The sequence below is a fragment of the Thalassospira sp. MBR-102 genome (assembly GCF_040549275.1).
GTDB classification, from domain to species: Bacteria; Pseudomonadota; Alphaproteobacteria; order Rhodospirillales; family Thalassospiraceae; genus Thalassospira; species Thalassospira xiamenensis.
Genome location: NZ_JBEPTC010000012.1, coordinates 1 through 115343 on the forward strand (window position 1 = coordinate 1; position 115343 = coordinate 115343).

Sequence of the window (115343 nt, forward strand, 5' to 3'; positions counted from 1 at the left end):
AGGCATAATCCCCTCGGCACACTCAAGCCAGCTTTCAAACACCTCTAAAAGAAAAACCCCGCCAAAATATGACGGGGTTTGTCAGCGGTCTGACGGGTCGTGCATTGCACGGCCCGTTTTTTTATCAATTTTGTTCAAAATTCCCCGTTTGGACGCGACTTTGCCGTCGCCGTGTCATTTTTTAGCGAGAATTTTGGTTTCAAACAGTTTTTGTCCTTGCCAAGCGAATGAAGAAAAACCATTTGAAAAGGCAGGTTTTTGAAGCTGTTAGTTCATACTGAATACCGGGGCACATTAAATGGCACTTGATGCCGATATCCTTCTTGATCGTCGACGTTTGAAAAAATCGATTTTCCGCTGGCGGGTCCTGGCGGTCGTTGCCGTCATCATTGCCATCGTGATCGCCTTTGCACGCAGCGGCGCAAGTGACGCCGTATGGGGCAATATTGGTCCGCGCATTGTCGAGGTGAACATCGAAGGGGTGATTACAGAAGATCCCTATCTTCTGGATGCGCTGGAGGAGATTGAAGAAGACAGCGATGTCGCAGGTGTAATTGTCCATATCAACAGCCCCGGTGGCACCATGGTCGGTGGCGAGGCGCTGTTTGAAAGCCTGCGCCGGATTGGTGAAACCCGACCGATCGTTGCTGAAATGGGAACCGTGGCCGCATCGGGTGGTTATATGGCCGCCATTGCCGCCGATCATATTGTCGCCCATCGCGGGACGGTGACGGGATCGATTGGTGTGATTTTCCAGTCGATGAATTTCAACGGCACGCTGGAAAAGCTTGGTGTCGAGCCGCTAACGGTTAAAAGCGGCCCCCTGAAAGCCGTGCCAAACCCGTTTGAACCGACGGACGATGCCGCGCGAACGGCTATGGAAAGCCTGATTTCAGACATGTTTGGCGTGTTTGTCGACATGGTCGCTGAACGACGCGGCATGGATACCGATACCGTACGGAAATTGGCCGATGGTCGGGTTTATACCGGTCAGCAGGCCGTTGCGAACGGTCTGATCGACGAAATTGGTGGTCGACGCGAAGCTTTGCGTTGGCTGCAGGATGAAAAGGGTGTTGCACCCGATGTGGCAGTTGTGCCGCTTGAAATCGATTATCCGGATGACTCCCTCATGACGGTGTTATTCGAGGGAAATATCGGAAAAATGCTGTCATCTGAGGGGCTTAAACTTGACGGGTTGCTGACTGTCTGGCAACCTGAGTGAAAGCGCCGACGTGACGTAATCTAACCTTTGGTTGATTGGATATCTGTCAGAACGAACAGGATGGGGCCTGAATATGACAAAATCAGAACTGATCGCCCGGCTGGCCGAGATGAACCCGCATCTGTATCAGCGCGATGTGGAACGGATCGTGGCGACGATCTTTGACGAAATTACCGAGGCTCTGGCACGCGGGGATCGGGTTGAGCTGCGCGGCTTCGGCGCATTTTCCGTGAAACAGCGTGATTCCCGGGTCGGACGCAATCCGCGTACCGGTGAGGCTGTGCCTGTGGGCGAGAAAAAGGTTCCTTATTTCAAAACCGGGAAGCAGCTGCGCGAGCGTCTTAACTGACAGTTTACCGTTTTGAGCGGCTTGCTGTTCGTATGCGAACTGCGTTAAACCAAGCCTGCCGGGTTTTCACGGTGGCTGTAAAGTCATTTGAAAATATTTCCGTTTGACCATATCGGGTCCATGCTTTGGCTTGTCTGATGTGTGGGCTATGACACCATGCCTTTTTGCCCGTCGGCACCAGGAGTTAAAATGCGCATTCTCTATTGGATCATTTCCATTCCGCTTGCGATCCTGATTGCGATTTTTGCCGTGTCGAACCGGGCGTTGGTGACATTGTCGTTGTGGCCGTTACCCTATGAAGTCGATATGCCGCTTTTCCTGCCGATCATGGTTGCACTGTTGATCGGGCTTGGTATCGGCTTGACATATGAATGGCTGGTGCATGGCAAGCATCGTCGTGCGGTCAAGCGCATGGATACAGAATTGCGTCGATTGCGCCCGGAAGAAACCGGCAACGACACGCCAAATGACAACAAGGTGATCAGCCAGCAGAAAGCGTCCTGACAGGAAAGACTGCGACGCGCGGGCCAATATTGTGCCTATTTCGGGTTGGTATTTCGGTTAAAATCGGCTAAGTCATGCCCGGTCCGCCGCAACTTCGTGGGCCAATCATGAAATTCCAGCCCGCCGGAGGACCCATGACCCAAGCTATAGCCCCCCAAGACCGTATTTTTTGCGCCATCGACACCACTGATCTTGCACATGCAGTTGATCTGGCTTCTCGTTTGTGCGGAGTGATTGGTGGGGCGAAGCTTGGCAAGGAATTCTTTGCGGCCCACGGCCCGCAGGGCGTGCGTGAAGTCGCAAAAGCCGGGCTGCCGATTTTTCTGGATGTCAAATATCACGACATTCCCAATACCGTTGCTGGTGCCGTGCGTGCGGTAACGCCGCTTGGCCTCAGGATCGTGAATGTTCATGCCACGGGCGGCCTTGAGATGATGAAACGTGCTGGTGAAGCCGCACGTGAAGCCGCCGACAAAGCAGGTGTTAACGCGCCGTGGGTTATCGCGGTAACGATCCTGACCAGTCTGGATCAGGCTGACCTCGATGATGTTGGTCTGAGGGGACCGATCAGTGATCGTGTTGTCAAACTTGCCGAATTGACCCAGAAGGCCGGTCTGGACGGGGTTGTTTGTTCCGCACAGGAAATTACAGCGGCACGTGCGGCATGTGGACCTGATTTCAAATTGATCACACCGGGCATTCGGCCAACCTGGGCAAGTACAGATGATCAGAAACGCATTGTCACGCCGCACGATGCCATGGCGATGGGAACGGATGTGATGGTGATTGGTAGACCGATTACCAAAGCTGATGACCCGGTTGTGGCCGCAAAACGCATTGTTGCAGAACTCTCCTGATCCGATTTATCCATTTTGTAATTCACGCAGGTCCGGTGTTCAACCGGGCCTGTTTCAGTTGTGACGTAACCGCATAGTTTTTATGCCAATTTCGCGATGGTGGAATTTGTGCGCTGCACGCAGAATTGAATCTTTTCAAGCTTTCGGCTGATTAAAGCGCTTCGCAAACACGTCCGAAACTTGTCGCCCGACATTATCCCGCATTGGTGCGATGCACCCCTGGACATCCTGATCATGATAACTGCTGCTGCCCGTAATGGTTTCTTTGGAAACCTTCCGATCCTTGCTCTTGCGCTCGCATCCTTCGGGATCGGCACGACCGAATTTGTTATCATGGGATTGTTGCCGGATGTGGCGACAGATCTTGGTGTAAGTATTCCCGATGCCGGGTTGCTGGTTACCGGTTATGCGTTGGGTGTTACGTTTGGCGCGCCGTTTCTGGCGATTGCGACGTCAAAAATGGATCGTCGTCATGCCTTGCTGATGCTGATGGCAATTTTCATTTTCGGCAATTTCCTGTGTGCGATGGCACCGGACTACTGGCTTTTGATGGCGGCCCGTGTTGTGACCGCATTCTGCCATGGGGCATTCTTTGGTCTGGGGGCTGTTGTTGCGGCAAATCTTGTTGCGCCACATAAACGGGTACAGGCCATTGCCTTGATGTTTTCCGGTCTGACATTGGCGAATGTTCTTGGTGTCCCGTTTGGCACGGCACTTGGTCAGGAACTTGGTTGGCGTTCGACTTTCTGGGCGGTTGTCGGGATCGGGGTTTTTGCGGCTGTGGCACTTTATTTCTGTTTGCCGCGTAAAATCGCCGCATCGGGCGGTAGCTTGATTGCCGAAGCCCGGGCTCTGGCGAAAACCCAGGTTATCTTTGCCATGGCGATCAGTGTTCTGGCTTCTGCCAGCATGTTCAGCGTGTTTACCTATATCACCCCGATGTTGCAGAACATCACCGGCATTTCGGCACGGCAGGTGACCTATGTTCTGTTGCTGTTCGGTGCCGGTTTGACGATAGGCAACTATATCGGTGGCCGTCTGGGGGATTGGCGCCTGATGCCCGCGATCATTGCGACGTTTGTTCTCCTGATTGCGATACTTGCCGTATTTGCTGAAACCATCACCAATGTGATCCCTGCTGTGGTAACGGTTTTTGTCTGGGGGGTGGTTTCCTTTGCACTGGTTTCGCCGCTTCAGATGCGGGTGGTTAACGAAGCCACGGAGGCACCCAATCTTGCATCGACCCTTAATCAGGGGGCCTTCAATCTTGGTAATGCTTCTGGTGCCTGGTTTGGCGGTATCGCGATTACACAGGGCGTTTCCTATCAGGATATCCCATGGCTTGGTGCCGGGATTGCGGTGATTGCCTTAGTGTTTGCAGTCTGGAGCCACCTGATTGATCGCCGGGACGAGGCCTTTATCGAAACCGCAGCCAGCGCCTGACGGATTTCGGAACCAAATACAAAGCCCGCCGGAAACCATTCGGCGGGCTTTGTCGTGTTGTAAATAAGCTATGTAGAACCTTATCCGGTCCAAACCTGCATCTGATCCCAATACTGGCTGATGGTGCTGCCGTACTGGTCGATGATCAGTTTGATCGAAATCGCGATAGAGGTGACAACCAGAAGCGGGCGTACGAGCCGTGCACCGACCTTCATCACCATATGCGATCCGATCTGGGCGCCGATCAAAGAGCCGACGGCCATAACCGCTCCGATGATCCAGACGACTTCGCCACCGGCAATGAACATGACCAGTGACGCAAAATTTGATGTGAAGTTCAGAACCTTGGTATGAGCAGTTGCCTTTGTCATGTTGAAGCCAAGCAAGGCGACAAAAGCGATGGAAAAGAATGACCCGGTACCCGGTCCGAAAAAGCCGTCGTAAAAGCCGATGCCAAATCCAGCCGTAAAGGCAAATACGGACTTGCTGATGATCTGATGGGCGTCAATGTCACCAACGCGCGGCGAGAAAAGGAAATAAAGCGCAATCAGGATCAACAGGGCCGGAAGGATTTTAAGCAGGATGCTGGCATCAAGCATCTGTACCAGCACGGTGCCAAGTGCTGATCCGGCAAATGTCAGGACAATCGCCAGTACCATATCGCGCGGATCAACATAACCCTTACGGATAAAGTTGATTGAAGATGTCAGGCTGCCAAAGCTGCCCTGCAGCTTGTTGGTTGCCAAAGCCTGTGCCGGGGTAATGCCCGCCCAGAGCAGGGCCGGGATGGTAATCAATCCGCCGCCGCCGGCTATTGAATCAACCATGCCGGCGAAGGCTGCGACAGCAAAAAGTATCAGTAAAAGATCAACGCCAAATTCCATTGACTGAAATCCTGTGGATGGCACGTAAGGTGGGGCAGACGGGCCGGGTGGCAATAAACGGCGCAATCATATGTACTTGGCGGTTATCGTCCATTGTTACTTTGTAATGGCGACAATGTTGTTTGGTGTGCTGGCTTGCCAATCACCGGGCCGGGTTCTAGATATGTTTGACCCATTCATTTTGCGAGTTTTCCAATGCCTGAATTGCCTGAAGTCGAAACGGTGACACGCGGTCTGACGCCGGTGATGGAAGGTTTCGTGGTTGATCACGTTGTGCAACGCCGTCCAAACCTGCGTTTTCCATTTCCGGAAAATTTTGTGGGGCGCATGGCGGGGCGCCGGATCAATCAGCTGACCCGTCGGGCAAAATATATCCTGGGCTATCTGGATGACGGGCAGGTTCTGTTGGTCCATCTTGGAATGTCGGGCCGGATGACGATTTTTGATGATCCCTTGGTGCGGGTTCCAGCCCCTGCAAAGCACGATCACGTCGATTTTGTCATGCAGAGTGGCGCGGTTGTCCGGTTTACCGATCCGCGGCGGTTCGGTGTCATCACCCTGATTGCTGCGGACGAGGTTAACACCCACAAGATGCTTGCCGATATTGGGCCGGAACCATTGGGCAACAGTTTCAATGCGACCGTTCTGGCGGCGGGAATAGCCAAACGCGCAAGTCCGATCAAAACGGTGCTGCTTGATCAGCGATTGGTTGCGGGACTTGGTAATATATATGTATGCGAAGCATTGTTCAGATCGGGCATCGCGCCGGACCGTTTGGCCAAGGATTTGAAACCGGACGAGATTGAACGTCTTTATCGGGAAATCCGGTTGGTTCTTGAGGACGCGATTGCCGCCGGAGGATCGAGCCTGAAAGATCATCGTCAGGCCAATGGCGAGCTTGGCTATTTTCAGCACAGCTTCCGCGTCTATGGCCGAGAGGGTGAGGGTTGCTTTGCCGATGGTTGCGGCAGCACCGTCGGGCGAATCGTACAGGCAGGGCGATCAACCTTCTTCTGCCCGACATGTCAGAAATAAATCCCTGACCCGCATATGAACCGGGAAACCGACCTGGTTATCATTTGATCCTGCCGGTTTGGTTGCGGCCAGTAAATAAAATCGGTAAAACAGTATCAAAATATGGTTTCGACCGAATCGGCCTGCTTTTGAATGTGGGCGCGATTCTCCGACAAAGGATTAGCAGAATGTCTTACGAGAACATCATTGCCGAGGTTAAGGGTAATGTCGGTCTGATTACCCTTAACCGCCCGCAGGCGCTGAACGCACTTTGTGCGGCATTGATTACCGATATCGGTGAAGCGTTTGATCAGTTCGAAAATGATGAAAACATTCGCGCCATCGTCATTACCGGATCGGAACGGGCCTTTGCCGCCGGGGCCGACATCAAGGAAATGGCCGATTACGATTACATGGATGTTTATAAGAACGACTTCATCACCAAGGGCTGGACGCGGGTGGCAAGCTGCCGCAAGCCGGTTATTGCCGCCGTAGCGGGCTTTGCGCTTGGCGGCGGTTGTGAGCTTGCGATGATGTGCGACATCATTCTTGCGGCTGACACCGCAAAGTTTGGCCAGCCCGAAATCACCATCGGAACCATCCCCGGTGCGGGCGGGACACAACGCCTTACTCGCGCCATTGGCAAATCCAAGGCAATGGAAATGTGTCTTACCGGTCGGATGATGGATGCAGAGGAAGCTGAACGTTCGGGACTCGTTGCGCGAGTCGTCCCGGCCGACTCGCTTTTGGAAGAAGCCATGAAACTGGCCGATAAAATCGCTTCTTTCTCTGGCCCTGTTTCGATGAAGGTCAAAGAAAGTGTCAGCAAGTCCTATGAAATGACCCTGACGGAAGGGCTGATGTTTGAACGTCGCGAATTCCATTCGACCTTTGCCCTTGATGACCGTGCAGAAGGCATGAAAGCCTTTTCTGAAAAGAGAAAACCGGACTTCAAGCATCGTTGAATCTGATGGCTTATTGCCCCGGTACCGGCGATGTATTGCTGCCCTGTAGCAGTCAAGAGTCGTAAACCGCGGAAATTCACCGGGATTGAAGGTATCGGGGGTTGACGAGGGTTTCCGACGGAGCTATAAGCCGCGCTCCGAATTACGTAACATTTGTTTTAAGAGACAGGTTCGCAATGGCTCACCATAAATCGGCCAAGAAGCGCATTCGCCGCAACGCCGCACGTGCAGAAGTTAATGGTGCACGCATCGGTCGCATTCGTACCTTCGTTAAGAAGGTCGAGGCTGCGCTGAACGTTGGCGACAAAGATGCTGCTCTGGCTGCGCTGAAAATTGCAGAGCCGGAAATGGCGCGTGGCGCGCAGCTCGGCGTTCTGCATAAGAACACCGTCGCTCGCAAGGTCTCGCGTCTGACCGCTCGCGTCAAAGCGCTCTAATTTATCCCTTACGGGATGGCGAGTCGAAGGCCGTGCTTGTAGCATGGCCTTTTCGCTGCCCGGATTTCGTCGAATCACCTTTTGTTCCTTGGTTGCGGCATCGCAAAAAACCGCACAAACAAAGGACTGTTTTGGTGCCGAAATCCTTTTAACGTTCTGTTAAAGATCGCCTTGCCTGATGTGGATCGCATCAGTACAGTGTTTTGACTTCGCTGGCCGCGCAACGCGGCGAAAGACGAAGAACCAAAAAACAAAAGGCGCGAGTACGCTTCCAAGACTTGGTGGAAGACAGGCGTGTTGATCATGATCGTGATCAACGCGGGCGAGTACTTTTTTGTCTTTCGCGTTTTGTTTGGTAGTGAAGATTGATTAAGCGGGGAAAGGTTCTAACAGTGCAGCACGCCGTTAGGGGAACGCAATCGGCACTCGGGGAGTCCAACGGGGGGATTCCGGGTGACCAGCAGGCGGCACTAGACGATCACGCGAAAGCGACATGGCAGGTTGTCCGCGAAAAGCTTCGTTCGGAGTTTGGCGCGACTGCTTATCGCTATTGGCTTGATCCCGTCGCATTGATCGCCGTCGAAGCGGGGGTCGCACGTCTTGGTGCGCCAACGCGTGCGATGCGTGACTGGGTAACCCAGCACTATCTGGATCGTATTCAGTCCTTCTGGCATTCCGAGGACGAGAATATCCATTTTGTCGAGATCGTTGTTGTCCAACCGGCAAATGGAAACGGCCAAAAAAACGCATCTTCTTCCGCAACTTCTAATTCAGCGGCCCAGTCTGCCAATAGCAGTGCACGCGGACGCATCTCTGACGATGTCGCGCGACTGGATAAGGCTGCGAACGAGGTGACTGGTGCCGAAGGTTCCGGCCTGTCCTATGCGGGCAATGCAAAAGGGCTGGTGTCGGGTGGTCGCAAGGCAATTGGCACCATGTCCGACGACGGCATATCGGCGGCTCTTGATCCCCGATATACTTTCGACAATTTCGTGATCGGAAAGCCGAACGAATTCGCCTATGCGGCAGCACGCCGTTTGGCAGAGGCCGAATCGGTGCCATTCAACCCGCTGTTCCTTTATGGCGGTGTCGGTCTTGGTAAAACCCACCTGATGCACGCGATTGCATGGCATATTCGCCGCACGCAGCCGCACCGCACGGTGATTTACCTGTCTGCTGAAAAATTCATGTACCGCTTCATCCGGGCCCTGCGTGACAAGAACACCGTCGATTTCAAGGATCAGTTCCGGTCCGTCGATGTTCTGATGGTTGATGACGTTCAGTTCATTTCGGGCAAGGACTCGACCCAGGAAGAATTCTTCCACACTTTCAATGCGCTGGTGGATCAGGGGCGTCAGATCATTGTGTCTGCTGACAAGTCGCCATCCGATCTGGAAGATATCGAAGAACGCCTGCGTTCGCGTCTTGGCTCGGGCCTTGTTGCCGATATTCATGCTACGACCTATGAACTGCGTCTGGGTATTCTCGAATCGAAGGCAGAGCGTCAGAACATAGAGCTGCCACAGCGTGTGATGGAGTTTCTGGCTCACAAGATCACCGCGAACGTGCGCGAGCTTGAAGGTGCGCTTAACCGCGTGATCGCCCATGCGCAGCTGGTCGGTCGTGAAATCAGTCTCGAGATGGTTCAGGACGTGCTGCACGATGTCCTGCGCGCATCCGAACGCCGGGTTTCGATTGAAGAAATTCAGAAAAAAGTTGCCGAGCATTTCAACATCAAGGTGTCGGACATGCATTCCGCCCGTCGCGCCCGGGCAGTTGCCCGTCCGCGTCAGGTTGCGATGTATCTGTCCAAACAATTGACGACGCATTCCCTACCGGAAATCGGTCGTAAATTTGGCGGTCGTGACCATACGACCGTCATGCATGCAGTTCGCAAGATCGAAGAGTTGCACGTGAGTGATCCGTCGCTGTCGGAAGACATCGACCTGTTGCGTCGTATGCTTGAAGGCTGATCGCAGTTTGAAAATACGCTACGGGTCACGGTCCAGGGACGGTGGCCCGTTCTGATTCCAGTCGGATATTTACGGTAATCGACGGGCTGAAAATCAGGCATCGCGCGGGGTTCCGCCTTTTGCGTGCATTGGGTGGAAAAATATACAACGACTCGTTTTGTTTGCTTGGGTTTAAGCCTTAAAAATCCTTCGATTTCCCAGCATGCATGTTATAATGCGTCTGCCTTGCCCGAAAGGGTGGAGCAAAAGCGACAAAACCGATTATAAATCAATTTGTTAAACCAATACTGACAGACGGATAGGACGGGCATGAAGCTGACCATTGAACGCGCGGCTCTGTTGAAATCTTTGACCCATGTTCAAAGTGTGGTCGAACGGCGCAATACCATTCCGATTCTGTCCAATATTTTGCTGCGGGCGGAGAATGACCAGCTTTCTCTGACGGCAACGGACATGGATCTTGAGGTGATTGAAACCACCACTGCAGAAGTCAGTGAAGCCGGTGCAACCACAACCCCCGCCCATACCCTTTACGAGATTGTCCGCAAGTTGCCGGAAGGCTCGCAGGTGCAAATCGCGCTTGAGCCAGGTGCAGGGCGTCTTACCCTGTCGGCGGGTCGTTCGAAATTCAATCTGGCGGTTCTTCCGGTTGATGACTTCCCGGTCATGTCTGGTGGCGAGCTTCCGGTCAGCTTCGGCCTTGCCGCGGCGGAACTTCGCGGTCTGATTGATCGTGCCGAATTTGCGATTTCGACCGAAGAAACCCGTTATTACCTGAACGGTATCTATTTTCATGCGACAGACGCCGAAGGAACCAAGATCCTGCGTGCGGTTGCAACCGATGGCCATCGTCTGGCGCGGGTCGAAGCACCGCTTCCCGATGGGGCGGAAAACATGCCGGGCGTCATTGTGCCGCGCAAAACCGTTGGCGAATTGCGCAAGCTGATCGAGGAAACCGGCGAAGCGGTCGATATCGCATTGTCCGATACCAAAATTCGCTTTGGTTTCGGAAAGGCGGTTCTGACCTCCAAACTGATCGATGGTACGTTCCCGGATTACGAGCGAGTCATTCCGTCTGGCAATGACAAGACCCTTGATATCGAATGCAAGGCATTTGCAGACGCTGTTGACCGCGTTTCCGCCATTTCGATCGAAAAATCGCGTGCGGTCAAAGTCGTCATGTCGGGTAATACCCTGACCCTTTCTGCGTCGAGCCCGGAACACGGAACCGCATCCGAGGAACTCGAAATCAATTATGATGCTGATGACATCGAAATCGGTTTCAACTCGCGTTATTTGCTCGATATCGCCAAGCAGGTGAAGGGTGACACCCTGAACCTTCTGATGTCGGACGGATCATCGCCGACCATTCTGCGCGATACCGATGATCTGTCGGCATTGTATGTTCTGATGCCGATGCGCGTCTGACGGTTAGCGCACTTTTGCTGTGGCTGTTCTTGCCCATAATCTTCCACACCAAGACGGTACGTCGATGACGAACCGTCTTGCAGTTTCCCGTATACAGCTTGGTGACTTTCGGTGTTACGAAAGTCTGCGCCTGTCGCTTGACGGGGCTCCGGTGGTTTTGACCGGTCCGAACGGGGCCGGGAAAACCAATCTGCTTGAAGCGTTATCGCTTCTTTCGCCGGGAAGCGGGTTAAGGCGAGCCAAGCTGGGCGAGATATCGCGCAGGGTGCCGGGCGAAGACGAGGGTAGCGTAAGGGCCTGGGCCGTTTCAGCGCACCTGACCACACCGGATGGTGAATATCAGGTTGGATCAGGCCTTGATCCTGCGGCTCTTGCGCAGGGGCGCGAAAAACGCGCCGTGCGTATTGATGGTGAAAGCCAGCGTGGGCAGGCATCACTGGGCCGGGTTTGTGCCGCGGTCTGGCTGACACCGCAAATGGATCGTCTGTTTCTGGACGGCCCATCGGCGCGTCGCCGTTTTCTGGATCGTCTGGTTTATGGCCTTGATCCCGAACATAGCAGCCGGGTCGCCGCGTATGAACATAGTTTGCGCAGTCGTGCCAAGCTTTTGAAAGAAGGCAAAGGTGACGACAGGTGGCTGGCCTCGATCGAGGATTCGATGGTGCGTCATGGTATTGCCGTTGCGGTTGCGCGCGCTGAATTGCTGGCAAAGCTTGGCCGGGCCGGGACTATGGTTGTTGGGCCTTTTCCGGCGGCAAGACTTGCACTTGCAGGGGATCTTGAAAACTGGCTGGAGCAGTTGCCAGCGATTGAGGTTGAAGACAGGATGCGGGCGGCATTGCGCGATGGACGGTCACGCGATGCTACCTATGGCGGGGCTTCCGTCGGACCACAACGCAGTGATTTGCTGGTGTGGCATGATGCCAAGAACCAGTCGGCAGATCAGTGTTCGACGGGCGAACAAAAGGCCCTACTGCTATCGATGATTATGGCCAATACCCGCTTGCAGAGCAAAGCACGCGGAGCTGGTCCGTTGCTGTTGCTTGACGAGGTTGTGGCGCATCTGGATGCAGAGCGTCGCCGCTACCTGTTTGATGAAATCGTGGCGCTTGGCGTCCAGGCCTGGATGACAGGCACGGACCGGGCGCTGTTTGAAGGTTTGGACGGACGTGCGCAATTCTTCCGCGTGGAAGATGCCACACTGACCGCTGAAACCACTCCGTGAATGCCGAGGTTGTGACGCTATGACCAACGAAACAGAAGCTCCGAAAACCGCCGAACAGCAGGCGCAGGATTACGGTGCAGAATCGATCAAGGTTCTTAAGGGCCTTGAAGCGGTGCGGAAACGCCCGGGCATGTATATCGGCGATACCGATGACGGCAGTGGCTTGCACCACATGATCTACGAAGTTGTCGATAACGCGATTGACGAGGCACTCGGCGGGTATTGCGATACTGTCTGGGTGCAGCTAAACGGTGATGGGTCGGCAACGATCCGCGATAACGGCCGTGGCATCCCGACCGATCTGCACAAGGAAGAAGGCGTTTCTGCAGCCGAGGTCATCATGACCCAGCTGCATGCCGGTGGTAAGTTTGACCAGAACTCCTATAAGGTTTCTGGCGGTCTGCATGGCGTGGGTGTGTCGGTTGTGAACGCCCTGTCGACTTTGCTGAAACTGCGCATCTGGCGTAATGGCAAGGAGCATTACATGGAATTCTCCGGTGGCGATGCGATCAAGCCGCTGGAAATTGTTGGTGATGCGCCGATGACGGCAGAGGGCAAGCCGCTGACCGGGACCGAAGTTACCTTCTATCCCGATGCCGAAATCTTCACGATGACCGAGTTCAACCTGCCGACGCTTGAACATCGTCTGCGCGAACTGGCTTTCCTGAACTCTGGCGTGATCCTGACGCTGCGTGATGAACGCCATGGCGAACCGGTTGAAACCAAGCTGCATTACGAAGGTGGCATTCGTGCTTTTGTCGAATATCTCGATCGTAACAAGGCACCGCAGATCGAGGAGCCAATCGCCATTGTGGGTGAAAAAGACGGTATTACCGTTGAAGTTTCCCTGCAGTGGAACGACAGCTATCACGAAACCACGCTGTGCTTTACCAACAACATTCCGCAGCGTGATGGCGGAACCCACATGGCCGGTTTCCGTGCGGCTCTGACCCGTCAGATCAACTCCTATGCACAGGAAAGCGGGATTGTGAAAAAGGAAAAGGTCAGTCTTTCGGGGGATGATGCCCGGGAAGGCCTGACCTGTGTGATTTCGGTCAAGGTACCGGATCCGAAATTCTCATCCCAGACCAAGGATAAGCTGGTTTCGTCCGAAGTTCGTCCGGTTGTCGAAAACATCGTGAACGACAGGCTTCAGCAGTGGCTGGAAGAACATCCGCAGGATGCACGCAAAATCGTCACCAAGGTGGTCGAGGCCGCGTCGGCCCGCGAAGCGGCGCGCAAGGCACGTGAACTGACCCGTCGTAAAGGTGCGCTTGATATCTCATCCCTGCCGGGCAAGCTTGCCGATTGTCAGGAACGCGATGCGTCCAAAGCCGAACTGTTCATCGTGGAGGGTGATTCCGCAGGTGGATCGGCCAAACAGGGCCGTGAACGTGGCTTCCAGGCAATCCTGCCATTGCGTGGTAAAATCCTGAACGTTGAGCGCGCGCGTTTCGATAAAATGCTTTCAAGTCAGGAAATCGGTACGCTGATTACCGCCCTTGGCACCGGGATTGGCCGCGATGATTTCAATATTGAAAAAACGCGCTACCACAAAATCATCATCATGACTGACGCCGACGTCGATGGTGCGCATATCCGAACCCTGCTTCTGACCTTCTTCTATCGTCAGATGCCTGAACTGGTTGAACGGGGATATCTCTATATCGCACAACCACCGCTTTATCGCGCCAAGCGAGGTAACTCGGTCCAGTACCTCAAAGATGACCGCGAGATGGAACAGTACCTGACCGCACAAGGGACCGAAGATGCGTTGCTGACGCTCAATGGCGGCGTGCAGGTTGCTGGTTCGGATCTGGTGCGGATTGTGGAACTGGCGCGCAAGGCCAAGGGACTGCTGGAGCCGCTTTCGCTGAAATTGCCGATTTCGATTCTCGAACAGGCCGTACTGGCGGGTGCCCTGAACCCGGCATTGCTTGACGATGATGCCAAACGTCAGGAAGCAGCGAATACGCTTGCTGGTCGTCTTGATCTTCTGTCCGAAGATTTTGATCGCGGATGGAAGGGCGAGGCATCCCAGGATGAAATCGTCATGTGGCGTATGCTGCGCGGTGTCGAAGAACGTCACGTCATTGATGGCAATATCCTGCGTTCAGCCGAAAGCCGTGCGATTGCCGGGTTGCTCGTTGAACTTCGCGAATTGTTCGAAAGTGGTGCTGAATTCGGTGCCAAGGACAAGATCTGGAAAATCAATGGTCCGGTCGATCTGGTCAACGCGGTAATGGAATATGGTCGTCGCGGAATTTCGATCCAGCGCTATAAAGGTCTGGGCGAAATGAACCCCGATCAGCTTTGGGAAACCACCCTTGATCCGAATGTCCGCTCGCTTCTTCAGGTCCGTGTTGATCATGCAGATGAGGCTGAGGAAGTCTTCTCGACCCTGATGGGTGACGTCGTTGAACCGCGTCGTGATTTCATCCAGTCGAACGCGCTGAAGGTTGCCAATCTCGACGTTTGATCGGTTCGGAAGTTGTGAATTGACTCATAAAACTGGAAACGCGACGCATAAATCTAGAATCTGTGACACATAAAATTAGAACGAGCAGAGCAAGTTCAAGTGAATGCTATGAATTCGCTCTGCTCGTATTTAACCGGTGAGATTTGTTGCATCTGGGCGCCTAGTTAAGTTAAAATCGTCCCAACAACACCCCCCCCCCACGCTTAGCCTGCAGTTCTTAGGAGCTCAGTGATGCGCCTCTTGGGGGGTTATTTTTTACCAAAATCGCGAGTTGTTGTAGGTTTTACCTCTTCCGTGAAATTTATTCACGTCATAATGTGAGCCGAATATGGTGATTAATCGGCTCACGAGGGGGTATTGTGATGGGCAAATGGAACTGGCAGCACAGTGACTGGCCCAACTTCACTTGGGATAGGCAGCAGACCCAAGTCTTCTTACCTTCTGTTTATCATAAACAGGGATACGTGGCCGGATTGGTCAACTCGCTGAACGGCAGACGAGCCTTAATCACCAAAGCACTTACTGAGAACATTGTTGCTTCTTTTGCAATTGAGGGCGAGTACCTAAACGCAACTGATGTATCCGATGAAATCGAGCGCGGGTTTGGCCAACCTTCCTCTTATGATAAGGCCAAGAGTGTCGGGCTACTGGAGGGAAATGCTGCTGCTTTGATATCAAACGTTTTTGACAAGCCGTCTGAAGGCCTTACTCAGCATCGATTAGGGGTGTGGCAGTTCTGTATGTTCGAGAGGACATACTCACCGGCTCAAATCGGGCAGCCTGCAAGATGGCGAACCGAAGATATCAAGGTGGTTTCCAGCGGAATCGGCGATCGGAAAATTCATTTCGAAGCCCCTGACGCATCACGCGTCGCAATCGAGATGGAAGCATTCCTTAATTGGTTTGCTTACAGTCGGGAAAACATAGAAATAGACCCGATCTCGCGAGCTGCTTTGGCGCACCTGTGGTTCGTGACCGTGCATCCGTTCGAAGATGGCAATGGCAGGAGTGCACGCGCGATTGCTGATTTTGCACTGTTTCAGTCAGACAAAAACGCTGTCTTGTACCCAATGGCGCCTTACATTTTAGCCGACCGTGAGAACTATTACCGAGTGTTGGAGCGAACTCAGTCTTCCGGTTTGGACATAACCGAATGGATGGTTTGGTTCTTCAAAACGCTGGAAAATGCACTCGACGGGGCGATAACGAGATTAAACTGGAGTGTTGAAGCGAATAGCCTCGCGACAATGCAGCCAGAAAATCGACTTTTGACACAACAAGTAAGAATTCTTGTGCTGCTGCATGATGATGCGGATCAAAATGTCATAAGCGCATCACAATATGCTGCGATTAATAGCGTTAGTAAGGCGACAGCGACGCGCCACCTTACTGACTTGGTCGACAAGGGCTATCTATGCGTTTGCGAAGGGCGCGGTCGTTCAACGAAATACCGTTTGTCAGGCAAATAATTGATCAGGCATTAGACCATGCCAAAATCTGGTATGCCCTGACGCATGATTTCGCGAAGGGTAAGAGAATAGCGAGAGGGTCGGGTGTCTCCTTTTGGGCGACGAACAATCTTCATTTCGCTGCCCGTTTCATCAAATTCGATTATCCCGACTTGATGAATGTCCAGAGCATCAATCGCAAAATTAATTTCTTCTGATGGCCAACGGAACGAGCTGTTTCTACAAAGCCATACGTGCCGGAAAAAGCTCGAGCGATAATCGATATCTGATAGCAGGTTCTGGAAAGCGAGTTTGTTGTTTCCTGGGGAGCCGGTCATGAACATGAAGCCGTCAACCAGCTGTAAGGCGCCATCCTCGCCACAGCGAATGCCAACAGCGTCAATGCTGACGAATTCGAAGTTGTATCTTTTAAAATAGATACTGACATCGTCACCTCCATAAAGAAGCGACTTGTGCTCATCGATCAGAGCAAGCGCGTCTTTTCTGTGAAGGGCGTCTTTGGGCATCAGGAACGTTGGAGCGGCTGATGAAGAGTATTTGCGGTTCGTTACTTCACTGAGGATTTCCTTGATGCGCACAACCGGGACCTTTTTGTCTCGCATCTCAGCCAAGAGATCGAGTGCAGCGTCTGGATCTGCGCTGTGAATACGTGCGAACAATTCTGCAGTGTGAAAGTGACCCAGTACGTCAAACAGGGCATTTGGTTCGAGTGCGCGCTGTCCGAGAATTTCTTGCAGTTTCATTTTTTCGCGATCTGCGATGGCATTTCCGCGGATGAGTGTTGAGCGCATGCGTTGCAATGCGTTGCGTGTGTATCGCGTTTTCTGAGCAAGCATTTCCCAGAAATGTTCTTTATTTGCAGAGTATTGTTTACCTGCTGGCGTTTTCTCGATCGCATTAATGAGCATTGCGATCTCTGTCCATGGAAGTCTGCGATCCCGGGCATTATCGAGTTTTGCAAGAAGTTCATCGAACGATTGTGTGCTCATTTTGATTCTTTTCCACGGTTTTGGAAGTTTCTTTCAATCATCAATAGCAGAAATTTTTGATTGTGCAAAGTTGATTTGATTCATAATATGCCACGAATCATAACGTGGATTGTGAATGATGTTTGACCCCCATGCACAAAGAAGCAGGAAGGTTGTCCGACGGACAACGCATCGTGTTGTTGGTCGTTTTCCAAGCTTGAAATCCAGTCGGGTTGTCCACTGGGAGTCCCAGCTCGAGCGCGACATGATACGTTTGTTGGAGTTTGATCCGGCCGTGTTGTCATATCGGGAGCAACCAGAACCTATTACGTATTTCGAGAGCGGAAAAAGGCGTAAATACACGCCCGATTTTATCGCGCAGATGACGAGTGGCGTAACTGTCTTTGAAGTGAAGCCTTACGAACAATCCATAACAAGTCCCTTGAAAGAGAGACTTGTGGCATTCCGGGAGCACTATGCCGCGCAAGGCATAGATTTCCTCGTAATGACTGAGCGCGAAATCCGAAAAGAACCGCGACTTTCAAACATCACCAAACTCTTGCGGTATCAGCGCGAAATCGTAAGTCTCGCCAGCAAGCAGGTTGTCATTGATCTCCTTGATAGCGGGGTTCAGACCCTTGAAGGGTTGTTCGAAAATCTGAAAGAGCATGGCGTTCCGTTCTCGCACGTCTACGCACTCATCTCTCAAGGCAGTCTTGGCGTCGATATTAATCACCCGATCGACAACGACGATACACCTGTTTATTTGCGGAGGGCTTCGTAATGGTTGCTGTCCGCATCGGTATGGGAACTGAGGTTTCTGTCGGCGAAACCATCTACGCTGTTCGTCGCTGCCTCGCAGGGGATATTCTGCAGCTTGAGTCGGAAGACGATGGCCAATTGGTGAAAATCCCAAGACCTGAGTTGGCGTTCTCCGTGGCCAACGGTGAAGCTTCTATCATCGTAGGTGATCGCAAGCGGCAGATACCTGAACGACAGGACCTCAGTGCCCTTCCTGAGAAAGATCGGGATGAACTTCGCCGCAGGCTTGTCTACGTAAAATTAGTTGAGAAGCCGAGGGTTACAGAGAGTGGCGCTGCCTTGATGAAAACCAGCATCGAAATTGGTGCAGCACAGCTTAACGACCTTAAACCGCCGTCAGTTGCAACTCTCTACAACTGGTGCAAACTTTACCGACGGGCTGGCGGCGACCCTGTCGCTTTGGTGCCGCAAACGAAGCGTCGTGGGAATCGACAACGGCGATTTTCTCCTGAGGTGCTTGAGATTCTTCAAAGCGTTATTAATGAGCGATTTCTGGTTACTTCCAGGCCTAGGCCGACAGATGTTTATTCTGCTGTTGTCGTCGAGATCGAAAGACTGAATGCATATCGACCATCTTTTGATCAACTCGTAGTCCCGACACTTAGAACTCTCTATCGTGAAATCGAGAAACTCGAGCCCTACACATACTTAAAGGGCCGATACGGGAAATACATTGCCGACAAGGAAACACGACACGTGGGAAAAGGCGCGTTTTCCTGTCGACCGCTTGAGCGGGTTGAGATCGACCACAGTCTTCTCGACATCATCGCCTACGATGAGGAACTCGATATTCCACTGGGGCGGCCAACACTCACATTGATCATTGACCATTTTTCACGGATGCCTTTGGGCTTTTATCTGGGCTTCGAAGCGCCAAGTTCAGCGAGTGTTATGATGGCACTGCGCAATGCGATTGGAACCAAGGAATGGGTCAACGAGCGTTACCCTGAGATTGAAGGCACATGGCCTTGTTATGGTGTGCCCGAGGTTCTTGTTACGGATAACGGGCCTGAATTCCATTCCAAAGACTTGGAAATCGCGTGTGCCCAACTGGGTATCACCATTCAGCATAACAAAGTGAAGTCGCCATGGACCAAAGGCGTTGTGGAGAGGATTTTTGGTGAGATCAACCGATCTCTGCTGTGTGATGCGCCGGGGAAAACCTTTCACAAGAAGGATGCACGCTCTGAGAATGATGCGGTTGGAGAGGCTAGCGTTCCTATCGCGCTTCTTGAGCATGTCTTGTGTAAATGGATTGTGGAAATTCATGCCAGGAAGATGCACGAGGGTATGCAAGCAATACCGCTTGAGAGATGGACTGAAGGTGTGGAGACGTTTCCACCTCGTCTTATTTCCGATCATGAGGACCTCAATGTTCTTCTTTCCTGCTTCAAGGAAGTTCGGAAAATTCACCCCAAAGGAATCGTCATAGAGGGCATTTGGTACAGCTCAAGAACGCTGACCAAGCTCCGCAACAGCTCTACCAAGGATTTTCAGGTAGATATGAAGTTTGACCCGACCAATATGGGCCGCATTCATGTCCGTGATCCAAGAACCAATACCTATTTCGAGGTCCCGGCATTGAATCCTGAATACGCAGAGGGACTGGGGCTATGGCCGCACAAGATCGTCCGTAAGTGCCTTCGGAAAATGGGAGCGCGCAAGATCGACCCAACTGAACTTGCGAAAGTCAAAGAACACATTCACGACCTTATTCAGGAAACGGCCAAGACCAAGAAGCGAAAACGCACGACCAATGCACGGATTGGACGTTTTCGTGAGTCTTCCAGTCAAGCACCCTCGAATGAAGATCGTGTGGTCGAGCCGAACACCTCTTATGAGATCTCATTTGACGCTACACCAACGGTTGAGGAGGAAGATTATCGCGACGAGCTAGGCGAAGATGACGACTTTCTTGCTGACGGCATGAGACGTATTCAGGCTGTCGGAAAGGACGACGTATGAGCATTTCTGTTAATCCAGACAAGTTTTCTGGCATCAATCAGGTGATGGGTGATGTGCTGATCCGCCATCGTTCCTTTAAAACCGGGTTGGCACGGCTTGATGAATGCATGCAGTCCTATACGGGCTATGGAGAGCCGGTTTGTATGCTTCTGCATGGTCCTTCAGGGGTTGGGAAGTCGACGCTTGCAAAGGCTTTTCTCGTCGATAACCAGCCGGTAGAAACCCAGGACCGTAAATTGGTTCCGGTTCTGAGCGCCGTAATTCCCGTGCCGGCAACGATGAAGAATATGGCGTCCGAGCTTCTCGATAAGCTTGGCGATCTTCTTTCTGATCGGGGCACACTTGAGCAAAGAACCAAAAGGCTACGCAAGCTACTCCGTGAGTGCGGCACGAAACTCATCATTCTTGATGAGTTTCAGCACTTTATCGATCGCAAGAGCGAGCGGGTTATCCTCGATGTTTCTGACTGGCTGAAGAATCTCATTTCCAACACATCGATCCCGGTGGCGTTGGTTGGGCTTCCGTATTCGAGAAATGTTCTATCGGCCAATGAGCAACTTATGCGTCGTTTTAGCTATCAGACAGAACTCTCTCCTTTTGACTGGAATGACAATGCGGAACGCACAGAATTTACTAGGATCCTTGACGCGATTGATGGAAAGCTTGCGGAAATCCTGGGAGGCAGAAGCGACTTGAAGGGTCAAGCTGTCCGCTGCCATGCTGCGACAAAAGGTCTGATTTCTCTTTTGATCAAGCTGATCCATGGTGCCGCATACGAAGCAGCCAAATGCAATGCTTCGTCGATAACCCGGCAGCATCTCGCCAAATCGTTCAGAGAGCGCCTTGTACCAGACCAAGCAGTTCTCAATCCATTTCTCGACAGTTGGGACGGGCAAGCAATCGACCCACTTCCCGAGAGCAGGCATATGTCGGTGGCGGGATGCATCCCGTCGATTAGCGCGAGATCACGTTCTCAAAACGTTAACGAAGTCCTCTCAGCAAGGTGAGACACATGTCAGGTGATCGGTCACTACTGGTACGTCCTAAGCCGGAAAAGGCTGAGAGCTTCCGAGGATATCTGCTCAGGGTTTCGACGGAAAATGGTTATCACAATGCAAACTGGATGCTGAGGCAGCTTGGTATTCATCCACGCACATATTTGCCGCGTGATGACATTGCAAAGTTGGCAAGCGCGCTAAATCTCCAGGACCGCGAGCTTTCAAATATGCAGAACCGAGTTGTGGCGCCTCGGTGGGTTCGTGTGGGGGCGCATGAAGTTCATATCTGTGCACAGGAAAGGCGTTCCTTTCGCTATTGTCCTGAATGCTTGAGCGAAGCTCCGTACCATCGTGCCGTGTGGGATCTCAAGCTTTTAAGTGCCTGCCCGAAACACGGGACATATCTGCTTGAAAGTTGCAGAAAATGTGATCGCCGTATTGGTTGGGGGCGTGAGAACCTTCTGGAGTGTAACTGTGGTGCGGATTTGAGGTCGTTCCGGCCGCGTTCAGCACCCGATAAAACAGTAGGTTTCTGCAGGTTGCTGGAGAAGCGTTTCCGCGGTCAGCTGGCAGACGAAAGCTGCTCCTTGCATCCGGCATTTCAGAAGTTGAGTTTCACGGACCTTCTGAATCACACGATGTTCCTAGCGGCTTATATTTCAGGTCGAGGGCGTGGAACCGGCCGACAACTGTTTTACAATCTTACTGCCGATGCGTTGCGCGAGGTGTTTGATCGGGTTTCTGTGCTTCTTGCTGATTGGCCGAACGGATTCCACCTGCTGCTAGATGAGGTGCGGCAATTCACTGAACAGGATGTTGAAAAGCATGTCGGGCTCGAGGCGGAATTTCGATCGCTCTACACCAATCTGTTTCGTAAGCAGCAGGAAGTTGAGCATCTACATCTCATCCGGGCCGAATTTGCAAAATACATTGAAGGCAAATGGTTTGCTGGGTTTGTCGTGCCAACCAGTAAACGACTGTCAGAGGAATGGTCCCAGGATCAGTCGTTTATTACGGTTGCGGAAGCAGCACGACGCCTTGGTATTCATCCAAGTATCCTGAGACGTGATATCGCCGAGGGGAGTTTGGCTGCAACCACGAGACAGATGCAAAGCAGGTGCCTTCGCGTCATAGAAGTCTCGGAGGTCGAGCGGTACCGAAACGCGCGAGAAAACCTGCTGGGAACCAATGATGCTCAAGAGCTGTTAGGTGTTTCAAAACACCCATTTATGAAGCTGGTGATCGCTGGCTTGGTCAAAGCCGTTAAGGGGCCAAAGATTGATGGTTCTCAGCACTGGGCTTTCAAGAAGCAGGATCTCGACGAATTTATTGCATCTGTGACAAAGCAAGCGACCTATTGTGGAGCGCAAGATGAGCTTGTGAATTTTGATAAAGCAGTGCGTCGCTGTACCGCCAAGGGGCTTTGTATCGTTGACCTGATCCAGGGCATACTAAGCGGAGAGTTGAAAGCGCTGAAGCGCTCGACAAAAGTAACCAATCTCAAAAATCTGTTCTTCAATGACGCAGACTTCCGAGCGTTTTTTTACAATGAAAAGCGGACGATCAAATGGGCCGTTACCATTCGCGAAGCGTCAAGGATGCTTGGGCTAAATGAAGAAGCCACACGTCATCTGGTGCATAAGGGGTTTCTTGAAACAATCTCTGTGCCATTAGATGGCCGTCTTCGCAGACAGGTTTCATTGGATGCGATTGAGCGGTTTAAGGCGACCTATATTTCAGCTTCCTGCTTGGCAGCAAACAAGAATACTTCGGCAAGAACTGTGGTCGCCCAGCTACAGGAATTGGGGACCAGCCCTGTTACCGGGCCAGCGATTGATGGAAGTCGTCAATACTTCTTCAGACGATCTGCGACAGCATAGGACGATAGTTTTAATGGATCGGCTGTGGAGGGAGCCGGCGCGAATTGATTGACTCTTCTTCAGTATGCCGCCAATCTGATGACTGTGACGCAACGACAGCAGTGGTTGCCCTCTTTCCGAAGCCCGCGCATGTCGCGGGCTTTCGTGTTTTTTGTTGGCAAAAATGCGTCTACTATATCCTCTTTTATAAAAAAGAATTTGAATTCAATTCATTAGCCAAATTAAGTTCGTTGTGATTTCCAATGCTGAAAAGCGATCCTACCCTAAAGAACATAAACAAATGTTTGTAGGATAGCTACCTTGGGTTTAATCTTTGGGATGCATCGTTTCTTTAAAAGGGTGGGTGATTTTCTTCCTCGCTACTTTTGAATTCGGATCATTTTTATCTAATTGTGAAGTGCGTTATGGCCCTCTTTGGTTCACTACATGACGACTTTTTTGGGGTTTTTTCTGGTCCAAATCGATTTGTCTTCGAAGCAGTTATTCGAGATATTTATCTCATCAATTTTGCCAATCTTTCGCAGTTTCCCACTAGAAATGACTTGCGGAACCAGATCATTGAAACGCTTCGCCGCAATCCCGAAATTTGGTCGGACGAAGAGAGTTATCTGTCCTTCGACGATATCATTACGGGCAAACGGCGTATGCGTCGCCGCCAAGGAAATCAAGTCAGTGACAAAAAGGACGCAACTTCGCAACTACTGCTGCGCGCCAATCATGTCTATGCGAGACTGGTCAATTGCGGTTGGTTGAATGAAACTGCGTTCGGGATTCGTATCGTCGCGGAGATGCCTTACGGAGCTATATTGTTGGCGGAGCGCCTCATAGAGATTGAGCAGCGCAATACTGTCCGTATTGGTGGCCTAATTGTTGAAATCCGCAATGCGCTGCTTGCATGCCGCGAAAATCAGAGCGAGAACGCACCTGGTTTAGAAAAAGCAGCTCAGAATTGCCGCACCTTTGCCAGAGGTTTGAGGGCAATCCTCGCTACACTTACCGAACTTGAACGTTCTATCTTGAGTGAATCCAGCAGAAATGGACGCATCCGTGCACTGATGGAGCAGTTTGTCCGTGGATTGTTGCTGGGTGATTTTCGCCAGCTGATGTCAGCTCGATCTCATCCCTATCGTCATAGGCGGGAGATTCTAGACCATATTAGTGCATTAAAGCGTGACGAACAGAGCCTACGGCGTCTTGGGCAAGCTTACGAAGAACACGAAATCGCATTGGACCTCGATGCGGCGCTTTATCGCGTCCATGACGATTTGAACCAGATTAGCGAGACGTTTAATGACATTGACACAGCCCTTCACGAAATCAGCAAGTCACGGCGACGGCTCGAGCGGAAACTGAACAATCTCGTCAGCTACGCAGCAACATCTCACAGCAGCTTCGCCCGACAGGCTCTGGATCTGATCTGTCGCCTTGACCAATCTGACGGACCAGACATATTGCCGGGCTTGGTATTGCCTCGAATTCAAATGGCCTCGCCAGAATTACTGCGTGCGCCCTCTTCGCACAGAAATAAAATCAAAAATGTCTCGGTAAAAGTTTCTGAACCAGAGCCATTGCTTCGGCTCAAAATGGTGCTTGAAAACCAGTATGACCGGCAAATCAACATCCCGCCTTCCGCTGTACTCCGTTATCTACAAAGGCATGTGCCACCATTTGGCTCGACCGAGGCCTGCTATCTGCCAATCACATCAATTGATGACTATTTTGCATTTACAGCAATGCAAGCGGCTTGGGTTGTCAAAGCTGACGAGGTTCTTCTCAGTCGCCTTAACAAGTCTTTCCAATACTCAAAAGAGCAACTGACACGTGATGAGGTCGATAACGCATGGTTGAAATGCGGTAACTTCCGCATTCATCGTCTAGACGACGCCATCGAAGATTATGCGAGACCTAGCCTCACAATCGAGAGGACGGCGGGGTGATTACAGATTTTTCAGAGCTAGAGCACCGTGACGAAAAGCGCTTTGCGGAAGTACGGCAAGCAATCAACACATTGTGGCGTCATCAGATTGTCTGGCTCGGAGATCACGGATCTCATTTGGCCTATCAATCCCTGACGGATCCTCGTCACAAAGGACTGTTGGACAAATTCTTTGATATTGCAGGGTGTCATCTTCAGATAAACAGCGTGCAGCAATGGGTCGCCATTTTTCCAGACTGTGATAATGCCGAGGGGATCAGTTGGCCAAAATTGCCACTGCACACAACGATCGCCCTGCTGGTGTTGGCCGTTTTGCATCACGAGAAAATGGAATCGGGCGAGTTCGATGAACGAGGTGTTGTCTGTACGACCTTTAATGAATGTATGGAACGTTACGAAGATATCGTTGATCAGAATGGTACGGCAAAACTCCAACCAAAACGCTTTGAAGACGCGTTACAGGATCTGGCCAAGCGTTATGTGATCAAACTGGGCGACTACATCAGCGAGCTAGAAGACTATGAAGTCCTGATCCGCCCTGTTCTGACACATTTGACCGGTCAAGCTGCTTTGGAGAAGCTTCAGCAATATGCCAATTCGCGTGAAAGTGCCGAGGAACAGAAACCAACATACGATCCTGAAGTTATGTCTGTTGGCGAGGGTGAAACCGATGCGCAGGAGATCTCGCAATGATGAACCTTACAGACATTCTGTGCATCAACTGGCACCTGTTTGATCGCGAACATATCACCTTGTCGAACAACACAGCCATACTGGGTGGAAATCGTACCGGGAAATCGACCATCATGGATGCAATCCAGATTGTGATGGCAGGTGGGAAAACGGAGTTGTTTGACCTCAACCGCGCATCGACCCAGAGCGGCAAAACAAAGCGCACAATTGCCGATTATTGCCGCGGCCGACTATCGGAGACATTCTGGAAACGAGATGAAAGCCGAACCTATATTGCTCTGGTTTTTCGGGACGCACATACACAGCGCGCGCCCATCTCGATCGGACTCCAATATGACGTATCCCCGGAGAGCGAGAAGTGGGTTAGGCCAATTGCGCGATTTGTTATTCCCGGCGTGGCATTGAGTTGTGACGACTTCCTTGAGTTCGATGCTGCCGGTGACAGCAACATGGCGTCTGTTCTGGACTGGATGGCATTTGAGGACCGTATCAAGGTCAAAACCGAGGCTCTAACCGTTGCGCCGATGTTTTTTGGCTCCACGTCACGGGCTGAAGATTACATTTCCGAATACCTTCATCATCTGACCCCAGCAGGCCAACGGATTGAACCGCGCCGTCTGCTCAAAACTCTGGTCCGCGGGCTGGCTTTCGAGCGAATGGCATCGGCCGACGCTTTCGTCAGACATTTTTTGCTGGAACCCAACCCGATTGATATCGCCGCGGTCCGGACATCTATCCAAACCTATTACAAAGCCAAGGATGTTTCCGAGACTTTGGCAAAAAAACTGGAACGCCTGAAAGCAATAGAACAGCGCATCCATGAACATCGAGATGTTCTTGAACAGCTTGATATCGAAAAATATGTGGTCGCACGTGCGCGATTTTTGATAACTGGCATAGAAGTTCGCGAAATACGTGCCGATATCAGGAAATGGGTGCAGACCACCGAAGAGCTTACGGCGGAGCTGGAACGTATCGAAGAGCGAAAAGTTAGCCTTGAGGCCGAAAAAGAAGAGATCGAAAGTTTGATCCGCGCTGAAGGGATCGAGCAAAAGCGCGATCAACAAAAGTATCGGCAAAAAAACCTCGATTTTCAGCGCCAACTCACGCGCAACCAAATCACAACAAAACGCGCGACACTGCTTCCCATCAAACACCTGATCACTCAGGAACACCGTCAGGAGTTTCATGGATTTGATCAGGCGTTATCTCTGCTCGTCGCCCTGAATGACGAGATGACCCGCTGCACCCAGCCAGATTGGCCTGTGAATGCTGGACGCATTGACCATTTGCTACGAACAGCAACCACAGAGCTGTCAACTGCTCTGGATTCCTTCAAAGTTCGATATGATGAGGTCTGCGGCGAACTATCGACCGCCTCGAAGCTTCTTGCGAGCCTGGAACAGGACGTGAGATCGACCAAAGGCGGATCCGTTCCGGTCTCACCAAATGTGGCTGCATTGATAAACAAGCTTGAAGCTTCAGGGATGAAGCCCAAACGGCTTTGTGAGCTTGTCGAAGTTGTTGAGGAAGAATGGCGCGACGCTTCTGAGGCCATGCTCGGCCCGGATCGCGAAGCGTTGTTCGTTGCCCCTGAGCAGGTTAGGGACGCAATTGAAATCTTGCGTAGAGATCGTCGCGCTTTCTCACGATGCCGGATTGCCCGCACCGACAAACTGCAAAAAATGTCGACATCAACCACCCCGGGAACACTTGCAAATGCATTGGCTTCATCAGAGCCTCAGGCCGTTGCATTTGTCATATTTCGCTTGGGTTCAATTCTCCAGGCCAACCAACTTTCTGATCTTGGCAAACCCGGCCGGGCAATCATGCGCGATGGCACATATGATGATGGCATCGCAGTGACGAGCCGGTCAGTCAATGATCGACGGTTGGGCGCGGGCGCAGCAGCGCTGCACCTCCAATTTCTGACCAGCAAAGTAGAAACCGCCAGGGCTGCAGCAAATGAGGCACACGAAGATAAGAGCCGTTATGAAACCTTCTGTAAGATACTGTCCGACGTAATTGAAGCTGCGAAAGGTGAGGAAACCCTCGAAAATCTAGTTGGAAAAATGGACAGTTTTGACGAGCGGATTGCGGAGATTGATCAGAAACTCGCCATGCTCTCTTCGGAGATGGATCGGGATCTACAAGAGCGTAAATCGACATGTATCACAAACCTGACCGAAATTGACGCAGACCGGGATGCAGCAAAAAAACGAGTGACCGAATGCGCAACCCTCATAAAGGGGGCGCAAACCACTCTCAATGGAGCTGTTTCGCACGACGAGAGCGGTAAAATCGCCTCACGAAAGAAAACCTATGGCGCGCTCAAGTCCGAATTGGCGATTGCCTTCAAAGGTCGGGCGGCTCTCCGAGCGGAATATGAAACCAATACAAAAAAGCCGGGGACTATCAGAAGCGGGTTACGGAAGATTGCCGAACAAAGCCAAGAAACACACGATAACATTTGGAAACAATCACAAGAACTTGCCGGGCAAATCCACAATGAGATGCGCAGCTATTTCCTGGGGTTCGGCGAAACAAATCAATTTCTACATGGTGATCTGGTGCAAACAGCGATTGCCCCTTGGGTGAAAAGCACCATCAGCTTCATCGAGAGTGACCATTTGATCGAATATCAGGAAGAAACCAGAGAAGCTGCGGAACAGGCCACCCGTATGTTTCGAGAGCATTTCTTGTCAGAGCTTCGTGAGCGCGTGGATATTCTCGATACCGAAATCAAAGAAATTAATCTCAATCTGACAGCCCATTGTTTGACCAATGAGCATTACAGCTTGCACAAGATCCTGAAAGACGACTTCAGAGACATTCTGGTGCTTGCCCAAGCAGATCATGAAGATCTTCGACTAGACGAGCTCCCCTTATTCGGTGCGGCTGTCCCGGATGATCATCCGCATCGCGATGCACTAGCAAAAGTAGAGGGACTTTTGCAGAACCCGGCTTATGACTTTTCTGATTTTGAGGATTACCGGAATTACTTCGTCTTTGAGTTGAAAATGGTTGATCAACATACCAAGCGCGAAACCAGCTACAGTTTCCGGAGTGGTACCGGATCGGGTGGCGAAATCATGGCGCCGTTTTACATCACAATTGGTGCCTCGCTTGCATCTCTGTACCATGGTGGTCGCATAAACCCTTCTCAACCGCAATCGGGCTTTGGGCTGGCATTATTTGATGAAGCCTTTGCCAATCTAGATGCCGCCAACCTGCAAGCAATTATGCAGCTTTTCCAGAACATCGGGCTGCAAGTCCTGACCGCCACACCGCGCGAAAAACGTGCTCAAATGGAAGAAGTCGTTGATGCAACGGTTCTGGTCGGACGTTATGGCAATGAATCGCACACAACAACCAACGTGATCAAAGAACGGACCCGTCAAGCAATGCGTGAGATCAATCCAGCAAATCTGTCTGATGCCGACTTAAAGAAGCGACTTGACGACAAGCAAAGTGCTGCTCAGTGAGCAAGATACGATTCACGAATGCCCGAGAGGCGCTTGAAAGCCTTCTCGATCGACATGAAGCAAATCCCGCCAGCACGCGTCTGTTTGTTTATCCGGACGTCGAGGGGTTTGTGCACGCGCATTCTGTAGAGCTTTTCGAGAAGCAGCTCAAGACTGCTGCCGACTACGGAGCAATTTCACTGAGATTTGGCCAAGGCCGACGGCGCAACATCATTGAGGCGGCCAAATTAACAAATCCGGATGTGCTCTATGAGTTTCTAAGCCGTACCCCGGCGACAAGGCAAAGCGCGGACGCGATTTCCCAATTGACTCGATCTCTGGGAACCATCCAGCTTCCTTCACAATTGCGCGATGAACTGCTGGAAAAGTGGCAGCGCGCGAAGCAATGGGGGCGCTATAGCGCGGAAAACTGGGAAGAGTTGATCTGTCCCATTCAGTTGGCCCACGGGATAGTCGAACGCTCCCGACGCCTGAACACGCACCCTGATCTTGATTTCCGCACCTTCTCTCGGCGTGTATGCGGAAATTCCAAGGCACTGGAAGGAAATCTTACAGCCGTCATTTCAATTGCACGCCAAATTGATCCGGCTTGCTGTGCAGATGAGAGCCACGCGCCGGTAGATCATCTGTCTTCACTGGGGTTGGAAAAAATCCCGCAACCGATCCTGATATCAGGTCCGGTGCGGCAGTTGCGTGATACCGGATGGTCCTTTTTGGGAGTCCCGCCGCAACAGATCGGGACAATCGAATATGTCACCCGACCCCGCGCCCTGCTTACCATCGAAAATTACGTCTCCTTTGTCCGCTATTGCGAAGAATGTAATCCGTCACAGGCTGACCTTGTTCTCTATACCGGTGGCTTTCCATCACGCGCAACACAGGCTCTATTCAAGCAGATCTGCACCCTTATTCCATCGAACCAACTCTACCATTGGGGTGATATTGATTTTGACGGCCTGAGGATATTTCATTTTCTCGATCAATTGGCTGGCGGACAGCTCCGCAGTCATCAGATGCGCATCGATCAGCCCGTGAATCGCGCTGCGGATGAAATGCGCACTGCGCCGTTTGACCTTCCGGTCAATTCAGACGTCTATGAATCTTATTGTGCGCTAAAATCAGGAGCTCTACCGGTTGAGCAAGAGCAACTGGACCCAGTAGCGTTGCCATCCAATTAGATAAGAAGCGTGTGATTCTCGGTCTTGCCAAATCAATAAAAATAACTTATTTTAAATTAATATAAATTATTTATGGCTATTAAGATAGAGCAGATGGCACGTATCGCGCATTACACAAAGGGCATGATTCAGGCGCAAGTTCAGGCGATGCTTGAAAATGGGGAAACTGTGAACGTCAGTCGGGTCCGTGCGCATCTTGGCGGAGGGTCTCACCAGCGCATTCAGGATGTGATCCATGAGCTTTGCGGTAAGTCGTCGAATGAAAATTCAGGTTTAACTGATCAATCTCCGGACCGGGTTGCTCAGAAGGCAGCAAGTCATCTGGTTGAGGCCCTGATTGACGTACTTAAACACACTATTGCTTATGAAGCATGCAAAGCAAAAAACGATATCGGAAACCAGGTGACAGATCTTCTCAAAGCTCTCCCGATGGAGGACAGCAAAAGTACTGCAGATTCACCTCTATCGAATGAGAAGATCCAGGCAAGCGACCTCTATCACAGCGAGCGCCGCAAACGTGAAGCCGCAGAGGCAGTTGCGCGCGAACTAAAATCTGAACTGGCAAAACGTGATCTGTTTATGGAAGCGCTAAGGGCGGATGTTAGGCGGCTCACGAACGATCTTATTCAGGCCCATGCGGATGTTACATCTCTTCGTTTGCGTGCCGAAGAAAAGAAAAATTAAATAACTTATTTATTCTACAGGAAATCATGAATCAATATGTGACCTTGTGCATAGAGGAAGTCTAGGCGCAACCACTATTCCGGTAGGCGTGCGCATTCGCAGGCAGGTTCCTTGGATGGGATCGAGAAGTTGAAGGCGATTCATGTTTTCGCCTAGGGCCTGGTAGCCAAAAAGAGCTAGGCGTAAGGTCAGTTACAGGGCCAGAGGTTGATGGAGGGCTACAACACTTGTTTCGGAGATCAGCAATAACTTCAGGGGCCGCTGTCGTGTTTGAACTGTTTGCCGAAGAAGGGGTGTAAAGTTCTTTTTAAAGTTTAATTAGTTATCGCTGGTTCGCGACTAGCCTGTAGCCTGATTTTTCGGTATTTTCAAAATGGTTATAGTTCAGGGTGCACCACGACCTAATATATTTCGAAAATCAAAGAGATGTCTAGAAATCTCAAAGCTAAAGAGATAACCGCTCATTCGTTAGTTTTTGCGGTGACCCTCCTTGGGCCTAGCTTCTTGGGTGGATCGTGGTGATTCAGGCGATTTTAGGTTGAAACACGGATCTACATCGAAGCTCGATGCGTAGTTCCGAAGGGGCTATAGAATGACTGTTTGGGTGGCGCGAGCAGGAAGGTACGGTGAGCGCGAAAACCTTGCACTTGAGGAAGGTCGCGCATTCATTGGTTGGGGCGAGCTTGGTGATCTCTCGAAGATCTCGTCAAGAGAAGAGGTTCTCGAACGTGTTGAGCAAACCTATCCAGACCTGAAACTTGGCACCGCTCGGAATCACGCAGGTCAGGTGTTCAACTTTGTTAAGTCTTTCGAAATTGGCGATATTTTTGCCCTGCCGCTAAAAACACGGCCTGCAATTGCTTTTGGGAAAGTAGCAGGTGATTACGAATACATCGCTGAAAACCCTGAGGACGCGCGGCACAGTCGACGCATAGATTGGATTGGCGAGCCCATTCCCCGCAGCGCTTTTGAGCAAAATATCCTCTATTCTTTTGGTTCGGCTCTTACAGTCTTCCGCGTCATGAAAAATAATGCGGAAGAACGAATTAAGGCTGTCCTCTCAGGCAAAGAATTATCGTATTCAAATCCATTCGCTGACGATAACGGTACTTCAACATCAGACGAGGACGCTCTCGATCTTGCGCAAATTGCTCGGCAGCAAATCAGTGATTTTATCGGGCGCAAGTTTAAAGGTCACCGAATGGAAGAGCTCGTTGCTGAAGTGCTGAGGGCTCAAGGCTTTGAAGTCCGCGTGAACAAAAGAAAAGGTGCTGATGGCGGGGCAGATATTTTAGCTGGGCGGGGGCCGATGGGGTTTGATGACCCGCGCCTTTGCGTCCAAGTGAAATCGACCGATGCTGCCATTGGGTCTAAGGACTATGACGAGTTAAAAGGCGTTATGCAGAAGTTTGGTGCAGAGCATGGCTTGTTTGTCTCGTGGGGCGGTTTCAAAGGAACTGTGGAAGAGGAGGCCCGACGGGACTTCTTTAACATTCGTCTTTGGAATGCAGAAGAGTTCGTGCGCGAAATTCAAGACGTCTATACAAAGCTTCCAAAAGAACTTCAGGCCGAGCTTCCCATGCAGCAGGTTTGGGCGCTGGTGGGCGACGAATAGGCTTTAAGAATGGATAGGAACCAATCCCCAGAACAGAAGGCGCGCGACAACATTGATCGTATGTTGGTTGCTTCCGGCTGGGCTGTTCAAGACAAAAAATCCATTGATTTCAATGCAGGACTAGGAGTCGCAGTTCGGGAGTACGACACTGACGTTGGGCCTGCGGACTACGTGCTATTTATCGACAGGCAAGCCGTCGGAGTGGTTGAGGCAAAGCCGGAGAGTTGGGGCGTTCGCCTGACATCTGTAGAAGAACAATCGGAAGGTTATGCCAACGCGAAGCTGAAATGGGTGACGAACGCAAAACCGTTGCCATTCCTTTATGAAGCAACAGGCCAGATAACACGGTTTACCAACGGACTAGACCCTAACCCCCGTTCGCGTGAGGTCTTTACATTTCATCGGCCCTCAACCCTTAAATCTTGGGTTCAGGCGCCACTGAGTTTGCGATCTGGCATAGCTGCACTGCCTGAGCTCAATCACGATGGATTGCGCGATTGCCAGATCATTGCGATTACAAATCTTGAGAAATCCCTAAAGGCTGACAAGCCTCGTGCGCTCGTCCAAATGGCGACAGGGTCAGGTAAGACCTTTGCTGCGATCACCCAAGTCTACCGGCTTTTGAAGCACGCAGGAGCCCGTCGTATCTTGTTCCTCGTTGATACGACAAACCTTGGGGAGCAGGCAGAACAGGAGTTCATGGGTTTCATTCCGAATGACGACAATCGGAAGTTCACAGAGCTCTACAACGTTCAGCGTCTAACATCTCCATCGATCTCGAATGACAGCCAAATCGTGATTTCCACAATCCAACGGATGTACGCCACACTAAAGGGCGAGGAGCTGAGCGAAGATGCGGAAGATGAAAATCCGGCCGAGCAAAAGTGGCGCCGCAAAGAGCCGTTGCCGGTTGTGTATAACGCCAAGCTACCTCCCGAGTACTTTGACGTCGTTGTTATTGATGAATGCCATCGGTCTATTTATAACCTGTGGCGACAGGTCATTGAGTACTTCGATGCATATATCGTTGGCCTTACGGCAACGCCAGATAACCGCACCTATGGTTTCTTCCAAAAGAACGTTGTCAGTGAATACACCCATGAAAAAGCCGTCGCAGACAAAGTAAATGTTGGGAACGAGATCTATCTGATCGAGACAAAGATCACCAAGGGGGGCGAGACACTAAAAGCTGAGCAGTTGGTCGAAAAACGTGAACGTGAAACAAGGGCTAAGCGATGGGAAACGCAGGACGAGGATCAGGCCTATTCCGCTACTCAGCTTGACAGATCTGTCGTCAACCCTGACCAAATCCGCACCGTAATTCGAACCTTCCACAATAGTTGGCCAGAAATTTTCCCGGGCAGGAAGGAACTGCCAAAAACACTGATCTTTGCAAAGACCGATAGCCACGCTGATGACATCATCCAAACGGTACGCCAAGAGTTTGGTGAAGGAAATGACTTCTGCCGCAAGATCACCAATGGTGCAAAGAACCCAAAATCATCGCTATCCGCATTCCGAAACGACTATTACCCACGTATTGCTGTGACTGTGGACATGATCGCAACAGGTACGGACGTGAAGCCTTTGGAATGTTTGATTTTCATGCGGGACGTGAAATCGAAGAACTATTTCGAGCAAATGAAAGGACGTGGCACCCGCGTTCTTAAACCCGATGATCTGAAAAAGGTCTCTCCTTCTGCACAAGCCAAAACTCACTACGTAATTGTTGATGCTGTAGGTGTGACGAAGTCACTCAAGACGGCAAGTCAACCGCTCGATACCAAACCCTCCGTTCCATTCAGGGATCTCGCGATGGGTTTGATGTTGGGGGATCGCTCGGAGGAAACGGTCAGCTCCCTCGCTGCGCGTCTCGCCAGACTCAATAATAAATTGAGCGACGATGATCAGAAAAAGATCGCAGCCGAAGCTGGTACATCCTTAACCGCGATTGTGCGTGATCTTTTCGATGCCATTGATCCTGACAAAGTAGAAGCCGACGCGAAGGCCGCGGGCCATTCAGAGCCCGATGATGCGGCGATGCAGGTTGCGCGTGATGAGCGTGTCAAACAGGCTGCCAACATTTTTACCGGTCCGCTCATCAACCTAATGGATACGGTTCGCAGGGATAACGAGCAAACGATAGACCATGAGAATCTGGATGAACTCTTGAACGCGGGCTGGGCTGGTGATGCTGACGAAAATGCAAAACAGATCGCACAAGAGTTCGAAGCGTATCTGATCGAAAACCGCGATGAGATTGAGGCCATTTCCATCTATTTCAATACACCTGCGCGCCGCTCAGAAGTGACGTACGCAATGATCAAAGAAGTGCTGAGGAAACTGTCGGAGGATCGCCCGCGCTTAGCCCCACTGACTGTCTGGCGTGCTTACGCCCATCTTGATGATTACAAGGGCGACAATCCGGCTGGTGACTTGACTGCTTTGGTCGCATTAATCCGCAGAGTGACTGGGCTGGATGATACACTGACCCGGCATTCTGAGAGGGTGCGTCGGAATTTCCAGAATTGGATATTAAAACGCCACTCTGGCGCGGGGGAGAAGTTTACTGAACAACAAATGGAATGGCTACGTATGATCCGCGACCATCTCGCGACATCTTTTACGATTGAGCGCGACGATTTGGACATGGCTCCCTTTAATGGAAAAGGGGGGCTAGGCCAGATGTACTCACTGTTTGGCGATAGAATGGACGACGTCATGAGCGAGATGAATGAGGCGTTGTCAGCATGACAGATATACCGCGCGGATGGGCTGAAGCCCCTTTAGACGATATTTGCGAGATACTCGACTTTAAGCGCATTCCAATCAATTCGCAGGAGCGTAAACAGCGAATTGAGGGTAAAAGCTCTGATGAACTCTTCCCGTACTATGGCGCTACCGGTCAGGTCGATGTAATCGATGGATATTTGTTCGAAGGTCAACATGTTCTGATTGGTGAAGACGGAGCCCCCTTCCTCGACCGGATCAAGCCGAAAGCATACTTGGTTGACGGTAAGTTTTGGGTCAATAACCACGCGCATATTGTGCGTGCACTCGGGGATAACCGCTATCTCTGCCACTATCTAAATTTCATCCGATATGAGGAACATGTCACGGGGACAACTCGGCTCAAGCTTACCAAATCTGCTTTGGTGGCCATTCCTATTCTTGTTCCTCCCCTCAAAGAACAACGTCGCATAGTAAAGAAAATTGAGGCGCTGTTTGATGAAGTCGACAAGGGTGTCGAGTGCCTGAATGCGGCGAGAGCATCGCTCGTCTTGTACCGTCAGTCTCTTTTAAAAGCTGCCTTCGAAGGTCGCCTTACAGCGGATTGGCGCACAAAAAATGCGGACAAGCTGGAAGATACTGAAACCCTACTTGCTCGCATCCGGTTCGAGCGGAAGTTTCGCTACCAAGCGGCTCTGGAAGTTTGGGAAAAGGCAGTTTCAGATTGGAGAATCAATGGTGAGATAGGTAAAAAACCGCCTAAGCCTAAGAAACCAAAGGAAATCTCTGCTGAAGAAAAAAGTACTGGTGCACCAGGCTGGACTGAGTTGCCGCTCGGCTTGCTGATAGATGAGCCGGCGTACGGAACGTCCAAGAAAAGCGACTACAATGGAGGCGAAACAGGGGTTCTTCGTATCCCTAATATTGCTGCTGGTGTTATCGATGCTGACGATCTCAAATCTGCCAATTTTGATGAATCGGAAATTGATCAATACCGATTGATTGAGGGCGATGTTCTGACTATTCGCTCTAATGGAAGTATTTCATTGGTCGGAAAGCCTGCATTGGTTCGGTCAGTTGACACACAGTTCGTCTTTGCAGGGTATTTGATCCGCCTTCGCTCAATACAAGGTTCTCTCATGCCAGAGTATCTTGTTTATGTGATGATGGAGCCAAGAGTAAGAGCTCAGATAGAAAGTAATGCGAAATCGACAAGTGGCGTAAATAATATTAACGCAAAAGAATTGCAGCAGCTTGAAGTCCCCATATGCACATTCGCCGAACAAATCGAGATTGTGCGCCTCCTAGACGCCCAGCTCGATGGGGTCAAAGTGCTAGAGGGAGAGATTGATGCAGGTCTCAAGCGCGCTGATGCGTTGCGTCAATCCATCCTTAAAAAGGCCTTCGCCGGTGAACTTGTCTCTCAAGACCCTGAGGATGAGAATGCAAAGATGCTTCTAGAGCGTATCAAGGTTGAGAAGGCAGAGAACGAAAGGACCGCAAAGCGGACCCGCAAATCCAATCCAGTGAGAAAAGCTGCAGCAAGGAGGCCGACTTTGACTGATCTCATCAAAGTTCTCGAAAAGCACAAGGGCTGGGTCGCGGCATCCAAGGCCGCCATGGAGTTGAAGGTTGCGGATGGAGCTACCTCTGATGAAGTCGAGGTATTCTATCGTCAGCTTAAGGACTATTTGGAACGCGGCTTGATTGAAGTGGAGAGACGCGGCGACGAGGACTGGTTGCGTCGTGCGAAAGTCGAGGTGGGCTGATGCGTATTGATTGGCTCTGGCTGGGTGAATACAAAAACCTTAAAAACCTGACGATAGATTTCTCACAAGATCATCTGATTACCGTGCTCATTGGGCGTAATGGCACCGGGAAATCCAATGTGCTCGAAGCTCTGACAATTATCTTTCGAGACCTTTTGATGGCAGAACGTTTGCCATCTCTGAAGTATCGTATTGCTTATGAAATTGAAGATCGCTGGGTTTTCATCGATGCGGACCCCACGCGAAAGGATGTTTACCGCGCCAAAACCATCAAAAAGAGTGATCAACCTGAGCCCTATCCAGTGGATGCGTCATTTGAAGACCTGGAGGGCGAACAGGTAACTGCCACGAGATTGAAGGGGGAAAACTCAGAGCATCTGCCTCGCTTCCTTTTTGGATACTATTCAGGAGAAAGCGATAGGATGAAAGATGTCTTTCGCGCCTACCTGAAGAACTATGACGACAAACTAATTGCAAATAAAGATCCGGGGTTAAAGCGGATGTTCTTCGCTGAGCCCGTGCACAGCAATTTCGTACTGCTGTCGTTCATTGTGAACAACAAGGCAAAAACAGATCGGTTCTTGCAGGAGCAACTTGGCCTTGAAGAGGGTGGTATTGAATCAGTTCTTTTCGTGCTGAAGCAGCCCTATTGGTACAATAAGAATGCGTCGGGTGGAGATAAACGTTTTTGGAACTCCAGAGGTATTGTCCGCGATTTTCTCGCCAAGCTCTACGAAATCTCGCTTGCTCCAATCCGTATCAAACGGCGTGAAACGTATGATGTTCGACGTTCTCGAATGGTAGAGTATCTTTATCTTTTCGCCAAAGACATCGGTGCCCTACGCGAGCTCGCGAGAGACAAAACATCAGCTGAGTTTTTCCGAGATCTTGAAAGTACACATGTTTCAGACCTGATTGAAGAAGTGCGCATCAGGGTTAAGCTTAAAAAGAATGATGGTTCCGTCACGTTCCGCGAACTGAGTGAAGGGGAGCAGCAACTATTGACAGTTCTGGGTCTCCTCCAGTTTACCTCGGCCGAGGAAAGTCTCTTTCTCCTGGATGAACCGGACACTCATCTCAACCCTCGCTGGAGCGTCGAGTATATCCAGCACATCAGAGATTTCCTCCAAGACGAGCAGGATAGCAGCCAATCAAGTCATGTCCTTTTGGCGACACACAATCCGATTGCGGTTGCGGAGCTGAAAAAGCAACAAGTCCAAATTTTGCAGCGTGACGAAGAAACAATGAGCATTAGCGCTGGAGAACCAGCTCTTGATCCCATCGGAATGGGATATGCAGGCGTAATAACAAGCGACTTGTTCGGCCTTAACGCAGCAGTAGACACAACCACGCAAGATCTGCTCGAGAAACAGAGGGGCCTGTCAGTCAAAGATAAACTTTCCGAAGATGAAAAAGCTGAACTCGAAAATATTACATCCACTCTCGAGGTATTGGGCTTTCGACATCAAATGCGTGATCCGGTCTATAGCGGGTACTTGAGGGCGCGTGCTGCTGAGGCAAAGGATGCGAATACAGAAACATCCGATAGTGATTTTGAGCTTGATCCCGACGAGGCGCGTCGCCTAGTTCGTAAAGCATTAGAGGAAATCGATGTGGAGGGGGCCGAATGAGATTTATCGATCTTGCTTACAAACGGCCTCCAGCCGGGTTTGATGAAGCAGTTGCTAAAGCTAAGGCCGACGGCGAAGACAAAATCAAGGATCACGGCGAGGTTTGGGCGTTATGTAAGCCGGTGCTGAAGGAGGCTTCACATAACAAATGTTTTTATTGTGAGATGAAGCAATCGAGGTCGGATGGAGCCGTAGATCACTATCGTCCGAAGTCGAAGTATAAATGGGCCGCATATAGGTTCGACAATTTTCGATTTGCGTGCACGTTTTGTAACAGCAGAAGGACTGACCCAAAAACCGGTGAGGTAGCTGGAAAAGGTAAAGACTTCCCGCTTTTTGAGGGATGCGAACGGGCTACATGTCAGGACGAAGTCGATCAGGAGGACCCGGTTTTATTGGATCCATGCGATGCAGCAGATCCAGGTGCAATTGATTTTTTGAGCGACGGCCGTGCGGTTCCGAGAAGTAAAGAAGAAGCAGATCCAGATCGTCGGAGAGCGCTAGATTCTATCGAGGCCTATCACCTAAACCACTCAGACCTAGAAGAAGCCAGGCGATGCGTTTCAATCGAGATACAAGAAAAAGTGTCAGAAGCCGAAAAATATCTGAAACGCCATGTTCAAGGGGACATGAACGCGAAAAAAATTTATTCGGCGGCGGTTCGAGACCTTAAGCGCCGACTGACCCCGGACACCGAACTTTGCACTTTTTCTAAACGCATTCTTCAAACTTATAAAAGCAAGCCATTCGTCGAGGACATCTTGGCGACAGCATAGGATACGAACATGAACACCGCCCCAATCATTTCGAAAGTCTGGAGTTTTTGCACAACGCTACGCGATGACGGCGTGGGTTACGGTGACTATCTAGAACAGCTGACCTATTTGATCTTTCTGAAGATGGCAGATGAATTCGGAAAGCCACCCTATAGTCGCGATGTGGGCATACCGTCAGGCTTTGATTGGACAAGCCTAACGACCCGCCGAGGGGCAGAGCTAGAAGCGCATTATGTTATGTTGCTGCGCATGCTCGGCGAGCAGAAGGGCATGCTCGGGCAAATCTTCACGAAGGCGCAGAATAAGATCACAGACCCAGCAAAGCTCTCTCGTCTTATCGATATGGTCGATGGAACACAGTGGGTTACTTTGGGTGCAGATGTTAAGGGGGACATTTACGAGGGACTGCTAGAACGCAACGCCGAGGATACGAAATCAGGCGCTGGACAGTACTTCACACCACGCGCTTTGATCCGAGCGATGATCGAATGCGTTCGACCAGAACCGGGAAAGACTATTGCCGACCCTTCTTGTGGTACTGGCGGCTTTTTCCTTGCTGCGCATGAATTCCTTACTGACCCAGCTAATCAGCGTTTGGATAAAGACCAAAAGGCATTCCTGAAAAACTCCACGTTCCATGGCAATGAGATCGTTGCTGGCACGCGTCGTCTATGCCTTATGAACATGTACCTGCATGGGATTGGAGATATTATTGGGGAGCCATTGGTTTCTCCCGCAGATGCCTTGATTTCGTCCCCATCTCAGACCTTCGATTACGTCCTCGCTAATCCTCCTTTCGGCAAGAAAAGCTCGATGAGTTTCACCAATGATGAAGGCGAACAGGAAACCGATGATCTGAGCTACAATCGCCAGGATTTTTGGGCCACGACGTCCAACAAGCAGCTCAACTTCGTCCAACATATTCGCACGATGCTGAAGACCACTGGGCAGGCCGCCGTTGTTGTGCCTGACAATGTGCTGTTCGAAGGTGGCGCTGGAGAGATAATTCGTAGGAAGCTCTTGGCGACGACAGACCTTCACACCATCCTCCGACTGCCGACAGGAATTTTCTATGCGCAGGGTGTTAAGGCGAATGTGATCTTCTTTGATAACCGCGCGGCCAGTCCCGATCCGCAAACATCGGATGTTTGGTATTACGACTATCGAACCAACGTGCACCATACATTGAAGCAAAAGCCGCTTACCTATTCTCATCTCGAAGAGTTTGTTTCCTGCTTTAATCCCGCGGACCGGCGCAAACGTTCTGCTACCTGGAGTGACGAGAACCCTGATGGTCGATGGCGTCCCTTTACGCGCGAAGAGCTCTTGGCGCGCGATAAAGCCAGTTTGGATGTATTTTGGCTCAAGGATAAAAGCGCGACTGACCTCGACAATCTTCCTGATCCTGACATTTTGGCTGCCGAGATTATCGACAACCTCGAGGCAGGTTTGAACAGCTTCCGCTCGGTGGCTGCTGAGTTAGAAAAGATCAATTGAAGACATATGCACTGAACAGCTCCCAAGGTTGCTAAGCTAAACCCTGTTTCAAGCCGGAACCTGCTACGTTACTATCGATCATGTAAACCCCATCATGCGCTTGCAAAGTGGGACGCAAAAAGCTGGAATGCTTTTAAATCGGCATAAATTGAATGTTTCTAAGATATTGGTTTAGATGGTTTTTTTTTGAAGCACGAGTAAATTCCGAATTTATGCTTCAATGCCTTCTAGGCAAATGTGTCGCAAACTTCAGGATTGCATTGGTAACCGTATTGCTAGTTTCTGGATTTATGCGTCAATTCACAGAAGTCGCAGAAATATGCAGGGCAGTCCATTGGGCTGCCCTGTTTGCGTTTGGGAGAAGTACTTTATTAATAGCTTGTCGGTTTACTGTACGTTGGCATAGTAAACCTGTGGGAAAAGCGGAACCGGGCGTGGCAGAAGAAGAACGGGACGAACCGCAACGCGGTGGTGCAAATGCCGCGCAGGCGGCAATGCAGGAAATTACAGAACGTGAACTGCGTATCATCAGGCGCCGGCGTCGTCGTCGGCGCACGCTGCTGATCGGCTTTTTCTCGTTAATCGGGTTCGCTGCCGTGATGGCGATTGTACTGACAATTCAGTCCAATCTTGATTTCAGCCGCAACATGATCAGAAGCCCCGAAGTCCGTATCATGGGCTTTGATGGTGCAACGCTTGAAATTGTTCAGGGGCGATACAGCCAGGACGTATCCCTTACCACCATTCCGGAACGAATACAGAATGTGTTCGTCGCAGGAACCGATCCCGGATTTTATGGCCACTTCGGGGTATCGACCAGCGACTTTGTGCGTGTCTTTTCAAGCAACGATATTCCTGGTTCGACCATCACGATGCGGGTTGCACGAAGCTTCTTTAAAACCCCGGAAGTCAGTGCAGGTCGCCACTTGCAGGAACTTCTGGTTGCGCTATGGCTTGAGTTTAAATTCAACAAGAAAACCATTCTGCGCAGCTATCTTGAACGCAGCTATATGGGGCGCGGGATATTCGGGATCACTGCGGCATCGCGTATCTGGTACGGCAGTCCGGCCGAACGGATAACGCTGCATCAGGCCGCCGTTCTTGCGGCTGCGATGAATGACCCGAAAAAATTTGATCCGCTATATCATCCCCGTGACGCAGCGAATGCGGCCAACGAAATCCTTCTGAATATGGGGCGGTATAAATATATCGAACTTGATCGTGTATCCGCCCTTACACTGGTCGAGCCAAAGATGGATGTTCAGTACAGGGATGGTGTGGTTTCAAGCTATGTTGTCGATATGGTGATGGATGAGGTCGCTTCTCGGATCGGTTATACAAGCCGCGATATCGAAGTCACCACCAGCATTGATTTGACCATTCAGCGTCTGGCGCAGGACGTCGTGCGCGAGGTTTCCAATCTTCGCCTGAAGCCCAAGGGCGTTGAGCAGGCGGCTTTGTTATCCATGAGCCCGGATGGTCGTATTCGTGCGATTGTTGGCGGTGCCAGTTACAGCCCGTTTCGTCCCAACCGGGCATTGGATGTTCACCATTTCCCGGGCCGGATGATCAAAATTGTTCCCTATTACTATGCGATGAATGAAAACAGTGATCCTGCCCAATGGGTGCGTGACAACCGTATGGCAGTGGGCGGCTGGCGACCGGTAAATCCGGATCACGAATATCGCGGACAGATTTCACTGCGCGAAGCCTTTGTGCGTGATGTCAATACTGTGCCGGTCAATCTGGCCGATCAGTTTGGTTTGCTAAAGGTCAAGGAATACGCCCAGGCCATCGGGGTCAAAAGCCCGCTTTCGAACGATATCCGGACGGTAGTTGGTCTTGATCCGGTGACCTTGGCCGATATCGCATCCATTCACGCCCTACCGCAAAATTCAGGTAAACCGGTACAGCTTAGTCTGGTCAACAGGGTGGCTTTTGCCGGAACCGGCGAATTGGTTTACCAGCGCGTCGAGCAAACGGTCCAAAAGCGCCTGACAGACGAAGCCATTCAGGGTGCCTATACGCTGTTTTCCAGCGTCACAGACCCACAGCTTCGTCTGGACCGACCGTTTGCCGGGTATGGCACACAGGATAGCGGTGCGTCCGATGCTTGGTTTACCGGCTTTACGTCCGACCTGATTACGGTTGTCTGGGCGGGGAATGACGATAATAGCCGAATTCCGCAAATCCGCGGCGATGTAGAGCTTGCGTCTCTTTGGCGGTTATTTATGCTAGATGCACATGATGGTTTACCAATTCGTTCGATGATTCGAGCCGCATCACAACGACGCCGTGAAAGTGATGGCGTAGCAGATATGTGGAAAAACGATTTATCGAATGAAAAGCAGTAAGATCGTCGAATGAGCAGGGGATTGGGGTCTCCTGCCGATGTTGGGGCACAACCTGTAAATTTCAGTCGAAATGGCTGAGTGGAGCGGTTTGGCACCTGTCGTCCACAAATCTGGCAGATATGTTGACAGATCGGGCGTTCACGGGCACAAACCGGCGTCCCTATTTGATATCAAAGGTGCTTCGTGGCCCAAAGACCATTCAAACGACAGCAGACCGTGCGCAAGGGGGCAACGACGCCGCGTAAACGCAACAAGAAGCGCGTTAGCAGCGGAAGTAGTACCAGCAGCAAGAAAAACGGGTCGGGCATTTTAAGCAAAATCGGCGGGATGATCCCGGGGCCCGAGGCGATTGCACGTTTTATTGTTATTATGGGCATTTGGGCGCTGGTTATTGCTGGCGGAGTGGTTGCTTATTACGGTTACGGACTGCCTGAAAAGGTGAGCTTCGAGGTTGCCAGCGAACGTAAGCCTTCCATCCGCGTGGTCAGCGTTGATGGCGTGGTACTCGGTTCTTACGGTGATCGTTATGGTAGCCCGGTAGAGGTCGGAGATCTGCCGGACCATGTCGGACAGGCGTTTGTTTCCATCGAAGATCGCCGGTTTTACGATCACTTTGGTATCGATATTCTGGGGATTCTGCGTGCCAGCTGGGTCAATCTGATGTCAGGGCGTATCGCCGAGGGCGGCAGCACGATCACCCAGCAACTTGCAAAGAATCTGTTCCTGTCACCGGAACGCAATTTCGGGCGTAAAATCGAAGAAGTCCTGCTGGCGCTTTGGCTGGAATTCAAATTTTCCAAGCAACAGATTCTGTCGCTTTATCTGAACCGTATTTATTTCGGATCGGGGATGTATGGCATTGATGCCGCGTCCCGGCACTATTTCGGAACCGACCCTCGGCGCCTTAATCTTTACGAAGCGGCAGTTCTGGCTGGATTGCCAAAGGCGCCAAGTCGTTACAACCCGCTGGTTGATCCAGAAGATTCCGCGAAACGTGCCAATATTGTTCTCGATGCCATGGCATCAAATGGGGTGATTACTGGCGCGCGTGCCGAGCGCGCCAAACAGCGGACTGTCCGTACCACTCGACAGGGAAAAAGCGGGCCCGGTGTCCGGTATTTTACCGATTGGGTGCTTGATCGTGTCCGTGATTACATCGGTTACGTTGATCAGGATCTGACGATCAACACCACACTTGATTCCCGTCTTCAGGAAATTGCCGAACTCAATCTTGAACGTGCTTTGGCAAGCCCCGTTGCGCAGCAAAAGCATGTAGGGCAGGCATCCCTTCTGGCGATGACCCCGGATGGGGCCGTTCGCGCAATGGTTGGGGGGCGCAACTATTTCGAAAGCCAGTATAACCGTGTGACACAGGCACGGCGCCAGCCCGGTTCCGTGTTCAAACTGTTTGTGTATCTGGCAGCCTTGGATAAGGGGATCGGGTCGAACGACTGGATGCGCGACATGGCAATATCCGTTAACGGATGGGAACCGCGAAACTTTGATCGCAAACACCACGGCACCATGTCGATCCGCGATGCGGTGGCAACATCGAATAATTCAATCGCGGTTCAGGTCGCCATGGAAGTCGGGTTGGATAATGTGATCAAAAAGGCTCACGATATGGGTGTTTCTGCCGAACTCGGGCGGGAACCCAGTCTGGCACTGGGCACCAGCGAGGTTTCGATGCTTGAGCTGACCGGTGCCTATGCCATCGTCGCCAATGGCGGATTTTCGGTGTTTCCGCATGCGATCCGTAAAATTGTCGGTCAGGGCGGCGAAGTTCTATATGAGCGCAATGACGAATTCCCTGTCCGTCTGATGAACCCGCTGCACGCGGGGGAAATGAACAATATGCTGTCATCTGTCGTTGCCAAGGGCACGGGACGCAATGCGATCATTGATCGCCCTGCTGCGGGCAAGACGGGCACAACATCGGATTCCCGTGATGCGTGGTTCATTGGCTATACCGCTGAACTGGTTGCAGGGGTCTGGATGGGGAATGATAACGGCAGTCCGATGGATGATGTGTCCGGGGGGGACCTTCCAGCCAAGCTTTGGCATGATTTCATGCTGCATGCTCATCAGAACCTGCCTGTTCGCTCGCTTGGCAAGGCCGCGCTTGCGCGGTCGCAAAAGGTGGGCGAAGACGGTAGTTGGCGTGACTTTACTTCTGGCTTCACAACCGGCAACAAAAAGCAATAACCGGCTTTGACACAAGTACCGCAAAGGTACTTCAGGGGCGGTGCGGATGCATCGCCCCTTTTCGTTTCGGCCAAGAAAAAATGGCCGGTATCCGTTACGGAAAACCGGCCATCAAGTTTGCAGTTTGCATGGCTTCATCGGGGGAGTCCGACGAAGCCGAGGGAGGTCTCACCTGTCGAATATCGCGATGTGATCAAGGGTCAGGGGTGCAATCTTCCCCTTGCATCGCAAGGACATCCGCATGCACCGTTCAGGGCGGTACATCGGCGAGAGCATCAGGCCGCTACAGCCTGATCACTGAGCTTCTCGAGGAATTCCAGACATTCCTCGATCTGCGAAATTTCGATGAATTCATTGGCCTTATGGGCCTGTTTGATACTGCCAGGACCGCAGATGATCGACGGGATATTGCCCTGCTTTTCGAAAATCCCGCCTTCGGAACCGTAAGAAACCTTGCCCGAAACTTCCGGGACGATGTTGCGAACCAGCTCGAACGCTTCTGCATCCGTGCAATCACCCATTCCGGGATAGGAAAAGATTTCTTCCCATTCAAATCCGGTTTCGGCTTCTTTGGCTTTCATTTCCGCATCGAGGGTTTCAAGGATTTTCTCTTTGATCCCGTCAAGGACGGCCTTGGCGTCGTGTTCCGGCAGATGGCGAATTTCGAACGTGAATTCACAGAAATCCGGTGTGACATTGGTCGCTGTTCCGCCGCCAATGGTGGTGGTCAGCATGGTGCTATGCGGCACCGTGAAGTCATTGTCGAAGGGGCCGTTTTCTTCAAATTCACGTGCCAGATCGGAAATCATCGTAATGGCGCGTGCCGCATATTCGATGGCGTTGACATGGCGGGGGGCAAAGGATGAATGCCCGGCTGTTCCGGTGACGGCAACCCGCATCGAAAATTTACCCTTCTGACCATTGATGACTTTCATCTCGGTCGGTTCGCCAATCACGGCAAGGCGTGGCGGAGTTTTAAGGTTTGCCAGATGATCGACCATCGAACCCACACCCAGGCAACCGACTTCCTCGTCATAGGACAGGCAAAGATGGAACGGGATCGCCAGATCGCGTTTGACCAGTTCCGGAACCATTGCCAGCGCACAGGCCGAAAAACCTTTCATGTCGGCAGAACCGCGACCAAACAGTTTGCCGTCGCGTTCGGTCAGTTCAAATGCCGGGCTGATCCAGCTTTTTTCAAGGGCGGGAACCACGTCTGTATGCCCCGAAAGCGCGATGCCAGGGACATCCTTCGGACCGATGGTTGCCAGAAGGTTTGCCTTCTCGCCGGTTTCGTCATGGAACAGTGTGCTTTCGATGCCATATTGCGCGAGATAGTCACGGACAAAATGGATCAGACCGAGATTCGAGTTCTTGCTGGTGGTGTCGAACGCCACAAGTTTGCCAAGCAGATCAATGGCATTATGCAGGCGGGACATGTTTGGTTTGCTCATTTTATTATCGCTTCTCGTTTCTCGGAATATTAGGCCGACTGCGCCGTATTGCGGGACTTCTCGCGCCATTTCTGCCATTCACGGCGAATGGTCAGGGCGATGAACAGGACGGTCAGGGCAAAGAACGCCCATGAAATCCACGAATGGAAGAATACGCCCAGATCGCCGCGCGAAATTGCCAGCGACCGGCGCATATTGTCTTCGAACATCGGCCCCAGAATGAAGGCAATCAGGAACGGTGCTGCCGGAATGTTCAGGATCATCATGACGAAGCCGACAATCCCCATGACCAGAAGGACGCTGACATCAAACGGGCTGGCACCGATCGAATAGATGCCAAACACGCACAGAACCAGAATGCAGGGCAAAAGCAGCGTCTGGGGAATGCGCGAAATTTTCGCAAAGGCACCTGCCGTCAGTTTGCCGGCAACAAACAGGAACACCGAACTGAACAGGATGCCGATAAACAGCGAATAGACTTCACCGATATTGTTCTGGAAAAGCAGCGGACCCGGCGTCAGGCCATGGATCATAAATGCGCCCAGCATCACACCCGTAATGACGTCACCCGGAACACCGAGTGCGAGAAGCGGGATCATGGTCGCCCCGCAGCAGCCATTGTTGGCAGACTCGGATGCCGCAACGCCTTCTAGTTCGCCTTCGCCGAATTTATCGCCGTTTTTCGATGTCCGACGGGCTTCGCTATAGGAAAAGAAAGCGGCAGTTGACGGCCCGATGCCCGGAATGGCGCCGAGTATCACACCGATAACACTGCCCCGCAGGATCGATTTCACGCTGCCGCGGAATTCGGCCATGGTCAGGCGGTTATCGCCAAGCTTCATGGCCGCATTGTTGTCCTCGGGCCGGAAGACGATCATCTTGATCAGTTCCGGCAAGGCAAACAGGCCGATCAGCACCGGTACAACACCAAGACCCGATTTCATGTCCTCGGTTACGGCAAAGCGGAACGAACCATAAATATCCTCGCCCACGGTTGCCAGAAGCAAACCGATACAGGCGGAAATGATGCCAAGAACAAGTGACCGGCCTGAAATGCTGGCAACGATGGTCAGTGAGAAGGCCATCAGCATGAAATATTCCGGCGGTCCGACCCGAAGCGCAAACATCGCAAGCGGCATCGCCAGGAAGAACAGCGAGATATTCGAAATAAAGTCGCCAATGCAGCTTGAAACCAGCGCCATATTAAGCGCCTTGCCACCTTTGCCCTGCTGGGCCAGCGGATAACCATCAAGAACGGTACAGGCCGCAGACGCGGTACCCGGCGTTTTGATCAGGATCGCCGAAATCGATCCGCCATAGGTCGACCCTTTGTAAAGGGCAACCAGAAGCAGAATGCTGGTGACCGGCGGCAGATAGAAGGTAAATGGCAGGGCAAGGGTCACGGCCATCGTACCGGTCATGCCCGGTATGGCACCGATGATCACACCACCCCAGATCCCGGCCGCCATGGCAATGAAGTTGGGCAGCGTTGCGACGGCTTCAAAGGCGTAAAGCAGTTCATTCCACATGAAGGGGCGCTTTCAAATCAGATCAGGGTCACGAAATCGGCTGTGATGGCCGAAAACAGATGGCCTTCGGGGAAAGGCGTGTGGGTGACTTCGGTGAAAACAAGATAAAGCAGGATCGGAAAAACGATTGTCAGTCCGATCATCCAGATTTTGCGGCTGTAATTGCCGGTCATCAGGAAAAGATAGGCCAGAAGCAGAATGGTCGCGGGGACAAAACCGATTTCCGGCATCGCGTAGGCAAATGCGGCAAAGCCGATCAGGACTCCGGCAAAACGCACAATCAGTTTACGATTTCGGTGCATTGTTGCGCCAATTGACATGACACGGTCGTTCGCGGTCGCCCGCATCTTTGGAATGGCAAAAAGAATGGCAAGGATGCCCATAACCAGCCCGACCACGGTAATAACACGTGGCCACATATCAGGTGGCGGGGCAAATCCGGGAATGAAAGACGGAACCTTCACATAGATCGGGATCAGGACGAACAGGACAAAGGCAAAGAATGCCGTTGCGATCAGTCCGGTATAAAAATCGCGATTGGGAGTCATGGTTCCGTCTCACATTCAGAAAATTAAGGGGTGCGGATTACTGAATGTAACCGAATTTCTTAGCCATGCCGTTATAGAGCTCGTACTGGCTCTTGACGAAGGCAGCTGGGTCCTGGTCACCAACGACGGAGACAGAGCCGCGTTTCTTGGCAAGATCAAGCCACTGGTCGTTGGTTGCAACGTTCGAAAGGATGTCTTTCCATTTTGCAACAACGTCTTCCGGCAGATCTTTCGGGGCGAACAATGCGCTCCAGCCGTCAACCTGTCCGGCAAGATTGTAACCAAGTTCCTTGGCAGTTGGAACGTCAGGAAGGGCATCCATGCGTTTCGGAGCGTAAACCATCAGTGCACGCATTTTGCCAGCTTCGATGTGAGGCATCAGCGAACCGGCCGCAATGGCCAGGAAGTCGACGTGACCGCCAAGAAGAGCTGCGGCAAGGGCGCTGCCGCCTTTGTATGGCACGAGGGTGGAAGCAGACAGCGGATCCAGATCGGCATCGGCGAGAAGGGCCTGAACCGTAAAGCCGTCAATCGCGGTGGGGCCGGATGCAGCATAGGTGGTCGCGCCATTGCTTGATTTGATTTTGGCAAGCAGCTCATCAACGGTTTTGATGTCCGAGTTTGCATTGACTGCAAGAATCATCGGGGTTGATTCAAGAATGCCAAGGAAGGTGTAATCATCCCAGGCAACCGGGCTGTCGGTGTAAACGGCCGGGTAAAGCGCCATGCCAACGCGTGACAGCAGCAGGGTGTAACCATCCGGCTTCTGTTCGGTGACGTAACGGGCACCATTCATGCCACCATTGCCGGTTTTGTTCACAACCACGACCGGCTGTTCGTTGGTGTAATTGCGCGCGGTTTCAGCCAGGGCACGACCGGCCAGATCCGATGCGCCACCTGCGCCATAAGGCACGACAAGGGTGATGGCTTTTTCTGGATAGTCAGCGGCCTGTGCGGTCGAAACCAGTGTTGTGGTTGCAAGAACTGCAGCCGCAAAAGTCGCGGCCTTTTTGAGCTGTCGAAACATTTTTCATGTCTCCCTGTTTGGTGGTGGCAGGATTGCCCGAGCTCGTCGTTTTTTGTTTTGTATACATTCCATCGCAAACTATAACTCGTTACGCAAAAAATTAATTTCAGTATAACTAATTTACATACTGAAATGAGTCGCGGGCCAACCAATGAATTTGCGAGAACTTGAAAGCTTCAACGCCTTTATGACCTACGGTTCCGTCACCAAGGCGGCACAGGCCATGAATATCAGTCAGCCCATGGTCAGTCGGTTGTTAAACAGTTTTGAAAAATCTGTCGGGTTTGCGTTGTTCAACCGCAAACGAAACCAGCTTTCGCCAACGACCGAGGCATTGCAGTTTCACACAACGGTTCTGCGGTCGCTTAATTCTCTGCGTGAAATCGAAACACAGGCCCGCGCCATTGCCAACGAGCAGCTTGGCAGCATCCGGATCGCGGCCCAGCCGATCTATGTTGATACCTATCTTCTTGATGTGGTTGCAAAGTTCAAGTGTGCCCATCCCAATGTTGCCGTCAGTATTACCGATACCGGTCTTGAAGGCATGCTTGATATGGTCACGACCCGGCAATGTGATTTGGGAATCGGCATCACGCTTGATCTTCAGGATCCCAATATGGAAGTCATGCCGCTTGCGCAATGTCGCGCGGTGTGCCTGATGCCGCGCAACCACCGGCTGGCCGGGTTTGAAACCATTGATATCGATCTTTTGCGCGGTGAAAGCTTTGTCGAACTTTCGATCGGATCGCCGCTTCGCACCAAGATTGATTACATTTTCCAGATCGCAGGCTGGCCGCGGAAGATCGCGGTCGAAGCCCGCACCATCCGAACCATTTCCCGACTGGTTGAACGCAATGTCGGTATCGCTGTTATTGATCCGTTTGCCACTTTGCTGGTCGACGAGGAAAAGGTTGTCGCACGCCCGCTGACCCCGGCAATTGAATGGGATGTCGCACTTTTCCGATCATCGGGGGAACTCAGCGCGGTCGAACGCAGTTTTCTAAGCTTCCTGCGTGCTGAATTGCCCGACCTGCGAAAGGCGGGATGTGTTCTGTGATGTGTGTGCTATGCCCGTTTGTCAAAAGCCAGCCGGGCGGCAAGTGCAAGAAATACGCAACCGGTGAAGATCTGGAACGCGCGTGCCAACCGGGCTGAGCGTGACAGAAACTGGCCAAGCTTTCCGGCAAAACCGCCTACCAGACAGTTGATGATCGTGCCGCCGATATTGAGGATCACACCAAGGATCAGAAACTGCGCCAGAACCGATCCGCGTCCCGGATCGACGAATTGGGGAATGAAGGCGAGAACGAACACAATGATCTTGGGATTGAGCAGATTGACGACGATCCCGTCGCCCCAGGCTTTCATCGCGGTTGCCGGTGCGGTTTTCGTTGGTTTCAGAACGTCCCCGCGATCCCGGAAGGACTGAATGGCCAGCCATACCAGATAGCCAATCCCGGCCCATCGCAGAATTTCCAGCGCAACCGGATGGGCGGCCACCACGGCAGCCAGTCCCAAGCCGGCAAGAAGAGTATGGATCATTGCCCCCGTCGCAATCCCGAAGCTGGCGGCCAAACCGGCACGCGGACCGGATTTGATCCCCTGCCCCAGACAAAACAGCATGTCGTTACCCGGCGTCATGTTCAGCGCCAGCGCCGTCGGGATGAAAATCAACAGGGTTTCAACAGTGATCAGCATGTCGGGGCTCCGTTGGGATCAAGTACCAGCGCCATAACGATGCAGGGCTGAACCGTTCTTCTTTAACCAGTGCTGCTGTTTCTTTGATGGGCCATAAAGATCTTCGACGACAGCCCAGAAACGCGCACTATGGTTCAGTTCCTGAAGATGGGCGACTTCGTGGGCGACGACGTAATCCAGCACATCTTCAGGGGCGAGGACGAGTCGCCAGCTAAAGGACAGATTGCCATTCGATGAACAACTGCCCCAGCGCGTTCGCGTATCTTTCAGCGAAATGCGATTGACCTTCTTGCCGATCCGTTCGGCATAGGCGTGCGCACGGGGCGCGATTTCAAGCTTTGCCTGCTTTTTCAGCCAGTCGGAAACCCGGCGATTGGTATGCTCCGGAAGTCCCGAAACCCAGATCACACCTGCTTCGGCCCAAACACCGCGCTTGGCGTCGGGCACCGTGCGGATCGCATGTTCATTACCCATGAACGGCACCCAGGCCCCCGGAACGAACTGCACACGTTCGGGCAGGCGGCTCATATGGGCGGTGACCCAGTCGCCATGCTGATACAGCATCGAGATCGCTGTTTTGCGCGATATGCCGTTCGGAACGACGATTTCAACACCGTCAAAGGCCGGATCGATCCGCAATTTGAGTCGCGTCGCACGCGCGCTTGGCCGCAACCGGACCGGCAAGGGGCCGATTTGCGGCAGATCGATTTCGGTTTCTTCGATATTTCGCAGCATTCAGGGTGAATTTTTCCAAAAGCGGGGTGGAATTTTCGTACTTTTTGCGCCTTTTTGGCCGGAAGGGCATCTTGCCCCTTGCCCGGCAGTAGTGTTTTCCTATACTCCGCGCTCAAGGTCTAGGGGACTTTTGCAATGTATGTGTTGTAACCCCGCAAGGGACGTTGGCCTGAATGTGCCGCGCCCCGGTTTACATCGGAAGAAGAAAGGCGTCACTCCAATGAGCGATCAGGTCAAAAAGGTGGTGCTTGCCTATTCAGGCGGGCTTGATACCTCCATCATCCTGAAATGGCTGCGCGAAGAATATAACTGCGAAGTCGTGACTTTCACCGCCGATCTCGGCCAGGGCGAGGAACTGGAACCTGCCCGCAAGAAAGCTGAGATGTTTGGCGTCAAACAGATTTTCATCGAAGATCTGCGCGAAGAATTCGTTCGCGACTATGTCTTCCCGATGTTCCGCGCGAACGCCCTTTATGAAGGTGTGTATCTGCTCGGTACCTCAATCGCGCGTCCGCTGATTGCCAAACGCCAGATTGAAATCGCCGAAGAAGTCGGTGCAGATGCCGTTTCCCACGGTGCCACCGGCAAGGGCAACGATCAGGTCCGTTTCGAGCTCGGCTATTATGCCCTTAAGCCGAATGTAAAAGTCATTGCGCCTTGGCGTGAATGGAAACTGAATTCGCGTACCGCCCTTCTTAACTTTGCCCGCGAACATCAGATTCCGATCTCGGCTGACAAGCTGGGCGGGGATGAGCCCCCATATTCAACCGATGCCAACCTTCTGCACATTTCCTATGAAGGCAAGGCGCTGGAAGATCCGTGGGTCAAGCCGAACGAACAGATGTTCGAACGGACCGTGTCGCCGCAAAACGCACCCGATGCGATCACCACGATTGAAATCGAGTTTGAACAGGGTAATCCGGTTGCCGTTAATGGTGAACGTATGAGTCCGGCGACCCTTCTGACCAAGCTGAACGACGTTGCGGGCAAAAACGGCATCGGTCGTCTTGATCTGGTTGAAAACCGTTATGTCGGCATGAAATCGCGCGGCGTCTACGAAACCCCGGGCGGTACCATCCTGTCGGTTGCACACCGTGCCATGGAAAGTATCACGCTTGACCGTAACGCCGGTCACCTCAAGGACGAGCTGATGCCGCGTTACGCCGAGATGATCTATAATGGCTACTGGTGGTCGCCGGAACGTCAGGCCCTGCAGCGCCTGATCGACGAAACCCAGAAAACCGTCAACGGTGTTGTTCGTCTTGACCTTTACAAAGGCAACGTCACGGTTACCGGCCGCAAGTCGCCGAACTCGATCTACTCCGAAGAGCATGTCACCTTCGAAGCTGATACCGTTTACAACCAGCGCGACGCAGAAGGCTTCATCAAGCTGAACGCTCTTCGCCTGCGTCTTGGTTTTGACCGCGACGGCGTGAAGTAAGTTTCACCGTTGTGATCCATTACGAAACGAGGGGTGATCATCATCCCTCGTTTTTGTTTTGAAGCTTGGTTATAAGCACCCAATGCAGCGCTATAAATGTACCGTCGAATATAATGGGCGTCCCTATCACGGGTGGCAGTTCCAGGAAGAGGTGATCTCGGTCCAGCAGGTTTTTGAAACCGCGCTGGAAAAGTTCATCGGTCAATTTGTGCGCGTATATGTATCTGGCCGTACCGATGCCGGGGTACATGCCTTTGGCCAAGTCGTGCATTTTGACCTGCCGCGCACCTATCCGGCCGATGCCGTAATGAATGCAATCAATCATCACCTCAAACCTGACCCGGTTGCCGTGATTGACTGCGTTGAAGTCGGTGAAGACTTTCACGCCCGGTTTTCATCCAAGAAACGGTACTACATGTATCGCATCGTCAATCGGCGGGCGCCCCTAACCGTTGATGCCGGGCTTGCCTGGGGGATTTTCAAGTCGCTTGATATTGATGCGATGAACGAAGCTGCGGCCTATCTTATCGGCACGCATGACTTCACAACCTTCCGCGCAAGCGAATGTCAGGCCAAAAGCCCGATAAAAACACTGGAAAAGCTTGTCGTGACGCGCAGCGAGCATGATCCGCTTGATATTCGTGTGCATACCGAAAGCCGTTCATTCCTGCATCATCAGGTCCGCAATATGGTCGGTACCCTTGTTCTGGTCGGCAAGGGCAACTGGAAGCCGGTTGACGTCAAAACAGCACTGGAAGCTTGCGATCGTAAGGCAGGCGGTCCGACTGCTCCGGCTGACGGGCTTTATTTCGTCAAGGTCGATTACTGAACATTACGGATCTGCCGAAATTTGGCTTTCTGGTCGTTTTGATCATTTTTTGCACAAATGTTCAGTTGTTTTGATATTCTGTTCTTGAACTAATAGTTAAAGAACACCAGATTCCAATAACATAAATGCGATTTTTAAATCGCTATGTTGTTCAGGTCTGATCCATCCTGACTATCGGTCAGGATTATGGGTTGTGGGAGTTTTTTGCGTTGGTGTCTTGGGGGCCAGTGCAATGGGGGCAGGGGGCGATAGATCATGTCCAGAAGTATTGTTTTCAAGGTTGCGTTGGCCGCTTTGATCATTTTGATCAGCGGTATTTTCCTGCTTGGCGTTGTGATCATGCAGCGCATTGATCAGCAGGTCAGTGATACCAGTCTGCAATCGCAAAAGCTCAACCTGCGTGTTGCCGCTCTTTTGTTGCAGGATGCCTATCCGGATTTGAAAGTTACCATCGGCGCCGATGGTGAAACGACCAAACTGGTTATGCCGGAAATTCCCGATCTTTCATCGCATAGCCTGATCGACCGTATCGGAACCGCCACAGGCCAGACGGCAACCGTATTTTCCTGGGTGCCTGCGGAAAAGGACTTTGTCCGCGTCTCCACCAATATTATCAAACCTGATGGTCAGCGTGCGGTCGGTACCATGTTGGGGAATGGCAGTGCCGCCTATGCGCCCATCACCTCTGGAAAGACCTTCCGCGGTGAGGCTGTCATTCTTGGTACCGCCTATGTTACCCAATATAGTCCGATCGTAAATCCGGCTGGCGACGTGATAGGCATTCTGTATGTCGGGATCAAAAAAGCCGAGGTTGCCGAAGTTGCAACTGCTATCGAGCTTCGTATCGCGATTGCCGGTATTGTTGTTGCCCTGATCGCCGGGGTGTTGCTGGTGGTTCTGTTGCGCTGGCAGCTTGGTCCGCTTCACGTTCTGGGCAATACCATCGCCCGATTTGTGGATCGCGATTTTTCTGGTGAAGTCGCCTATACCGGGCGAACCGATGAGATCGGCGTGATTGCTGATGGTCTTGTCCGCTGGAAGGAAACAGCAGGCCAGATCAAGGAAGCCGAAGAAGCACGCATCACGGCCGAAAAGCGTAACGAGGATGAACGCGTTCAGCAACGCAACCGTCTTGCGAAGCAACTTGAGGAATCGGTCGGTCAGATCGTTTCGTCGGTGCGTCAGGCGACTGAGGGCATGATGCGTTCGACCCGCCAGATGCGTGAATCAGCGGATCATTCGGTCCGCCAAAGCAGCCATGTCAGCGAAGCCGCCAATGAGTCGGCCCGCAGTGTCCAGACGGTTGCTGCCGCGACTGAGGAACTTTCGGCATCAATTACCGGCATCGGAAGCCAGGTTGACGAATCGACATCGATTGCGGAGACCGCCGTTACCGAAGCATCGCGGGCTAACGAAATGGTTAGCGGCCTCGCCGAAGCCGCCGAGCGGATTGGCGAAGTCGTCAGTCTGATTAACGATATCGCAGCGCAGACCAACCTGCTGGCACTGAACGCCACGATTGAGGCCGCCCGTGCCGGCGAGGCAGGCAAAGGCTTTGCCGTCGTTGCGCAGGAAGTCAAAAACCTTGCCAATCAGACGGCCAAGGCGACAGATGAAATCGCCCAGCAGATCGGGGCGATTCAAAGTGAAACCAAACTGACGGTCGAGGCCATCGAAAAAGTGACCCAGACCATTGCGACCATCAACGATATCACCAATGGCATTTCGTCGTCAGTGTCCGAACAGAATGCTGCTGTTGGTGAAATTGCCAATAGCGCCTCGACCGCATCGCGTGGTTCAAGCGAGGTCGTCAGCAATATCGAGGAAATCCATCAGGCAGCCAGCAGCAGCGGTGCTGCCGCAAACGAGCTTGATACAAATGTCGGTGCCTTGTCAGGACAGATCGAAACCCTGCACAGAACCGTATCCGACTTCCTCAAACAGCTGCGTGCCGGCTAATCTGCCTTGGGGCTTCGGGTGAGTTTCGCTCACCCGAAGAACCAATGCCACAGAAACGGCAGGGTGAGCGCGGTGGCCAGCGTATTTAACCCCATTGCAAGACCCGAAAACGCCCCGGCCGTTTCATTGACCTGAAACGCGCGTGCCGTTCCGATCCCGTGTGCGGCAACCCCCATGGCAAATCCGCGCGCCCGCCAGTCTTTCAATCGTGCCAAGTTCATTACCATCGGACCGAGCGTTGCGCCGACAATGCCGGTTGCGATTACGCAAACCGCAGTCAGGGCCGGGACACCGCCAATTTCATCGGCAATACCCATAGCAACAGGTGTCGTAACTGATTTCGGTGCCAGGGACGCCAGTGTTTCCGGGCTGGCCCCAAGGGCCCAGGCCAGCACAACCGTGCTGACACTCGCAACCAGCGATCCGAACAGCACACCGAAAATAATCACAGGCAATGCCCGTTTCAGTGTCTCCATCTGGCGAAATAGCGGCACGGCAAGTGCCACCGTCGCCGGACCCAAAAGAAAGTGCACAAACTGCGCCCCTTCGAAATAGGTGGCATAAGGCGTGCCCGTGCTTTCCAGCAGAAGCGCAATCAACGCAATGGCGATCACCACCGGATTGCAAACCGGATTGCGGTCGGTTTTCTGATACAGCCAGAACCCGATGGAATAGGCGACAAGCGTAATGGTAAGGCCGGTCAATGGCTTGGTTGAAAGATAAACCCAAAGCTGCGTGATATCTGTCTCGCCCATTATTTTGCCTCCCCATCGCTAACGGATGCCTTCGGTTTGGGAAGAAGTTTCGACATCAGAAGGGCGGTCAGAACCATGGCAAGCAGGGTGGAGAAAATAAGGGCTGCCGCAATCGGCAACCAGTCCCCGCGCAGCCGGTCAAGCTGCGTTACAACACCGACACCGGCCGGAACGAACAGCAGCGAAAAATGGATCAGAAGGTTATCGGCTGCATCTGTCAAAACCTTGGGCGGGTGGCGTTTGACAATCAGCCCGATAAACAAAAGCCCAAGCCCGATCACCGGGCCGGGGACCGGCAGGTCAAACAGTTCCGATATTACCTCGCCAAACAGCTGGCAGACGAGGATCAGGGCAAACGCAGCAATCATCAGCAACCTCCCGACATCTATGTCTTTGGATTAGACATAATGACTTTGCGTCCGTTCGACTTTTATTAATAACGAAAAACGCCCGTGCGGAGATGGCACAGGCGTTTGAAGTCATTCGATATTTCAGGTGACGCTAAAGAATTTCCAGAACACTTTCCGGCGGTCGCCCAATGGCGGCCTTGTGGCCATTGACCACAATCGGGCGTTCAATCGCGCGCGGATGGGCACAAAGGGCTTCGATCAGCGCGTCACCACGAAGATCGGCAATGCCTTCTTCTTTGGCTTCTTTTTTGCGCAGGATATCTTCTGGGGCCATGCCCAGCATGCCAAGAATTTCGTTTAATTCCTGCGGGGTGGGCGGCGTATCCAGATACTGGATCACGTCGGGGGTGATCCCCTGCTCCTCAATCAGTGCAAGAGTCTGGCGCGACTTGGAACAACGCGGATTGTGATAGATACGGACCATCATATTCATGGTTCTCCTTCACGTAAAAGGCAGCCTGTATCGGTTCTTTTTAGGGGCTCGATACCGATTGCACCAGTCTGTTGTTGCCTATTTCACCATCATCCAGATCGCCATCGCGACCATCATGATGTTTTCCGTCAGTGAAATGAAACCAAGCGGAACATTGCTGTCCCCACCGACACAGGCACATTTAAGATCGCGCTTATCGATATAAACCGCCTTGAAAACCGATATCGCCCCGATTGTCCCGATGAAAAGGGCAACGGGAACGGCAATCCACATAAGCGCGCCAACAATCATAAGCACACCTGCCAGTGCTTCACCAAACGGGTAAAGATAGGCATATCGCACCCACCGTTGTGCCAGCAGGTCATAACCCAGAAACATGTTGGAAAAACTTTCGATATCCCGAAGCTTCAGGATGGCAAGGATGCACATCGACGTTGCGATGAACCATTCAACTGCCCGAACGGTCAGGAAATCGCCAAAAGCAGCCCAGCTAAGGCCCAGCGCCATAAGGGCTGCCATGCCAAAAACGGCAATGACCGGCTGATAGGTAACCGAAGTGCCATCATTTACCGGCTTGCCGAAATATTCCCGCAATTCGTCATGGCCACCGATCCGTTCGCCATCAATGAATGTCTGCGGTGTCGTATCGACATTGTGTTCTGCCTGAAAGTCGTCGGTTTCTTTCCGGGTGGTCAGCCAGTGATCATCGACGGCGTATCCTTCTCTTTTCAAAAGATCGCGCGATTTCAGGCCGAACGGGCAGATATGCTCGTCCATCACCATCCGGTAAAGCGTTGCCTTGCGTGTCTGTGCGGTCATGACTTGATCTCTCTCGTCTTGCCTTTGGGTCTACGCTTTTATGGAACTTGTCGGGGCGGCATTTGTTCCACATAACGCAGAAACGCCTTCTTTCGGGGATTCGAAAAACCCCAGGGCGACAATCAGATGCCGTCAATCATGGAGAGCAGATCGCTCAGGTGATCCAGATCGCCATCAATGATCCGGGTGGCGGTGTCATAGCCAAACCCCTGCCGTGCAAGTGCAGCCAGATCCTTGTCGCGTTTTTCATCGCGCTGTTCCGGGCGGCGAAACGGGCCAAGCCGACGGCGTCGGGCATAGGCCGCGGCGGCGGCAAGGTTGGGATCGGTACCCCGGACATCTTCGTAGGCCGCCTGATCGGCTTCCTGTCTGAGGTCTGTGATGGTGTCATCAATCATGTCCGATGCAATGCCGCGTGCATTCAGATCGGCGGCGATAACCCGCATGGCCTTGCCCTTGCGCAGAAGTGACCTTGCTCGTCCCTTGGCATAGGCGGTGTCATTGATAAATCCGGCATTCTCGCAGGTGTTCAGAACGCTTTTCATCCATTCTTCGGCTTCCTGCGGATCGGTGCCGTATTCCGCGACCGAAAGCCTGATCTTACCACGCATCAGTTTTTCAAGCCGGGCGCGTGACGCGGCAAAGCGTTCCAGATACCAGATGGCATAATTCATCAGATAGTCGCGCGTGACCCGGCGCGGCTTTTTGGGTTCGCGTGGGTTATGGTCTTTACCTTTAGCCCTGCCTTTGCCGGTAAAACTGGCGTTTCCGCCAAATTTTTCCGCTTGGCTGTCAGGCGCTAAATCACTGCGGTTTTCGTGTGATTCTTTCATTTCATCCAATGCTGATCAATACGCACCCTTGCACTTGATGCCCGACTCTCCCTATTTTACCGGCAATTGTCTGCATTTTTCCGAAGGATATTTCATGCAAGAGCTAGCACCGCGTCAAATGGGCGCGATCAACTGGCTCGGTCTGTGGACGCTTTATGCCAAGGAAGTTCGACGTTTTCTGAACGTTCATCTGCAAACCATCGGGGCCCCGGTGGTTACCAGCCTGTTATTCATGGCGGTCTTCCTTCTGGCTCTCGGGCGCGCGGTCGAGACGGTCAATGGCGTTCCCTTCGCCACCTTCCTTGCCCCCGGTCTGGTCATGATGACCATGGCCCAAAACGCATTTGCCAATACCTCAAGCTCGATCATCATATCGAAAGTACAGGGCAATATTGTCGATGTTCTGATGCCGCCGCTTTCGGCCGGTGAAATGGTTGCCGGTTTTGCCTTCGGCGCGGTTACGCGCGGCATCATGGTGGGTGTCGCCACCACCATTGTCATGGCGTTCTTTGTTGATGTCGGCATTCATAATATCTGGGCGATCCTGTATTTCGGAATCTCTGCATCGCTGATGTTGTCGCTTCTGGGTATTGCCGGTGGTGTATGGTCCGAGAAATTCGACCATATCGCGGTTGTCACCAACTTTGTCATTACGCCGCTTTCCTTCCTGTCGGGCACATTCTATAGCGCCGAAAACCTGCCCGAAGCTGGCAAGGTACTGGTCCATTACAACCCGTTCTTCTACATGATTGACGGGTTCCGCTATGGCTTTACCGGGGTTTCGGACGGCACGGTGATGACCGGAGTTGTGGTCTTGGCCGTGGTCAATGTCCTGCTTTGGATTCTGTGCTATCGGATGATCAAAAGCGGCTACAAGCTCAAGGCCTGATCGCCAAAACAGGGCGGATTTCAGCATTAAATTCCGTTTAAGGGCAGCATTCCGCATCGGATGCTGCTCTTTTTCATATCAGCCCTGTCTATCTAAGGGGTTTTGCGTCGTTGACAGAGGTCAGGAATCTCTTGATACTCCGCGGCTTCCCGGTATTCTGCCGGAGCTGACCTGTTGGTCAGGAATGATTTTTTACCCCTGATTGAGGAATGAAGAAGTGATTACTCCCGTCATGCCGACCTACGCGCGGGCCGATCTGGCCTTTGAGAAAGGTGAAGGACCTTATCTCTATGCGCAGGACGGCCGACGATTCCTCGATTTCGGGTCGGGTATTGCAGTGAATACCCTTGGCCATGCGCATCCGCATCTGGTCGAAGCCTTGACCGAACAGGCCAAAAAGGTTTGGCACACGTCGAACCTGTACCGGATTCCGGGGCAGGAAAAGTTGGCAGCACGTCTGGTTGAAAATACCTTTGCCGACACGGTGTTCTTCTGTAACTCCGGGGCGGAGGCCAACGAAGCTGGCATCAAGATGCTGCGCCGCTACCAGTATGTCAGCGGTCATGCTGAAAAGAACCGGATTCTGGTGGCAACCAATGCCTTCCATGGTCGGACGCTTGGTACCCTGACCGCCGGTTATAGCGATAAATACCGCGAGGGCTTTGGCCCGATGCCTGATGGTTTTGATCGTGTGGCATTTGGCAATCTGAACGAATTGCGCGATGCGATCACGCCCGAGACCGCCGGTATTCTGGTCGAACCGATCCAGGGTGAAGGTGGTATCTGCAAGGCCCCCGAAGGGTATCTTGAAGGGCTGCGCAAGGCTGCCGACGAGTTCGGCCTGCTGGTCATGTTTGACGAAGTCCAGACCGGCGTTGGTCGCACGGGCAAACTTTACGCCTATGAATGGTCGGACATGGTTCCCGATATCATTTCGTCGGCCAAGGGCCTTGGCGGTGGTTTCCCTGTCGGGGCTTTGCTTGCCAATGAAAAGGCGGCGGCGGCCCTGACAGCGGGTATGCATGGCACAACCTTTGGCGGCAACCCGCTTGCCATGGCGGCTGCAAATGCGGTCCTCGACGAAGTTCTTAAACCCGGTTTCATGGACAATGTTCTTGCCATGAGCCAGTTGATCCGTGACGGCCTTGCGGCCATTGCCCGCAAACATCCGGGCTTTATCGCGGAAGTTCGTGGCATGGGCCTGCTTTTGGGCATGAAAACTGTGCCGACCAATGTTGATGTTGTCGCCAAGTTGCGTGAACTGGGTCTTTTGACCGTTCCGGCAGGCGATAATGTGGTGCGCCTGTTGCCGCCGCTTAACATCACCAAAACCCATGTCGACGAGGCGCTGGCAGCAATCGATGCCGCCGCGGCAGCCTTGGCGCAATAAGGAAGACTAAAATGACTGATATCAGGCACTTTCTCGATCTCGACAAATTGTCGGCGGGAACGCTGAACGATATTCTTGAACTTGGAGCGGTGGAAAAGGCAGGCAAGGCACCGTTTGGTGACAAACCGCTGGCGGGCAAAACCCTTGCCCTGATCTTTGAAAAACCGTCAACACGTACACGTGTGTCTTTCGAAGTCGGCATGCGACAGCTTGGCGGTGACGTTGTGATCCTTGATGCCGCAAGTTCGCAACTTGGCCGTGGTGAAACCATTGCCGATACCGCGCGTGTCCTGTCGCGGTTTGTCGATGCGATCATGATCCGTACCACGGACGAATCGAAACTGCTGGAACTGGCGAAATATGCCACCGTTCCGGTGATCAATGGCCTGACCGATCAAAGCCACCCCTGCCAGATCATGGCCGACCTTATGACCGTCAAGGAACACAAGGGCCGCCTTGAAGGACTTAAATTCGCCTGGGTCGGGGATGGCAACAATGTTTCGGCGTCCTTTATTCATGCGTCGCCGAAATTCGGGTTCTCGCTTGATATGGCCTGTCCGGCGGGTTATCGCCCCAATCAGGGCCTGATCGAAACCGCTAATGCGGAGGGTGGCAAGGTTCGCATGACCGATATGGACAGTGCGCTGGACGGGGCCGACGTCATCGTTACCGATTGCTGGGTTTCGATGGGGGACGATGACGCCGAGGCCCGCATGGAAGCATTGGCCCCCTATCAGGTCAATTCCGCCGCGATGGCAAAGGCAAACAAGGATGCGATCTTCATGCATTGCCTGCCTGCCCATCGTAACGAAGAAGTCACCGACGATGTGATCGACGGGCCGCAATCGGTGGTGTTTGACGAAGCCGAAAACCGTCTGCATGCGCAGAAAGGGGTTCTGCTATACTGCTTTAATGGCTTGCCTTCCTGACGGTGCAGACTAAATAAGCATCAGAATTTTGGGGCGGACAGTGATGTTCGCCCCTTTGCTTTGGCGTGACATGGCTGGACAATGCGGTTCTGCTGTTGTTATACGCCCCGGAACACGTAAAAACGCGGAACCCGAAAATGCAGATCGCTGTCGATTTTTGTCAGCCCTTCACGCTGGATCATTCCAATATTCGCGGCCGTTTCGCACGGCTTGGCCCGACGGTGCAGACCATCATCGGTCAGCACAGCTATCCGTCGCTTGCAAATCATCTGCTGGGCGAAATCATCGGGCTGGCTGTCCTGCTGTCCTCGGCGCTGAAATACGAAGGCCTTTTCACCCTTCAGACCTCGTCTGATGGTCCGATTGGCATGATGGTTGTCGACGTCGATAGCGATGGCAACATTCGCGCCTGTGCGCGTGTTGACGAAGACCGCCTCAGCACCATGATTGCAGCCGAAGACGGCGGTGAAGACGCCCTGCGCGGACAGGTGCACAAGCTGATGGGGCATGGCCACATCGCTTTCACCGTGGACCAGGGCGGTGATCATGAACGCTATCAGGGTATTGTCTCGCTGGAAGGCAATACGCTTGCGGAATGTGCCGAGGCCTATTTCCGTCAATCCGAACAGATCGAAGCTTCCTTCAAGCTTGAAGTCCATCAGGGTGAACAGGCCAATGACTGGTGGGTTGGTGGTCTGTTCCTGCAGCGTCTTCCGGCCAGTGCTTCGGGCGATGCGGCAACCCCGGAAGAAGCAGAAAAAATCACCGAGGACTGGAACCGCTCCAAGATCCTGATGGCAAGTGCGACCGAAAACGAACTGGTCGATATTTCGCTATCCGCCCATGACCTGATCTGGCGTCTGTTCCATGACGAAGAACCGCGTGTGTTTGATCAGACAGCGTTGCAGTTCAAATGCCGTTGTTCGCGCCAGAAGATCGAAGGCGCGCTTGTATCCTATCCGCTTGAAGAACTTCTGGATATGCGCGAACCCGACAGCGGCGAAGTCGCGGTTTCCTGCCAGTTCTGCAATACGCGATACGGCTTTAACGAGGCCGATCTGCGTGCGCTCAAATCCGGCGAGGATGCATAAGTTTCTGCATCGGGGCGGTTTTTGATCGTCACAGCCTTGCCTTAATCATCAAGCAACGTCACCATGCCCACACAAAGGTATGGTGGCGTTTTTATTTGAGGCAGGAGAAAGACTTGATGAAGGCATTGTCCATCAATGGAATGCGCATGGCCCTGGCGGGTGCGGTTGTCGCTCTTCTGGCGGCCTGTACCAGCGCACCGGTGCAAACCTATCCCGATGTGACCTGGCGCCATCTCGACCCGATTGTATTTGCAGCCGGGCCGATTGAAAAAGTGGCGGCCTATCCGGCCGGGGGTGACAACAACCTTGAGAGCTATCTGCCGTTCAGCCTTGGCAAGATGGCGATGAACTGGCCTGATGACCGCATCCAGACGGCAGGCACCAGTGATGTTTTGCGTTATAGCGTGACGGAGGCATCAATTACCTCAAGCGTGCTTAAGACGAAGAAGGGTTTTTCGGGTGTTTTTACCGATGATCAGTCCGAAAAGGTCGAAATGAAAGTTTCGGCCAAGCTTGAAGTCCTTGATCCGAACGGCACCCAGAAGGGTGAAGTTGCTGCAACCGCAGTTCGCACCCGGACCCTCGCGGAATCGATGTCCGTCGCCGAACGTGAAAAGGCGGTCTATGACGAAACCGCAACGCTCCTGATGGACCTTGATCGTGAACTGGAACGCCAGATCAACGCCAATCTCGGACGTTTCCTGTTGCGCTGATTTCCGGCTTTTTCAAATCCCTACACAAAACCCCGATAGCGTTGTGGCTGTCGGGGTTTTTATATGATGATTTGATTTTTCAAAATTTTTTCCAGCATCTGGGAATAATTGGGCCTGCCAGCTGTCTAACCTTTATGTCGTCATCGAACATAGAGGTCCCCCGATGTCCCACGCTTCGTTTTCGCCCCGTTCCTTTGTTGCGCGCCGCATCATGGCGTTTGGCGTATTTGCCTGTATGTCGGTTGCCGGAATTGTCGGCATGGCTATTGTCGCCAATGCCCATAACGGTGTTGATCATAGCAAACAGGGTTCAATGCCCCGTGATGATCACGAAGCCCATAGCGGGCATACCATGCCCGAAAGCGCATCGGCTGATATTCCCGAACATGAAAAGCCGTTTCTGGCAAAAAATGCGGCCGCCATGGACAAGATGATGGCTGATATGAATGTCGCGCCGACCGGCGATATTGATCGGGATTTTGTGGTCATGATGGTCCCGCATCATCAGGGGGCAATTGATATGTGCGCGGCCTATCTGCCTTATGCCGGCAATACGCAGCTCAAACGCCTGTGTCAGGAAATCATTGTGACCCAGCAACAGGAAATTGTTGCGATGTATCTCGCCATCGGGGCGGAATTGCCGCCTTCGGCCCCGGCATCGACTCGTTAACCACGAATGCCCATGCCTGCGCAGTGGCAACCGTTCACCGTCTAACATTGGCCGCCTGTTACCTGCCTATTGCCTTTCTTCGATATATTTCTACGCCTGCTGCATTTCCGTGCGCCATATCTCCGCCCCTGGTCAGGAGCAACCAAGGGCAGGGTAAGTCGCCTTACGCCAAGGAGTACTCATGAAGAATATTTTTGCCAGAACCCTTATGGCCAGAACCCTTATGGCCAGAACCCTTATGGCCAGAACCCTTATGGTCTGCACGCTTTTGGCGGGCAGTTCCGCCATCGTTCTCGCCGGACAGGCCCCCTATCCGGCGGCCAGCCCCGACCGGGTGCTGGGCCATCAGGATCGGGTTTATTCCGCCGACCAGTTTTCAAATACAGTGTCGGTGATTGACCCTGCCGATAATAAATTGCTGGGCGTGCTGCGCCTTGGCGATCCGCAGCCGCGCAACCTCAGCCCGCTGTATCGCGGGCAGTTGCTGGTGCATGGCTTGGGATTTTCGCCCGATGGCAAAACGCTGGCGGTTGTCGCGGTCGGCAGCAACGCCATCAGTTTTATCAACACCCATGACAACACTGTCCTGCACACCACCTATCTGGGCCGGTCCCCGCATGAAACCTTTTTCACACCCGATGGTAGTGAAATCTGGGTGACCATCCGCGGTGAGGATTATGTTCAGGTGCTGGATGCCAAGACATTCGAACCCAAAACCCGTATCCAGACCCCTGCCGGTCCGGGCATGCAGATTTTCTCACCCGATGGGAAATATGGCTATATCTGTTCGTCTTTCAATCCGGAAACACTCGTGGTTTCGGTGGCCGATCACAAGATCGTCGGCCATGTGAAGCAGGCCAGCCCGTTCTGCCCGAACATTGCCGCCAACCCCGACGGCAGTCAGGTGTGGTTCACCCTGAAGGATGTGGGCAAAGTACAGATATTTGATGCCAAACCGCCCTTTGATGTGATCAAGACGATTGATACCGGCCCGATTACCAACCATGTAAACTTTGCCCGCACGGCCAAGGGTAATTTTGCCTATGTCACGATTGGTGGCCTTAATCAGGTCAAGGTGTTTGATACGGAAACCTTTGAACAGGTGGCGACCATTCCGGTCGGGCGGCTGCCCCATGGTCTGTGGCCATCTGGCGATGGATCGCGGGTATATGTTGGGATTGAAAACGATGACCAGCTGATGGCGATTGATACCGCCACCAACAAGGTGATTGCATCCATTCCTGTCGGTCAGGCCCCGCAGGCCATTGCCTATGTCCCCGGTGCGGTAACCGAAGGGACGGGAACCGACAATCTGGAACCGCTGAAGGCAACGGACAATTCGGTGCAGCTGTCATTGCGTGCGGTTGGCGGGGCCAGGGATGGTTCGGCACCCAGCAACGTGTCGCTGTTTGATCAGGGCCTGACACAGGTGGTGCAGGCCTCGGTCACCGGTCTGGAACCAGGCAAGGAATACGTCCTTGCACTGGCGGGCAATCCGGATGGCAGCGGAACATTGCAGGCCCTGTCGAATTTCAAGGCCAACCCGACCGGGGCAAGTATTGTCAATGCGCTTGGTCCGATCCGCCAGTTGGTCAAGGGCGAGGATGAGCAGCCCAAACGTTATCTGGTAGTGGCCCCGAAAACCGCCGATGGTATTGGCGCACCGGTGCAGGTTCAGGCCGACTGACCCCATATGGTATTTCACCCCGGTTCCGATGCGGGCCGGGGTGAAACGGATTATATACGAAACGGATTGCATTATTTGTCCTGCAATCCGTTTGGTGTCCCTCATTGCCAGATGCCCGGCACCGTATTGGCAATGGAGGTGTCTGGCCCCAGCACAAGAATTACCAGTGCCACAACACGCCCCTGTCACAGGACGATAGGAATGCATGATGACATGATCCGGCGGATAGAACCGCTGATCCCGGCCCTTCGGCGATATGCGCGTGCCCTTTGCGGTGATCGCGCGCAGGCCGATGATCTGGTACAGGATTGTCTGGAACGCGCCATCAGCCGCTGGCACCAGCGCCGCGACGATGGCAACACACGCACATGGATGTTTACCATCCTGCATAATCTAGCGGTCAATTACTGGCGTCAAAACCGGTATCGCGGACCGCATATCGCTCTTGATGATACGGTCGAAACCGCATTTGCCCATGACGGCACACAGGAAAACAGCCTGCATTATCAGGATGTGATGGGCGCGATTGCAACCCTTCCCGATGATCAGCGCAGCATTCTGCTGCTGGTATCGATCGAAGATCTGTCCTATGCAGAAACGGCAAAGGTGCTGGATATACCGTTAGGGACGGTTATGTCGCGTCTGTCACGCGGGCGAGAAAGATTGCGCCAGATTCTGGATGGTGACAGGCGGAACAACGGGGATCGTCAAAGCACCCCAAATTTGCGGAGGGTCAAATGAGCCACAGTCCCATTTCAGAAGACGATCTGCATGCTTTTGTTGATGGTGCGCTTGATGGGGCGCGCCACGATGCGGTGGCGGCCTATATCGCGCAGCATCCCGATATTGCCAGACGGGTTGATGCCTATGCCCGGCATCGCGACCTGATGCGCGTGGCTTTTGCCCCGGTAGCCGATGAACCGGTGCCATCGCAATTGAATTTGCATCACCTGATCGAAAACCGCCGTCATGACGGCAAGTCGGTAACCGATCACCGTCAGGATGGATTTCAGGACGGGAATGCGGGCGGTCGGATTGCGTGGTTTGGCGGTTGGCAGGGGGCGGCAGCCGCGATTGCTTTGCTGTGTGTTGGTGGCGGGGCCGGATGGGGATTGCACGGATTTGTGCAAAATCCCGATGTGCCGGTTTTGACGGCATTGTCGGCGTCTGAAGGGATTGGTGCTTTAGCACGCGAGGCATCGGCCAGCTATGTCGCCTATGCCCGAGATCGCAACCGGCCGGTCGAAATCCGGGCGGATAAAACCGATGATTTGCTGCGCTGGATCAGTGATCGGGTCGGAATGAATTTGCATGTACCCGATCTGACGGCGGATGGATACCGGTTTATGGGCGGGCGTGTTGTCGCTACCGATCACGGCCCGGCGGCAATGCTGATGTATGATGATGATCAGGGGGTGCGTCTGGTGATGCTGGCCCGACCGATGCAGGCTGACCAGAATGCCCCGATGCAGGAACATCATGCCGATGGTGTCACCGGTTTTTCCTGGGCATCGATGGGCACGGGTTACAGTGTGGTCGGGCCGCTTTCCGATGACCTGTTGCACCCGGTTGCCGATCAAATGCGCAAACAGCTAACAACCCCGGCATAGGCCGGGACGGGTTGACGAATACCGGATGCAGGACCGTTTTACACAGTCCGGCATCCGGGCCGGTGATAGAGGCCAGAACAGCGCGCTTAGCAACGACTGCGTTCGCTGCTGCCCGATCAGTCATTTAGCGGAACATCATTACCGGCACATGGCAGGACCGAACCATTTCGGTGGTGGTGCTGCCGATGATCAGGTTGCGGATGCGCGAATGGCCGTATGCGCCCATGATCAGAAGGTCGATGCCATCCGCCTCGATCCGGTTTTTGATCACGTCTTCGGGTTCACCGGCCTCGAAACCGGCGTCAACATCGAATCCTGCCTTGCGCAAAATGGTCGCCGCGTCATCAAGCTTTTCCTGAAGGCTATCTGTTGGTTTGCCAACGCACAGCAAGACGCACGGAAGTCCGGTAAACAGCTTGCCACCCGCAATGTGGCGCACGGCCTTCATCGCACTTTCGCCGCCGTCAAACGCAATCAGGAACTTGTTGATCGGCTTGAATGCGCGCGACGCGACCAGAACCGGTTTGGTCGCGGACCGGACAACCCGTTCAAGATTTGATCCCAGATGCAGTTTGGCAAAATCGGCGGCCTCGCCCCGCTTGCCAATGATGATCAGGTCGGCATCGCCTTCAAACTCGCCAATTGCGTCAATCAGATCGCCATGACGAAGCTTGGAGGTAACGGATGAAAGTCCGGCTTCTTCAAGGCCCGATTTGGCTTCTTCAAGCAACAGCCGCCCGCGTTTTAGCTCTAGCTTGGCCTTTTGTTCATCAAGGTCGGCCAGTTCCTGCAAAAGGGCGCTACGTGCGCCAAGTTTGAGGTTACCACTAAGGTCGGCGGGTTCGGAGCCCACGCCGCGACGGCCCAGCACATGCATCAGCTCAACCGATGCTTCGGTGCGTTCCGCTACCCAGCAGGTCAGGTCGCGAACGCTTTGCGAATAGCTCGATCCGTCGATCAGTGCGATCAGATGTGTCATTGATCGTCCCCTTCCCTAATGGCCCATCAGGCGTTCAAAAGCGCCGGGCTTGTCATGTATGGCCAGTTTATCGACAATTGTTTCGCTGGCTTCATTGAGACCGATCAATTCGACTTCGGCCCCTTCACGGCGGAATTTCAGCACGACCATATCAAGGGCCGCAACACTTGAAATGTCCCAGATATGCGCATGGCTGACATCAATCGTGACCTTGTCCAGCGCTTCCTTGAAATTGAATGCCGCGGTGAAATCATCGGCAGAGGCAAAGAAAACCTGCCCTTCGACGTTATAGGTCCGATGCGTACCGTCTTGTGAAAGTGTGCTGGACACGCGGAAAATCTGCGAAATCTTCCACGCAAAGAAAATGCCGGACAGCAAAACCCCGATCAAAACGCCAATCGCAAGGTTATGGGTCGCGACGACCGTTACCACGGTTGCCAGCATCACGATGGACGAGCTTCTCGGATGGTCACGAAGGTTTTTGATCGAGGACCAACTGAATGTTCCGATCGAGACCATGATCATGATCGCAACAAGGGCTGCCATCGGAATGATGCTGACGATATCGCTTAACACGACGATCATGAAAAGCAGGAAAACCCCGGCAACAAATGTCGATAAACGTCCGCGCCCGCCCGATTTCACATTGATCACGGATTGCCCGATCATCGCGCAGCCCGCCATGCCGCCGATAAAGCCGGTGGCGGTATTGGCAATGCCCTGGCCGATGCATTCGCGGTTCTTGTTGGACGGTGTATCGGTCAGATCATCGACGATCTGGGCCGTCATCAGACTTTCGAGCAAACCGACAACCGCAACAGCCGCCGAATAGGGCAGAATGATCATCAGGGTTTCAAGGTTCAGCGGAATGTCGGGGATCAGGAAGACCGGCAGGGTCGAAGGCAGTTCGCCCATATCACCCACGGTTCGCAGATCGGCATTGATAAACAGCGAAATCACCGTCAGTACAACGATACAAACCAAGGGTGACGGGATTGCTTTGGTAATGCGCGGGAACAGATAGATAATGGCAAGTCCGCCCGCAACCATCACATAAGTCACCCAGGTGACATTGGTCAATTCGGGCAACTGTGCCATGAAAATCAGGATGGCCAAGGCGTTGACAAAACCGGTCATCACGGATTTAGAGACAAACCGCATGACATAACCCAGCCGAAGCAATCCGGCCCCGATCTGTAACAATCCGGCCAATACGGTAGCCGCCAGCAGATATTCAAGACCGTAATCGCGCACGAGCGTAACCATAAGTACAGCAGTCGCGGCGGTAGCGGCTGAAATCATGCCCGGTCGCCCGCCGACAATTGCGGTAATCACGGCAATCGAGAAGGACGCATAAAGTCCGATCTTCGGGTCGACCCCGGCAATGATCGAAAAGGCGATGGCCTCGGGGATCAGGGCAAGGGCAACGACAATCCCGGCGAGGATATCGCCGCGAATATTGCCAAACCATTCGGTCCGCAATTGCGGAAGGAAATCGGTGTTCACAGGCTTAACTCCAGTCTCGCAGTCCGCCAGCAATCCGGCAGACGGGTTTCTGTTATATGATCAGGGAATAAAAAGTGGGGCGGAAAGCTGTTTCGTCACTGCCACGCGGTAACATCGGCGCTGTTGATACAGCCCGGTCGCAAGCAGGAATTATCGAAACAGTTCTTACATCGGCCCCGTGTCCGTCAAAGGATAAACAAGTTTTGCTGCGTCGCAACGCAGCCTATTTAAAGGAATTCCAGAACCGGCACAACCAACAATATTGGAAGGCTGCGGGTAAAGTGCTGTGATCCAACGTAAAAGACCCCGCTTAAATCAAAGCGGGGTCTTTGTGCATCAACAGGTTGGGCCTGAAATTCTATTTACGATTCTGACGGTTTTCGATCAGATCATCCACCACGCCCGGATCGGCAAGGGTCGATGTATCGCCAAGCTGGTCATATTCATTCGCCGCAATCTTGCGCAGGATACGGCGCATGATTTTGCCCGAACGGGTTTTCGGAAGACCCGGCGACCACTGGATATAATCGGGGCTGGCAATCGGGCCGATTTCCTTGCGCACCCACTGAACCAGTTCCTTGCGCAGTTCTTCGGTCGGTTCTTCACCGGCATTCAGCGTGACATAAGCATAGATGCCCTGTCCCTTGATGTCGTGGGGAACACCGACCACGGCGGCCTCGGCCACCTTGGAATGTGCGACCAGTGCACTTTCAACCTCGGCGGTGCCCATCCGGTGGCCTGAAACGTTGATCACGTCATCAACGCGGCCCGTGATCCAGTAATAACCATCTTCGTCCCGCCGTGCACCGTCACCGGTGGTATAGACATTGGCGAATGTGCTGAAATAGGTCTGGATGAACCGTTCATGATCGCCATAAACCGTGCGCATCTGCCCCGGCCAGCTATCCTTGATCACAAGGTTGCCATCGGTAGCGCCGGCAAGTTCCTTGCCTTCATTATCCAGAAGGGCGGGCTGCACACCAAAGAACGGAAGCGTTGCCGACCCCGGTTTAAGGTCGGTCGCACCCGGAAGCGGCGTAATCAGGATGCCGCCGGTTTCGGTCTGCCACCAGGTATCGACAATCGGGCATTTCCGTTTGCCGACATGCTCGTGATACCATTCCCATGCCTCGGGGTTGATCGGCTCACCCACCGAACCAAGGATACGCAGGGACGAAAGATCCGCCTTGTTGACCCAGCTTTCGCCTTCGCGCATCAGGGCACGGATCGCGGTTGGCGCGGTATAGAAGATATTGACCTTGTGCTTCTCGCACACCTGCCAGAAACGCGATGCATCCGGATAGCTCGGCACGCCTTCAAACATCAGGGTCGTCGCACCATTGGCCAGCGGGCCATAAACGATATAGCTGTGCCCGGTGACCCAGCCAACATCGGCCGTACACCAGTAAATATCGCCTTCGTGATAATCAAAGACATACTGATGGGTCATTGATGCGTAAACAAGGTAACCGCCCGACGTATGCAAAACGCCCTTTGGCTTGCCGGTCGAACCCGACGTATACAGAACGAAAAGCGGGTCTTCGGCATTGACCTCGGTCGGCGGGCAATCAGGGGATGCTGCCTCGCAGACCTCGTGATACCAGACGTCGCGGGCATCGTTCCACGCAATGTCCTTGCCGGTGTGCTTGACGACAACAAGCTTTTCGACGGATTTCACACCCGGATGCGAAAGCGCTTCGTCTGCATTGCGCTTCAGCGGTACACCGCGCCCGCCACGAAGACCTTCATCCGATGTGATGACAACCTTCGCACCGCAATCTTCAACGCGGCCGGCCAATGCTTCGGGCGAAAAGCCGCCAAATACGATGGAATGGATCGCACCGATGCGCGCGCAGGCCAGCATCGAAACCGCTGCGGCCGGGATCATCGGCAGATAAATGACAACGCGGTCGCCCTTGCCCACACCCATCGATTTAAGCGCGTTGGCAAACCGGCAGACACGTTCATGCAGGTCTTTATAGGTGATATGTTCGGAAACGGACGGATCGTCGCCTTCGAAAATGATCGCGGTCTGATCACCGCGTTTTGCCAGATGACGATCAAGGCAGTTGGCCGCAACGTTCAGCGTACCGTCTTCATACCATTTGATATAAAGGTCCTTGGTGTCAAAGCTGACATTCTTGACCTTGGTAAACGGCTTGATCCAGTCGATGCGTTTGCCATGTTCGCCCCAGAAGCCTTCGGGGTCTTCGACCGACTGCTTGTACATGGCGTCGTATTTTGCCTTGTCGATCAGCGCGCCCTTCGCGATGTCGTCGGATACGGGATAAACGTTCGCAGACATATGTGGCCTCTTGTTCGTTTCCTGTTGTCTGTACGTTCGCACCGGTTACCTGCCCGCTGAAAGGTCTTTGGGCCGGTGCGATATTCTTGTGCGTTTCAGGTACCGGTTTTCGCGGTCGCAATAATTGGTGCGGGACAACCGAACGGGCGATGCAACATCATCCGGTCGATATGGCGTAAATCGGTTCCTGTCGCTTGCGCCCTATGCTAGTGCGCTGATGGATTTCAGGGAATACAACTTAAGACGGGGGGCAAAATGGCGCGCAACTGCCGCGGCACCGTCCTGATTTCCCTGCCTTGCGTTTGGATGCATTGTTGCAACACAACCAATCCATCCCAGCAATCCTGTCTCGATGCTGACAAACGAGCATTCCCCGAAGTAGGTAATTGAAACATAGTCATATTATTGCGATTTCGCCAGTCACGATCTGACGTTTTGCGACGTTTCACAGCGATATATCAAATCGGTTGCGTTCTGGATTTAATGGAACAAAACAGATACAAAGAAATCAGGCTATAACCAAACGGTGGGAATATGGATCCGATCTCTCTTGCAGCGGGCGCAATTGCGGCACTTGTCGTCGCACTGGTTTTCAGTGTGCTGATGGTCAAACGCACCAAAGAAGCCGTGATGGCAGAGGCAGAGTCGCGAACCGCCTTGCTGGCGGCACAACTCGATCAGGTCGATGCAACCCGGCGTGAACTGGCAAACGAATTGGCAACCACGCGTAACCGGCTTTCCGAAGAATCCGAAAAGCGCGCCATTGCCGAAACCAGACTGGAAAAAGAGCGCGAAGCCACCACCGAAAAGCTCGCGATGCTTGATGATGCGCGCACCAAACTGCTTGATAGCTTCAAGGCATTGTCGTCTGACGCGCTTAAAGTCAACAATGACGAGTTCATGAAGCTGGCACGTGAGAATTTCTCGCGCATGCAGGAAGGGGCCAAAGGCGATCTGGAAAAACGCCAGCAGGCCATCGACAGCCTCGTCAAACCGATTCAGGAACGTTTGCAGGCGTTTGATACCAAGGTCAATGAACTGGAAAATTCGCGCAAGGAAGCTTATGGCGAATTGCGTAATCAGGTCGGCCAGCTGGTTGAATCGCAAACCCGTCTGTCCAAGGAAACCCAGACGTTAAGCTCTGCCCTGCGGTCTAGTTCGTCGGTATCAGGCAAATGGGGTGAATTGCAGCTGCGCCGGATCGTTGAGCTGGCCGGCATGCTCAAACATTGCGATTTCGAAGAACAGGTGCATTTCAATACCGACGAAGGCGCGCAGAAGCCCGATATGGTCATTCATTTGCCGGGTGGTAAAAACATCGTCGTCGATGCCAAGGCCCCGACATCGGCCTATCTTGAGGCGATCGATGAAAAGCACGACGACATCCGTCGTGAGGCCCTGATGGGCACCTATGTGACCAATGTGCGCAAGGTGATTTCCGACCTGTCAAAAAAATCCTATTGGAAATCGGTCGATTCGCCCGAATTTGTTGTTCTGTTTCTGCCGGGCGAAAGCTTCTTTTCGGCGGCCCTTGAACGAGACCCCCGCCTGATCGAAGACAGCTTCCGCGATGGTGTCATTCTGGCGACCCCGACAACCTTGTTGGGACTTCTGAAGGCCGTGGCCTATGGCTGGCGCCAGGAAGCCTTGGCCGAAAATGCCCGCGATATCAGCGAAATCGGTCAGCAGCTTTTTGATCGTCTGGGGACCCTTGCCAAAAACTTTGCCTTGATGGGCAAGTCGCTTGAAAGCACGGTCAAAAACTACAACAAGACTCTTGGCACGCTTGAAGGAACGGTTCTGGTTTCAGCGCGCAAGCTCAAGGAAAAGCATATCGTTGCCGACGACCGCACCATCGAAGAACCACTTCATGCTGAAACCCATGTGCGTGAAATCACCAAAACCGAATTGCTTGGCGCACCTTCTGATGTTTTGACGGCCCAAACCGATGATGATGACGATGAAACGCCCCATACCGCTACCGATCATGGGTGAGTTGCGCGTAAGTGCAGGGCTGTTTGCTTGACTAAGCTGCGACGAAACCTTATCTCGAAGCGCTGATTTCGCTATAATGCGATGAATGCATAGATTTCCAGACCGGACAAAAGACACATGGCCCTGCGCGACATTCTCATTGTTCCCGATCCCCGCCTTAAGCAGGAATGCGAAGAGGTGGCAGAGGTGAATGACGAAATCCGTGAATTGCTCGATGACATGCTTGAAACCATGTATGCGGCACCGGGTATCGGCCTTGCCGCACCCCAGATCGGCGTGATGAAGCGGGTGGTTGTCATGGATGTGTCCGATGACAAGGAAAAGCCCCAGCCGCTGAAACTCGTGAACCCGGAAATCATCTGGGAATCCGAGGATACATCTGTCTATCAGGAAGGCTGCCTGTCGATCCCGGAACAATATGCCGATGTCGAACGCCCTGCCGAAGTTGGCCTGCGCTATCTGGATGAAAACGGCAAGGAGCATGAAATTGAGGCCGATGGCCTGCTCGCCACCTGCATCCAGCATGAACTTGATCACCTTGATGGCATTCTGTTCACGGATTATCTCAGTGCGCTTAAGCGCAACATGATCCTGAAAAAGGTGCAGAAGCTGCAAAAGACGAAAAAGTCTGCCTGAGTCGATCAGTTTTCAGTCTTAAGAAGGGCCGTATGATCGGCCCTTTCATTTTGCGCGCGGTTTGAGGGAGCCGATATCCATTCCGATGATCCAGCCTTCGCGTTTGCGGATGATCGGGCGATCAGGCAGATATTCGGGATGTTTGCCATCGGCAATGCGGATCAGTCCCAGGGCTCCGACCAGCGCATCAAACGCATCGTCCTTGCCCTCGTCAGGGCCGAAACCTGATTTGATGTCGGCCGCAACTGCGGTGTTTATTTCAATTCCATTTCCCACGGCATAGTCGATCAGGGCCGCAACAGCCAGAGTACGGCTTTTATGATTTGATTTGGTCACCTCATCAATACCGAGCCAGCCATAGATTTCACCGGGATAGGTTTCAATCAGGGTTACGCCGTTCTGTTGGCAGCATGTCGAAAGATCACCAGTAAAGGGCCATATGTTAAATCCATCGCGATAGCCGGGAGTGATCAGATGTTCGAGCCCGTGCAACATTGCTTTGCCAACCTGATTGGCACCAAGGGTCCAGAAAGACGGGCAGGCGGCGGGGCGGTGATAGGTGGCACCTTCGCACAGGCGATAAAGCTTATCAAAGCTTGATAGACCAAGGGCATCTGCAAGATGTTCACGCTTTACGCTGCCTTTTACGCGGGCTGTTTTGGGATAGAACGGTCTGTGATGGGTGATTTCGTCCGGGTTTGTACAGACGTCGGAAAAACTATCCCATTTGCCAGTGAAAATAATATCCAACAAAGATTTAAAATCTTGAATATTTGCGCCATCATACCAGTGATCGACAAAGCCGACCGGCATATCAAGACCAAGCCAAAGGGCGTGGTCCCGACCGTATTGTGAAAGTGACTGGCGAAACTGGTTTAACAGTCCGACCGGCTCGATCGCATAAATCAGCCACCCGGATGTATTGCGACGTGCTTTGGCGACCCATCGGGATTTGGCAGCAATGCTCCAGTCTGCATGCCATATATGTTCGACCGGGTATTTGCGCGGCTCGGGAAAGGCTTGGCTTGTCATTTCCACAAGATAGCGCCAAATTGCCGACCAGTAATCGAAAAATACCCCCGACATTGTGATGAATGGACGTGACCGATGACCAAGCTGCGCATTGCCTTTATGGGAACTCCGGATTTTGCCCTTGTGGCGTTAAAGCAACTGGTCGCAGCCGGTCATGATATTGTCTGCGTCTATTCCCAGCCGCCACGCCCGGCCGGTCGCGGGCAAAAGGAAACGCCGACCCCGGTTCATGCATGGGCGCAAGAACAGGGGATCGAGGTCCGCACGCCTGTTTCCCTGAAATCAGATGACCAGAAACAGGCCTTTGCCGACCTTGATCTTGATGTTGCGGTGGTCGCGGCCTATGGCCTGATCCTGCCAAAGGCTATTCTCGATGCGCCGAAATATGGTTGTCTGAACATTCATGCGTCCCTTTTGCCGCGCTGGCGTGGTGCGGCCCCGATCCAGCGCGCCATACTGGCGGGGGATGACAAGACCGGTGTGACCATCATGCAGATGGATGTCGGGCTTGATACCGGTGACATGCTGTTGGTCGGTGATATTCCGATCACGTCCGAAACTTATGCCAATGCCCTGCATGACGATCTTGCCGAGCTGGGGGGCAAACTGATTGTCGAGGCGCTTGAAAAGCTTCCGGTCGGTGGATTACGGGCAACCAAACAGCCTGAAGACGGCGTGACCTACGCTGCCAAGCTTGAAAAATCAGAGGCAAAGCTTGATTTCACCGATGATGCTGCGGCACTTGAACGCAAGATCCGCGCATTTACCCCATGGCCGGGTGCCTATTTCGAATTTGGCAAGGAACGTATCAAGGTGCAGGCCGCCATCGTTACCGACCAGACCGGTCCGGCGGGCACCATCCTTGACGATAATCTGACGATTGCGTGCGGCACCGGTGCATTGCGCCCGACCCGCATTCAACGGCCGGGCAAGGCAGTTATGGATACCGATGCGGTGTTGCGCGGCTATGACAAGCTTGCCAAGGGCGTGGTTTTGCAGGGCTAAGTCCATGGAAATGGTATTCGACATTCGCAAAGCCACTAACCGGGACGGCGATCAAATCGCAATCCTGATTGATGCGGTCTTTTCTGACTATCCCGGTTGCATCTTTGACCGTGCGGGCGAGTTTCCTGAACTTGATGCGATTGCCGATGATTTCACCACCGGGAATGGTTGTATCTGGGTTTTCGAGGGGGATGGGCGTGTTTTGGGATGCCTTGGCATCAAATACGATCCGGCACAAAAGCAGGCGGAATTGCACAAGGTCTATCTGGATCGTGCCACCCGCGGGCAGGGCGTTGCACAACGCATGCTGACAAAGGCACTTGATTGGCTGGTGCACACCCATCCCGATTGCACCGAACTTGTCCTTTGGACCGATACACGGTTTGAAGCCGGACATCGCTTTTATGAAAAATGCGGGTTCACCCGAACTGGCGAAACCCGCATTCTTGATGATCTTAGTGCCTCGTCGGAATACCGGTTCAAAGCTCGACCGAACGATGTTCTGCTTCGGATTACCTGACCGTTTGCGAACTCAGCTTTGCTGTCCGGTAACCGGGGCTGCAATGGCCTTGGTTTCGGTACCGGCTTCGGGTTTGCGGACGGAACGAGCATCGCGCAGGCCCAGTTCCCATGGCGGGATCGGGGTGAATTTTTCGGCCAGAAAGTCTACAAAGGCACGAACCTTTGGCGACAGGTGACGTTTGTGTGGATACACAGCCGAAATCCACGCCAGATCGTGAACATATTCTGTCAGAACCGGCGTCAGGCGGCCCGCACGGATATCTTCATGGACCAGATATTCGGCCAGTCGCGCCATGCCAAGGCCTGCAACGACCGCTTCGTGCAATGCGTCACCGTCATTGGCGGAAAAACTGCCCTGTGCGCGGAATGAAACATGGCCTTCGGGGGTATCGAAATGCCAGTCGTTGAAGCTTTCGCGCGAAGACAGATGCAGACAGTCGTGGTTTTCAAGTTCCTGGGGTTTGCGCGGGATACCGTTCTTTTCCAGATATTCCGGCGATGCGACGATCATGCGGCGGTTGACCGCATATTTGCGCGCGATCAGGGATGAATCTTCAAGGGCTGACAGGCGAATCGCCAGATCGTAACCATCGTTGACCAGATCGGTGAATTTGTCATCGAGCGTCAATTCAATGCGGACATCGGGATAACGCGCCAGAAATTCCGGGATCAGCGGCACGACCTGATACTTGGTAAACGCCACCGATGCGTTGATACGCAACGTTCCGCGCGGGGCGGCATAAAGCTGGGTCACGACTTCTTCGGCTTCCTCGATCTCGTTTAGGATCGTGCGGGCGCGCTCGTAAAAGGCACGGCCTTCTTCGGTCAGGCTAAGCTGACGGGTGGTGCGCATCAAAAGACGCGCGCCAAGTCTGTCTTCAAGGCGCGAAATGTATTTTGAAACCGCCGAAGGTGACAGACGCATGGTCCGTGCGGCAGCTGAAAAGCTGCCTTCTTCAACGGCATGGACAAAGATTTCCATTTCTGCGGCGCGATCCATCGGCATGTTTCCTATTTATGACGCATATTCACAAGTAATGTGCATATTGAGGTAATTCTCTTCTGCCGTAAAGGAAATTAGATTGGGTTCATCAAACGCGACACGTTGTCGCAATGAACCAAATTCTTAAAGGAGGTCTGCCATGACCACTTATGCTGACATCACCAAGCTGAACATCAAAACCAGCGAGATTGAAGCTGGCGTGCGCAAAGGCCAACAGCTTCGCGCTGAATATATCGGTAGCCTGTTCCGCAGCCTGTTCAAAGGCGCTGACAAGTCCGCCGACATCAAGCATCCGGCTGGCACCGTTGGCGGTGCTGCCTAATTGACGACCTCGCGGTCGAGCGACGTTTGATCTTCCTCCCCAAACGACGCTCCCGCGATGGACTACCGCGTTTTTTCTAGCGTCTTCCTCCCTAGACGACGCTGTTTTCCCGACTGGCCCGGGCTCTTTTGAGCTCCGGGCCATTTTTTTGTCTCATCGTCGATTTCCGGCTTTGAAATCCCCGGCCTTATTCACCGGTTTGGCGGGCGACGCCCGGCGGGATATAGAAGCCCGGCCGTTCCGACATCCATGACAGCACCGAAACAACCGCCATTGCCACGATGGTGATCCAAAGCGTCGTCGCGATATCAATATCGGCGGCAAACATCCAGCCATAGATCGCCGGGCCAATCGCCGATGCCAGAACCATGACCGCAGTCAAAGTGCTTCGAACCGCACCAATTTCATCCAGTGGCACCAGTTCCGGGATAATCGCGGTACGTAATGTTGTGGCAAAGCCGGTGGTGATCCCCAACATCCCCATATAAACCGGGATCATGACCGGGGTTTCGGTGATCGCCAGCAACGATACCGCCCCGATGGCCGGGATCAGATGATAGGGGAACAGCTTGCGAGCGGTATGGCTGTCAATCAGCGGTCCGCTGCCAAAGGCCCCGATCACCGATGTGATGGCGAAAACCGTAAAGCCTGCTGCAAACCAGGTGAGGTCGATGTCTTTACTGGCTGAAATCGATCCCTGATGGAAGAACAGGGCGGTCATCACCAGCGGCGGGGCGGCCAGCATCGGCATGCAGAACCAGATATAGCGCGACCGGAACAGGCGTGGATGGCTGCCTGTGGGTGACGTATCCCGGGCGACCTCCTGATTCGCACTAGCGGTCTTGCTGTTGTTTTCCATTTTGCCCGGTGCTTCGCGGAATTTCGCGTTATCGCGGATCAGCAGGATCGCAATCGGCATCAGGATAACCACGATGAAAATACCGGCCCCGGCATAGGTGGCCCGCCAGCCAAATCCGGCAATAAGTGCCAGCAGGGTTACCGGCATGATTGCCTCTGCCAATGGAAAGCCGAAGCTTGCAATGGCGAGGGCACGTCCACGACTGCGGTCAAAATAACGCGCAATGCCGGTCATGCTGACATGGCTCATCAATCCCTGCCCAGCCAGACGCAGAATAAACAGGGCCGCAATCAGCATCCAGGCCGACTGTGCGGCGGCAATCAAAAGGCAGCCGATGGTCAGCAACACCATGGTCGCCAGGCTGTAGCGCAGCATATCGATGCGGTCGATCAATCGCCCGATGAAAGGCAGGCAGAGTGCGCTTGCGATGGTGATCCCGGCATAAATATTGGCAAACTCGGTTTCATTGATTGCAAGGCTGGCCCCGATGAACGGAACGAAAAGGGCGACCAGAAAGGTCTGGCCGAATGACGAGCCAAAACTATGAAGCGCCCCGAATGCCAACGGGCGGGGTGCCTGACGCAAAAGACTGAGGAATTGCATGAGGTTCAATCAATAGTATGAGGAATTCTTCCGGCGATATTATCTAGGGCGGTGAAAAGCGTCTACTGCCCGAATGCATAGGTATTATGTAAGCAAATAATAAGAAAAAACCCCCGCAAGAACATGTTCTTGCGGGGGTTTTCGGATCAAAAGTAAGTCGTTTCAGCGGGGAAATCAGGCAGCTATTTTGGCCGCCGGACCATCCGAATGACGGCTTTTCCACCAGTTCAGGCCCAGTATCGCCAGAATGACGACCGTGCCTGCGATCTCTGCCCGAATGTCAGGATAGAAGATGCCAATTGTCGCCGGAACAATCAGAATGCGTGACACCAGATCAATCTTGGCAAACATGAAGCCTTCGAGTGCGGCGGCAAAGGCCGCCAGCGACAGGATCGCGGTAAAGCCGGTCCAGAGCACAAGCGGCAGCGGGCCACCAGTGATGATTTCCGGATTGAACACCATGAAGGCCGGGATCAGATAGAGGCCCTTGGCAAATTTCCAGGCCTGCATACTGGTTTCCAATGGACTTGCCCCGGCAATCGCGGCCCCGGCAAAACCGGCAAGCGCAATGGGCGGGGTCACGTTACTGTCCTGAGAATACCAGAACACCACCAGATGAGCGATCAGCAACGGAATGCCGAACTCGTTGGACAGTGCCGGTCCGACCAGAACGATCAGAACGATATAGGATGCCGTCACCGGCAGGCCCATACCGAGAATCAGGCTGGCGATCAAAACCAGAACCAGTGCCAGAACAATATGGCCGCCCGAGAAAGCGATCATCATCGACGAGAATTTCAGACCCAAACCGGTCAGTCCGACGACGCCGACAATAATACCGGCAACAGCACAGGCCATGCTGACCGCAACCGCATTTTTTGCACCGAGTTCAAGGGCGGCAATTGTAATCCTGACACCATTGACAAGGGCAACCTTGAGGCGATCGTGGCTTGCCTTTTCGCCGTTCTGCGGCGCGACATAGAAGAACCAGATCACGTATCGCAGGGCGGCAACCGCAAGGACGGAAATGATCGCCCAGAAACCGACACGCATCGGTGAAATGTTCAGCACCAGAAGGTAAATCAGAACGCCAAGCGGCAGAATGAATTGCCAGCCTTCCTTAAGCACCTGCTTCCAATCGGGCAGTTCTTCGACCGGCATGCCGCGCATACCGTTTTTCAGCGCGACGATATGGACAAACAGATAAACCGTGCCGAGATACAGGATCGCCGGGAAGATCGAGACCATGACGATTTCAAGATACGGAACCTGTGTATATTCGGAAATCAGGAATGCACCTGCCCCCATAAGAGGTGGCGTGATCTGGCCGCCGGTCGAGGCGGCGGCTTCGATACCACCGGCCTGTGCGGGGCGATAACCCAATTTTTTCATCAGTGGAATGGTAAAGGCCCCGGTGGTGACAACGTTGGCAATCGCCGAACCGCTGATTGATCCCATACCGGCAGACGCCAGCACCGCGGCCTTTGCGGGACCGCCAGCCTTTCTGCCGGTCGCCGCATAGGCCATGTCGATAAAGAATTTACCCGCACCGGTTACTTCAAGGAATGCGCCAAACAGGACGAACATGAAGATGTAGGTCGCTGCAACTCCCATCGGCAGGCCATAAATGCCTTCCTGACCAAGATAAAGCTGACCGACTAGGCGATCCACATCAGCGCCCCGGTGGCTAAGGATACCGGGCAGCCATTCACCAAGCCATGGCAATGCACCACGTGGACCGGAAAGTGCATAGACGATTGCAACGATGCCAATCACAGTCATGCCAAGGCCAACAGCACGACGGCTGGCTTCGAGTACGGTGACGGTCGCGATGATGCCGATGATCAGATCGGTACTGGTCCAGAAACCCGCACGGTTGAAAATCTCGTCCAGATAGAAGGACAGATAGAACCCCGTAATGAACGCACCCGCCAGAAATCCCAGATCGATAACCCAACCCAGAACGCCCCGTTTGCGGTTCGATCCGAAAACGGGGAACATCAGAAAGGCCAGAAACATCACAAAGGCCAGATGGATCGAACGCTGATAAAACAGGCCAAGCGGCTCGATCCCAGCGCCATACATCTGGAACAGTGAAAGTGCAACGGCGACAACAGAAATTGCCAGTACAACCATTTTTGGCTGTGGCAGTTTGTCCGCCAAGGACGGAAGCGGTGCCGGTTCAGACATGAAACTTATTCCCCGGTATCAAGGCGGATGGTGACACGGGTGTGTTCAGCCATCTTTGAAAGATATATTTCGTCACCCTCTGTCGTGACGATACGATGGTCGACTGCAAGACTTCCGACGCGCAGGGCATAGGCATTGCCCGGCACAGGTTCGTCGATGTCCTCGATCCAGTATCCGCCACCTTTGGCGCTGGTCAGGACTCCACGACCCGGATAATGGCCAAGACCTGCTGCAAAATCGGGTTGGTATGTACGATGCAGGACCATCCTGCCCAGATCATCGACATAACAATCGATAACCCCGTCACCAGTGACCGAATGGTTCCAGTAAAGGCACCAGCCAGATTGGCGTGGAATTGCTGTTCTGGCTAAAACCGATCCGTCAGCGGCAATGACTTCCAGATGGTCCGTTGCCGTACCCGGCGTGGTTTCAGCATGAGGAGCTGGCCCGCTACATGCCGATATCAGAAGGGTAAAGGCGGCCAATGCTGGCCGCCCCCAATTTAGTGAAATCATGGATAAAGCTTAGGCGGAATCGGTGAACCGGTTTCTTCGTAGTAACGAAGGGCACCCGGATGCATCGGAATCGGCGTCGAGTTCAGAGCGAAATCAACGGTGGTGTCGTTGGCCGCCGGGTGAATGGCGATCAGTTCATCAACTTTTTCAAACAGGGTTTTGGTGATCTGATAGGCCAGTTCGTCATCCATTTCTGCATTCACGAACAGAACGTTCGGGGTTGAAACGGTGTTTACCGGTGCGGTTACACCGTCATAGAGCCCTTTGCGCAGCGCATAGGGTGCGAAGGTCGGTTCGGCATCAAGAGCAGCAACGATTTCCTCGTCGCTGAGAGCGATCAGCTTGATCTCGCGGGTGGTTGCGAGGTTGAGGATCGAGCTGGTGGGCGGGCCGACGCTCCAGAAACCTGCATCGATATCGCCGTCACGAAGTGCGTCGGCGGTTTCGTTGAAGTTCAGGCGCTGTTCTTCGATGTCATCATAAGAAATGCCGTTGGCTTCAAGCAGGGTTTTGGCAGAAACTTCGGTGCCCGAACCTGGCGCACCAACAGAAACGCGTTTGCCTTTAAGATCGGCAAGGCCGGTAATGCCGCTATCTGCCATGGTTACGATCTGAACGGCATTCGGATAGATCGAAGCCAAGGCGCGAACATTGTCAAGTTTGCGGCCTTCGAATTTGCCTGTACCGGTGAAGCCGGCATAAACAGTATCGGCCAAACCGATTGCAATGTCGCTGTCGCCACGGGAAATAAGGCCCATGTTTTCAACAGATGCACCGGTGACTTCGGCAACTGCGGTCGCACCGTCAACATATTTGCTGATCAGTTCCGCAAGACCGCCGCCATACGGATAATAAACGCCACCGGTACCGCCGGTCGCGATGGAAAGCTGACTTTGGGCGAATGCCGGGGCACCGAACATCATCAGTGCTGCCGCTGCAGAAAGCAGATTCCGCAATTTCATACTTAGTCCTCCCTAGGATTAGTGTTTACTGCGTTGATAACAACAGAAACGGTCAATAAAGAAATATTGGCAGTTATCTTTTGGTATCTCCTCAGTTGTTGGTCGTCCTGTTCTCTAACGAATATGGTGTCGGGTGGGCACTTAACAGGTCGTTGGGATAATAAAGCAGTGTCCGATCCGGTCGCCAAATACGGCACGCGCAAATCGCCCGTGAAACTGATTCACAAGGATGCTGTCAGAAATCCGACAAAATGCGGTGGCATTCAGATGCGATTGACCCGTTATCGGGCCGATCAAGCGTCATGCGATGAAAGCATGCCTTCCCGGACATTGGTTATTCTCCCTGACGAATGTTGTTTATTGTTTTGCCCTAATGATTGGCAAACATCATGCCAACCGGGGATTCTATTTTTCTATTTATATATCAAGCAGATACAAAAATCAGCCAGATCATATCGGCGGAATCTTGCCGATGTACCATTTCTTTTTCGGCGGATTTTTGCCGATAGACCCGATTCACAAATATCCTAACACTTTAAAGCTGCGGGACAAATTATCGCTCTTCAATGGTATCACGGCGAATGTTCAGCTTTTTCATTTTTTCGTTCAGGGTGCGACGCGGAATGTCGAGTTCGTCCATTACTGTTTTGACGTTGCCGTTATGGCGCGTCAGTGCATCGCGGATGATGTGCTGTTCGAAATGGCGAAGCTGATCTGCGAGTGATCCGGTTTTGTCGGCAGGGTCGGCGGCACCATTGCCAATGCTGTTGCCAAACAGGCGTGCCCAGCGTTCTTCGGCGTTGCCGGTCAGGAGCACATAGCGTTCCGCGAGATTTTTAAGTTCGCGCACATTTCCCGACCATTCATGAGCCAGAAGTCCGCCCCAAAGTTTTGCAGGCGGTTTTTCATACGGGCGATCAAAATTTTCGGCCGCCCGTTCGGCAAAAATGTCAAACAGCAGCGGTAGGTCATCCTTGCGCTGGCGAAGCGGGGCGATTTGCAGTTCGAATGTGTTGATCCGGAACAGAAGGTCTTCGCGGAAACGCTTATCAGCAACGGCGGTCGGCAAATCTTCGTTGGTGGCACAGATCAGCCGGAAATTGACCTTTACCGGGGTGTTTGACCCAAGTCGGACGATTTCGCGCTGTTCAATGACGCGCAGAAGCTTGGCCTGCAAGGCCAGCGGCATGCTTGATAATTCATCAAGAAACAGGGTGCCATTATCGGCATGTTCGATCCAGCCGATCCGGCGGTTGGTTGCGCCGGTAAAGGCCCCTTTTTCATGACCGAAAAGTTCGCTTTCGGCAGTGCTTTCAGGAATGGCCGCACAGTTGACGGCAACAAATCGCCGATCATGTCGGACACTCAGATCATGGATGGCGCGCGCTACAAGTTCCTTGCCGGTACCGGTTTCGCCGGAAACCAGAACTGGAACTTCGGTCGGGGCGATATTGGCGATTTCGGCCTTTAGCGCACGCATCGACGGGCTGTTGCCGATCAGGCGGCTGTCAAGCGTGCCCTGTTGGGCGATTTGCGTGCGCAGGGCGCGGTTTTCGATGACAAGTTTGCGTTTTTCAATTGCGCGCTCAAGGCTTTCGAGGATGTCGTTCGGCTCAAACGGTTTTTCAACGAAATCATAGGCCCCGCTTTTCATCGCTTCGACCGCCATCGGGACATCGCCATGACCGGTCATCAGGATCACCGGAATGTCACGGTCGATCGCCAGAACCGATTTGGTAAAGGCGATGCCATCAAGCTTTGGCATTTTGACATCGGTCAGGATGACGCCGGCGAAATCGGGTGTGATATCTTCAAGGGCTGAAATCGCGTCGGCATGAACACAGATGGTGTAGCCTGACAGGTCAAGCCATTGCGACAGGGAAACGCGCAGGGCTTCTTCATCATCGACGATGATCACCTGTGCCGTTTGTGGTTTTGCGCTGGTGGTATCGATTTTCGAGTGCGGCATTACTTCTGCGTCCCCCGCATCAATGGTAATTGTATTTCAAAGCAGGCCCCGCCACCCGCCCGGTTATAGGCGCGGATCGTTCCACCAAAGTCACGAACAATTCCATAGCTGACCGACAGGCCAAGCCCCACACCCTGTCCCGGGTCCTTGGTGGTGAAGAACGGGTCAAACAGCAAAGCCAGGCTTTCCTCGCCGATGCCAGGACCGGTATCGGAAATGCGAATGGTGGCTTTATCCCGGGTTTGCGTAAGATCGACGATGATGCGTTTTTCCGTCTTGCCGTTCGCATTATCCGTTCCCGGTATTTCGGCCATGGCATCAAGGGCATTGCGGATGATATTGACGAAAACCTGTTCGATCCGAACCAGATCGGCATGGACAATCAGATCGCCGTCAAATGCCGACTGTTCAAGCACGCAGCCTTCGTTATGCAACTGTGATGACAGCAATTGTATCACATTATCAAGGGCGGCCCGGATATTGACGGGTTCAAGCACGCCGGTCGATTTGCGCGAGAAGGTTTTAAGTTGCCCGGTGATGGATCCCATGCGTTCAGTCAGGGCTGAAATCTGTTCGATATTGGGGCCGAGATTTTCCGGTTTGCCGCGTTCAAGCATCAGTTTGGCACTGGCGCAGAAGGTTCTGATCGCGGCAATCGGCTGGTTGATTTCATGGGCGATTGCGGCGGACATCTGCCCAAGGGCGGCCAGTTTACCCGCCTGAACCAGTTCATCCTGTGTGCCGCGCAATTCGGCCTCGGTCTTGCGGCGTTCGGTGATTTCCTGTTCAAGACGGGTGTTAAGCGCCTGAATGCGGGCAAATTCCATGGATTTGCGCTGGGATGCCAGTTTCAATTCACGTTCGCGCAGGAACAGCACAATCAGGATGATCAATCCCGACCCGATCAGGGTGATCAGCATGACGCTTGTGCGTCGTTCTGCGACATAGTCCATCGGAGTCAGATAAAACAGATTCCATTCACTGCCGCTGATCGGTTTGATGTCAAACAGGAAGCGTTCATTACCGATTTCAAGCAAGCCATCCTCGCCAGAAGGATTTTCAGCAATGTTCAGTGACCGGAGTTCCTGACCGGAATATTGGCGATTGCGCAATATGCGCTCACGGTCGGTTTCGGTCAGCGGGCGAATGGTGCGATATTTCCAGTCGCCGCGACTGGTTAACATGATCACACCGTCGGCATCTGAAACAAAGACTGTTTCGCCCCCGTCCTGCCAGTTCCGTTCAAGCTCATCGAGTTCAATTTTGACAGCAACCACGCCGACAATTTCGCCGGATTTCGATATCGGATGGGAAATGAACAGGCCTGATCGCCCGGTGGTCACACCGATCCCGTAGAAAAATCCTTCCTGCCCGGCGAAAGCTTCGGTGAAATAGGGGCGGAAACTGTAATCCTGACCCACGAAACTGTCGGGCGTTCCCCAGTTGCTTGCCGCGACCGTTTTGCCGGTTCGGTCCATGACATAAAGTGCGGCCGCGCCCGACCGTCCGTTGACCTTTTGCAGATACTGGTTGGCAATATCCACAGTGCCGTTTCCGGTGACGACATTGACGATTTCATGATTTCGGGCAACGACATAGGGCAGATATCGATAGCGATCGACAGCGGCGCGCAATGTGCTTTCATAAAGTGCAAGGCGGGCCTGGGATGTTTGCTGTAACTGGCTGATGGCAAGGGTTTCGGTCGAATTGACAGCAAGCCAGACGACCAGTCCGGCGATGATAATCCCGGCAAAACTCAACGACGCGCGACTATAGGTGCTTAACCAGTAGAACAATCCTGCCTCTCGCGCGTTAGAGTTTGGTCTTTTGCTTCATACAGGGCGTTTTGGCGTCCGGCCTGTTGGCGGGGGTGTCCGGCTTCCTGTTCGGGTGCACGATAGTTATGTGGCATCGGGACGGGGAGTCAATAAAGACGCAGGGCAGTACCGGTATTGAATGTCACTTTCCCATGGGGTGGAACGGCAGAAATCAGGTAGGGTCTTAGTGTCGTACATGAACAAAGCCTCAAATATGCCTCAAGTGGTTATTTTTTCGCCACAATGGGATGTATTTTGTTAGGCTTGTTTCAAATTTTAATCTGTCTAACTGACGAGGTTCAGGTGAGTAAGATCGCACTTGTTGATGACGACCGTAATATCCTGACATCGGTTTCGATGGCGCTTGAAGAAGAAGGGTATGAGGTCCAGACATATTCCGACGGGTCTGAAGCGCTGCATGCCTTGACCAAGGAAGAGCCCGATCTTGCCGTGCTCGATATCAAGATGCCGCGCATGGATGGCTTGGAGCTTCTGACGCATCTTCGCAAAAAGACCCAGATGCCGGTGATTTTTCTGACATCCAAGGATGACGAGGTCGACGAGCTGACCGGTCTGAGGCTTGGGGCAGATGATTATATCAAAAAGCCGTTCTCTCAGCGTTTGCTGATCGAACGTATCCGGACATTGCTGCGTCGTGCCGAAATCATGCGCGCAGGCGGTGTTCGTCCGAGCGGTTCGGAAGACGTTATTCAGCGTGGTGAACTGGTTCTTGATCCATCACGCCACATGTGCAGCTGGAAAGGCCAGCATGTGAACCTGACAGTGACGGAATTCCTGTTGATTCAGGCGTTGGCAAAGCATCCGGGCCACGTGAAAAACCGTGATCAGCTGATTGATGCGGCATATGGCGAACATATTTATGTTGATGATCGTACCATCGACAGTCACATCAAACGTCTGCGCAAGAAATTCCGCGAGACAGACAAGGAATTCAAAGAAATCGAAACCCTGTATGGCGTTGGTTATCGTTACCGCGACACAGCGACGGTTGCGAGTTGAAGTCCTGAACACTCTTGTCGCAGTGCCGGGCCGATATTGGCCCGGCCAGAATTGCGGGTCTGAATGAGCGATTTACCTGCCTCGGCTGAACAGCAATCCGTGCCGCAACACGAAACCCGTGTTGCGCGGATAGAGGAACGCCACGGGCTTTTTTCCCCGTTAACCTGGCGCATTCTGGCGGTGAACGCGCTGGCTCTTTTTGTGCTGGTCGCGGGTATCCTTTATCTTGGCCGTTACAAGCAGGAATTGATCCATTCCGAACTTGAAGCCATGGCCGTGCAGGCGGAAATGTATGCTGCGGCATTGTCGACGTCTGCCGTCGGTCAGGGTGATGATGCAACCAATCGGGTGAAGCTTGAAGTCGCGCGCGAAATGGTGCGCCGACTTGTCGGGATTACCGGGGCACGGGCACGGCTGTTCGGGGCGAATGGCCAATTGATCGCTGATAGCCGCAATGTCCGGACATTTGGAAGCGGTGCGGTTCAGGCAGAAGAGCTGCCAGCACCGGGTGAAGATGACCAGCTTGCCGAAATCATGCGCAAACTGACCGAGGGGATTCTCTCGCTTTTTGAGGGCGAGCAGCCGCTTCCGCTTTATGTCGATCCCCCGGTCGCAAGTGCCAGTGATTATCCGGAAGTACGTGCCGCCCTTGCCGGATATTCACGCGGCGTGGTCCGGGTGGATAGCCAGGGGCGCCGGGTTTTGTCGGTTTCGGTGCCAGTGCAGCGTTTCAAGCAGGTTCTGGCGTCGATCATGCTGACCAAAAATGGTGATGCGATCGAAAATGCCCTGCATGCGGTTCGGCTTGATATCCTGAAAATCTTTGTTTTTGCGTTTGGTATTACGGTTCTGCTGTCGATTTATCTGGCCGGGGTGATTACGCGCCCGTTAAACCGTTTGGCGCGTGCGGCCGAACGGGTCCGGCGCAGCAAGAACCGTCAGTTTACCATCCCCGATCTTTCGGATCGTCGCGATGAAATCGGCGATCTGTCGACGACGCTTCGCGATATGACCGAAACGCTTTGGGATCGTATGGACGCGATTGAACGTTTTGCCGCCGACGTCGCCCATGAAATCAAGAACCCGCTGACGTCGCTTCGCAGTGCGGTTGAAACCGCGACCCGTCTGAAAGACCCGGAACGCCAGCGCCGTCTGATGGAAATCATTGCCGAAGACGTTCAGCGCCTTGATCGCCTGATCAGCGATATTTCCGATTATTCGCGCATGGATGCCGAATTGTCGCGTGCAGAAACCGAAGAAGTTGATCTGCGTGTTTTGCTGCAAACCCTTTGCGAGCTTTATAACGCCGATGCGGATGGCCCGCCGGTCAAGGTATCGGTGCCTGAAAACCTCATTGTGCCGGCCCTTGAAAGCCGATTGGTGCAGGTGTTCCGCAACCTGATTTCAAACGCGATCACCTTTACCCCCGAAGGCGGGTCGGTGCGGGTGCGTGCATGGCGGGACAAGGATCAGGCGGTGGTCACGGTCGAAGATGATGGACCCGGCATTCCGCCCGGCAAGGAAGAGGCGATTTTCAACCGGTTCTATACCGAACGCCCATCAGGCGAAAAATTTGGTCAGCATTCCGGTCTGGGGCTTTCGATTTCCAAACGCATCGCCGGGGCGCATAACGGCGACCTGACAGCGACAAACCGAATCCTCGATGGCGAGGTCAAGGGCGCGATCTTTACCCTGCGCTTGCCGCTTGAAGAAGGTGCGTAACCCGTCGAATTGCCGGTAATTTCTATCCATGAGGATAGACCTGCATGTTTCACGTTTGACAAGCCGGTATCACCCGCGCATCGTTTTGCCCGCTATGACACAAATCCATGCAAATTGTGTCGCGCTTGGGTCCTATGCGATTTTGTTGCGCGGGCCATCAGGCAGCGGCAAATCCAACCTTTCGCTGCGGCTTGTCCGGGCCGGAGGGCGGCTTGTTTCCGATGACAGGACCGACATTTTGGCGCGCGATGGCAAGCTGATTGCCAGCGCGCCGACACAGATTGCACGATTGTGCGAAGTGCGCGGGATTGGTATCGTCCGCGGGCTTGCCCATCAGGCAGCCGGCGATGTGAGGGTTTTGTTCGATCTGGTGGCCGACCCGGCCGAGGTGGAACGGATGCCCGAGCCCCGTTTTGAAACGTTTTATGGTATTTCGATTCCGTCCTGGAAAATCTGGCCATTCGATATGGCAGTCGACGCCAAGATTGAGGTCGCCTTGTCCTTGGCAACAGGTGAGATGCAGCTCGAAACATGACCGATGCAGACAATGCAATAGGCCCGATAAACACCGATGGCAGCACCGGCGAGAATGGCGAGGATACGCGACTTGTCCTGGTGACCGGGGTTTCCGGTGCCGGACGAACGACGTCGCTGAAAATCTTTGAGGATTTCGGTTTTGACGCGGTCGACAACCTGCCGTTGCGGTTGCTGCCAGCTCTGCTGAGTGGGGGGACCGACCTTGATCAGCCGCTGGCGATTGGCCTTGATATCCGTACGCGCGATTTCGGTGTCGATCAATTTGTCAACATCGTCAGCTCTTTGCGCGAGCAGCCCGGCGTTAACCCGATGGTGGTTTTTGTCGATGCCGAGACAGGCATTTTGCAGCGTCGCTTTACCGAAAGCAGACGGCCCCATCCTTTGACCCATGACCGGCCGCTTGTCGATGCGATTGAACATGAAAAACGCCTGATGGCGCCGATTGCGGCGACGGCGGATATGATTATCGATACCTCGCGACTTAAATCGGCCGAGCTTCGCAAGATCCTTCAGGACCAGTTTGCGATTGGCGAAAAGGATGCGATGGCGATCTTTGTCAAAAGCTTTTCGTTCCGTCAGGGTGTGCCCGGCGAAGCCGACCTTGTTTTTGACGTTCGTTTTCTGCGTAACCCGCATTATGATCCCGAGCTTCGTTTGCTGACCGGGCTTGATGACCGGGTTGGTGTCTATATTGAAACGGATCAGGATTTCGCCGGTTTCATGGATCGGTTAAAAGGCCTTATCGGCCCTGTTCTGCCGCGTTATGCGCAGGAAGGGAAAAGCTATCTGACCATCGCGGTCGGTTGTACGGGCGGTCAGCATCGTTCCGTTTACATCGCGCGCATGCTAAACGACTGGATTGCCGGTCTGGGATATGATGTTCATCTCAGTCATCGTGACAAGCCAGATGAACCGAAACCGGGGGAGTGAATTGATGGAGAAAACGGCATGATCGGGATGGTGCTCGTCACCCATGGCGATCTCGCGAAGGAATTCGTATCGGCCTTGCAGCATGTTGTCGGCGAACAGGAAAATGTCGCTGCCGTCTGCATCGGACCCGACGACGACATGGAACAACGTCGTGCCGACATTCTTGCGAGTGTCGAGGCTGTCGACGATGGCAAGGGTGTTGTGCTGTTGACCGATATGTTCGGCGGCACGCCGTCGAACTTGGCAATTTCCATCATGGAACAGGCCAATGTCGAAGTGATTGCAGGGGTTAATTTACCTTTGTTGATCAAACTGGCATCGGTGCGCATCGATGGCACGCTGGCCGAAACGGTCAATGCAGCACAGGAAGCGGGCCGGAAATATATCAATGTGGCGTCGCGCCTGCTAAGCGGCGAGGAATAAACAACAAAAACAGAAGTTCGGGCGATCGGGGATGGCCCGGATCTTTTGAAAGTTTGCCGACGGGGACTTGAAGTCGGGACTAAGGCGGGACAAATATGGCGCAGACGGAAAAGCGGATCGTAACCATCAGCAATCAACGCGGATTGCACGCGCGGGCGGCCGCAAAATTTGTTAAACTTGCCGGTGAATTCGAATCCCGGATCATGGTTCGCAATCGCGGAACAGAGGTTTCGGGCGTATCGATCATGGGGCTTATGATGCTTGCAGCATCGACTGGCACGGAAATCGAGATCGAAGCATCAGGCCCGGATGCCAAAAAGGCGATTGATGCGCTTAACGAACTTGTTGATGCCAAGTTCCACGAAGAATAAGCCGCAGAATGAATAGGATTTCCGCATAGGCGGGAACGGGAATTTCTGGAAACAACAAGAACGAGTTGGCAGCAAACCAGGCTTGCAAGTTCCACCAAAAGACCAGACCACAATCGATGACCAGTCGCCGTCCGACCGCCGGGTAATTACAGGGCTTGGGGCATCGGGCGGGATTGTAATCGGTCGGGCCTTTGTCATGGACCGGCAATATGTCGATGTCAGTCGCACACGTATCGATGTGGCGGCCATCCCGACCGAAACCGAACGCCTGCACAAAGGCGTTTCGGAAAGTATCGAACAGCTTAAACGCCTCAAATCCCAATCGGCCAATGTCGGCGGTGCCGCATCCGAGGAGCTTGGCTTCCTGCTGGATGCCTACGTTCATATGCTCACCCAGTCGCGCCTTGTGCGCGGGGCCGAAGAACTGATCCAGACGCGCCATATGAATGCGGTACACGCGGTCAGCGAGGTCATCGATGCCATCGCGACCCAGTTTTCCGGTATTGATGATCGTTACATCGCAGCACGCGCGTCCGACATCCGCGAGGTTGGCCTGCGTCTGATGCGGTGCCTGATCGGGGAAACTGACCGGGCATTTGAAACTGCGCCCAAAGGTGCCATTCTGATCGCCGAGGAAGTCAGCCCGGCCGATATGGCGCGCCTTCAACCCGGCCAGATTACAGCGTTTGTCACCGCGCTTGGCGGCGCGGAAGGCCATACCGCAATCATGGCCCGGTCGCTTGGCATTCCTGCGATTTTGGGTGCGGCCGATATCATTCGCGGGGTTTCGGGCGGTGATCTGATCATTGTTGATGGCGGTCGGGGTGAAGTTATCCTGCGTCCGACCGAGGATGATCTGTCCCATTATAGCCAGCGTCGCGAAGACTGGCGGGCGGCACGCGCCAAACTGGCCAGCCTGCGCGATGTCCCGTCGGCGACCCGCGACGGGGTCGAAATTGATCTTCATGCCAATATCGAACTGCCGATTGAACTGTCGGCGGCACTGGAAAATGGTGCGACCGGCATTGGGCTTCTGCGCAGCGAGTTCATGTTCATGAACAAGGACTATCTGCCGGACGAAGACGAACAATATGGGGAACTGGTAGACATTGTGACCCGGATGAATGGCAAGCCGGTCACGATCCGCACCCTTGATATCGGTGGTGAAAAGCTTGCGGTATCATTGCAGGCAGAAATCGGATCAGGCCCGAACCCGGCATTGGGGCTGCGTGGAATCCGGTTGTCATTGCGCAAGCCCGAATTGCTTGAAACACAATTGGCTGCGATCCTGCGCGCATCCCTTCATGGTTCTGTCCGGGTGTTGATACCGATGGTGGTTAGCGTTCATGAAATGAGCCGGGTACGCCAGATTTACCAATCGGTCGCAAAGCGACTGCGCAAGGAAGGTCATGCCATCCCGGATGTTCTGCCGCCATTGGGTGCCATGATTGAAATACCGGCCGCCGCACTTGCGATTGATGCCTTGGCACGTGAAAGCGATTTCTTTGCCATCGGGACTAACGATCTGACGCAATATACGCTGGCGATTGATCGTACCGACGATCAGGTGGCCGGGCTTTATGACCCGTTACATCCATCGGTTTTGCGCCTGATCCGCGACGTGATCAAGACATCGCGGGATCGCGACATCCCGATCAGTGTTTGCGGTGAAATGGCCGGTGATCCGCGATATACGCCGCTTTTCATCGGATTTGGATTACGTAATCTTTCGATGTCATCGGTCAGCCTTTTACCGGTCAAACAACGCCTGCGCCGACTGGATACGCGAAATTCCGAACAGCAGGCAGCCCGTGTGATGGAACAATGGGATTCAGCGCGCATCGCCATGATGCTGGATGATTTCAACGATCTTGCCTGACCGGCGATCATAATACCTAATAAATCAATCGGTTATGAAATGGGCCCATACAGCATGGGCGCTCTGCCTGTGCGCGTATTTTTCCGGCATTGAAAATTCATCGAAGAAAAGACTTGAAATCGATATAAAGAAATCTTTATATGTCTTCTATCGCGTACGGGCAAACCGTCGCACAGGAATTTTCGGGCGTATCTGCAAGATCCATCTGGTCGGCGGTTGCGCTGTTTTTGTTTGATTGGAGACGACATGTCGAACTTTACCGATTGCAAGGTCGCAGACATCTCGCTGGCCGCATGGGGCCGCAAGGAAATCGCGATTGCCGAAACCGAGATGCCGGGCTTGATGGCGCTGCGTGAAGAATATGGCGCGGCCAAGCCGCTTGCCGGCGCGCGCATCGTCGGTTGCCTGCACATGACCATTCAGACTGCGGTTCTGATCGAAACCCTGACCGCACTTGGTGCAGAAGTTCGCTGGTCGTCGTGCAACATCTTCTCGACCCAGGATCAGGCTGCTGCGGCGATTGCGGCAACCGGCGTTCCTGTCTTTGCCTGGAAGGGCGAGACCGAGGAAGAATTCTGGTGGTGCATCGAGCAGACCATCACCGGCCCGAACGGCTGGAAACCGAACCTGATCCTGGATGACGGCGGCGATGTTACCCAGCTGATCCACGACAAATATCCGGAACTTCTTGAAGACATCAAAGGTCTTTCCGAAGAAACCACCACCGGTGTGCACCGCCTGTATGAAATGGCGAAAAAAGGCACGCTCAAGGTTCCGGCGATCAACGTCAATGACTCGGTCACCAAGTCGAAATTCGACAACCTGTATGGCTGCCGCGAAAGCTTGGTTGATGGCATCAAACGTGCAACTGACGTCATGGTTGCCGGTAAAATCGGTGTGGTTGCCGGTTTTGGTGATGTTGGCAAAGGTTCGGCTGCGTCGCTGCGCAGCCAGGGTGCCCGCGTTCTTGTGACCGAAATCGATCCGATCTGCGCGCTGCAGGCCGCGATGGAAGGTTACGAAGTCACCACCATGGAAGACGCTGCACCGGTTGGTGATATCTTTGTCACCACGACGGGCAATATCGACATCATCACGCTCGACCATATGCGTGCGATGAAAGACCGTGCAATCGTTTGCAACATCGGTCACTTCGATTCCGAAATCCAGATCGGTTCGCTGCGTAACTACAAGTGGGACAATGTCAAGCCGCAGGTCGACGAAGTCGAATTCCCGGATGGCAAACGTCTGATCGTTCTGGCCGAAGGCCGTCTGGTCAACCTTGGTTGCGCAACCGGTCATCCGAGCTTCGTGATGTCGGCATCCTTCACCAACCAGGTGCTGGCCCAGATCGAACTTTGGAAAAACCACGCCAACTACGAAAACAAGGTTTATGTCCTGCCGAAACACCTCGACGAGAAAGTTGCAGCCCTGCATCTCGACCGTCTTGGCGTGAAACTGACCAAGCTTTCGAACGAACAGGCCGAATATATCGGCGTGCCGCAGGCTGGCCCGTTCAAGCCGGATCATTACCGCTACTAAGCGCAATCGCGTTTTGCATCAAAGCCGGTCCGTTCATTCGGACCGGCTTTTTTGTGTTTTGCGAAGACGCGTTCGGGTAAGAAAGACAACACCACAACAGGGAAGCAAGCCATGCCCCAGCTTGAAATCGAATATTCCGCCAATTTGCCAATCACCGAACAGCTTCGCGGGTTGGCGATCAGCCTGCATCGTGAAATTGCCAAGGCAGCCGATGCCGATCTGGAAAGTTTCAAGACCCGGTTGTCACCGCTTGAAAATGTCGTGATTGCTGATGGCGGGCCAAAGCATGGCATGGTGCATCTTGATGTGCGGCTGTTGTCGGGGCGCTCTGACGATGTCAAACATGCCGTTGGTGCCATCGCACTTGAAACCGTGCGGGCGCATCTGGAAAATCTGGTCGGGAATTTCGATGTACAGTTTACGGTCGAAGTACACGATCTGGACCGGGCCAATTATCACAAGCATGTGACAAATGCCTGACGGCCCGATCGGGTTGGCAGTTACATCAAAAGTGCTTCATGGATCGGGTGATCGGGGCCGTAACGATCATTCATCAGTTTGATCAGCTCGCGCGAAAACTGCTTGCCTGCATCCAGCAGGGAACGGAGTTCGGTGTCACTGCGATCATTCGGGCCAACTTTTTCAAGCCGTTTGCGGACATCCGGATCGCTGAGTTCGCGCAGAAACCGGTCATAGAGTTCGAGCGCTGGAAGGCTTTTGTCACCAAAAACCGTTTGAACACGTGTGATCGGCGGTAACTGCAAAAGTTCCGATAGCTTCGCCCGTTTACCGATATAATCACGACCTGCGGTTTCTGCGGCTGCGATAATGCCGCCGAAATAAAGCATCTTACGCGAAAAGACGAGTTTAAGACGTCTGGGGGCCCATGCCTTGCTGGCGTCGCCTTCGCGGGTTTTGATTTCGAAATCGACGCTGATGGTGCGGTAATAGCGGATGACGTCATTGACCAGAAAGCGTGCGATGGATTCCCGTGTAACCGTTTCGGTGACATAGTTGGCAATCAGTTCGTCAAAGAAGGCACGTTTGCCGACTTCGTTATAAAGCCATTCACATTCCAGCAGAAACAGCAGGCGGCGTGTGGTGATCGAATTGGTGTCACCATCAAGGCCGATGCGGTTGACCAGTTCCTCGGCCGGGACATAGGATGAAAACGGGCCGTTAACGGCCGCCTTTTTGGTCACCATGGCACCAAGAATTTCGGAAACGTCACGGTGGGGGGCCAGATCACGGTCAACTTCACGACCGATGATGAAGTAATCCAGATCCGATTGTTCTGATGCCTCGTGCCGACCGAACGACCCGGTAACGACAACGCAGAAAGCGCTGCCATGCAGCTGATTGGCGAGTGCGCTTCGCATCTCGTCGAGCCGCTTTGCGGTATAGGCCTGATTGCTGGCGATGGTATCTGGCAACAAGGTTGAAATGATTCCGTTGAATGCGGCAATTAATTCAGTATCGACCTAAAGGTGAAAGATTAAAACCGCGTTTATGGGATAACTGCGGAGTCCCTTGTAAAACCGGACCGGATTTCACAATCCGGCAGAGGCTTGGCACATAATTGCCATTACTTGCCGATAAAACGGCCTTAAAGGCGAATAACCATGTGCCATATGTCGTTTGTCGGGGCCGTTGGCCAAAAGACCTTTTGCATATTTCCCCGATTGGAAATCACCCTGGATTATGGAGAAGTCCGATCAAAAATCTTCATCGCACCCTGCTTGCCGTTCCGCTTCTTGGCCTGATGGCAATGCCTGCCTTTGCCCAGTCCGCCGACATGAAATCGCCCGAGGAGATGAAGGATATGGAACCCGATGCGTTGCGCGACGGGATCGAAAACCGCCATCCATCGGCCTATTACATTCTGGCAGCCAAGCAGTTTAATGCAGGCGAACGTGATGACGCGGTTTTCTGGTTCTATACCGGCCAGTTGCGCTATCGCACGCTTTTGGGCTGCAAACCCGACCTTGCACCGGATCAGGACCCGGCATTGTTTGCGTCCCTGAACGAAACCGTCGGTCGCCCCCTTAATGGATATGCCTTTGGGGATGTGGATGAACTAAGCAGCACGATCGAGGATGTCCTCGAATGGGATGCCGCGCATGCCAATGGCTATGTCGCCAAAGCCGAATGCGAACAGGTCATTACTGCCGAGCGCGCCGGACTGGACGAGTTGCGTGAAATGATCGTCGCCAAGGCAGATGAAATCCGCAAGCAGCGCGAAGAAAACGGGCTGGAAAACCGGTAAATCATTTTACGAAGATTGATAAAAGCCCGGTCCGCGTGCCGGGCTTTGTCTTTGGCTGGATGTGTTGACGGAAAGTTTGGAAACGCGATAGCGTCATGAAATTGTTATCCGGTTCCTGGTGGCAGTTGCCCCACATATCTCTTGAAAGATTACCATGGAAATTTCCAATCTCCCGTTCGGCACGACCGACTGGTCGTCAATCACGCCAACCGAGCATTCCGGCGATACCGGCATGGCATATTGGCGCACACAGCAATTTGGTCCGATCCGGGTGCGGATGGTGACATATACGCCGGGCTATCTTGCCGATCATTGGTGCAAGAAGGGCCATATCCTGCTGTGTCTTGAAGGTGAATTGGTCACCGAACTGGAAGACGGGCGGGTTTTCACCCTTAAACCGGGCATGAGTTATCAGGTGGCTGATAACGCCGAAGCCCATCGTTCTTCAACAGAGCCGGGTGCCACATTGTTTGTCGTTGACTGAACTGACGGTTTTGGGAATTACCCCAGATACACCTGACTTGACGGATAGGAAATGCGCGGCGGAACACGACGGGCAAGGAAGAATCCCAGTGTCAGCGGGCCGACACGGCCAATGAACATGATCAGTTCGATCACGATCCGGCCCAGTGTATCGAGTTCGCCGGTCGTCCCGCGCGAAAGACCGACCGTGCCAAAGGCCGACGTCACTTCAAAGACAAGATCAAGAAAATCACCGTCGTGGGACATGGTGATCAGAAAGATACCGCTCATGACGACAAACATTGAAATCATCGTCAGGGCCAGCACCTTCATCACTTCTTCAAGGCCGATGCTGCGCCCAAAGGCATGCAACTGATTATGGCGTTTGAAAAAGGCGATGGTTGCCAGAACCAGTACGATAAAGGTGGTGACCTTGATCCCGCCGGCTGTTGATGTACTGCCCGCCCCGATCACCATCAGAAGGATGAACATCAATGCGGTGGTGTCGTGAATGGATCCGATATCGACCGTGTTGAACCCGGCAGTGCGGGTTGTCAGGCCTTGAAACCAGCTGATTTGAAGTTTGTCGATCGGGTTGGCAAAAGCCCCGAGCGTGTCGGGATTGTGCCATTCAAGGATGGCAAACATCGTGACAGACCAGACGATCAGAATGGCAGAGCCGGTCAGCATCAATTTGCTGTGCAGGGATAAATGACGCCAGCCGCGATGAATCCACAGATCGGAAATCACGCTGAACCCGATCCCGCCAATCAGAAGCAATGCCGGGATTGTCAGGTTGATCACCGGGTTTGTGGCCCATCGGCTCAGGCTGTCGGGCATAAGGGCAAAGCCCGCATTGTTGAAGGCCGATACCGAATGGAATACCGCAAACCACGTTCCGCGTGCCCAGCCAAAATCGGGGACAAAAACGGTCAGCAACAGGATGCCGCCGATCAATTCACAGAAAAGCACAACGGCAAGGATCGTTTTGACCAGACCCACGAGCTGATGCAGCGATGTCTGGTTCAAATCTTCGCGCAGGAAATTGTGATGACGCAGCCCAATTGGCAAGCCAAGCGCGGATAAAACAAGGGCTGCAAATGTCATCAGACCAAGACCGCCAAGCTGGATCAGGATCAGGATCATGGCTTGCCCGAACAGCGTGAAGCTTGACCCGGTATCAACCACGGCAAGGCCGGTGACGGTGACGGCGGACGTGGCCGTAAACAAGGCGTCGGAAAAGCTGATCGGATGGGTGACCGCAACAGGGAGGACCAAAACAACCGCGCCGATCAGGATCAAGGCCAGATACAGGATGGCGAGCAAAAGCGGCGGTGGTATTCGGATCGGTTTTCCGGTGCGGTTCGGAAAATAAAAGGGCATGGCTCAGATGCCGTCACTGAAGTCGCGCAAATTCTGGCGGCGACCAAGGATCAGGATTTTATCACTGGCTTCCATCGTGACGGTCCCGGTATCACAGCCAATAAATTCCGATCCGCGCAAAATACCCAGACAGCGCAGTTCGTGGGACTTTTCAAGATCAAGCGACTCAATGGTTTTCCCCGCCATGCTTTCCGGGACTTCCAGATTGATGACATGCATGCCGTTACCAAGGCTAAGGTAATCGCGTACGGCGGGGTTATGCAGTTTCTGGGCGATGTGCTGGCCGATTTCCTGTTCGGGTAAAATGACCCGGTCGGGTTCAAGTTTGGTCAGGATGCGATGATGGGTTTTGTTGATCGCCTTTACCCAGACGGTTTTGACCCCCAGCATTTTGACATTCATCGTGCACAGGATATTGGCTTCAAGGTCTTCGCCAATGGCAATCAGGGCGACGTCATATTTGTCGACCCCGGCCTCGCGAAGGGCTTCTTCATCGCGGCCATCGGCGATGATCGCTTCGGACAGGATATCCGACAGGGCGGCGACGGATTTTTCGTTGATGTCTATGCCCAGGACGTGATTGCCACTTCGTGCCAGATCGGTCGCAACCGTGCTGCCAACGGTTCCAAGCCCGATGATGACAAAGGTTCGGTTGCGCTTCTTTTCGGTTTTGGGGGCCATATCGGTTACTCCCTTTGCAATGGATTGCCCGATGCAGCGAAATTCTTACGGCGATTTTACGTCCGATGGACGAGCATATCAGTCAAACAGACTTGCTGCAGCAGCCTGTTGTGCCGGATCGGTCAGATTGCCGACACGTCGCAGGAACGAGTTCTTTTCCTCGTAATAGCGTTTGCCAAGATCGGCAAAGCTTTTGACCTCGGCATTGGTATTGATGTGAAATTCGCGTTTGGGCACTTTGGTTGCGGTTTCATCCATCAGGACCGCGCTGATTTCCGGATCGATAACATCGGCAACACCGTCAAGCTCGATCCGGTTTTTCAGACTGAACAGAAACTTTTTGAAAGCCGGATGGCGCTGCAAAAATGCTTTTTCGGTCAGAAGGAAATCATTGGCGGCAAAGTCGGGTGCATTTTTGACAACGAATTCGCGGCAAAGATGATCGGTGGCAAAACACATCGGGCCGAAAATGAAATTGCGATAGATGTCTTCCTTAAGCTGCCAGAACTTATCAAGGCGTTTCAGGGCATCTTCATCAAGCTTTACCGCCGCCTCAAGCAACAGGCGCGGATGGCAATGGACATAGTTCGGATGCACATAGGTCTTGGTCCGGCTGATGCCTTCGAGTGTGTCGATATTGACCGGACCCGACAGCAGGCTGGCATGCGGGTGGGTCGATTTTTTCGACAGAAGGGCAATGACCTCGTCCGGATCAACACCGTGTTTGACCAGAAGATGATTGACTGACAGATCAAGCTGAACTTCGCCAGTGATGATCTTTTCGGTCAATTGGTGATGGTTCAGGTTGAACCGCCGGGCAAATTCCGGTTCCAGTGTATGCGAAAACGGGCCATGGCCGATATCATGCAAAAGGGCCGCTGCCCCCAGAAGATCGCGATCAGCCTCCGACAGGCCCATCAGACGGCAATATTGCTGCGACAGCAGGGCAACACCGATGGTGTGGTCATATCGGGAATGGCGGATATTGGCCGGGCGACCGTTGGGGTGGAACAGATAATCGATCGCACCCAGAAACGAAATTTCGCGCAGCCGTTCAAACGCGTGTGACGCGATCAGTTTTTTATGCAGCGGACGATCAAAGGCCGATGCGATCTGTGAACGTTTGAAATGATAGTTATATTGTGGCGCATCGCGAAACAGCAATTCCCATTCGGCGATGTCATCGGCGCTGAAATTGGTGTCGAACAGATCGCGCATTTCCGGTCCCGCCGGTTTGGCCGCGGCAGACTCCTTTTGGGGCGCGACCGGTTTGGCGGCCACGCGCGGCGTAAAAAGGTCTAGCTGCGGTTTGGGACTCATTTTTGAAATGACGAGATCGTTATAGCTGTTGTTTCGACAATAGCGCAGACATAGCCCGATTTGGGGTATATGTCATCGCGGATTTTCCTGCGATCACGGGCGTTCGGCCGGGTATCGGGAAAACGTCGTGAAACAGTGGTAAAAGCAAGACGTTTTCACCATAATAATAGCTCATAAACACAAACGGTTAACAACACGTGACACGGGCTACATCCAACCATCAAAGGGGGAAAGAACCAATTGGTTCCCGCAAAGGGGGATCAAACAGGTTTGGTTTGTCCAGACTGTGGCAATGGGGATGCTATGGTCTGACGTCGCTTTTCATCGCAGCCGATCTGCATGCACAGGAAAAATTCCGTGTTGGCAGCGCACCGGAAGCCGCGCCGAACGCAGGCGCTGTATCAGACAGGGCCTCGATTTTAGGCAGTTTCGCCGATTTGAGTGACCGCGATTGGCTGGTTGTTGGTTTGGCGGCAATTGGTGGTGCTGCGATTGCCGGGGGAATCGGGTGGCGATTATCGCTGCGCATGCGCCGCCATCTTGAAGAGGCGGAAGATCACGAATCCGAATTGGCGGATTCGACCGAACAATTTACCCATCTGTTCTATGCCGGGCCGGACCCGGTTTATTATTGGAGCCAGGCCGGCTTTGCCGAGGGGGCAAGCCCGTCGCTGAAACGTGCGTTCCAGCTTGGCAAGGATGGGCGTTTCCCCGATGTGCTTGACCAGTTGCGCGATGATGATGCCAGGGCCCTTAAGGAACGTGTGCGAAACCTGAAATCCACCCACGAGCGGTTTGAGCTTTGGGTAACAGCTGTTGATGAACGCAAGTTCCACGTCACCGGGGCGATGGCACGCAAGGACCGGACTTCGCCGGTTCTGGCCCATGCACTTTGGTTCCGTGATGAAACCCGCCATACCCGTGAACGCGAAAGCCAGTTCGGCGATTTTACCGCGCTCAAACGCGAAGTCAGCGGGTTGCGGCTTTTGATCGACAGTCTTCCGTTTCCGGTGTGGCGGCGCGATGGCGATTTGCGTTTGATTGATTGTAATGCGGCCTATGCGACCGCAGTGGAACTCGACACGGTCAAGGATGCCCTTGCCAGACAGGCGGAACTGGGCGGCGGGGTGATCCCCGATAAGGGCAAGTCATTGGCGGCGTCGGCATTGCGCAACGGCGAAACCATGACACGCGATTATCATATCGTGATCAAGGGCGACCGGAAGCTTCTGCGCATTACCGAATGTCCGTCACAAACGCCCGAAGACCTTGATGGTCTGATCGGATTTGCGATTGATTGCACCGCAATCGAAGAACTGCAATCCGACCTTTCGCGCCATATTCGTGCCCATGCCGAGGTTCTGGAAAACCTTGGAACCGCGATTGCGATTTATGGTGGCGACAAGCGGCTTATCTTCTTTAACACGGCGTTCACCAAACTTTGGGATATGGATGAGGACTGGCTCTGGGCGGAACCGTCGCTTGATGATGTGCTGCGCCGGATGCGCGATGAGCGCAAATTGCCCGAAGTCACCGACTTCACGCAGTTCCGCAATATTGAAAACCAGCGCTTTACCGATCTTCTCAAGCCAGAAGAAGATTTGATGCATCTGCCAAACGGCATGACCTTGCGGCGGTTCATTTCGCCGCATCCGTTTGGCGGACTGATGTTCGCGTTCGAGGATGTCACCGACAAGCTGGTTCTCGAAAGCAGTTACAACACCCTGATCGCGGTTCAGCGCGAGACGCTTGAAAACCTGCATGAAGCGGTAGGCGTGATCAGCGGCGATGGCCGGTTGCGGCTTTACAATCACGGTTTTGCCGATGTCTGGGGCCTCGAAGACAGTTTCCTTTCAGGTGCGCCGCATATCAGCGAAGTGGTCGAAGAAGCCCGTGATTACTGGCACGAGCGCGAAGACTGGGACAAATTCAAAAGCCGGATGGTCGCGCGTATCACCAACCACGAACCCATGAGCGGTCGTATCGAACGTGCCGATAACAGCATCATCGATTTTGCCATTGTACCGCTGCCTGACGGGGCGGTGATGATGTCTTATATCGATGTCACCGACACGATCCGGGTCGAACGGGCGCTTCGCGAACGCAACGAAGCGCTGCGGACCGCCGATCAGATGAAGTCGGACTTCATTTCGACCGTGTCGCGTGAACTGACCCGGCCGCTTGACCATATCAATGGCGAGGCAGACCGCCTTATCCCCCATCTGCAGGGCAATGTCGCGCAGTCGGTTGAAACCATCCGGGCCGAAGCCCAAAGCATGCTGGCACTGGTGGATGACATGCGGGACTTGGCAACGCTGGGATCAGGGCAGGTCGCGCTTGAACTTGATACGGTCGATCCAAGGCGTTTGTTACGCTCCCTTGAAGCGCTGACGCGGGCGCGCCTGGCGGAACTTAACGTTTCGCTACGTCTTTACTGTTCGCGCAATATCGGCTGGATGATTGCCGATGAACGCCGCCTTAAACAGGCGTTGTTCATTCTGGTGACCAACGTCCTGCGTACCGCCCCCGAAGGCAGTGAGGTTTCCGTGGTTGCCCGTCGTCGGGGCGAGGATATCGATATCAGCATTTCACTGTCGGACGAAGCACCGCAACCGATGCTGTTTGAAGGACTGCGCGAGGGAGAATCGCCATCTGCGCGCCGCGCACTTGGCATGGCAATGGTGCGCGCGGTGGTCGAAATCCACGGTGGCAGGGTCAAGGTCAGCCGGGATGGTCATGAAATTTCCTGTATCCTGCCCGCAGGCGAAGAAAGCGATCTGGAATAGGTTTACCGATTGCTAGGTTTGAGAGCATTGATAATGCGCGTTTACAAATACTATCCCGCAAATTGGGGTCGGCAAGCGATACTCAAGCAAAGGCTTAAGGTGACTACCGAAGCTGACATCAATGATCCTTTCGAGTTCAGAGCATCTTGTACGAAAGATCGCTCTTTACGGTTTAGTCTCGATAAATGGAGAAAAGAATTTCTTTCCAATTATGGATTGATTTCTTTCTGTAAGAACAGAAAAAATCCCGTCATTTGGAGCCATTACGCCGATAGCTATCGAGGTATCTGTTTGGGATTTGACTTAGACGATAAATACTTAAATGCTGTTGATTATGTTTCCGAGCGGATCAAAATTTCGAGGCAGGAAATTACGGAGAAAATACGAAGAAACGATCATAAATATCTGTTCTCGAAGATCTTATCGCCGAAGGCCAAGTTCTGGAACTATGAGGATGAGAAAAGGGTATACGTGGACTTGAATAGCGAAAATATAATACGAGAAGATGGAAAGTTTTTTGTGCCATTTGGTAGTGATTATGTCCTCAGAGAGATAATATTAGGCCCCCACTACGAACCGATAGATGACGTGGCGCACAAAGAAGAAATGAAATCTGCTATGTCTCGTCTCAAAAGATGTTCGGTGAAAACGGCTCGTCTGGCCTTCCAAACTTTTGATGTTGCATTTCAAAATGATAAGCGACACCACAAGTCACTCTGACAAAGGGTTTTACATATTCTCGCGGTGCCACTTCTCGGAGTTATACTTGAAGGGCAGGTCGATCAGACCTTGAACGGTACTTCCCTGCCGGCAATGAAGGCATCGATGTTATCGAGTGCCCGGAATCCCATGGCATTCCGGGTTTCGACAGTTGCCGATCCCAGATGGGGCAACAGGAACGTATTGGGCAGATCGCGATAGGTCGGCTCGATATTCGGTTCCCCGGCAAAAACATCAAGTCCGGCGGCGGTCAGTTTGCCCGATTTGAGTGCCGCGATCAGGTCCTTGTCATTGACGACATCACCGCGTGCCGTATTCACAATGATCGCCCCATCTGGCAGCTTGGCGATAAAATTGCGATTGACCATACCGCGTGTTTCCGGTGTTGACGGGCAATGCAGCGACAGGAAATCGCAATGGGGTAACAGGTCATCGATGGATGCATGATAGGTCGCGCCAAACTCCTGATCTTCGGGCAGGCGGCGACGGTTGAAGTAATGGACTTCCATATCAAAACCGCGTGCACGTTTCGCGACGGCCTGTCCGATCCGTCCCATGCCGACAATGCCTAGTCTCTTGCCGGTCACTTGTGTGCCCATCAGATGGGTCGGCCGCCAGCTTGACCAGGTTGCGTTGCGGACTTCGGCCTCGCCCTCGCTGGCGCGGCGTGCAGCGCCCAGAATCAGAAGCCACGCAATATCCGCCGTTGCATCGGTCAGAACCCCGGGGGTATTGCCGATGACGAAACCGTTGGCTTTGGCCGCGGCCAGATCAATATGGTCGGTGCCCACCGAAAAGGTGGCAATGATGCCGACCTTTTGGGGCAGGGCTGCAAAAAAGGCCGCATCAATCGGATCGCCAACCGAAACCAGGGCGGCATTTGCGTCTTTGCACAGGTCAAGAATCTGATCGCGTGACAGCGGATCATCGCCGTCCTGCATGCGCAGATCATAACTTTCGCGTGCGCGTTTTTCGACAGCTTCCGGTAGGCGTCTGGTGATGGCGAGAACCGGTTTCATTCTGATGCATCTCCCTGAATTTTAAGACTTGTTTGTTGATTGTGTCAGAATAGCTGGCCAAGTGCGAGACGAATGCCGATTGTCGTGATGGTCAATGATAGCAGGAAATCGGCTGCAACAATGGCACTTGCCGTGGCAATCGGGACCGCCAGCGTCAGTTTCGCAATATAAACCCCGTAAATCAGCATCGCGATCACGGCAATCAACACAAATCCACCAACGCCAAGCATCGGAAACGCTGCGCCAAGAAGCAGCGCCAGCAGATAAACGCCCATCTGCAAGACGCTTGACCAGTTATAGACGGTGATAAACGCGATATAGCGATTGGCGCGGCCAATCATTGGCGCGACATGCAGCATCAGCATCGGAAAGGCGAACCATTTCATGACATAGGCAATGGTTTCCACCAGCATGTAACGACCAACCGGGAATTCATCGGGAACCGTGTCGAGATCATGCCAGCGCAACAGCGCAAAGGCCGGAAAGACAATCACGGCGGCAAAGAAAGAACGCCAGAACGCTTCGATGGAATAATCAAAGAAAGCAAGGCCTTTGGCGTCACCACGCGCAATGCGCCAGGTTCCGTAAAGTGCGCGCAGGGTTTCAGTCGACATGGTCATGGAGGGTCGTCGTTTCACATAAAATGGGGCTGATAAAGAGGACGAAAATCTTGAACAGGGATACGATCATTTGGCTTAATCACAGCTTATCCCTGTTTGCCCCGTCTTCACAAGACGGGTGCTTGCCCGTCTGTTAACCGGCGCACATTGGTCCCGGAATTCAGGCAGAAGCAGGAAAAAGACATGTCGGACAAACTTGCCGGATATTTGCCGCGCCTGTCATTTCTGCGGGCGACGGAACCCGGTTCGTTAACGCTCGCACGTCTTTGTCTTGAAATGGCAACCGCACTCGATAAATCCGAACGGATGGTAGCCCTTTCCCTGTTTGACGAGGCAGATCAAATCTTTGCCTTCCACCTGCAAACGGCACCGGATGCCGCCCGTGCCGGATTGGCCCATAGCCTTAATAACAGGGCAGCCCTTGAAATCGGTGCAGAACAATGGGCGGATGCAGTTGATGCCGCATGCCAGGCTGTTGAACTTCGTCGTGATCGGCTTGCAAGGTTGCCATCGGGGCAGAGCGAAGCCGCCCGGCTTGATCTTGGATATTCGCAAGGCGCGCTTGTTTTGGCACTGCGGGGGGCCGGGCAGTTCGGGACCGCACGTGAAATATGTGGCGAGGCCTTGGTTAATCTTGCGGTGTTTGCCGGAAAGAAAAACCAGCAGGCGTTTATCCTGCTGGCCAAACTCATTTGTCTTTATACCGAACTGTGCGGCATCACCGGCGAGAAACCCGACCCGGTCCTGCTGCTGCCCCTGGCCAAGGCCTTTTATGACAGCAACCAGACCGGATAAGTGGCCGGTTTTAAAGGTTATCGGGTACTTTTTACCGACCAGCTCAGATTGACTTCCTTGCCTGCCGGGACCTCGATGGTCCAGACAATCAGGTCTGGTTGCGGCTTGGTGTGTTTGTGGTCCTCGCCGGTAACAACCCAGTCGGCCGGAACATTTTCACGGATCGTAACGGTTTCGGTGCGTTCACCGCCATTGGTGATCGACCATTCCATGTTGGCGGTGATTTCATCAGGCAGATTTGGGCGTGCCTTGCGATCAAATGCCGTGACTTTGCGCGTACCGGAAATATTGCTGGCCTGGCCAAGGCGGATGGTTGCCTTGCGTCCGACCGGGGTCAAAGACAGATTGTCTTCACCAAGGAAGCCGGTCACACCGCTTTGGGACTGGCCAAAGACGCGCACGGTTCCTGCGGGCCATGGGCTTTTTTCGTCCGGACCACCATCGTTTTCAATTTCGATTTCAAGGTCAGGCCGGACAAATTCAGACACGTCACTTTGTCCGGCATAGTAAAGATTGGCACTGCCGTTAAAGGTGACCTTGCGGGTTGCAGGCAAGTTTTGTGATGCGATCAACGGCATCATCACGACATCACCATTGCGCATCGAAAGCCCGTCGAACGGACCATAGACATGCAGATTTTCCATGGTTTCGCGATCCGGCGCGCCGCCACCCGGTGCGCTATCTGCCATGGCTGACATCATCATTTCCCCGCGGGCAGCCTTTGCCATCGGGGTGTAGCTGACCCGGTTCGGATCACCAGCGACCAGACGCAACTGGGCATTGTTGATTGCCGAGCCCGTCTGATTGGTAATGCGTGCCATTGCCGAAAGGTTCAGGACATTTTCCACACTGTCATACTGCCCGACATAGGCCGTCTGCCAGGAAACACCGCCGAGAAGGTAAGCAAGCGAGATGTGATCAAGTGCCGCATCCGAGCCAATGGTGGCTTCGATTGCCGGGCTGGTAGCGAAGTTGCCGGGCAGGTCGGAGATGATGATCTGTTCAACAGGAACCTGTTCAATACCATCAAGGGTCCGAACAAGTGCGCCGCCGTCAATCGATAGCAACGTGCCTTCGACCAGTTCGTCATCCTTGCGCCGGATGGAAATGGTTTTGCCAACCTGATCTTGCAACAGGCGATACATGGTCGCTGGGCCATTTGCCGTATTGCGTAACGAATGCCATACAAGATTGGCATCTTTTTGCGCGCCCATCAGGAAGGTCTCGTCCATGATGGTTTGCGGCAAATTTTCGATCCGGAGTGTTTTGACCCCTTTGGGGATCGTCCCGTTTCGTTGCTCGGCAATCATGCCAAGATTTCCGGGGTAAATGGTCAGCTGCATTTTGCTGCGGCTTTCACCGGAAAGCGTGACAGTTTCTTCCGCTTTTTCGTCACCGGATTGGGCGGATGCCGGTTCGATGACGGGACCTGCAAAAAGGGCCGCGCTAAGAAGCGTGGCCATGGCAAAACGGTTGCGCAATTCTGATGACATCTCGAATCCCTTGTGTCGCTTGGTGCGTATTGTTCTTCAACAAGCTTTACGCGAAAAAGTGGCAGGATCAAGGACGTATCAAGATTGCGGAAGGACCGTTATCGCAATTTCGGCCCTTCCGGAACGGTTCGGCATCGACGGGTTATTGACCCAGCGTTTGATGATAGGAATAGGACGCGTCGGGTAGCAGATATTGGTATGCCGCCTGCCTGGATGTATCGATGATGATCGGTGCGCGCAGATTGACCGACATGATGGTATCACCGCCATCTTCCGGTTTATGCAGCGTCACAATCAGCAAAACCGCCCCTTCGTCCTTCTTTATGCCATGGACGGTAAAGGCCTGGGCGAGATGTTCGGCTTTGATGCTGTTGCTTTCCATATTGTAGGGCGCAACGATAAAAGCCAGTTCCTGTTCCGTCAGACTTTGCATGAGGATAAAGGAACCGTTGCTTTCGCCGGGGAAAGAAGCAAGGGCAAAGACGTTGTGATCAGGAAAGCCCTTTAGCCCAGCGGGAAAATAGATGGCTTTGTCCCACAGGAATTCCTTGTCCCCGAACAATGTCCGGATCGTAACAGAAGTCGGCACGCTTTCAGTTCCAGGTGACTGCGGTGTCGTGGAATCCGCCATACCTTCCTCCCGTGTTATGATTGTTTGGCGATCAAGTGGCATCTTGGACCTATTTCACCAGAATTCAAGGCCTTGGCACATCTTGACGGTCGAATTATTCGGTTATATCGACCGGGGTTGAAAATGAACCGTAACCGCCTGGCTGAAACCTTTGACGTGAATTGCATCCTGCTTGGTAAAGCTGCGCATCAGGATGGATGTGGCTGAGGGTGCCTCGGACCGAAGTTTGTCGGCAAAGCTGTCACTGATAATGATGTCGGTATCAAGGGTTCTGGTCGCACGTTCCAGACGGGCTGCCAGATTGACGCTGGCGCCGATAACAGCGGGCGTAACGGCTTCGCCTTCGCCAATATCACCAACAACCGCCGGGCCAAAATTAAGGCCGATACCGATCTGAAGTGGCGTTGTGCTATCTGCTAGATCACCGTTTTGCCAGTCCCGGACATGGCTGACCATGGATTGCGCGGCCGATAACGCGTTTGCCGCCGGACAATTCATATCGTCAAATGCGCCAAAACTGGCCATGACGGCGTCGCCGATATATTTTTCGACAATCCCGCCATAGGCCCCGATTTGTGTCGTCATGATCTGATGAAACTGGTTTAACAGCCGCATCACATCCTGCGGATCGCGTTTTTCGGCATAGCCGGAAAACCCGATGATATCGGCAAACAGGATCACGCATTCCCGTCGTGCGCCAACGCGAACCGGCTCATCGCGATCTGCCAGTTGGTCAGCGAGGGCCGCCGGGAAATATCGTGCCAGATTGCCATGCGCGCGTTCGGCGGCGGCAAACTGATTGATCAGGACGCGTAACCGCGAAACCATCACCGCACAGGCCAGCGTAAACACCACGACAATCACGACCTGCTCGGCCAATGCCGAAATGTCGATAAATTCCGGTAGGGTATAGGTCGTGATGATTTCGTCCTGGGTTGGTGTCCAGTCATCGCCGAAATGCTGCGAAACGATGACACCGGGCCGGGTCATCAGCCAGACAATACTGGTGCTCCATGCGACGAACAGCCAGAACCCGAACCAGATGATAAGGCGCGGTGAAAAGGTCATGATGACCAGTGCCATCATGATCATGGAAAACACAACGCCCCGATCCCGAACGACGAAGCTGTATAGCCATGCCGGATGATCGGCAAATGGGTTCAGCGGGTCTGGAACGACCGACACATAAACGATCAGGGCCGCATCGGCGATTGCCAGAATATAAAGCAACCAGCGCCAGTTGCCGCCGCGAAAGGCGACAAAAAGCTGAACCAGAACACCCGGGATGAACCAGCCCAGAACTTCCAGTAGCGAATACAGCTCACCTGTTGGCGAATCCGGTTTGGAAAACAGCAGCAGGATGAAGGCAAGCATGCATATGCGTAGAAACGCCACAAGGATCAGGCCACGCTTTTCCTCGCGGGCGACCAGTCGATCAAACAGGGAACTGGGAGAAGGATCAGCTTTTGATTGCATCGGCGAGAAGGTTTTTCAGGCCGTCTGTATCGCGGATCACCAAACGCCCGTCACGGCGAGTAATCAGGTCGCGTTTTTCAAGGTCGCGCAGCTTTTTGTTTACCGCTTCGCGTGTCACACCCAGCATAAGGCCCAGTTCCTGTTGCGACAGCGGAAGGGCGATGCGAATGCCTTCCGGGTCGGGGCCACCGTGACGTTCAGCCAGCCACAAAAGGCGCTTGACCAGTCGTCCGGTAAGATCAAGGAAATTGGCGTCTTCCAAAAGGTCGCTGACCCAGCGAAGGCGACGGCACAAAAGAGCCGTGATATGACGGCGGAGCGGTGCCTCGCGGTCAAAGATTTCAAAGAAATCATCACGTGAAATAAACAAAAGCCGTGTCGGGCCGACAGCACGCGCGGTTGCCGTGCGCGGCTCACCATCCAGAAGCGCGATCTCGCCAAATACCGCACCGGGGGCCAACACGTTCAAAACGATTTCCTTGCCGGTGTCTGAAACGGTCGAAATGCGGATTTTACCAGCCTCGACAGCGTATAATCCATCGGCAGGCGCGCCTTTTTCAAACAGCAATTCACCATCGTCCATCCGGCGGACACTTGCCTGATTCGAAAGTTGGGCAAGCAGTTCGGGATCGAGATCCTCGAACAGGAAACTGCCCGCAAGAATGCGCGAGGCAATTTTGGCCAGTTGGGGTGTTGCAGTACCGGTAACGCTGTTCACTGAGTTCACTTTTGAAATGGGCGTCGTTTCGATCATCGAATCGATGCATTGCTGGGCCAAAGTAGCATGAAATACCGGCTGCATCGCAAGTGTTTTACAGCAAATTCCATTGTGACGGCAGGGGGATGGCGAAGGAAGAGCGTCCAAAAAGTTCGAATTGATCCGTCTTTGTCGTGGAAGATGGATGGCGTGATGCCGATATTGATACCGCGACAGGTGCATAACATCAAACAGGCATCGGCGCGGTTAGGATTTGGGAATGTGGGTTTGCTGAACATGTTCTAAATTATATTGATTCTAGAACATTTGACAAAATCTCCTATATTTTTTAAAGTCTCCCTATTCCGATAAGGGCCGATGCAGAACACCATGAATAATATCGGGCCAGCGGGATTGTTTTCATTCGGGAGGAAAAAAATGAAATTCGTTTCCAAAAGCACGCTGCTGGGCGCTGTTTCGCTTGCTGCTGCTTCTTTCGCCGTACCTGCCCAGGCTGCGGACATCACTTTGAATTTTGCCCATGTTGATCCGGCTGAATGGACGACCTCGAAGAAGGGGGCCGCAACACAGGTCTTTAAAAACATTGTCGAAGCTGAATCGGGTGGCCGCATCGAAGTTCAGCTTTTCCCGGCCGGTTCGCTTGGCGGGGAAACCGACCTGCTGCAGAATACCCAGGATGGCACGCTTGCCATGTCGATGATTTCCGGTCCGTTCTCGAAAGTCTGCCCCGAAGCTTCTGTTCTCGACATCCCTTATATGTTCCCGAATGCGAATGTCGCATGGAAGGTTCTGGATGGCGATTTCGGAAAACAGCTTGCCGAGCATTGCCTTGAAAAAACGGGCTTGCGCACCTTGGCCTATGGCGAAACCGGTTTCCGCAACTTCACCAATTCCAAGCGCGCAATTGCCGAGCCGAAAGACATGGAAGGTCTTAAAATCCGTGTCATGACGGTTCCGCTGTTCGTCGAAATGGTCAAGGCACTTGGGGGTGATCCCACCCCGATCCCGTGGCCCGAAGTGCCGACGGCACTGACAACTGGTACGGTCGATGGTCAGGAAAACCCGATCAGCGTGATCTATGCCAACAAGTTCTATGAAATGCAGAAATACCTGACGCTTGACCGTCACGTATATGGAACCGACTTCATCCTGATCAATGAAAGCGTTTATCAGGGCCTGACCGAAGGCGATCAGGCGCTTCTGCGGCGCGCGGCGGGGATTGCATCGAATGTTGGTCGTGCGGTCCAGCAGTTCAACTCGGCCGAAGGTGTCGCGAAACTTGCTGCCGAAGGGATGGAAGTCACAACCCCGACAGCGGAACAACTGAAAGCGTTCCGTGATGTGGCCCAGCCAGCAGTTATCAATTGGCTGTCGGGCGAGATCGGTTCTGAATGGATCGAAAAACTGCAATCTGCTGTCGGTGAGGCTGAAGCCTCTATGTAACC

General features: G+C 53.2%; 98 protein-coding genes. 64 read left to right on the forward strand and 34 right to left on the reverse strand.

Translation table 11 applies throughout. The features are described from left to right. The 6 genes from ABIE64_RS17770 to ABIE64_RS17795 all read left to right on the forward strand — a co-directional run. Positions 1 to 262 (forward strand): hypothetical protein (locus tag ABIE64_RS17770; RefSeq protein WP_354378145.1); only part of this gene is annotated, 262 nt, incomplete at its 5' end. 36 nt (positions 263 to 298) lie between these two features. Continuing rightward, on the forward strand, positions 299 to 1222 hold the full coding sequence (gene sppA, locus ABIE64_RS17775; protein ID WP_063092084.1) for a signal peptide peptidase SppA: 924 nt from the start codon (positions 299 to 301) through the stop codon (positions 1220 to 1222). Positions 1223 to 1295: 73 nt separating this feature from the next. Continuing rightward, positions 1296 to 1571: an integration host factor subunit beta gene (gene ihfB / locus ABIE64_RS17780; protein ID WP_007088342.1), complete on the forward strand. Its 276-nt coding sequence runs from the start codon at positions 1296 to 1298 to the stop codon at positions 1569 to 1571. Between the two features lie 189 nt (positions 1572 to 1760). Beyond that, positions 1761 to 2075 (forward strand): LapA family protein, encoded by a 315-nt coding sequence (locus ABIE64_RS17785; RefSeq protein WP_063092085.1) that lies wholly within the window; start codon positions 1761 to 1763, stop codon positions 2073 to 2075. Positions 2076 to 2209: 134 nt separating this feature from the next. Further along, positions 2210 to 2932 carry an orotidine-5'-phosphate decarboxylase gene (gene pyrF, locus ABIE64_RS17790; protein ID WP_063092086.1) on the forward strand — a complete coding sequence of 241 codons (723 nt, stop codon included), beginning with the start codon at positions 2210 to 2212 and terminating at the stop codon, positions 2930 to 2932. A 234-nt stretch (positions 2933 to 3166) separates the two neighbouring features. Next, positions 3167 to 4375 carry an MFS transporter gene (locus ABIE64_RS17795; RefSeq protein ID WP_063092142.1) on the forward strand — a complete coding sequence of 403 codons (1209 nt, stop codon included), beginning with the start codon at positions 3167 to 3169 and terminating at the stop codon, positions 4373 to 4375. 80 nt (positions 4376 to 4455) lie between these two features. Here ABIE64_RS17795 and ABIE64_RS17800 read toward each other — a convergent pair whose 3' ends face one another. Next, positions 4456 to 5259 (reverse strand): TSUP family transporter, encoded by an 804-nt coding sequence (locus tag ABIE64_RS17800; protein ID WP_063092087.1) that lies wholly within the window; start codon positions 5257 to 5259, stop codon positions 4456 to 4458. 195 nt (positions 5260 to 5454) lie between these two features. Between ABIE64_RS17800 and mutM the strand changes: the two genes are divergently transcribed. The 8 genes from mutM to ABIE64_RS17840 all read left to right on the forward strand — a co-directional run bounded on the left by mutM (position 5455) and on the right by ABIE64_RS17840 (position 16249). Next, positions 5455 to 6294, forward strand: coding sequence for a bifunctional DNA-formamidopyrimidine glycosylase/DNA-(apurinic or apyrimidinic site) lyase (mutM, locus tag ABIE64_RS17805; protein ID WP_063092088.1), 840 nt, complete (start codon positions 5455 to 5457; stop codon positions 6292 to 6294). A gap of 167 nt (positions 6295 to 6461) precedes the next feature. Further along, positions 6462 to 7238 carry an enoyl-CoA hydratase gene (locus tag ABIE64_RS17810; protein WP_063092089.1) on the forward strand — a complete coding sequence of 259 codons (777 nt, stop codon included), beginning with the start codon at positions 6462 to 6464 and terminating at the stop codon, positions 7236 to 7238. A 176-nt stretch (positions 7239 to 7414) separates the two neighbouring features. Next, a complete protein-coding gene (gene rpsT, locus ABIE64_RS17815; RefSeq protein ID WP_007088335.1) occupies positions 7415 to 7675 on the forward strand; it encodes a 30S ribosomal protein S20 in 261 nt (86 codons plus the stop codon). A 392-nt stretch (positions 7676 to 8067) separates the two neighbouring features. After that, a complete protein-coding gene (gene dnaA / locus ABIE64_RS17820) occupies positions 8068 to 9648 on the forward strand; it encodes a chromosomal replication initiator protein DnaA (protein ID WP_082822665.1) in 1581 nt (526 codons plus the stop codon). Positions 9649 to 9957: 309 nt separating this feature from the next. Continuing rightward, positions 9958 to 11076 (forward strand): DNA polymerase III subunit beta, encoded by a 1119-nt coding sequence (gene dnaN, locus ABIE64_RS17825; RefSeq protein ID WP_007088333.1) that lies wholly within the window; start codon positions 9958 to 9960, stop codon positions 11074 to 11076. 64 nt (positions 11077 to 11140) lie between these two features. After that, positions 11141 to 12301: a DNA replication/repair protein RecF gene (recF, locus tag ABIE64_RS17830; protein WP_007088332.1), complete on the forward strand. Its 1161-nt coding sequence runs from the start codon at positions 11141 to 11143 to the stop codon at positions 12299 to 12301. A 19-nt stretch (positions 12302 to 12320) separates the two neighbouring features. After that, positions 12321 to 14780 carry a DNA topoisomerase (ATP-hydrolyzing) subunit B gene (gene gyrB / locus ABIE64_RS17835; RefSeq protein ID WP_063092090.1) on the forward strand — a complete coding sequence of 820 codons (2460 nt, stop codon included), beginning with the start codon at positions 12321 to 12323 and terminating at the stop codon, positions 14778 to 14780. Between the two features lie 362 nt (positions 14781 to 15142). Beyond that, positions 15143 to 16249, forward strand: coding sequence for a Fic family protein (locus ABIE64_RS17840; RefSeq protein WP_354378146.1), 1107 nt, complete (start codon positions 15143 to 15145; stop codon positions 16247 to 16249). Positions 16250 to 16260: 11 nt separating this feature from the next. Here ABIE64_RS17840 and ABIE64_RS17845 read toward each other — a convergent pair whose 3' ends face one another. Beyond that, entirely contained in the window at positions 16261 to 17238 is a 978-nt protein-coding gene (locus tag ABIE64_RS17845) for a hypothetical protein (protein ID WP_354378148.1), read from the reverse strand. Positions 17239 to 17353: 115 nt separating this feature from the next. Between ABIE64_RS17845 and ABIE64_RS17850 the strand changes: the two genes are divergently transcribed. The 17 genes from ABIE64_RS17850 to ABIE64_RS17930 all read left to right on the forward strand — a co-directional run bounded on the left by ABIE64_RS17850 (position 17354) and on the right by ABIE64_RS17930 (position 45435). Beyond that, positions 17354 to 18001 carry a TnsA endonuclease N-terminal domain-containing protein gene (locus tag ABIE64_RS17850; protein ID WP_354378149.1) on the forward strand — a complete coding sequence of 216 codons (648 nt, stop codon included), beginning with the start codon at positions 17354 to 17356 and terminating at the stop codon, positions 17999 to 18001. Continuing rightward, on the forward strand, positions 18001 to 20004 hold the full coding sequence (locus tag ABIE64_RS17855; RefSeq protein WP_354378150.1) for a TnsB C-terminal domain-containing protein: 2004 nt from the start codon (positions 18001 to 18003) through the stop codon (positions 20002 to 20004). Before ABIE64_RS17850 ends, ABIE64_RS17855 begins: the two co-directional genes overlap by 1 nt. After that, positions 20001 to 21011: a TniB family NTP-binding protein gene (locus tag ABIE64_RS17860; protein WP_354378151.1), complete on the forward strand. Its 1011-nt coding sequence runs from the start codon at positions 20001 to 20003 to the stop codon at positions 21009 to 21011. Before ABIE64_RS17855 ends, ABIE64_RS17860 begins: the two co-directional genes overlap by 4 nt. 5 nt (positions 21012 to 21016) lie before the next feature. Then, a complete protein-coding gene (locus ABIE64_RS17865; RefSeq protein WP_354378152.1) occupies positions 21017 to 22882 on the forward strand; it encodes a TniQ family protein in 1866 nt (621 codons plus the stop codon). A 404-nt stretch (positions 22883 to 23286) separates the two neighbouring features. Then, positions 23287 to 24819 (forward strand): Wadjet anti-phage system protein JetA family protein, encoded by a 1533-nt coding sequence (locus ABIE64_RS17870; RefSeq protein WP_354378153.1) that lies wholly within the window; start codon positions 23287 to 23289, stop codon positions 24817 to 24819. Further along, positions 24816 to 25511 carry a DUF4194 domain-containing protein gene (locus tag ABIE64_RS17875; protein WP_354378154.1) on the forward strand — a complete coding sequence of 232 codons (696 nt, stop codon included), beginning with the start codon at positions 24816 to 24818 and terminating at the stop codon, positions 25509 to 25511. The genes ABIE64_RS17870 and ABIE64_RS17875 overlap by 4 nt, the downstream gene beginning before the upstream one ends. Further along, positions 25508 to 28996 (forward strand): SbcC/MukB-like Walker B domain-containing protein, encoded by a 3489-nt coding sequence (locus ABIE64_RS17880; protein ID WP_354378155.1) that lies wholly within the window; start codon positions 25508 to 25510, stop codon positions 28994 to 28996. Before ABIE64_RS17875 ends, ABIE64_RS17880 begins: the two co-directional genes overlap by 4 nt. Then, complete coding sequence (locus tag ABIE64_RS17885) at positions 28993 to 30174, forward strand: Wadjet anti-phage system protein JetD domain-containing protein (protein WP_354378156.1); 1182 nt, start codon at positions 28993 to 28995, stop codon at positions 30172 to 30174. The genes ABIE64_RS17880 and ABIE64_RS17885 overlap by 4 nt, the downstream gene beginning before the upstream one ends. A 93-nt stretch (positions 30175 to 30267) precedes the next feature. Next, positions 30268 to 30858, forward strand: coding sequence for a DNA-binding protein (locus ABIE64_RS17890; protein ID WP_354378157.1), 591 nt, complete (start codon positions 30268 to 30270; stop codon positions 30856 to 30858). Positions 30859 to 31450: 592 nt separating this feature from the next. After that, positions 31451 to 32473 carry a restriction endonuclease gene (locus ABIE64_RS17895; RefSeq protein ID WP_354378158.1) on the forward strand — a complete coding sequence of 341 codons (1023 nt, stop codon included), beginning with the start codon at positions 31451 to 31453 and terminating at the stop codon, positions 32471 to 32473. Between the two features lie 9 nt (positions 32474 to 32482). Further along, positions 32483 to 35227 carry a type I restriction endonuclease subunit R gene (locus tag ABIE64_RS17900; protein ID WP_354378159.1) on the forward strand — a complete coding sequence of 915 codons (2745 nt, stop codon included), beginning with the start codon at positions 32483 to 32485 and terminating at the stop codon, positions 35225 to 35227. Further along, positions 35224 to 36972 (forward strand): restriction endonuclease subunit S, encoded by a 1749-nt coding sequence (locus ABIE64_RS17905; RefSeq protein WP_354378160.1) that lies wholly within the window; start codon positions 35224 to 35226, stop codon positions 36970 to 36972. Before ABIE64_RS17900 ends, ABIE64_RS17905 begins: the two co-directional genes overlap by 4 nt. Then, complete coding sequence (locus ABIE64_RS17910) at positions 36972 to 38603, forward strand: AAA family ATPase (RefSeq protein WP_354378161.1); 1632 nt, start codon at positions 36972 to 36974, stop codon at positions 38601 to 38603. Before ABIE64_RS17905 ends, ABIE64_RS17910 begins: the two co-directional genes overlap by 1 nt. Further along, positions 38600 to 39379, forward strand: a complete 780-nt coding sequence (locus ABIE64_RS17915) for an HNH endonuclease family protein (protein ID WP_354378162.1) — start codon at positions 38600 to 38602, stop codon at positions 39377 to 39379. Before ABIE64_RS17910 ends, ABIE64_RS17915 begins: the two co-directional genes overlap by 4 nt. A gap of 9 nt (positions 39380 to 39388) precedes the next feature. Then, positions 39389 to 40876: a class I SAM-dependent DNA methyltransferase gene (locus tag ABIE64_RS17920; protein ID WP_354378163.1), complete on the forward strand. Its 1488-nt coding sequence runs from the start codon at positions 39389 to 39391 to the stop codon at positions 40874 to 40876. A 434-nt stretch (positions 40877 to 41310) separates the two neighbouring features. Further along, positions 41311 to 43230 (forward strand): transglycosylase domain-containing protein, encoded by a 1920-nt coding sequence (locus ABIE64_RS17925; RefSeq protein WP_354378164.1) that lies wholly within the window; start codon positions 41311 to 41313, stop codon positions 43228 to 43230. Between the two features lie 183 nt (positions 43231 to 43413). After that, positions 43414 to 45435, forward strand: a complete 2022-nt coding sequence (locus tag ABIE64_RS17930; RefSeq protein WP_354378165.1) for a transglycosylase domain-containing protein — start codon at positions 43414 to 43416, stop codon at positions 45433 to 45435. Between the two features lie 275 nt (positions 45436 to 45710). Here the strand turns inward: ABIE64_RS17930 and argE are convergent, their stop codons facing one another. From argE to ABIE64_RS17950, 4 genes are read right to left on the reverse strand one after another with little or no spacing between them, the layout of a single operon-like run. Beyond that, positions 45711 to 46874 carry an acetylornithine deacetylase gene (argE, locus tag ABIE64_RS17935; protein WP_230729507.1) on the reverse strand — a complete coding sequence of 388 codons (1164 nt, stop codon included), beginning with the start codon at positions 46872 to 46874 and terminating at the stop codon, positions 45711 to 45713. A 44-nt stretch (positions 46875 to 46918) separates the two neighbouring features. Beyond that, a complete protein-coding gene (locus ABIE64_RS17940) occupies positions 46919 to 48418 on the reverse strand; it encodes a tripartite tricarboxylate transporter permease (protein ID WP_063092093.1) in 1500 nt (499 codons plus the stop codon). Between the two features lie 17 nt (positions 48419 to 48435). Next, positions 48436 to 48966, reverse strand: a complete 531-nt coding sequence (locus ABIE64_RS17945) for a tripartite tricarboxylate transporter TctB family protein (protein WP_354378166.1) — start codon at positions 48964 to 48966, stop codon at positions 48436 to 48438. A gap of 37 nt (positions 48967 to 49003) precedes the next feature. Further along, positions 49004 to 49993: a Bug family tripartite tricarboxylate transporter substrate binding protein gene (locus ABIE64_RS17950; protein ID WP_007088307.1), complete on the reverse strand. Its 990-nt coding sequence runs from the start codon at positions 49991 to 49993 to the stop codon at positions 49004 to 49006. Positions 49994 to 50144: 151 nt separating this feature from the next. On the opposite strand from ABIE64_RS17950, the gene ABIE64_RS17955 reads away from it, so the two are divergent. After that, positions 50145 to 51050 carry a LysR family transcriptional regulator gene (locus ABIE64_RS17955; protein ID WP_037989177.1) on the forward strand — a complete coding sequence of 302 codons (906 nt, stop codon included), beginning with the start codon at positions 50145 to 50147 and terminating at the stop codon, positions 51048 to 51050. Positions 51051 to 51058: 8 nt separating this feature from the next. On the opposite strand, the gene ABIE64_RS17960 is transcribed toward ABIE64_RS17955, so the two are convergent. Both ABIE64_RS17960 and ABIE64_RS17965 read right to left on the reverse strand, forming a co-directional pair. After that, on the reverse strand, positions 51059 to 51691 hold the full coding sequence (locus ABIE64_RS17960; protein WP_354378167.1) for a LysE family translocator: 633 nt from the start codon (positions 51689 to 51691) through the stop codon (positions 51059 to 51061). 18 nt (positions 51692 to 51709) lie between these two features. Beyond that, positions 51710 to 52426 carry a M48 family metallopeptidase gene (locus ABIE64_RS17965; protein WP_037989180.1) on the reverse strand — a complete coding sequence of 239 codons (717 nt, stop codon included), beginning with the start codon at positions 52424 to 52426 and terminating at the stop codon, positions 51710 to 51712. Between the two features lie 220 nt (positions 52427 to 52646). Here ABIE64_RS17965 and ABIE64_RS17970 point away from each other — a divergent pair, with 220 nt between their 5' ends. The 3 genes from ABIE64_RS17970 (at position 52647) to ABIE64_RS17980 (ending at position 56655) form a co-directional block, all read left to right on the forward strand. After that, positions 52647 to 53867, forward strand: coding sequence for an argininosuccinate synthase (locus ABIE64_RS17970; RefSeq protein ID WP_007088303.1), 1221 nt, complete (start codon positions 52647 to 52649; stop codon positions 53865 to 53867). Positions 53868 to 53949: 82 nt separating this feature from the next. Next, complete coding sequence (truA, locus tag ABIE64_RS17975) at positions 53950 to 54696, forward strand: tRNA pseudouridine(38-40) synthase TruA (protein ID WP_354378168.1); 747 nt, start codon at positions 53950 to 53952, stop codon at positions 54694 to 54696. 255 nt (positions 54697 to 54951) lie between these two features. After that, positions 54952 to 56655 carry a methyl-accepting chemotaxis protein gene (locus tag ABIE64_RS17980; RefSeq protein WP_354378169.1) on the forward strand — a complete coding sequence of 568 codons (1704 nt, stop codon included), beginning with the start codon at positions 54952 to 54954 and terminating at the stop codon, positions 56653 to 56655. Positions 56656 to 56684: 29 nt separating this feature from the next. On the opposite strand, the gene ABIE64_RS17985 is transcribed toward ABIE64_RS17980, so the two are convergent. The 5 genes from ABIE64_RS17985 to ABIE64_RS18005 all read right to left on the reverse strand — a co-directional run bounded on the left by ABIE64_RS17985 (position 56685) and on the right by ABIE64_RS18005 (position 59905). After that, a complete protein-coding gene (locus ABIE64_RS17985) occupies positions 56685 to 57410 on the reverse strand; it encodes an LrgB family protein (RefSeq protein WP_354378170.1) in 726 nt (241 codons plus the stop codon). Beyond that, positions 57410 to 57778 (reverse strand): CidA/LrgA family protein, encoded by a 369-nt coding sequence (locus ABIE64_RS17990; RefSeq protein WP_007088299.1) that lies wholly within the window; start codon positions 57776 to 57778, stop codon positions 57410 to 57412. The genes ABIE64_RS17985 and ABIE64_RS17990 overlap by 1 nt, the downstream gene beginning before the upstream one ends. A 133-nt stretch (positions 57779 to 57911) precedes the next feature. Beyond that, positions 57912 to 58247, reverse strand: a complete 336-nt coding sequence (gene arsC / locus ABIE64_RS17995) for an arsenate reductase (glutaredoxin) (protein ID WP_417834282.1) — start codon at positions 58245 to 58247, stop codon at positions 57912 to 57914. 84 nt (positions 58248 to 58331) lie between these two features. Then, positions 58332 to 59072: a MauE/DoxX family redox-associated membrane protein gene (locus tag ABIE64_RS18000; protein WP_354378171.1), complete on the reverse strand. Its 741-nt coding sequence runs from the start codon at positions 59070 to 59072 to the stop codon at positions 58332 to 58334. A gap of 122 nt (positions 59073 to 59194) precedes the next feature. Beyond that, positions 59195 to 59905 (reverse strand): regulatory protein RecX, encoded by a 711-nt coding sequence (locus ABIE64_RS18005; RefSeq protein WP_354378172.1) that lies wholly within the window; start codon positions 59903 to 59905, stop codon positions 59195 to 59197. Positions 59906 to 59999: 94 nt separating this feature from the next. On the opposite strand from ABIE64_RS18005, the gene ABIE64_RS18010 reads away from it, so the two are divergent. From ABIE64_RS18010 to ABIE64_RS18050, 9 genes are all read left to right on the forward strand, one after another. After that, positions 60000 to 60794: an ABC transporter permease gene (locus tag ABIE64_RS18010; protein ID WP_037989340.1), complete on the forward strand. Its 795-nt coding sequence runs from the start codon at positions 60000 to 60002 to the stop codon at positions 60792 to 60794. 232 nt (positions 60795 to 61026) lie between these two features. Continuing rightward, positions 61027 to 62184 carry an aspartate aminotransferase family protein gene (locus tag ABIE64_RS18015; protein WP_037989194.1) on the forward strand — a complete coding sequence of 386 codons (1158 nt, stop codon included), beginning with the start codon at positions 61027 to 61029 and terminating at the stop codon, positions 62182 to 62184. Positions 62185 to 62195: 11 nt separating this feature from the next. Further along, on the forward strand, positions 62196 to 63113 hold the full coding sequence (gene argF / locus ABIE64_RS18020; protein WP_354378173.1) for an ornithine carbamoyltransferase: 918 nt from the start codon (positions 62196 to 62198) through the stop codon (positions 63111 to 63113). Between the two features lie 137 nt (positions 63114 to 63250). Then, positions 63251 to 64204, forward strand: a complete 954-nt coding sequence (hslO, locus tag ABIE64_RS18025; protein ID WP_007088292.1) for an Hsp33 family molecular chaperone HslO — start codon at positions 63251 to 63253, stop codon at positions 64202 to 64204. A 116-nt stretch (positions 64205 to 64320) separates the two neighbouring features. Continuing rightward, complete coding sequence (locus tag ABIE64_RS18030; RefSeq protein ID WP_354378174.1) at positions 64321 to 64917, forward strand: hypothetical protein; 597 nt, start codon at positions 64321 to 64323, stop codon at positions 64915 to 64917. A gap of 163 nt (positions 64918 to 65080) precedes the next feature. Beyond that, positions 65081 to 65587, forward strand: a complete 507-nt coding sequence (locus ABIE64_RS18035) for a DUF305 domain-containing protein (RefSeq protein ID WP_007088290.1) — start codon at positions 65081 to 65083, stop codon at positions 65585 to 65587. Positions 65588 to 65768: 181 nt separating this feature from the next. Continuing rightward, positions 65769 to 67274: a YVTN family beta-propeller repeat protein gene (locus ABIE64_RS18040; protein WP_354378175.1), complete on the forward strand. Its 1506-nt coding sequence runs from the start codon at positions 65769 to 65771 to the stop codon at positions 67272 to 67274. A gap of 201 nt (positions 67275 to 67475) precedes the next feature. Further along, positions 67476 to 68015, forward strand: coding sequence for an RNA polymerase sigma factor (locus tag ABIE64_RS18045; RefSeq protein ID WP_037992063.1), 540 nt, complete (start codon positions 67476 to 67478; stop codon positions 68013 to 68015). Beyond that, positions 68012 to 68884, forward strand: a complete 873-nt coding sequence (locus ABIE64_RS18050) for an anti-sigma factor family protein (RefSeq protein ID WP_354378176.1) — start codon at positions 68012 to 68014, stop codon at positions 68882 to 68884. Before ABIE64_RS18045 ends, ABIE64_RS18050 begins: the two co-directional genes overlap by 4 nt. Before the next feature lie 124 nt (positions 68885 to 69008). On the opposite strand, the gene ABIE64_RS18055 is transcribed toward ABIE64_RS18050, so the two are convergent. The 3 genes from ABIE64_RS18055 to acs form a co-directional block, all read right to left on the reverse strand. Beyond that, entirely contained in the window at positions 69009 to 69863 is an 855-nt protein-coding gene (locus tag ABIE64_RS18055) for a universal stress protein (RefSeq protein ID WP_354378177.1), read from the reverse strand. A gap of 15 nt (positions 69864 to 69878) precedes the next feature. Then, positions 69879 to 71369: a SulP family inorganic anion transporter gene (locus ABIE64_RS18060; protein ID WP_007088285.1), complete on the reverse strand. Its 1491-nt coding sequence runs from the start codon at positions 71367 to 71369 to the stop codon at positions 69879 to 69881. A 358-nt stretch (positions 71370 to 71727) separates the two neighbouring features. Beyond that, entirely contained in the window at positions 71728 to 73674 is a 1947-nt protein-coding gene (acs, locus tag ABIE64_RS18065) for an acetate--CoA ligase (protein WP_007088284.1), read from the reverse strand. Positions 73675 to 74208: 534 nt separating this feature from the next. On the opposite strand from acs, the gene ABIE64_RS18070 reads away from it, so the two are divergent. Both ABIE64_RS18070 and def read left to right on the forward strand, forming a co-directional pair. Beyond that, positions 74209 to 75669: a DNA recombination protein RmuC gene (locus ABIE64_RS18070; RefSeq protein WP_354378178.1), complete on the forward strand. Its 1461-nt coding sequence runs from the start codon at positions 74209 to 74211 to the stop codon at positions 75667 to 75669. A gap of 117 nt (positions 75670 to 75786) precedes the next feature. Continuing rightward, a complete protein-coding gene (gene def, locus ABIE64_RS18075) occupies positions 75787 to 76305 on the forward strand; it encodes a peptide deformylase (protein ID WP_037989353.1) in 519 nt (172 codons plus the stop codon). Between the two features lie 45 nt (positions 76306 to 76350). On the opposite strand, the gene ABIE64_RS18080 is transcribed toward def, so the two are convergent. Beyond that, the gene (locus tag ABIE64_RS18080) at positions 76351 to 77337 is read right to left on the reverse strand and encodes a methyltransferase type 12 (RefSeq protein ID WP_354378179.1); all 987 of its coding nucleotides are present in this window, start codon (positions 77335 to 77337) and stop codon (positions 76351 to 76353) included. 75 nt (positions 77338 to 77412) lie between these two features. Between ABIE64_RS18080 and fmt the strand changes: the two genes are divergently transcribed. Together fmt and ABIE64_RS18090 are read left to right on the forward strand one after the other, a co-directional pair. Further along, positions 77413 to 78342: a methionyl-tRNA formyltransferase gene (gene fmt / locus ABIE64_RS18085; RefSeq protein ID WP_354378180.1), complete on the forward strand. Its 930-nt coding sequence runs from the start codon at positions 77413 to 77415 to the stop codon at positions 78340 to 78342. Positions 78343 to 78346: 4 nt separating this feature from the next. After that, positions 78347 to 78862, forward strand: a complete 516-nt coding sequence (locus tag ABIE64_RS18090; protein WP_354378181.1) for a GNAT family N-acetyltransferase — start codon at positions 78347 to 78349, stop codon at positions 78860 to 78862. A 12-nt stretch (positions 78863 to 78874) separates the two neighbouring features. Here the strand turns inward: ABIE64_RS18090 and ABIE64_RS18095 are convergent, their stop codons facing one another. Continuing rightward, positions 78875 to 79864, reverse strand: coding sequence for a LysR family transcriptional regulator (locus ABIE64_RS18095; RefSeq protein ID WP_354378182.1), 990 nt, complete (start codon positions 79862 to 79864; stop codon positions 78875 to 78877). 142 nt (positions 79865 to 80006) lie between these two features. Between ABIE64_RS18095 and ABIE64_RS18100 the strand changes: the two genes are divergently transcribed. Next, a complete protein-coding gene (locus tag ABIE64_RS18100) occupies positions 80007 to 80189 on the forward strand; it encodes a hypothetical protein (RefSeq protein WP_114121642.1) in 183 nt (60 codons plus the stop codon). Between the two features lie 187 nt (positions 80190 to 80376). Here ABIE64_RS18100 and ABIE64_RS18105 read toward each other — a convergent pair whose 3' ends face one another. The 6 genes from ABIE64_RS18105 to ABIE64_RS18130 all read right to left on the reverse strand — a co-directional run bounded on the left by ABIE64_RS18105 (position 80377) and on the right by ABIE64_RS18130 (position 89083). After that, on the reverse strand, positions 80377 to 81651 hold the full coding sequence (locus ABIE64_RS18105; RefSeq protein ID WP_354378183.1) for an MFS transporter: 1275 nt from the start codon (positions 81649 to 81651) through the stop codon (positions 80377 to 80379). 174 nt (positions 81652 to 81825) lie between these two features. Beyond that, complete coding sequence (locus tag ABIE64_RS18110) at positions 81826 to 83841, reverse strand: TRAP transporter permease (protein WP_354378184.1); 2016 nt, start codon at positions 83839 to 83841, stop codon at positions 81826 to 81828. 5 nt (positions 83842 to 83846) lie between these two features. Continuing rightward, on the reverse strand, positions 83847 to 84356 hold the full coding sequence (locus ABIE64_RS18115; protein WP_354378185.1) for a DUF1850 domain-containing protein: 510 nt from the start codon (positions 84354 to 84356) through the stop codon (positions 83847 to 83849). After that, the gene (locus ABIE64_RS18120; RefSeq protein ID WP_007088273.1) at positions 84353 to 85318 is read right to left on the reverse strand and encodes a TAXI family TRAP transporter solute-binding subunit; all 966 of its coding nucleotides are present in this window, start codon (positions 85316 to 85318) and stop codon (positions 84353 to 84355) included. The genes ABIE64_RS18115 and ABIE64_RS18120 overlap by 4 nt, the downstream gene beginning before the upstream one ends. Positions 85319 to 85871: 553 nt before the next feature. Continuing rightward, positions 85872 to 87287 carry a sigma-54-dependent transcriptional regulator gene (locus ABIE64_RS18125; RefSeq protein WP_354378186.1) on the reverse strand — a complete coding sequence of 472 codons (1416 nt, stop codon included), beginning with the start codon at positions 87285 to 87287 and terminating at the stop codon, positions 85872 to 85874. Then, positions 87287 to 89083: a sensor histidine kinase gene (locus ABIE64_RS18130; protein WP_354378187.1), complete on the reverse strand. Its 1797-nt coding sequence runs from the start codon at positions 89081 to 89083 to the stop codon at positions 87287 to 87289. The genes ABIE64_RS18125 and ABIE64_RS18130 overlap by 1 nt, the downstream gene beginning before the upstream one ends. Positions 89084 to 89407: 324 nt before the next feature. Here ABIE64_RS18130 and ABIE64_RS18135 point away from each other — a divergent pair, with 324 nt between their 5' ends. The 9 genes from ABIE64_RS18135 to ABIE64_RS18175 all read left to right on the forward strand — a co-directional run bounded on the left by ABIE64_RS18135 (position 89408) and on the right by ABIE64_RS18175 (position 98008). Continuing rightward, complete coding sequence (locus ABIE64_RS18135; protein WP_007088270.1) at positions 89408 to 90124, forward strand: response regulator transcription factor; 717 nt, start codon at positions 89408 to 89410, stop codon at positions 90122 to 90124. Positions 90125 to 90187: 63 nt separating this feature from the next. Further along, positions 90188 to 91846, forward strand: coding sequence for a sensor histidine kinase (locus tag ABIE64_RS18140; RefSeq protein ID WP_037989362.1), 1659 nt, complete (start codon positions 90188 to 90190; stop codon positions 91844 to 91846). 94 nt (positions 91847 to 91940) lie between these two features. Further along, positions 91941 to 92381 (forward strand): HPr kinase/phosphorylase, encoded by a 441-nt coding sequence (locus ABIE64_RS18145; RefSeq protein ID WP_181849889.1) that lies wholly within the window; start codon positions 91941 to 91943, stop codon positions 92379 to 92381. Then, positions 92378 to 93313, forward strand: a complete 936-nt coding sequence (gene rapZ / locus ABIE64_RS18150) for an RNase adapter RapZ (protein ID WP_354378188.1) — start codon at positions 92378 to 92380, stop codon at positions 93311 to 93313. The genes ABIE64_RS18145 and rapZ overlap by 4 nt, the downstream gene beginning before the upstream one ends. Before the next feature lie 18 nt (positions 93314 to 93331). Beyond that, a complete protein-coding gene (locus tag ABIE64_RS18155) occupies positions 93332 to 93736 on the forward strand; it encodes a PTS sugar transporter subunit IIA (protein ID WP_037989365.1) in 405 nt (134 codons plus the stop codon). Between the two features lie 95 nt (positions 93737 to 93831). Next, positions 93832 to 94107, forward strand: coding sequence for an HPr family phosphocarrier protein (locus tag ABIE64_RS18160; protein ID WP_007088265.1), 276 nt, complete (start codon positions 93832 to 93834; stop codon positions 94105 to 94107). 82 nt (positions 94108 to 94189) lie between these two features. Continuing rightward, positions 94190 to 95986 (forward strand): phosphoenolpyruvate--protein phosphotransferase, encoded by a 1797-nt coding sequence (ptsP, locus tag ABIE64_RS18165; protein ID WP_354378189.1) that lies wholly within the window; start codon positions 94190 to 94192, stop codon positions 95984 to 95986. Positions 95987 to 96232: 246 nt separating this feature from the next. Then, the gene (gene ahcY, locus ABIE64_RS18170; protein ID WP_007088263.1) at positions 96233 to 97528 is read left to right on the forward strand and encodes an adenosylhomocysteinase; all 1296 of its coding nucleotides are present in this window, start codon (positions 96233 to 96235) and stop codon (positions 97526 to 97528) included. A 111-nt stretch (positions 97529 to 97639) separates the two neighbouring features. Further along, positions 97640 to 98008, forward strand: a complete 369-nt coding sequence (locus ABIE64_RS18175; RefSeq protein ID WP_007088262.1) for a 5-carboxymethyl-2-hydroxymuconate Delta-isomerase — start codon at positions 97640 to 97642, stop codon at positions 98006 to 98008. 20 nt (positions 98009 to 98028) lie between these two features. Here ABIE64_RS18175 and ABIE64_RS18180 read toward each other — a convergent pair whose 3' ends face one another. Further along, a complete protein-coding gene (locus ABIE64_RS18180; RefSeq protein WP_223304954.1) occupies positions 98029 to 98961 on the reverse strand; it encodes a DUF294 nucleotidyltransferase-like domain-containing protein in 933 nt (310 codons plus the stop codon). A gap of 335 nt (positions 98962 to 99296) precedes the next feature. Between ABIE64_RS18180 and ABIE64_RS18185 the strand changes: the two genes are divergently transcribed. Together ABIE64_RS18185 and ABIE64_RS18190 are read left to right on the forward strand one after the other, a co-directional pair. After that, positions 99297 to 99794 carry a hypothetical protein gene (locus ABIE64_RS18185; protein ID WP_139189994.1) on the forward strand — a complete coding sequence of 166 codons (498 nt, stop codon included), beginning with the start codon at positions 99297 to 99299 and terminating at the stop codon, positions 99792 to 99794. 154 nt (positions 99795 to 99948) lie between these two features. Further along, positions 99949 to 100278: a DHCW motif cupin fold protein gene (locus tag ABIE64_RS18190; protein WP_007088259.1), complete on the forward strand. Its 330-nt coding sequence runs from the start codon at positions 99949 to 99951 to the stop codon at positions 100276 to 100278. Positions 100279 to 100295: 17 nt separating this feature from the next. Here ABIE64_RS18190 and ABIE64_RS18195 read toward each other — a convergent pair whose 3' ends face one another. From ABIE64_RS18195 to ABIE64_RS18205, 3 genes are all read right to left on the reverse strand, one after another. Beyond that, the gene (locus ABIE64_RS18195) at positions 100296 to 101639 is read right to left on the reverse strand and encodes a TrkH family potassium uptake protein (RefSeq protein ID WP_114094084.1); all 1344 of its coding nucleotides are present in this window, start codon (positions 101637 to 101639) and stop codon (positions 100296 to 100298) included. A gap of 3 nt (positions 101640 to 101642) precedes the next feature. After that, positions 101643 to 102320 carry a potassium channel family protein gene (locus ABIE64_RS18200; protein ID WP_007088257.1) on the reverse strand — a complete coding sequence of 226 codons (678 nt, stop codon included), beginning with the start codon at positions 102318 to 102320 and terminating at the stop codon, positions 101643 to 101645. A 78-nt stretch (positions 102321 to 102398) separates the two neighbouring features. Beyond that, on the reverse strand, positions 102399 to 103640 hold the full coding sequence (locus tag ABIE64_RS18205; RefSeq protein ID WP_037989370.1) for an HD domain-containing protein: 1242 nt from the start codon (positions 103638 to 103640) through the stop codon (positions 102399 to 102401). Between the two features lie 275 nt (positions 103641 to 103915). Between ABIE64_RS18205 and ABIE64_RS18210 the strand changes: the two genes are divergently transcribed. After that, positions 103916 to 106426: a PAS domain-containing sensor histidine kinase gene (locus ABIE64_RS18210; protein WP_354378190.1), complete on the forward strand. Its 2511-nt coding sequence runs from the start codon at positions 103916 to 103918 to the stop codon at positions 106424 to 106426. 33 nt (positions 106427 to 106459) lie between these two features. Then, positions 106460 to 107146 carry a DUF2971 domain-containing protein gene (locus tag ABIE64_RS18215; RefSeq protein WP_354378191.1) on the forward strand — a complete coding sequence of 229 codons (687 nt, stop codon included), beginning with the start codon at positions 106460 to 106462 and terminating at the stop codon, positions 107144 to 107146. 62 nt (positions 107147 to 107208) lie between these two features. On the opposite strand, the gene ABIE64_RS18220 is transcribed toward ABIE64_RS18215, so the two are convergent. Together ABIE64_RS18220 and ABIE64_RS18225 are read right to left on the reverse strand one after the other, a co-directional pair. After that, positions 107209 to 108165: a 2-hydroxyacid dehydrogenase gene (locus ABIE64_RS18220; RefSeq protein WP_007088254.1), complete on the reverse strand. Its 957-nt coding sequence runs from the start codon at positions 108163 to 108165 to the stop codon at positions 107209 to 107211. A gap of 44 nt (positions 108166 to 108209) precedes the next feature. Beyond that, on the reverse strand, positions 108210 to 108785 hold the full coding sequence (locus ABIE64_RS18225; protein ID WP_085646085.1) for a hypothetical protein: 576 nt from the start codon (positions 108783 to 108785) through the stop codon (positions 108210 to 108212). 183 nt (positions 108786 to 108968) lie between these two features. On the opposite strand from ABIE64_RS18225, the gene ABIE64_RS18230 reads away from it, so the two are divergent. Then, complete coding sequence (locus ABIE64_RS18230; protein WP_354378192.1) at positions 108969 to 109580, forward strand: hypothetical protein; 612 nt, start codon at positions 108969 to 108971, stop codon at positions 109578 to 109580. Positions 109581 to 109597: 17 nt separating this feature from the next. On the opposite strand, the gene ABIE64_RS18235 is transcribed toward ABIE64_RS18230, so the two are convergent. From ABIE64_RS18235 to ABIE64_RS18250, 4 genes are all read right to left on the reverse strand, one after another. Then, positions 109598 to 111073 (reverse strand): DUF4139 domain-containing protein, encoded by a 1476-nt coding sequence (locus tag ABIE64_RS18235; protein ID WP_354378193.1) that lies wholly within the window; start codon positions 111071 to 111073, stop codon positions 109598 to 109600. Positions 111074 to 111215: 142 nt separating this feature from the next. Next, positions 111216 to 111704, reverse strand: coding sequence for a flagellar assembly protein FliW (fliW, locus tag ABIE64_RS18240; RefSeq protein ID WP_063092136.1), 489 nt, complete (start codon positions 111702 to 111704; stop codon positions 111216 to 111218). Between the two features lie 102 nt (positions 111705 to 111806). Next, positions 111807 to 113180, reverse strand: a complete 1374-nt coding sequence (locus tag ABIE64_RS18245; RefSeq protein ID WP_354378194.1) for an adenylate/guanylate cyclase domain-containing protein — start codon at positions 113178 to 113180, stop codon at positions 111807 to 111809. Continuing rightward, positions 113164 to 113898, reverse strand: coding sequence for a Crp/Fnr family transcriptional regulator (locus ABIE64_RS18250; protein ID WP_110252833.1), 735 nt, complete (start codon positions 113896 to 113898; stop codon positions 113164 to 113166). The genes ABIE64_RS18245 and ABIE64_RS18250 overlap by 17 nt, the downstream gene beginning before the upstream one ends. A 417-nt stretch (positions 113899 to 114315) precedes the next feature. Here ABIE64_RS18250 and ABIE64_RS18255 point away from each other — a divergent pair, with 417 nt between their 5' ends. After that, entirely contained in the window at positions 114316 to 115341 is a 1026-nt protein-coding gene (locus ABIE64_RS18255; RefSeq protein WP_007088248.1) for a DctP family TRAP transporter solute-binding subunit, read from the forward strand. The last annotated feature ends 2 nt before the right edge of the window (positions 115342 to 115343 follow it).

Bases quoted from the DNA above. Each gene is read 5' to 3' on its own strand.
- ABIE64_RS17940 (WP_063092093.1), bottom strand. From the start codon at position 48,418: ATGTGGAATGAACTGCTTTACGCCTTTGAAGCCGTCGCAACGCTGCCC.
- ihfB (WP_007088342.1), top strand. From the start codon at position 1,296: ATGACAAAATCAGAACTGATCGCCCGGCTGGCCGAGATGAACCCGCAT.
- ABIE64_RS18155 (WP_037989365.1), top strand. From the start codon at position 93,332: ATGATCGGGATGGTGCTCGTCACCCATGGCGATCTCGCGAAGGAATTC.
- ABIE64_RS18000 (WP_354378171.1), bottom strand. From the start codon at position 59,072: ATGACCGCACAGACACGCAAGGCAACGCTTTACCGGATGGTGATGGAC.
- pyrF (WP_063092086.1), top strand. From the start codon at position 2,210: ATGACCCAAGCTATAGCCCCCCAAGACCGTATTTTTTGCGCCATCGAC.
- ABIE64_RS18205 (WP_037989370.1), bottom strand. From the start codon at position 103,640: ATGAGTCCCAAACCGCAGCTAGACCTTTTTACGCCGCGCGTGGCCGCC.
- ABIE64_RS17845 (WP_354378148.1), bottom strand. From the start codon at position 17,238: ATGAGCACACAATCGTTCGATGAACTTCTTGCAAAACTCGATAATGCC.
- ABIE64_RS18080 (WP_354378179.1), bottom strand. From the start codon at position 77,337: ATGACAAGCCAAGCCTTTCCCGAGCCGCGCAAATACCCGGTCGAACAT.
- ABIE64_RS18110 (WP_354378184.1), bottom strand. From the start codon at position 83,841: ATGTCTGAACCGGCACCGCTTCCGTCCTTGGCGGACAAACTGCCACAG.
- ABIE64_RS17840 (WP_354378146.1), top strand. From the start codon at position 15,143: ATGGGCAAATGGAACTGGCAGCACAGTGACTGGCCCAACTTCACTTGG.
- ABIE64_RS18175 (WP_007088262.1), top strand. From the start codon at position 97,640: ATGCCCCAGCTTGAAATCGAATATTCCGCCAATTTGCCAATCACCGAA.
- ABIE64_RS18095 (WP_354378182.1), bottom strand. From the start codon at position 79,864: ATGGATCGCGCCGCAGAAATGGAAATCTTTGTCCATGCCGTTGAAGAA.
- ABIE64_RS17900 (WP_354378159.1), top strand. From the start codon at position 32,483: ATGGATAGGAACCAATCCCCAGAACAGAAGGCGCGCGACAACATTGAT.
- ABIE64_RS18245 (WP_354378194.1), bottom strand. From the start codon at position 113,180: ATGCAATCAAAAGCTGATCCTTCTCCCAGTTCCCTGTTTGATCGACTG.
- ABIE64_RS17960 (WP_354378167.1), bottom strand. From the start codon at position 51,691: ATGCTGATCACTGTTGAAACCCTGTTGATTTTCATCCCGACGGCGCTG.
- ABIE64_RS17890 (WP_354378157.1), top strand. From the start codon at position 30,268: ATGGCACGTATCGCGCATTACACAAAGGGCATGATTCAGGCGCAAGTT.
- ABIE64_RS18045 (WP_037992063.1), top strand. From the start codon at position 67,476: ATGCATGATGACATGATCCGGCGGATAGAACCGCTGATCCCGGCCCTT.
- ABIE64_RS18200 (WP_007088257.1), bottom strand. From the start codon at position 102,320: ATGGCCCCCAAAACCGAAAAGAAGCGCAACCGAACCTTTGTCATCATC.
- ABIE64_RS18090 (WP_354378181.1), top strand. From the start codon at position 78,347: ATGGAAATGGTATTCGACATTCGCAAAGCCACTAACCGGGACGGCGAT.
- rapZ (WP_354378188.1), top strand. From the start codon at position 92,378: ATGACCGATGCAGACAATGCAATAGGCCCGATAAACACCGATGGCAGC.
- ABIE64_RS18100 (WP_114121642.1), top strand. From the start codon at position 80,007: ATGACCACTTATGCTGACATCACCAAGCTGAACATCAAAACCAGCGAG.
- recF (WP_007088332.1), top strand. From the start codon at position 11,141: ATGACGAACCGTCTTGCAGTTTCCCGTATACAGCTTGGTGACTTTCGG.
- ABIE64_RS18120 (WP_007088273.1), bottom strand. From the start codon at position 85,318: ATGAAATTGCGGAATCTGCTTTCTGCAGCGGCAGCACTGATGATGTTC.
- ABIE64_RS18015 (WP_037989194.1), top strand. From the start codon at position 61,027: ATGCCGACCTACGCGCGGGCCGATCTGGCCTTTGAGAAAGGTGAAGGA.
- ABIE64_RS17990 (WP_007088299.1), bottom strand. From the start codon at position 57,778: ATGATTGCTGCGTTTGCCCTGATCCTCGTCTGCCAGCTGTTTGGCGAG.
- ABIE64_RS17905 (WP_354378160.1), top strand. From the start codon at position 35,224: ATGACAGATATACCGCGCGGATGGGCTGAAGCCCCTTTAGACGATATT.
- argF (WP_354378173.1), top strand. From the start codon at position 62,196: ATGACTGATATCAGGCACTTTCTCGATCTCGACAAATTGTCGGCGGGA.
- ABIE64_RS18030 (WP_354378174.1), top strand. From the start codon at position 64,321: ATGAAGGCATTGTCCATCAATGGAATGCGCATGGCCCTGGCGGGTGCG.
- ABIE64_RS17880 (WP_354378155.1), top strand. From the start codon at position 25,508: ATGATGAACCTTACAGACATTCTGTGCATCAACTGGCACCTGTTTGAT.
- ABIE64_RS18010 (WP_037989340.1), top strand. From the start codon at position 60,000: ATGCAAGAGCTAGCACCGCGTCAAATGGGCGCGATCAACTGGCTCGGT.
- ABIE64_RS18195 (WP_114094084.1), bottom strand. From the start codon at position 101,639: ATGCCCTTTTATTTTCCGAACCGCACCGGAAAACCGATCCGAATACCA.
- ABIE64_RS17945 (WP_354378166.1), bottom strand. From the start codon at position 48,966: ATGACTCCCAATCGCGATTTTTATACCGGACTGATCGCAACGGCATTC.
- ABIE64_RS18220 (WP_007088254.1), bottom strand. From the start codon at position 108,165: ATGAAACCGGTTCTCGCCATCACCAGACGCCTACCGGAAGCTGTCGAA.
- ABIE64_RS18255 (WP_007088248.1), top strand. From the start codon at position 114,316: ATGAAATTCGTTTCCAAAAGCACGCTGCTGGGCGCTGTTTCGCTTGCT.
- ABIE64_RS18070 (WP_354378178.1), top strand. From the start codon at position 74,209: ATGGATCCGATCTCTCTTGCAGCGGGCGCAATTGCGGCACTTGTCGTC.
- ABIE64_RS17910 (WP_354378161.1), top strand. From the start codon at position 36,972: ATGCGTATTGATTGGCTCTGGCTGGGTGAATACAAAAACCTTAAAAAC.
- fmt (WP_354378180.1), top strand. From the start codon at position 77,413: ATGACCAAGCTGCGCATTGCCTTTATGGGAACTCCGGATTTTGCCCTT.
- ABIE64_RS17920 (WP_354378163.1), top strand. From the start codon at position 39,389: ATGAACACCGCCCCAATCATTTCGAAAGTCTGGAGTTTTTGCACAACG.
- ABIE64_RS18005 (WP_354378172.1), bottom strand. From the start codon at position 59,905: ATGAAAGAATCACACGAAAACCGCAGTGATTTAGCGCCTGACAGCCAA.
- ABIE64_RS17915 (WP_354378162.1), top strand. From the start codon at position 38,600: ATGAGATTTATCGATCTTGCTTACAAACGGCCTCCAGCCGGGTTTGAT.
- ABIE64_RS18160 (WP_007088265.1), top strand. From the start codon at position 93,832: ATGGCGCAGACGGAAAAGCGGATCGTAACCATCAGCAATCAACGCGGA.
- ABIE64_RS17955 (WP_037989177.1), top strand. From the start codon at position 50,145: ATGAATTTGCGAGAACTTGAAAGCTTCAACGCCTTTATGACCTACGGT.
- ABIE64_RS17965 (WP_037989180.1), bottom strand. From the start codon at position 52,426: ATGCTGCGAAATATCGAAGAAACCGAAATCGATCTGCCGCAAATCGGC.
- ABIE64_RS17985 (WP_354378170.1), bottom strand. From the start codon at position 57,410: ATGGGCGAGACAGATATCACGCAGCTTTGGGTTTATCTTTCAACCAAG.
- ABIE64_RS17895 (WP_354378158.1), top strand. From the start codon at position 31,451: ATGACTGTTTGGGTGGCGCGAGCAGGAAGGTACGGTGAGCGCGAAAAC.
- dnaN (WP_007088333.1), top strand. From the start codon at position 9,958: ATGAAGCTGACCATTGAACGCGCGGCTCTGTTGAAATCTTTGACCCAT.
- ABIE64_RS17785 (WP_063092085.1), top strand. From the start codon at position 1,761: ATGCGCATTCTCTATTGGATCATTTCCATTCCGCTTGCGATCCTGATT.
- ABIE64_RS17810 (WP_063092089.1), top strand. From the start codon at position 6,462: ATGTCTTACGAGAACATCATTGCCGAGGTTAAGGGTAATGTCGGTCTG.
- ABIE64_RS17950 (WP_007088307.1), bottom strand. From the start codon at position 49,993: ATGTTTCGACAGCTCAAAAAGGCCGCGACTTTTGCGGCTGCAGTTCTT.
- ABIE64_RS17855 (WP_354378150.1), top strand. From the start codon at position 18,001: ATGGTTGCTGTCCGCATCGGTATGGGAACTGAGGTTTCTGTCGGCGAA.
- ahcY (WP_007088263.1), top strand. From the start codon at position 96,233: ATGTCGAACTTTACCGATTGCAAGGTCGCAGACATCTCGCTGGCCGCA.
- ABIE64_RS18225 (WP_085646085.1), bottom strand. From the start codon at position 108,785: ATGACCATGTCGACTGAAACCCTGCGCGCACTTTACGGAACCTGGCGC.
- ABIE64_RS17870 (WP_354378153.1), top strand. From the start codon at position 23,287: ATGGCCCTCTTTGGTTCACTACATGACGACTTTTTTGGGGTTTTTTCT.
- fliW (WP_063092136.1), bottom strand. From the start codon at position 111,704: ATGGCGGATTCCACGACACCGCAGTCACCTGGAACTGAAAGCGTGCCG.
- ABIE64_RS18140 (WP_037989362.1), top strand. From the start codon at position 90,188: ATGAGCGATTTACCTGCCTCGGCTGAACAGCAATCCGTGCCGCAACAC.
- ABIE64_RS17850 (WP_354378149.1), top strand. From the start codon at position 17,354: ATGATGTTTGACCCCCATGCACAAAGAAGCAGGAAGGTTGTCCGACGG.
- ABIE64_RS18035 (WP_007088290.1), top strand. From the start codon at position 65,081: ATGTCCCACGCTTCGTTTTCGCCCCGTTCCTTTGTTGCGCGCCGCATC.
- ABIE64_RS17800 (WP_063092087.1), bottom strand. From the start codon at position 5,259: ATGGAATTTGGCGTTGATCTTTTACTGATACTTTTTGCTGTCGCAGCC.
- mutM (WP_063092088.1), top strand. From the start codon at position 5,455: ATGCCTGAATTGCCTGAAGTCGAAACGGTGACACGCGGTCTGACGCCG.
- ABIE64_RS18235 (WP_354378193.1), bottom strand. From the start codon at position 111,073: ATGTCATCAGAATTGCGCAACCGTTTTGCCATGGCCACGCTTCTTAGC.
- ABIE64_RS17970 (WP_007088303.1), top strand. From the start codon at position 52,647: ATGAGCGATCAGGTCAAAAAGGTGGTGCTTGCCTATTCAGGCGGGCTT.
- ABIE64_RS18215 (WP_354378191.1), top strand. From the start codon at position 106,460: ATGCGCGTTTACAAATACTATCCCGCAAATTGGGGTCGGCAAGCGATA.
- ABIE64_RS17860 (WP_354378151.1), top strand. From the start codon at position 20,001: ATGAGCATTTCTGTTAATCCAGACAAGTTTTCTGGCATCAATCAGGTG.
- acs (WP_007088284.1), bottom strand. From the start codon at position 73,674: ATGTCTGCGAACGTTTATCCCGTATCCGACGACATCGCGAAGGGCGCG.
- ABIE64_RS17795 (WP_063092142.1), top strand. From the start codon at position 3,167: ATGATAACTGCTGCTGCCCGTAATGGTTTCTTTGGAAACCTTCCGATC.
- ABIE64_RS18145 (WP_181849889.1), top strand. From the start codon at position 91,941: ATGACACAAATCCATGCAAATTGTGTCGCGCTTGGGTCCTATGCGATT.
- truA (WP_354378168.1), top strand. From the start codon at position 53,950: ATGCAGCGCTATAAATGTACCGTCGAATATAATGGGCGTCCCTATCAC.
- def (WP_037989353.1), top strand. From the start codon at position 75,787: ATGGCCCTGCGCGACATTCTCATTGTTCCCGATCCCCGCCTTAAGCAG.
- argE (WP_230729507.1), bottom strand. From the start codon at position 46,874: ATGTCCCGCCTGCATAATGCCATTGATCTGCTTGGCAAACTTGTGGCG.
- ABIE64_RS18040 (WP_354378175.1), top strand. From the start codon at position 65,769: ATGAAGAATATTTTTGCCAGAACCCTTATGGCCAGAACCCTTATGGCC.
- ABIE64_RS18185 (WP_139189994.1), top strand. From the start codon at position 99,297: ATGCCTGCCTTTGCCCAGTCCGCCGACATGAAATCGCCCGAGGAGATG.
- gyrB (WP_063092090.1), top strand. From the start codon at position 12,321: ATGACCAACGAAACAGAAGCTCCGAAAACCGCCGAACAGCAGGCGCAG.
- arsC (WP_417834282.1), bottom strand. From the start codon at position 58,247: ATGATGGTCCGTATCTATCACAATCCGCGTTGTTCCAAGTCGCGCCAG.
- ABIE64_RS17865 (WP_354378152.1), top strand. From the start codon at position 21,017: ATGTCAGGTGATCGGTCACTACTGGTACGTCCTAAGCCGGAAAAGGCT.
- ABIE64_RS18190 (WP_007088259.1), top strand. From the start codon at position 99,949: ATGGAAATTTCCAATCTCCCGTTCGGCACGACCGACTGGTCGTCAATC.
- ABIE64_RS18230 (WP_354378192.1), top strand. From the start codon at position 108,969: ATGTCGGACAAACTTGCCGGATATTTGCCGCGCCTGTCATTTCTGCGG.
- hslO (WP_007088292.1), top strand. From the start codon at position 63,251: ATGCAGATCGCTGTCGATTTTTGTCAGCCCTTCACGCTGGATCATTCC.
- ABIE64_RS18125 (WP_354378186.1), bottom strand. From the start codon at position 87,287: ATGCCGCACTCGAAAATCGATACCACCAGCGCAAAACCACAAACGGCA.
- ABIE64_RS18055 (WP_354378177.1), bottom strand. From the start codon at position 69,863: ATGACACATCTGATCGCACTGATCGACGGATCGAGCTATTCGCAAAGC.
- ABIE64_RS18050 (WP_354378176.1), top strand. From the start codon at position 68,012: ATGAGCCACAGTCCCATTTCAGAAGACGATCTGCATGCTTTTGTTGAT.
- ABIE64_RS18115 (WP_354378185.1), bottom strand. From the start codon at position 84,356: ATGATTTCACTAAATTGGGGGCGGCCAGCATTGGCCGCCTTTACCCTT.
- ABIE64_RS18105 (WP_354378183.1), bottom strand. From the start codon at position 81,651: ATGCAATTCCTCAGTCTTTTGCGTCAGGCACCCCGCCCGTTGGCATTC.
- sppA (WP_063092084.1), top strand. From the start codon at position 299: ATGGCACTTGATGCCGATATCCTTCTTGATCGTCGACGTTTGAAAAAA.
- ABIE64_RS17980 (WP_354378169.1), top strand. From the start codon at position 54,952: ATGTCCAGAAGTATTGTTTTCAAGGTTGCGTTGGCCGCTTTGATCATT.
- rpsT (WP_007088335.1), top strand. From the start codon at position 7,415: ATGGCTCACCATAAATCGGCCAAGAAGCGCATTCGCCGCAACGCCGCA.